This is a genomic window from Streptomyces sp. NPDC059816 (assembly GCF_042732055.1).
GTDB lineage: Bacteria > Actinomycetota > Actinomycetes > Streptomycetales > Streptomycetaceae > Streptomyces.
Genome location: NZ_JBHWIQ010000028.1, coordinates 1 through 115,343 on the forward strand (window position 1 = coordinate 1; position 115,343 = coordinate 115,343).

At 70.3% G+C, this 115,343-nt stretch carries 100 protein-coding genes and 4 pseudogenes (1 of these 104 running past the window's edge); 64 read left to right on the forward strand and 40 right to left on the reverse strand.

All coding sequences use genetic code 11. The features are described from left to right. Positions 1–45 precede the first annotated feature (45 nt). Both ACFV88_RS29400 and ACFV88_RS29405 read right to left on the reverse strand, forming a co-directional pair. The gene (locus tag ACFV88_RS29400) at positions 46–1,500 is read right to left on the reverse strand and encodes an NAD-dependent succinate-semialdehyde dehydrogenase (RefSeq protein WP_385495024.1); all 1,455 of its coding nucleotides are present in this window, start codon (positions 1,498–1,500) and stop codon (positions 46–48) included. A 459-nt stretch (positions 1,501–1,959) separates the two neighbouring features. Next, positions 1,960–2,742: an SAM-dependent methyltransferase gene (locus ACFV88_RS29405; protein WP_385495144.1), complete on the reverse strand. Its 783-nt coding sequence runs from the start codon at positions 2,740–2,742 to the stop codon at positions 1,960–1,962. A 534-nt stretch (positions 2,743–3,276) separates the two neighbouring features. Between ACFV88_RS29405 and ACFV88_RS29410 the strand changes: the two genes are divergently transcribed. The 5 genes from ACFV88_RS29410 (at position 3,277) to ACFV88_RS29430 (ending at position 6,399) form a co-directional block, all read left to right on the forward strand. Beyond that, entirely contained in the window at positions 3,277–3,846 is a 570-nt protein-coding gene (locus ACFV88_RS29410; protein WP_385495026.1) for an RNA polymerase sigma factor, read from the forward strand. 2 nt (positions 3,847–3,848) lie between these two features. Then, complete coding sequence (locus ACFV88_RS29415) at positions 3,849–4,631, forward strand: glycoprotein (RefSeq protein WP_385495027.1); 783 nt, start codon at positions 3,849–3,851, stop codon at positions 4,629–4,631. A gap of 64 nt (positions 4,632–4,695) precedes the next feature. After that, positions 4,696–4,938: a YlcI/YnfO family protein gene (locus ACFV88_RS29420; protein WP_385495028.1), complete on the forward strand. Its 243-nt coding sequence runs from the start codon at positions 4,696–4,698 to the stop codon at positions 4,936–4,938. A gap of 2 nt (positions 4,939–4,940) precedes the next feature. Next, positions 4,941–5,312, forward strand: a complete 372-nt coding sequence (locus tag ACFV88_RS29425; RefSeq protein WP_385495029.1) for a toxin Doc — start codon at positions 4,941–4,943, stop codon at positions 5,310–5,312. 100 nt (positions 5,313–5,412) lie between these two features. Beyond that, positions 5,413–6,399, forward strand: coding sequence for an aldo/keto reductase (locus ACFV88_RS29430; RefSeq protein WP_385495030.1), 987 nt, complete (start codon positions 5,413–5,415; stop codon positions 6,397–6,399). Positions 6,400–6,445: 46 nt separating this feature from the next. Here the strand turns inward: ACFV88_RS29430 and ACFV88_RS29435 are convergent, their stop codons facing one another. From ACFV88_RS29435 to sigK, 3 genes are all read right to left on the reverse strand, one after another. Further along, on the reverse strand, positions 6,446–7,036 hold the full coding sequence (locus ACFV88_RS29435) for a DoxX family protein (RefSeq protein WP_385495032.1): 591 nt from the start codon (positions 7,034–7,036) through the stop codon (positions 6,446–6,448). A 738-nt stretch (positions 7,037–7,774) separates the two neighbouring features. Beyond that, positions 7,775–8,533 (reverse strand): anti-sigma factor domain-containing protein, encoded by a 759-nt coding sequence (locus ACFV88_RS29440; protein ID WP_385495033.1) that lies wholly within the window; start codon positions 8,531–8,533, stop codon positions 7,775–7,777. Further along, positions 8,530–9,114, reverse strand: a complete 585-nt coding sequence (gene sigK, locus ACFV88_RS29445; RefSeq protein WP_385495035.1) for an ECF RNA polymerase sigma factor SigK — start codon at positions 9,112–9,114, stop codon at positions 8,530–8,532. The genes ACFV88_RS29440 and sigK overlap by 4 nt, the downstream gene beginning before the upstream one ends. Positions 9,115–9,437: 323 nt before the next feature. On the opposite strand from sigK, the pseudogene ACFV88_RS29450 reads away from it, so the two are divergent. From ACFV88_RS29450 to ACFV88_RS29485, 8 genes and pseudogenes are all read left to right on the forward strand, one after another. Then, positions 9,438–9,696: pseudogene (locus tag ACFV88_RS29450) on the forward strand (molybdopterin-binding oxidoreductase); the annotation flags it as partial. 947 nt (positions 9,697–10,643) lie between these two features. Then, positions 10,644–11,441, forward strand: coding sequence for a phytanoyl-CoA dioxygenase family protein (locus tag ACFV88_RS29455; protein ID WP_385495036.1), 798 nt, complete (start codon positions 10,644–10,646; stop codon positions 11,439–11,441). Positions 11,442–11,451: 10 nt separating this feature from the next. Continuing rightward, positions 11,452–12,036 carry a DUF6309 family protein gene (locus ACFV88_RS29460; RefSeq protein WP_385495038.1) on the forward strand — a complete coding sequence of 195 codons (585 nt, stop codon included), beginning with the start codon at positions 11,452–11,454 and terminating at the stop codon, positions 12,034–12,036. Further along, complete coding sequence (locus ACFV88_RS29465) at positions 12,033–16,301, forward strand: AMP-binding protein (protein ID WP_385495039.1); 4,269 nt, start codon at positions 12,033–12,035, stop codon at positions 16,299–16,301. The genes ACFV88_RS29460 and ACFV88_RS29465 overlap by 4 nt, the downstream gene beginning before the upstream one ends. A 61-nt stretch (positions 16,302–16,362) precedes the next feature. Further along, positions 16,363–17,634: an aspartate aminotransferase family protein gene (locus ACFV88_RS29470; RefSeq protein ID WP_385495040.1), complete on the forward strand. Its 1,272-nt coding sequence runs from the start codon at positions 16,363–16,365 to the stop codon at positions 17,632–17,634. A gap of 40 nt (positions 17,635–17,674) precedes the next feature. Further along, entirely contained in the window at positions 17,675–18,550 is an 876-nt protein-coding gene (locus ACFV88_RS29475) for a TauD/TfdA family dioxygenase (RefSeq protein ID WP_385495042.1), read from the forward strand. Continuing rightward, positions 18,547–19,314 (forward strand): SDR family oxidoreductase, encoded by a 768-nt coding sequence (locus tag ACFV88_RS29480; RefSeq protein ID WP_385495043.1) that lies wholly within the window; start codon positions 18,547–18,549, stop codon positions 19,312–19,314. Before ACFV88_RS29475 ends, ACFV88_RS29480 begins: the two co-directional genes overlap by 4 nt. Before the next feature lie 3 nt (positions 19,315–19,317). Then, positions 19,318–20,103 carry a hypothetical protein gene (locus ACFV88_RS29485; RefSeq protein ID WP_385495044.1) on the forward strand — a complete coding sequence of 262 codons (786 nt, stop codon included), beginning with the start codon at positions 19,318–19,320 and terminating at the stop codon, positions 20,101–20,103. A 166-nt stretch (positions 20,104–20,269) separates the two neighbouring features. Here ACFV88_RS29485 and ACFV88_RS29490 read toward each other — a convergent pair whose 3' ends face one another. Together ACFV88_RS29490 and ACFV88_RS29495 are read right to left on the reverse strand one after the other, a co-directional pair. Further along, complete coding sequence (locus ACFV88_RS29490) at positions 20,270–20,692, reverse strand: MerR family transcriptional regulator (RefSeq protein WP_385495045.1); 423 nt, start codon at positions 20,690–20,692, stop codon at positions 20,270–20,272. A gap of 23 nt (positions 20,693–20,715) precedes the next feature. Next, a complete protein-coding gene (locus ACFV88_RS29495) occupies positions 20,716–21,726 on the reverse strand; it encodes an MDR family NADP-dependent oxidoreductase (RefSeq protein WP_385495046.1) in 1,011 nt (336 codons plus the stop codon). A 272-nt stretch (positions 21,727–21,998) separates the two neighbouring features. Between ACFV88_RS29495 and ACFV88_RS29500 the strand changes: the two genes are divergently transcribed. Continuing rightward, complete coding sequence (locus ACFV88_RS29500; RefSeq protein WP_385495048.1) at positions 21,999–22,805, forward strand: SDR family NAD(P)-dependent oxidoreductase; 807 nt, start codon at positions 21,999–22,001, stop codon at positions 22,803–22,805. A gap of 142 nt (positions 22,806–22,947) precedes the next feature. Here ACFV88_RS29500 and ACFV88_RS29505 read toward each other — a convergent pair whose 3' ends face one another. Next, positions 22,948–23,715 carry a phosphotransferase gene (locus ACFV88_RS29505; protein ID WP_385495049.1) on the reverse strand — a complete coding sequence of 256 codons (768 nt, stop codon included), beginning with the start codon at positions 23,713–23,715 and terminating at the stop codon, positions 22,948–22,950. A gap of 62 nt (positions 23,716–23,777) precedes the next feature. Between ACFV88_RS29505 and ACFV88_RS29510 the strand changes: the two genes are divergently transcribed. Then, positions 23,778–24,224, forward strand: a complete 447-nt coding sequence (locus tag ACFV88_RS29510; protein ID WP_385495050.1) for a hypothetical protein — start codon at positions 23,778–23,780, stop codon at positions 24,222–24,224. Between the two features lie 52 nt (positions 24,225–24,276). On the opposite strand, the gene ACFV88_RS29515 is transcribed toward ACFV88_RS29510, so the two are convergent. Next, positions 24,277–25,443 carry an abortive phage infection protein gene (locus tag ACFV88_RS29515; protein ID WP_385495051.1) on the reverse strand — a complete coding sequence of 389 codons (1,167 nt, stop codon included), beginning with the start codon at positions 25,441–25,443 and terminating at the stop codon, positions 24,277–24,279. A 261-nt stretch (positions 25,444–25,704) separates the two neighbouring features. Between ACFV88_RS29515 and ACFV88_RS29520 the strand changes: the two genes are divergently transcribed. The 3 genes from ACFV88_RS29520 to ACFV88_RS29530 all read left to right on the forward strand — a co-directional run bounded on the left by ACFV88_RS29520 (position 25,705) and on the right by ACFV88_RS29530 (position 27,565). Continuing rightward, positions 25,705–26,589 carry a metalloregulator ArsR/SmtB family transcription factor gene (locus tag ACFV88_RS29520; protein ID WP_385495052.1) on the forward strand — a complete coding sequence of 295 codons (885 nt, stop codon included), beginning with the start codon at positions 25,705–25,707 and terminating at the stop codon, positions 26,587–26,589. After that, positions 26,586–27,185 (forward strand): dihydrofolate reductase family protein, encoded by a 600-nt coding sequence (locus ACFV88_RS29525; RefSeq protein ID WP_385495053.1) that lies wholly within the window; start codon positions 26,586–26,588, stop codon positions 27,183–27,185. The genes ACFV88_RS29520 and ACFV88_RS29525 overlap by 4 nt, the downstream gene beginning before the upstream one ends. Before the next feature lie 128 nt (positions 27,186–27,313). Further along, positions 27,314–27,565 (forward strand): DUF4190 domain-containing protein, encoded by a 252-nt coding sequence (locus ACFV88_RS29530; protein ID WP_385495054.1) that lies wholly within the window; start codon positions 27,314–27,316, stop codon positions 27,563–27,565. On the opposite strand, the gene ACFV88_RS29535 is transcribed toward ACFV88_RS29530, so the two are convergent. Then, positions 27,535–28,305, reverse strand: coding sequence for a YqjF family protein (locus ACFV88_RS29535; protein ID WP_385495056.1), 771 nt, complete (start codon positions 28,303–28,305; stop codon positions 27,535–27,537). The genes ACFV88_RS29530 and ACFV88_RS29535 overlap by 31 nt on opposite strands. 488 nt (positions 28,306–28,793) lie before the next feature. Here ACFV88_RS29535 and ACFV88_RS29540 point away from each other — a divergent pair, with 488 nt between their 5' ends. The 10 genes from ACFV88_RS29540 (at position 28,794) to ACFV88_RS29585 (ending at position 42,412) form a co-directional block, all read left to right on the forward strand. Continuing rightward, on the forward strand, positions 28,794–31,763 hold the full coding sequence (locus tag ACFV88_RS29540) for an aminotransferase (protein ID WP_385495057.1): 2,970 nt from the start codon (positions 28,794–28,796) through the stop codon (positions 31,761–31,763). Beyond that, positions 31,757–32,818 carry a LacI family DNA-binding transcriptional regulator gene (locus ACFV88_RS29545; protein ID WP_385495058.1) on the forward strand — a complete coding sequence of 354 codons (1,062 nt, stop codon included), beginning with the start codon at positions 31,757–31,759 and terminating at the stop codon, positions 32,816–32,818. The genes ACFV88_RS29540 and ACFV88_RS29545 overlap by 7 nt, the downstream gene beginning before the upstream one ends. 216 nt (positions 32,819–33,034) lie before the next feature. After that, a complete protein-coding gene (locus tag ACFV88_RS29550) occupies positions 33,035–34,654 on the forward strand; it encodes an ABC transporter substrate-binding protein (protein ID WP_385495059.1) in 1,620 nt (539 codons plus the stop codon). 6 nt (positions 34,655–34,660) lie between these two features. Continuing rightward, complete coding sequence (locus ACFV88_RS29555; protein ID WP_385495060.1) at positions 34,661–35,626, forward strand: ABC transporter permease; 966 nt, start codon at positions 34,661–34,663, stop codon at positions 35,624–35,626. Further along, entirely contained in the window at positions 35,623–36,573 is a 951-nt protein-coding gene (locus tag ACFV88_RS29560) for an ABC transporter permease (RefSeq protein ID WP_385495061.1), read from the forward strand. The genes ACFV88_RS29555 and ACFV88_RS29560 overlap by 4 nt, the downstream gene beginning before the upstream one ends. Next, positions 36,570–37,595: an ABC transporter ATP-binding protein gene (locus ACFV88_RS29565; RefSeq protein ID WP_385495063.1), complete on the forward strand. Its 1,026-nt coding sequence runs from the start codon at positions 36,570–36,572 to the stop codon at positions 37,593–37,595. The genes ACFV88_RS29560 and ACFV88_RS29565 overlap by 4 nt, the downstream gene beginning before the upstream one ends. Next, complete coding sequence (locus tag ACFV88_RS29570; RefSeq protein WP_385495064.1) at positions 37,592–38,368, forward strand: ABC transporter ATP-binding protein; 777 nt, start codon at positions 37,592–37,594, stop codon at positions 38,366–38,368. The genes ACFV88_RS29565 and ACFV88_RS29570 overlap by 4 nt, the downstream gene beginning before the upstream one ends. Next, positions 38,365–39,411 carry a P1 family peptidase gene (locus ACFV88_RS29575; protein WP_385495065.1) on the forward strand — a complete coding sequence of 349 codons (1,047 nt, stop codon included), beginning with the start codon at positions 38,365–38,367 and terminating at the stop codon, positions 39,409–39,411. Before ACFV88_RS29570 ends, ACFV88_RS29575 begins: the two co-directional genes overlap by 4 nt. After that, positions 39,408–40,550: a C45 family autoproteolytic acyltransferase/hydolase gene (locus tag ACFV88_RS29580; RefSeq protein WP_385495067.1), complete on the forward strand. Its 1,143-nt coding sequence runs from the start codon at positions 39,408–39,410 to the stop codon at positions 40,548–40,550. Before ACFV88_RS29575 ends, ACFV88_RS29580 begins: the two co-directional genes overlap by 4 nt. After that, positions 40,547–42,412: an MOSC domain-containing protein gene (locus ACFV88_RS29585; protein ID WP_385495068.1), complete on the forward strand. Its 1,866-nt coding sequence runs from the start codon at positions 40,547–40,549 to the stop codon at positions 42,410–42,412. Before ACFV88_RS29580 ends, ACFV88_RS29585 begins: the two co-directional genes overlap by 4 nt. Positions 42,413–42,503: 91 nt before the next feature. Here the strand turns inward: ACFV88_RS29585 and ACFV88_RS29590 are convergent, their stop codons facing one another. The 3 genes from ACFV88_RS29590 to ACFV88_RS29600 form a co-directional block, all read right to left on the reverse strand. Beyond that, complete coding sequence (locus ACFV88_RS29590) at positions 42,504–43,349, reverse strand: SDR family NAD(P)-dependent oxidoreductase (RefSeq protein WP_385495069.1); 846 nt, start codon at positions 43,347–43,349, stop codon at positions 42,504–42,506. A gap of 168 nt (positions 43,350–43,517) precedes the next feature. Then, the gene (locus ACFV88_RS29595) at positions 43,518–46,358 is read right to left on the reverse strand and encodes an AAA family ATPase (protein ID WP_385495070.1); all 2,841 of its coding nucleotides are present in this window, start codon (positions 46,356–46,358) and stop codon (positions 43,518–43,520) included. Positions 46,359–46,499: 141 nt separating this feature from the next. Then, positions 46,500–47,963: a PucR family transcriptional regulator ligand-binding domain-containing protein gene (locus ACFV88_RS29600; protein WP_385495071.1), complete on the reverse strand. Its 1,464-nt coding sequence runs from the start codon at positions 47,961–47,963 to the stop codon at positions 46,500–46,502. A 137-nt stretch (positions 47,964–48,100) separates the two neighbouring features. Between ACFV88_RS29600 and ACFV88_RS29605 the strand changes: the two genes are divergently transcribed. The 5 genes from ACFV88_RS29605 (at position 48,101) to ACFV88_RS29625 (ending at position 53,592) form a co-directional block, all read left to right on the forward strand. Then, positions 48,101–49,675, forward strand: coding sequence for an aldehyde dehydrogenase family protein (locus ACFV88_RS29605; RefSeq protein ID WP_385495072.1), 1,575 nt, complete (start codon positions 48,101–48,103; stop codon positions 49,673–49,675). After that, on the forward strand, positions 49,672–50,835 hold the full coding sequence (locus ACFV88_RS29610) for a CaiB/BaiF CoA transferase family protein (RefSeq protein ID WP_385495073.1): 1,164 nt from the start codon (positions 49,672–49,674) through the stop codon (positions 50,833–50,835). The genes ACFV88_RS29605 and ACFV88_RS29610 overlap by 4 nt, the downstream gene beginning before the upstream one ends. 81 nt (positions 50,836–50,916) lie before the next feature. Further along, positions 50,917–52,113, forward strand: a complete 1,197-nt coding sequence (locus ACFV88_RS29615) for an acyl-CoA dehydrogenase family protein (RefSeq protein ID WP_385495075.1) — start codon at positions 50,917–50,919, stop codon at positions 52,111–52,113. 236 nt (positions 52,114–52,349) lie between these two features. Further along, positions 52,350–52,949: a choice-of-anchor C family protein gene (locus tag ACFV88_RS29620; RefSeq protein ID WP_385495077.1), complete on the forward strand. Its 600-nt coding sequence runs from the start codon at positions 52,350–52,352 to the stop codon at positions 52,947–52,949. A 304-nt stretch (positions 52,950–53,253) separates the two neighbouring features. Next, the gene (locus tag ACFV88_RS29625) at positions 53,254–53,592 is read left to right on the forward strand and encodes a hypothetical protein (protein ID WP_385495078.1); all 339 of its coding nucleotides are present in this window, start codon (positions 53,254–53,256) and stop codon (positions 53,590–53,592) included. Positions 53,593–53,819: 227 nt separating this feature from the next. On the opposite strand, the gene ACFV88_RS29630 is transcribed toward ACFV88_RS29625, so the two are convergent. Both ACFV88_RS29630 and ACFV88_RS29635 read right to left on the reverse strand, forming a co-directional pair. Then, the gene (locus ACFV88_RS29630) at positions 53,820–55,766 is read right to left on the reverse strand and encodes an SMI1/KNR4 family protein (RefSeq protein WP_385495079.1); all 1,947 of its coding nucleotides are present in this window, start codon (positions 55,764–55,766) and stop codon (positions 53,820–53,822) included. 52 nt (positions 55,767–55,818) lie between these two features. After that, positions 55,819–56,259, reverse strand: coding sequence for a DUF4259 domain-containing protein (locus ACFV88_RS29635; protein WP_385495080.1), 441 nt, complete (start codon positions 56,257–56,259; stop codon positions 55,819–55,821). Positions 56,260–56,386: 127 nt separating this feature from the next. Here ACFV88_RS29635 and ACFV88_RS29640 point away from each other — a divergent pair, with 127 nt between their 5' ends. From ACFV88_RS29640 to ACFV88_RS29650, 3 genes and pseudogenes are all read left to right on the forward strand, one after another. Further along, complete coding sequence (locus ACFV88_RS29640; RefSeq protein WP_385495081.1) at positions 56,387–56,863, forward strand: DUF5680 domain-containing protein; 477 nt, start codon at positions 56,387–56,389, stop codon at positions 56,861–56,863. A gap of 359 nt (positions 56,864–57,222) precedes the next feature. Continuing rightward, positions 57,223–57,348: pseudogene (locus ACFV88_RS29645) on the forward strand (transcriptional regulator); the annotation flags it as partial. Positions 57,349–57,398: 50 nt separating this feature from the next. After that, the gene (locus tag ACFV88_RS29650) at positions 57,399–57,815 is read left to right on the forward strand and encodes an ATP-binding protein (RefSeq protein ID WP_385495083.1); all 417 of its coding nucleotides are present in this window, start codon (positions 57,399–57,401) and stop codon (positions 57,813–57,815) included. 61 nt (positions 57,816–57,876) lie between these two features. Here ACFV88_RS29650 and ACFV88_RS29655 read toward each other — a convergent pair whose 3' ends face one another. Beyond that, positions 57,877–58,227, reverse strand: coding sequence for a zinc ribbon domain-containing protein YjdM (locus tag ACFV88_RS29655; protein WP_385495085.1), 351 nt, complete (start codon positions 58,225–58,227; stop codon positions 57,877–57,879). A 203-nt stretch (positions 58,228–58,430) separates the two neighbouring features. Here ACFV88_RS29655 and ACFV88_RS29660 point away from each other — a divergent pair, with 203 nt between their 5' ends. Further along, the gene (locus ACFV88_RS29660) at positions 58,431–59,654 is read left to right on the forward strand and encodes an MFS transporter (RefSeq protein WP_385495086.1); all 1,224 of its coding nucleotides are present in this window, start codon (positions 58,431–58,433) and stop codon (positions 59,652–59,654) included. Between the two features lie 88 nt (positions 59,655–59,742). Here ACFV88_RS29660 and ACFV88_RS29665 read toward each other — a convergent pair whose 3' ends face one another. Further along, a complete protein-coding gene (locus tag ACFV88_RS29665; protein ID WP_385495087.1) occupies positions 59,743–60,585 on the reverse strand; it encodes an AAC(3) family N-acetyltransferase in 843 nt (280 codons plus the stop codon). A 565-nt stretch (positions 60,586–61,150) separates the two neighbouring features. On the opposite strand from ACFV88_RS29665, the gene ACFV88_RS29670 reads away from it, so the two are divergent. The 4 genes from ACFV88_RS29670 to ACFV88_RS29685 all read left to right on the forward strand — a co-directional run bounded on the left by ACFV88_RS29670 (position 61,151) and on the right by ACFV88_RS29685 (position 67,553). After that, positions 61,151–62,593 carry a chondroitinase-B domain-containing protein gene (locus ACFV88_RS29670; RefSeq protein ID WP_385495088.1) on the forward strand — a complete coding sequence of 481 codons (1,443 nt, stop codon included), beginning with the start codon at positions 61,151–61,153 and terminating at the stop codon, positions 62,591–62,593. 159 nt (positions 62,594–62,752) lie between these two features. Next, positions 62,753–63,112 carry a hypothetical protein gene (locus ACFV88_RS29675; RefSeq protein ID WP_385495089.1) on the forward strand — a complete coding sequence of 120 codons (360 nt, stop codon included), beginning with the start codon at positions 62,753–62,755 and terminating at the stop codon, positions 63,110–63,112. Positions 63,113–63,284: 172 nt separating this feature from the next. Then, the gene (locus ACFV88_RS29680; protein WP_385495091.1) at positions 63,285–64,529 is read left to right on the forward strand and encodes a cytochrome P450; all 1,245 of its coding nucleotides are present in this window, start codon (positions 63,285–63,287) and stop codon (positions 64,527–64,529) included. Positions 64,530–64,739: 210 nt separating this feature from the next. Then, positions 64,740–67,553 (forward strand): ABC transporter substrate-binding protein, encoded by a 2,814-nt coding sequence (locus ACFV88_RS29685; protein ID WP_385495092.1) that lies wholly within the window; start codon positions 64,740–64,742, stop codon positions 67,551–67,553. A 29-nt stretch (positions 67,554–67,582) separates the two neighbouring features. Here the strand turns inward: ACFV88_RS29685 and ACFV88_RS29690 are convergent, their stop codons facing one another. Then, the gene (locus ACFV88_RS29690; protein ID WP_385495145.1) at positions 67,583–68,815 is read right to left on the reverse strand and encodes a M20 family metallopeptidase; all 1,233 of its coding nucleotides are present in this window, start codon (positions 68,813–68,815) and stop codon (positions 67,583–67,585) included. Positions 68,816–69,037: 222 nt separating this feature from the next. Continuing rightward, positions 69,038–69,466 (reverse strand): hypothetical protein, encoded by a 429-nt coding sequence (locus ACFV88_RS29695; RefSeq protein ID WP_385495093.1) that lies wholly within the window; start codon positions 69,464–69,466, stop codon positions 69,038–69,040. Positions 69,467–69,522: 56 nt separating this feature from the next. Between ACFV88_RS29695 and ACFV88_RS29700 the strand changes: the two genes are divergently transcribed. Beyond that, complete coding sequence (locus ACFV88_RS29700) at positions 69,523–70,068, forward strand: TetR/AcrR family transcriptional regulator (RefSeq protein ID WP_385495094.1); 546 nt, start codon at positions 69,523–69,525, stop codon at positions 70,066–70,068. A gap of 85 nt (positions 70,069–70,153) precedes the next feature. On the opposite strand, the gene ACFV88_RS29705 is transcribed toward ACFV88_RS29700, so the two are convergent. Continuing rightward, complete coding sequence (locus tag ACFV88_RS29705) at positions 70,154–71,452, reverse strand: hypothetical protein (protein WP_385495096.1); 1,299 nt, start codon at positions 71,450–71,452, stop codon at positions 70,154–70,156. Between the two features lie 527 nt (positions 71,453–71,979). After that, the gene (locus ACFV88_RS29710) at positions 71,980–72,900 is read right to left on the reverse strand and encodes an NADP-dependent oxidoreductase (protein WP_385495097.1); all 921 of its coding nucleotides are present in this window, start codon (positions 72,898–72,900) and stop codon (positions 71,980–71,982) included. Between the two features lie 75 nt (positions 72,901–72,975). On the opposite strand from ACFV88_RS29710, the gene ACFV88_RS29715 reads away from it, so the two are divergent. Then, a complete protein-coding gene (locus tag ACFV88_RS29715; RefSeq protein WP_385495098.1) occupies positions 72,976–73,395 on the forward strand; it encodes a winged helix-turn-helix transcriptional regulator in 420 nt (139 codons plus the stop codon). Positions 73,396–73,434: 39 nt separating this feature from the next. Here ACFV88_RS29715 and ACFV88_RS29720 read toward each other — a convergent pair whose 3' ends face one another. Next, complete coding sequence (locus ACFV88_RS29720; RefSeq protein ID WP_385495148.1) at positions 73,435–74,109, reverse strand: histidine phosphatase family protein; 675 nt, start codon at positions 74,107–74,109, stop codon at positions 73,435–73,437. A gap of 32 nt (positions 74,110–74,141) precedes the next feature. Between ACFV88_RS29720 and ACFV88_RS29725 the strand changes: the two genes are divergently transcribed. From ACFV88_RS29725 to ACFV88_RS29740, 4 genes are all read left to right on the forward strand, one after another. Beyond that, positions 74,142–74,987 carry an NAD(P)H-binding protein gene (locus ACFV88_RS29725; RefSeq protein WP_385495099.1) on the forward strand — a complete coding sequence of 282 codons (846 nt, stop codon included), beginning with the start codon at positions 74,142–74,144 and terminating at the stop codon, positions 74,985–74,987. Positions 74,988–75,238: 251 nt separating this feature from the next. Continuing rightward, positions 75,239–75,391 (forward strand): hypothetical protein, encoded by a 153-nt coding sequence (locus ACFV88_RS29730; RefSeq protein ID WP_385495100.1) that lies wholly within the window; start codon positions 75,239–75,241, stop codon positions 75,389–75,391. Next, entirely contained in the window at positions 75,388–75,774 is a 387-nt protein-coding gene (locus tag ACFV88_RS29735; protein WP_385495101.1) for a type II toxin-antitoxin system VapC family toxin, read from the forward strand. Before ACFV88_RS29730 ends, ACFV88_RS29735 begins: the two co-directional genes overlap by 4 nt. Positions 75,775–76,474: 700 nt before the next feature. Then, complete coding sequence (locus tag ACFV88_RS29740) at positions 76,475–78,346, forward strand: APC family permease (RefSeq protein WP_385495149.1); 1,872 nt, start codon at positions 76,475–76,477, stop codon at positions 78,344–78,346. 29 nt (positions 78,347–78,375) lie between these two features. Here the strand turns inward: ACFV88_RS29740 and ACFV88_RS29745 are convergent, their stop codons facing one another. Further along, complete coding sequence (locus ACFV88_RS29745) at positions 78,376–79,056, reverse strand: 2-phosphosulfolactate phosphatase (RefSeq protein ID WP_385495102.1); 681 nt, start codon at positions 79,054–79,056, stop codon at positions 78,376–78,378. Between the two features lie 427 nt (positions 79,057–79,483). Beyond that, positions 79,484–79,870, reverse strand: a complete 387-nt coding sequence (locus tag ACFV88_RS29750) for an ArsR/SmtB family transcription factor (protein WP_385495103.1) — start codon at positions 79,868–79,870, stop codon at positions 79,484–79,486. Between the two features lie 93 nt (positions 79,871–79,963). Here ACFV88_RS29750 and ACFV88_RS29755 point away from each other — a divergent pair, with 93 nt between their 5' ends. Next, positions 79,964–81,937 (forward strand): heavy metal translocating P-type ATPase, encoded by a 1,974-nt coding sequence (locus ACFV88_RS29755; protein WP_385495105.1) that lies wholly within the window; start codon positions 79,964–79,966, stop codon positions 81,935–81,937. Further along, positions 81,934–82,356 carry a (2Fe-2S) ferredoxin domain-containing protein gene (locus ACFV88_RS29760; RefSeq protein WP_385495106.1) on the forward strand — a complete coding sequence of 141 codons (423 nt, stop codon included), beginning with the start codon at positions 81,934–81,936 and terminating at the stop codon, positions 82,354–82,356. Before ACFV88_RS29755 ends, ACFV88_RS29760 begins: the two co-directional genes overlap by 4 nt. Before the next feature lie 408 nt (positions 82,357–82,764). On the opposite strand, the gene ACFV88_RS29765 is transcribed toward ACFV88_RS29760, so the two are convergent. From ACFV88_RS29765 to ACFV88_RS29775, 3 genes are all read right to left on the reverse strand, one after another. Further along, a complete protein-coding gene (locus ACFV88_RS29765) occupies positions 82,765–82,986 on the reverse strand; it encodes a hypothetical protein (RefSeq protein ID WP_385495107.1) in 222 nt (73 codons plus the stop codon). Further along, complete coding sequence (locus ACFV88_RS29770) at positions 82,947–83,270, reverse strand: hypothetical protein (RefSeq protein ID WP_385495109.1); 324 nt, start codon at positions 83,268–83,270, stop codon at positions 82,947–82,949. Before ACFV88_RS29770 ends, ACFV88_RS29765 begins: the two co-directional genes overlap by 40 nt. Before the next feature lie 984 nt (positions 83,271–84,254). Further along, positions 84,255–85,514, reverse strand: a complete 1,260-nt coding sequence (locus ACFV88_RS29775) for a hypothetical protein (RefSeq protein WP_385495110.1) — start codon at positions 85,512–85,514, stop codon at positions 84,255–84,257. Between the two features lie 411 nt (positions 85,515–85,925). Between ACFV88_RS29775 and ACFV88_RS29780 the strand changes: the two genes are divergently transcribed. Continuing rightward, positions 85,926–86,204 (forward strand): hypothetical protein, encoded by a 279-nt coding sequence (locus ACFV88_RS29780; RefSeq protein WP_385495112.1) that lies wholly within the window; start codon positions 85,926–85,928, stop codon positions 86,202–86,204. A 37-nt stretch (positions 86,205–86,241) separates the two neighbouring features. On the opposite strand, the gene ACFV88_RS29785 is transcribed toward ACFV88_RS29780, so the two are convergent. The 4 genes from ACFV88_RS29785 to ACFV88_RS29800 form a co-directional block, all read right to left on the reverse strand. Beyond that, positions 86,242–88,668 (reverse strand): site-specific integrase, encoded by a 2,427-nt coding sequence (locus ACFV88_RS29785; RefSeq protein WP_385495113.1) that lies wholly within the window; start codon positions 88,666–88,668, stop codon positions 86,242–86,244. Next, positions 88,665–89,009 carry a helix-turn-helix domain-containing protein gene (locus ACFV88_RS29790; RefSeq protein ID WP_385495114.1) on the reverse strand — a complete coding sequence of 115 codons (345 nt, stop codon included), beginning with the start codon at positions 89,007–89,009 and terminating at the stop codon, positions 88,665–88,667. Before ACFV88_RS29790 ends, ACFV88_RS29785 begins: the two co-directional genes overlap by 4 nt. A 17-nt stretch (positions 89,010–89,026) precedes the next feature. After that, entirely contained in the window at positions 89,027–90,130 is a 1,104-nt protein-coding gene (locus ACFV88_RS29795) for a tyrosine-type recombinase/integrase (RefSeq protein ID WP_385495116.1), read from the reverse strand. 65 nt (positions 90,131–90,195) lie between these two features. Further along, positions 90,196–92,022 carry an integrase gene (locus ACFV88_RS29800; RefSeq protein WP_385495117.1) on the reverse strand — a complete coding sequence of 609 codons (1,827 nt, stop codon included), beginning with the start codon at positions 92,020–92,022 and terminating at the stop codon, positions 90,196–90,198. Between the two features lie 228 nt (positions 92,023–92,250). Between ACFV88_RS29800 and ACFV88_RS29805 the strand changes: the two genes are divergently transcribed. The 6 genes from ACFV88_RS29805 to ACFV88_RS29830 all read left to right on the forward strand — a co-directional run bounded on the left by ACFV88_RS29805 (position 92,251) and on the right by ACFV88_RS29830 (position 98,242). Then, entirely contained in the window at positions 92,251–93,123 is an 873-nt protein-coding gene (locus ACFV88_RS29805; RefSeq protein ID WP_385495118.1) for an NAD(P)-dependent oxidoreductase, read from the forward strand. Positions 93,124–93,676: 553 nt separating this feature from the next. Beyond that, on the forward strand, positions 93,677–94,198 hold the full coding sequence (locus tag ACFV88_RS29810) for a hypothetical protein (protein ID WP_385495119.1): 522 nt from the start codon (positions 93,677–93,679) through the stop codon (positions 94,196–94,198). Between the two features lie 175 nt (positions 94,199–94,373). Next, positions 94,374–94,559 (forward strand): hypothetical protein, encoded by a 186-nt coding sequence (locus tag ACFV88_RS29815; protein ID WP_385495120.1) that lies wholly within the window; start codon positions 94,374–94,376, stop codon positions 94,557–94,559. A 177-nt stretch (positions 94,560–94,736) separates the two neighbouring features. After that, positions 94,737–94,874: a hypothetical protein gene (locus ACFV88_RS29820; RefSeq protein ID WP_385495121.1), complete on the forward strand. Its 138-nt coding sequence runs from the start codon at positions 94,737–94,739 to the stop codon at positions 94,872–94,874. Between the two features lie 878 nt (positions 94,875–95,752). Then, entirely contained in the window at positions 95,753–96,097 is a 345-nt protein-coding gene (locus ACFV88_RS29825; RefSeq protein WP_385495123.1) for a hypothetical protein, read from the forward strand. A gap of 492 nt (positions 96,098–96,589) precedes the next feature. Continuing rightward, a complete protein-coding gene (locus ACFV88_RS29830) occupies positions 96,590–98,242 on the forward strand; it encodes a flavin-containing monooxygenase (RefSeq protein WP_385495124.1) in 1,653 nt (550 codons plus the stop codon). A gap of 346 nt (positions 98,243–98,588) precedes the next feature. Here the strand turns inward: ACFV88_RS29830 and ACFV88_RS29835 are convergent, their stop codons facing one another. After that, entirely contained in the window at positions 98,589–98,852 is a 264-nt protein-coding gene (locus ACFV88_RS29835) for a hypothetical protein (RefSeq protein WP_385495125.1), read from the reverse strand. On the opposite strand from ACFV88_RS29835, the pseudogene ACFV88_RS29840 reads away from it, so the two are divergent. Continuing rightward, positions 98,851–99,854, forward strand: a pseudogene (locus ACFV88_RS29840) (IS5 family transposase). The gene ACFV88_RS29835 and the pseudogene ACFV88_RS29840 sit on opposite strands and share 2 nt — an antisense overlap. Positions 99,855–100,210: 356 nt before the next feature. Here the strand turns inward: ACFV88_RS29840 and ACFV88_RS29845 are convergent. Both ACFV88_RS29845 and ACFV88_RS29850 read right to left on the reverse strand, forming a co-directional pair. Beyond that, complete coding sequence (locus tag ACFV88_RS29845; RefSeq protein ID WP_385495126.1) at positions 100,211–101,065, reverse strand: serine peptidase; 855 nt, start codon at positions 101,063–101,065, stop codon at positions 100,211–100,213. A 19-nt stretch (positions 101,066–101,084) separates the two neighbouring features. Next, the gene (locus tag ACFV88_RS29850; RefSeq protein WP_385495128.1) at positions 101,085–104,900 is read right to left on the reverse strand and encodes an AAA family ATPase; all 3,816 of its coding nucleotides are present in this window, start codon (positions 104,898–104,900) and stop codon (positions 101,085–101,087) included. A 1,282-nt stretch (positions 104,901–106,182) separates the two neighbouring features. Here ACFV88_RS29850 and ACFV88_RS29855 point away from each other — a divergent pair. From ACFV88_RS29855 to ACFV88_RS29865, 3 genes are all read left to right on the forward strand, one after another. Then, positions 106,183–107,334, forward strand: coding sequence for a hypothetical protein (locus ACFV88_RS29855; protein ID WP_385495129.1), 1,152 nt, complete (start codon positions 106,183–106,185; stop codon positions 107,332–107,334). 165 nt (positions 107,335–107,499) lie between these two features. Beyond that, positions 107,500–107,889, forward strand: a complete 390-nt coding sequence (locus tag ACFV88_RS29860; RefSeq protein WP_385495131.1) for a hypothetical protein — start codon at positions 107,500–107,502, stop codon at positions 107,887–107,889. A gap of 4 nt (positions 107,890–107,893) precedes the next feature. After that, a complete protein-coding gene (locus ACFV88_RS29865; RefSeq protein ID WP_385495132.1) occupies positions 107,894–108,544 on the forward strand; it encodes a hypothetical protein in 651 nt (216 codons plus the stop codon). Between the two features lie 89 nt (positions 108,545–108,633). Here ACFV88_RS29865 and ACFV88_RS29870 read toward each other — a convergent pair whose 3' ends face one another. Then, positions 108,634–108,891, reverse strand: coding sequence for a hypothetical protein (locus tag ACFV88_RS29870; RefSeq protein WP_385495134.1), 258 nt, complete (start codon positions 108,889–108,891; stop codon positions 108,634–108,636). A gap of 32 nt (positions 108,892–108,923) precedes the next feature. Here ACFV88_RS29870 and ACFV88_RS29875 point away from each other — a divergent pair, with 32 nt between their 5' ends. From ACFV88_RS29875 to ACFV88_RS29885, 3 genes are read left to right on the forward strand one after another with little or no spacing between them, the layout of a single operon-like run. Then, complete coding sequence (locus tag ACFV88_RS29875; protein ID WP_385495135.1) at positions 108,924–109,181, forward strand: hypothetical protein; 258 nt, start codon at positions 108,924–108,926, stop codon at positions 109,179–109,181. Further along, the gene (locus ACFV88_RS29880; RefSeq protein WP_385495136.1) at positions 109,162–109,728 is read left to right on the forward strand and encodes a hypothetical protein; all 567 of its coding nucleotides are present in this window, start codon (positions 109,162–109,164) and stop codon (positions 109,726–109,728) included. Before ACFV88_RS29875 ends, ACFV88_RS29880 begins: the two co-directional genes overlap by 20 nt. Further along, a complete protein-coding gene (locus ACFV88_RS29885) occupies positions 109,721–109,924 on the forward strand; it encodes a hypothetical protein (RefSeq protein WP_385495137.1) in 204 nt (67 codons plus the stop codon). Before ACFV88_RS29880 ends, ACFV88_RS29885 begins: the two co-directional genes overlap by 8 nt. Here the strand turns inward: ACFV88_RS29885 and ACFV88_RS29890 are convergent. Continuing rightward, entirely contained in the window at positions 109,908–110,999 is a 1,092-nt protein-coding gene (locus ACFV88_RS29890) for an IS110 family transposase (RefSeq protein WP_385495150.1), read from the reverse strand. The two genes, ACFV88_RS29885 and ACFV88_RS29890, sit on opposite strands and share 17 nt — an antisense overlap. Before the next feature lie 393 nt (positions 111,000–111,392). Between ACFV88_RS29890 and ACFV88_RS29895 the strand changes: the two genes are divergently transcribed. Continuing rightward, the gene (locus ACFV88_RS29895; protein WP_385495139.1) at positions 111,393–112,478 is read left to right on the forward strand and encodes a Wadjet anti-phage system protein JetD domain-containing protein; all 1,086 of its coding nucleotides are present in this window, start codon (positions 111,393–111,395) and stop codon (positions 112,476–112,478) included. 138 nt (positions 112,479–112,616) lie between these two features. On the opposite strand, the gene ACFV88_RS29900 is transcribed toward ACFV88_RS29895, so the two are convergent. The 4 genes and pseudogenes from ACFV88_RS29900 to ACFV88_RS29915 all read right to left on the reverse strand — a co-directional run. Beyond that, positions 112,617–113,306: a hypothetical protein gene (locus tag ACFV88_RS29900; RefSeq protein ID WP_385495140.1), complete on the reverse strand. Its 690-nt coding sequence runs from the start codon at positions 113,304–113,306 to the stop codon at positions 112,617–112,619. 6 nt (positions 113,307–113,312) lie between these two features. Next, on the reverse strand, positions 113,313–113,651 hold the full coding sequence (locus tag ACFV88_RS29905; RefSeq protein WP_385495142.1) for a hypothetical protein: 339 nt from the start codon (positions 113,649–113,651) through the stop codon (positions 113,313–113,315). A gap of 127 nt (positions 113,652–113,778) precedes the next feature. After that, positions 113,779–114,552: an AAA family ATPase gene (locus tag ACFV88_RS29910; protein WP_385495143.1), complete on the reverse strand. Its 774-nt coding sequence runs from the start codon at positions 114,550–114,552 to the stop codon at positions 113,779–113,781. After that, a pseudogene (locus ACFV88_RS29915) lies at positions 114,549–115,343 on the reverse strand (Mu transposase C-terminal domain-containing protein) (it continues 695 nt past the right edge of the window). Before ACFV88_RS29915 ends, ACFV88_RS29910 begins: the two are co-directional and overlap by 4 nt.

Sequence of the window (115,343 nt, forward strand, 5' to 3'; positions counted from 1 at the left end):
CGTCGCACCCACAGGTGCGACGGGCCCCCGGCCGTGGCTGTCGGATCACCAGTCGGTGGCGATGTACTTCGCCTCCGTGTACTCCAGGATGCCCTCATGGCCCCCTTCGCGACCGAGCCCGCTCTGCTTCATCCCCCCGAACGGGGCTGCGGGGTCCGAGACGATGCCCCGGTTGAGGCCCACCATGCCGGACTCCAATGCGCCCGAGACGGCCAGTCCACGGCGCAGATCACGGGTGTAGACGTACGAGACCAGCCCGTACTCGGTCGCATTGGCCAGTCGAACGGCCTCCGCCTCGTCACGGAACCGCACGATCGGGGCGACCGGCCCGAAGATCTCCTCCGTCAGGACCGCCGAGCCGGGCGCCACCTCGTCCAGCACCGTGGGCTCGTAGTAGTAGCCGGTCCGCTCCGGGGCGCGCCCCCCGGTCCGGACCCGGGCGCCGCGGGTCACGGCGTCCGCGACCAGCTCCGCCACCTTGTCACGGGTGTCGGCGTTGACCAGCGGCCCCACCTCGGTGTCCGCCTCCAGCCCCGGCCCGACCCTCAGGCGGGCCATGGCGGCGGCGAGCCGGGACGCGAAGTCCTCGGCCACGGACTCGTGGACGTAGAAGCGGTTGGCGGCGGTGCACGCCTCCCCGCCGTTGCGCATCTTCGCGAGCATCGCACCGCGCACGGCCGCGTCCAGGTCGGCGTCCGAGAACACGAGGAAGGGCGCGTTGCCGCCCAACTCCATCGAGGTGCTGAGCACCCGGTCCGCCGCGCTGTGCAGCAGCCGCCGCCCGACCTCCGTCGAACCGGTGAAGGAGAGCTTGCGCACGGCCGGGTGGGCGAGCATCGCGCCGACCACCGCCCCGGACCGGTCGGCGGGCACCACGTTGACCACCCCGGCCGGCGCGCCCGCCTCCGCCATCAGCGCGCCGACCGCGAGCGCGGTGAGCGGGGTGTCGCTGGCGGGCTTGAGCACCACCGAGCACCCCGCGGCGAGCGCGGGCCCGATCTTGCGGGTGGCCATGGCCGCGGGGTAGTTCCAGGGGGTGACCAGGACGGCGACCCCGATCGGCACCCGGTCCACCAGGATGCGGTAGCCACCCGCGGGAGCGTGCTGCACCGTTCCCGCGAGCCGTACGGCCTCCTCCGCGTACCAGCGGAAGAACTCGGCGGCGTAGGCGACCTCGGCCCGCGCGTCGGGCAGCGCCTTGCCGTTCTCGGCGCTGATCAGCGTCGCGAAGTAGTCCGTGCGCTCGGTCATCAACTCGTAGGCCCGGCGCAGGACGGTGGAGCGCTCCCGGGCCGGGGTGGCGGCCCAGCCCGGCAGGGCGCGTTCCGCGGCGTCGACCGCTGCCAGCCCGTCGGCCTCGCCGCCGGAGGCCACCGAGGCGATCACCTCGGTGGTGGCGGGGTCGTGCACGTCGATCCGACGCCCGTCGGAGGCGGGGCGCCAGTCGCCGTCGACGAACAGGTCGGTCGGGCACTGGTCGAGGGCTTCGGTGAGTTTCATATGAGGGCTCCGGGCTGCATCGGTGGGCGCCGTGCAGCGGATCGACCGTCCGACCCGCTACGGCTAAGTGGCTAAGCCAATCACCTCAATATAGGGCCGCGCGGCAGGACGGTCGAGAGGTCTCGTACCGAAGAAAAGAGGAGTATCTGGGCGTGTTCGGGCGCCAGAGGGGCGGCGGGCACGCACAAATGGCCAGGCCGCCAGGCCGCCGGGGCGCTGGGGGCGCTGGGGATTCGGGGGAGTGTGAGGGGCCGTCGCATCCGACGGCGGGGCGGGCGCGCACCGGGCGTTCGCGGGGCTTTCCCGTCCGCGGGGCGCCGCCGCGCGGGTCGACGTCGTGGTCGGCGACGACCGACGCCGTCCTCTGCGCGCCGGCGCATCCCGGGGCGGTCCGTCCCGTCGACGGTCACCACCCGGGTGCGCGGCCGGTCGCGCCGGCCCGCGCGGGCGGGGAGCCGCTCAGGGCTTGCGCGCGATGGCCCCGTAGCAGGAGGCGTCGGCGTCGGTGAGGGTGAGCAGGGTGTCGTTCGGGTCCGGGTGCCACCGGTGGGTGGGCACGACGCCCGGGTCGAGCAGGTCCCAGCCGGCGAAGAACTGGCTGATCTCGTCGCGGGTGCGGGCCTTGACCCGGGTTCCGGCCGCCGCGTAGGTCTGGGTGACCCGGGCGATGCCCTCAGGGTCGAAGTCCGGAGTGGCGTGGCTGATGGCCAGCGTGCTGCCCGAGGGCAGGGCCTTCTTGAGGTGCTCCACGACCGCGTAGGCGTCGTCCTCGTCGGGAACGAAGTGCAGGAGGGCGATCAGGCTCAGCGCTATGGGCTCCGTGAGGTCCAGGTGTGCGCCCAGCGTCGGGTGGTCCAGGATCGCTTGCGGATCCCGTGCGTCGGCCTCCATGTAGGCCGTGGCCCCTTCGGGACGGCTGAGCAGCAGGGCGCGGGCGTGCGCGAGGACGATCGGATCGTTGTCCGTGTAGACCACCCGTGAGGACGGAATGACCTCCTGGGCCACCTCGTGCAGATTGGGCGAGGTGGGGATGCCCGTGCCGATGTCCAGGAACTGCCGCAGGCCCAGCGTGGTCGCCACGTGACGCGTGGAACGGTGCATGAACCGCCGGTTGAGGCGGGCGGCGATCGGGGCCGAGGGGAACACCGTCAGCGTCCTGGCGGCGGCCTCGCGGTCCGCCGGGAAGTTGGTGATGCCACCCAGGTAGTAGTCGTACATCCGGGCCGAGTGCGCCTGGTCCATTTTCAGATCCACCGTGCCGTCGCTCACGCCGTCTCCGTTCTCTCCTCGTTCCGGGGCCCGCCTGGAGGAACCCCCTGCGGTCTTGGATCCGGGCCGGACGCCGCTCGGTGCGGCGGCCGGCCCGAGGCCAGTCCACCCGCTCGGCCCGCTGCCGGCAACCCCTTCGCGCCATCGCGCCGGCCCGGGTGGCCACGGTCTCGAACAGACCTGAGGGGACGTCAACTGTTCTTGTTTAATCATACTTTCACTGGATGCGAAGAAGTTCGAAGGGTGGACTGCACGGACGGCCCGTCCGTCCGGTTGGCTGGCAAGTGGGAGTACGTTCCCGACCGACACCGGCCCTGTGGCGACCGGTTCGGTTCCCCGGACCACCCTCAAAGGACCACCTGTGCCAACGGACACCACCCGCTCCCTGCGACCCCGGGAACCCCGGGTCCGCGCGGCCGGCGCGGTCACCACCGAACACGCCGGAGCGCACCACGCCGCACGCCCTCGGCCCCGCTGTCCCGCCGCACCCCCCGGGGGAGCGCGCCCGTGACCTACCCGCGCCCACCCGCCACCCGGGCCGCCACCCAACGGGCCCGAACCGTCACCTTCCATGCGTTCCACGCCTACCACCGCAAGCTCTGGATGCGGTACGCCCACATCCAGGTCGGCGGCCGGGCCGCGGAGACCGTCGTGCAGAACGCCTTTGGTCGCCTACGCCAGACGTGGGACCACGCACTCAGGCAGGAGTCAGTGCCCCGCTACGCCTGGACCCTCCTCAAGGAGGAGGTCGACGACTGGTTGGCCGCTCGGGACCGCACTCCCCAACTCGTCGGGACCGCGGCCTTCGAGCAGGCCATCCGACGCCTCCTCCTCCAGGAGATGCTCGACGAGTTCGCCGTGCTGAGCGAGGAGATCGGCCTCTACAGCGCCATAGCCGAGCTTCCCGAACGCCAGCAGGACGTGATCGTCCTGCGCTTCGTCCTCGCCTGCACGGAGGAGGACACCGCCGCCTTCCTCGGCATCCGCACCGGAACCGTTCGGTCCCACATCCGTTACGCCCGCCGTAGGCTCGCGACAGCGCTCCACATGCGCTACGAGGACGAGGACACCAAGTGACCGTGCCCGCCACCCCCCTCCACATCGACGCCGCCCTGCGCGACGCACAGGTACTGGCCCACGAGTACGACACCTACGACACCGACGACGCCCTGGACCGGCTCGGCCCCGACGCGATCCCCGAGGCAGGGCCGCGGACCACGCTCACCCGGACGGAACAGGCCGTCCGTGACCTCGACCTGGCCGCGACCCTGATCGTCGACGCACCCGGCGCCGCCACCAGCCTCGGGCGGCTCCTCGACCACGACCGCATCGACCCCGGGGGGGCGGTCGTCTTCGCCGCGCTGCTCCACCTCGCCGGACATCCCGAAGGCGCCCAGTTCTGGTGGCAGTTCGCGGCCGGGAGCGGCAACGCCAACGCCGCGTTCTGCCTCTTCCTCCTCCACGAACAACGGGCCGACTTCCGCGACGCACGGTACTGGCGCGCCCAGAGCGCGGAGCTGAGCGCACCGGGCACGCCCCGAAGGAGCACCGGGCGGTGGCGCCTGCGGAGACGGAGCGGATCCCCGCAGACCGCGGCATCGGTGCCGCACCACCTGCTGCCCGACAGCATCCGCCACGACCTGCTCAGCCGCTGCCGCCAGGGCGACCGGCCCACGCTGCCGAACCGGGTCCAGGCCCTCATCCTCAGCCTTCCCGTGGAACGCGACGACGACCTCTTCGGGGAGATCCCCCAGCCGGACCCCAGCCTCAGCGCCCTCCAGCAACAGTCGGCCCCGCGGCCGTGGAGGTCGGTGAGCACGGCCGGACGCGGATTCCGGACCGTGGGCGGACCGCGCCCGTGACCGCCCCCGTATCCGCCGCCGGCGGGGCCTGTGGGTGCTGTACGCCGTGCTGTACGGTCGGGTCATGTCGAAGCCAGTGACGATCCGGGTCCCCGACGAACTCCACGCCCTGCTCCAAGAGCGGGCCGAGGCCGAGGGGACCACGGTGACCGCCCTCATCACCCGGGCCGCCCACGCGGCGGTCCGCGATCCGCGACTCGAAGGCGCCGCCGAGGTCTTCCGCTCCTTCGTCAGCGACCACGCGGACGCCTTCGACCAGGCGTTCCCCGATGACGCCCGAGCGGACGCGTCGGGACGGGCAGCCTGACCATGGAACTCTCCATCGACATCCGATGGCTCCTGGAGCGCCAGACGGAGGTCATGCCCAAGCAGCCCGCGGTCCACGACTTCTCGGCCCTCGTCGCCGCCGTCGGTCGCCACCGCGTCAACACCCCCCAGGTCGGCGCCACGGTCGACAACGCCTGGCGTGCCGCCGTGCTGATGCACACCATCGTCCGACTGCGTCCGCTCCCCGCCCGCAACGCCCTGTTCGGGGCGGGCATCGCCGTGGCGTACATGCACGCCGCGGGCGAGGGCATCGACGCCCCCTACGGTGCGCTGATAGACCTGGCCCGCGATCTGGACCACGGCAGCACGGACTCCTACGACGCCGCCGACCGCATCCGCTCCTGGCGCATCTGAGGTTCTGCCACCGGCCGTCCTTGACTTGGAGCGCACTCCAGCCGGGAGGGTCTACCTCAGCGCCCCGTGCACCGCCGGGGCCCGGAACCTGGGGAGACCTGTGAAGTACCGTCAGATCGGCACCGACCCCGCCACCCGTCGCCAGGTGAGCGTCCTGAGTCTGGGAGCGATGCTGTTCGGCACGCGCACCGACGAGAAGACGTCCTTCGCGATCCTCGACCGGTACGTCGAGGCCGGCGGCACGTTCATCGACACGTCCAACAACTACGCCTACTGGCTCAACGACGGCCAGGGCGGCGAGAGCGAGCGCGTCCTCGGCCGCTGGCGCGCCAGCCGCGGCGTCGGCGACGAGATCACCATCGCGACGAAGATGGGTGCCCGGCCCCTGGCACCCGGCACCGGGTTCGTAGAGAACCGTGAGGGACTCTCGCCCGAGGCGATCAGGGTCGCCGCGGAACAGAGCCGCGAACGGCTCGGCATGGACCGCCTCCCGCTGCTGTACGCCCACGTCGAGGACCCGTCGACACCCCTCGCGAGAACGGTCGAGGGATTCGCCTCCCTCGTCGCCGAGGGCACCGTGGGCCTCCTCGGCGTCAGCAACCACTGGGCGTGGAAGGTCGAACGGTCCCGGGCCATCGCCGCGGCGGCGGGCTTGCCCGCGTACGAGGTGCTCCAGTACAGCCACAGCTATCTGCGCCGCCGCACCGACCAGCCCGACGCCCTCTCGTCGGACGGTGCCTACGGCATCGTGGACGGCGATCTGCTGAGCTACGTGCGGGACGACCCCTCGCTCGCCCTGGTCGCCTACACCCCGCTGCTCAGCGGCGCGTACGTCCGCGACGACAAGCCGCTCGGCCCGGCCCTCGACCACGCGGGAACGCCCGTGCGGCTGGCGGCCCTGGCGGAGGTGGTCGCCCAGACGGGTGCGACGGCCAACCAGGTGGTGCTGTCCTGGCTGATCGGCGGAGAGATACCCGTGGTGCCGCTGGTCGGTGCCTCCTCCGTCGCCCAGCTCGACGAGAGCCTGGCCGCCGTGGACCTGGAACTGACCCCCGCCCAGCGGGCCAGGCTCGACGGGGCGTACTGAACGACGGTCCGCGCGGCCCCGGGATGCGGGGCCGCGCGGACGCGCCTCAACGGTCGGTGAGTCCGTGGGCCATCCGAACCCGGTAGGCGGTGCGACGGTTCCACTCGTCGGCCGCGACGATGAGACAGGCGGCGACCAGGACGACGTTCTTGAGGATGTACTGACCCTCCATCGTCGGGACCGGCAGGCCGTCCCGCCACATCTCGTCGTGCAGGAGGAAGAGCGCCGAGAAGACCCCGGCCATGTGTCCGAAGAACACGACGAGCGTCAGGCGCAGCAGCAGCCCCGTGACGAGACCGATCCCGATCGCCGTCTCCAGCAGGGCGAGCAGGGGGACGATGAAGTCCTGGGGGAGGAGCCCGAAGGTCAGTTTGGTGGTGGTTCTGACGGCGACCCCTTCCGCCGGGCTGATGTTGGGGAAGAGTTTGAGGACGCCGAACCACAGGAAGACCACGCCCACGGAGATCCGGAGCAGTAAGGGTCCGCGGACCGTGATCCGCACGGCCATGTTGTCGGCGGCGCCGCTGAGTGGGCGGCGCTGGGCCCGCGGACGCACGTGGGCCCCCGTGGTGCGTCGGGTGAGCACCCGCTGTCCCGAAGCGGAGACGCGGCTCTCGCTGGTGTTTCCTACCGTCATTGCGGACTCTCCTGCCCATCAGTGTGTGGAAGGTGTCGCCGCCCGTCCGATACGGACGGTGCGAGGGGTCGCCGCCGGACGCCGAACCACGGGTGCTCCTACGGAACCCGCGCCGGACCCGTTGACTCACGGCGGCAGGAGGCCGGCGCGGACGCGGGGGCGGGGGTGTGGTGGGAACGTCGTGGTGACGGGTACGACCCGGGGCGGCTCCGGCCCCGGGCAGTGGCGGCGACGGCCGCGGCGGTCAGCGCGTGTTCACGCCCGAGCGCGCCGGTCGGACTCGCTGAGTTCGGCCGGTGGTGGAGAGGAGGACGTGACGTCCGGGGCTGCCGACCGTTCGGGGCGGCGTGTCCGTGACCAGGAGAGGGATGAGGTCCGCACAGGCGGCGGCCGTCCTCTGGGTACCCGGCATGGCAACTCCTTTGCGTGGGGGGCGCACGTCACCGCTCAGGTCACGCCGGAGCGTGGCACGGTGACGGTGCGGGTGGGCCTGACGGCAGTCCGGTGGTGGGGGACCAGCTGCCGACGGTCATGAGGCGCACCCGCGCACATGCTTGGTCTAGACCATACTCCTTGACGGTTTCCGGTCAAGAGGGAACACCACGTCAGGTCCCATTTCTGCTGCGCCGTTGAGGAGATCTCGCCTGTGCGGCGGTCGAGTTGCCCGTCCCGCTCGGCCCTCCGCCCCCGGCGCTGTCGGGTGCCGGGGGCGGAGGGCCGGGGGCCGAGCGGGACGGCTCAGGCGGGCAGGGACAACAGCAGTAGGGGCGGGGTGGTGGGCCGGGGCGACCCGCCGGCGGGTTCGAGGGTGAGGCCGAGCGCACGGGCGTCACCGGTGGCGCCCTCGACGAGGACGGTGCCGTCGCGGTCGATGAACCCGGCCGGTCGCATCGCGCCGTCACGGTTCAGCCAGAGTTGATAGGTCCTGCCGTTCCCCGCCGCAGGCAGACCGGCGGCGGTGAAGACGGCCCTGTCCTGTCGGGGCGACACGGCGACGAGGGCGTGCGCGCCGTTGCTGGCCCGTCCCCGGACCGTGCGGGTGTCGGGAGCGGCGAGCACCGCGCCGATGTCCTGGAGCTGCTGGCGGGCCTGCTGGGCGCGTTGAGCGGCCCGCTCCCCCTCTCGGTGCTGTTGGACGGCGAGGCCGGCGAGCGCGGCGGCGACGGCCAGCGAGGCGGCGACCACCAGCCGCGGGAGCCGGCGGCCGGCCCGGGTGCGCAGCAGCGCCGGGACGGTTCCGGAGACCTGCGGGGGCAGTTGCCGCACCCCGTCCACCGCACGCAGCACCTGCTGCTTCATCGGGGCGGGCGGGGCCTGCGCCGTGACCGAGGCGAGCCGGGCGGCGGTCGCCGCGAACTCCGCGGTCTCCCGCCGGCACGCCGCACAGTGCGCCAGGTGCGCCGTGAAGGCTTCCCGCTCGTCGGCGTCCAGGGCGTCGAGTGCATGGGCGGCGGTGAGGGCGTGCGGGTCGGGCGGGCTCTCGTGGTGCGGTTTCATACGGTCACCCCCATGCAGTCGCGCAGCCGGACCAGTCCGTCGCGCATGCGTGTCTTGACGGTCGGAAGAGGCGTGCGAAGCGTCTGCGCCACCTCGCGGTAGGTCAGACCACGGTAGTAAGCCAGGGTGACGGACTCGCGTTGGAGTTCGGTGAGCCCGTTCAGGCACCGGCGGACCTGTTCGCTCTCCAATCGGGTCTCGACCTGTTCCACCACCTCGTCGAAGGGGGACTGGTGCTCGCGGGCGGCCCGGGCCCGCTCACGGTCGGTGGCGGCCTGCGCGGCGCGGACCCGGTCCACCGCCCTGCGGTGCGCGATCGTCGCCGCCCAGGTGGTCACGCTGCCGGAGGCGGGCCGATAGCGGGCGGCCTGCCGCCACAGGTCGATCATCACTTCCTGGGTGACCTCCTCCGACTGCGCCCGGTCCCGCACCACCTTGAGCACGATGCCGAAGACCAGCGGCGCGAGCGCGTCGTACAGACCCGAGAACGCCTGGCGGTCACCGCGGGCGACCTCCGCCATCAGTTCGGCCAGGTCGGCGCGCGAGGTGCCGCCGGTGCCGAGCGGCAAGGGACGGCTCACTGCCCGGACCCCCGCTGAGGGGACCGACGTGAGCAAGGGCCGGTGGGGGTCGATCGGTTCGGGGGCGTCCATCGCATGGGAGTCCTTCGGCGTCGCGGTGGCGGCCGCCCTGGGCACGCGCGGTGCGGAGCAGCTCATGGGGTGTTCGTCACGGAGGTGCCCGCGGATGGGTGTCACCTTCCGGCCGGTCTGCGGCGCGGTCTGGCGCCGCACCCCGGGGAGTGTGCCCCAGCCCTGCGACCGGCGCCGCAACCGCCGTCCGCGTCCCCCGCGCCGTCCCTCCTCCCGGGCGGCGGGGCCGACCAGGACGCAACCGGGCCGGACGCGACCCGATCAGGACCCAGGCGCGGATCGACACCCCCAGGCCCTTCGCCCGCCTCAGCGCCGGCACCGTCGCCGGCGCGGCCTGGGCCCAGCGCCGGGCCATCGTCCGCGTCGTCGACGGCCCCTGGCCGGACGCCGACCTCGCCGTCCAGGTGACCACCGACATCTGGCGCCCATGGACCTACCGCTGGCGGGCGGTCGGTCCCCGGCGGACGCACCCGCACCGTCCGTGCCACCGACGGGACCGGAGCCGTCCGACACTGGGGACGACAGCCCCCGGCCGTTCGGCGCGGCCTGCGCCACTGTGCCCGAGGACGGCGCCGGTTCCTTCGACGGCATGGCCAAGGACCCCGATCGCCACCAACGAGGCGTTCGCCAAGAGCCCCCGGCCGACCTCGACGAGGTGCTCACGGACGAGGCCACCTCACCCACCACGTCGGGGCCAGGAGCTGACCCCCGAGGAGCTGCGGAAGGGCTCTTTCCAGACCCTCCACAAGGGCGAGGCCACCACCAGCGGCTCCGGAACCTCCTACCGGGCCACCGGCACGGCCGACGTGGTCTGCGGCAACGTCAGGACGGCCAACGCCCCCGTGTACCTCATCGACACGGTCCTCATGCCGAAGGAGCGCCCGCACGGCCACGAAGCCCACCGCGGCCCGACCGCACGGCGGCCCCCCTTCGTCACCGGTTCCCGACCGAGCAGTGGACCCCCTGCCGCTCCGTCACCTGCAACGACGCCGGGCGCCGGCCACCCCCACACGGTGACCGGCGCCCCGCCGCGTTCCCCCGCCCCGACGGCCCGGCGCCCCACCGGACCACGCCCTCGCATCCACCGGCCCCGACACCGCACCGGCCCACCCCGTGACGCAGCCCGCGCCCCACCCCTGGTGAGGCCGGGACCTACGAGGTCAGTGGGGGGCGAGCCGACTCATGGCCGGTGTTGAACGGCACGGCGGCGGGAAGGCGCCGGTCGGTGGATCGTGGTCTTGTCGCGAACGAGAACGGCGGGCCATACTCCCAACCGCAGACTACCTTGCGTGATCAATGGCTGGCTCTTCGTGGCGATCGCGCCTCGGTCGCGGTGCTCACGGATGGCGACGCCGCCCGAAGTCTGGATGACCTCATGTGCCAGCTCGAACCCGTTGCTGCTCGATGTGTTCCGTTCGGCTGCGCGTCGCGTCGTTCGAAAGGGGTGGAAAGGTTCGGTGCCGCCGTCTTCCGGAGGGTGTGAAGCCCTCGATGCCGCGCAACGACGTCAGTTCTCCGAAGCCGGGTACCTGGTACTGCCCGGGCTGCTCCCGGAATCGCTCCGGACCAGACTCGTCCCCGAAGTCGACCGCTGGGTGGACGAGGGCCTGCGCGCCCGGTCGATAGCCTCCTGCGCCGACCCCCTCACGAACGGACCGCCCCCGCTCCTCGAACTGGAGCTGACGGCGCACGGCGAACTTCTCACCCACGTACCGCTGTTACGGACCCTGTCCCGCCTCATGGGGCCGTCGTTCGTCTTCCACCACCTGCACAGCGACCGGCAGGCCCCCGACATCGGCGGCAAGTCCTGGCACCACGACTGCGAGCCCAACGACCGCTCTGACCCCTCGCTCCTGATGGTGCACGCACTCCACTACCTCGGCGGACTCGACGAAGAGGTCGGAAGCCTCGCGGTCCTGCCCGGCTCGCACCGCCGCTCGGTCGACAAGGCCGCCCTCGCCCACCACGGCACCGATGAACTCACCGGTGAGGTGGTCATCGACCGGCTGCCGCCCGGCACGACCGTGCTGCTCAACTCGGCCCTGTTCCACACCCGTAGACCCGCTCCGGACGGTCCGGGCAGAGCCCGCTACTTCATCGACGCGTCCTACTGCCAGGTCGGGGCGCGATGGCGGCCGGTGAAGCCCCACTGGCGGCAGATGCTCGCCCGGGCCCGCGAACTGGGCCTGGCCGACGGCCAGTGGCCCGAGCTGTTCGCCGAGCGACACTTCACCGAGTACACCAGAGCCGTTTGAGGAGCATCGCTTGGACATCGTCACCCCCGTCACCTTCGCCGAGGTCCTCGCCGCCTATCTGCGGGACCACCCGGTGGAGCGCACGCACGAGGCGAACAGCAACCCGGAAGGCGTGGAGAGCCTGGAACGCGCCGATCAGCTCAAGGGCGGCTGGTGGCACGTACGGCTCTCGCGCGCCGACGTGCTCGGCGTCGTCCTGCCCTGGCACCTCAGCGAGGGCGGTGCCCGCGAACTGGTGCCGCGGACCGGACTGACCGTCGCCGAAGCGGCGGGGCGCATCCAGTCCGACGGACCCCCGTGGTACCGCGCCAACCCGGTCTGCGCGGCGAAGCTCGCCCTGCTGGAGTGGGCACCGTTCACCCCCGTCTTCCTCAGCACCAGCCCGATGGACCACTCCGACTACTCCGACCTCCTGGTCCGGGAAGGACTGATCCACATCGACGGCCTGCACCGCATGATCTCGTGGGAGCTGGTCGGACGGTTGCCCGAGGGGGCGGAGCTGGACGCGTTCGTCTCGGGCGTCCTCCCCGACGCCCCGCCGCCCGACCCGCGACAACACCGCCCCCGGGCCGGGACGGGGGACGAGCAGGCGTGACCTCAGCGCTGCGACCGACGTGGTCGACTCGGTCCACCGGTTCGCTGCCCGAGCTGCTGTCGTCCGTCGCGGGGGCCCACCCACACCGCCCGGCCCTCACCGACGGCACCCGCGCCTTCGACTACGCGACGCTGGACGCCGTGGCGGACCGGGTCGCGATCCGGTTGGCCGAGCACGGCATCGGTCCGCACGACCGGGTGGCCCTCGTCGGGCCCCGGGACGCCCGGATGATCGCCCTGCTCCACGGAGTCCTCCGATCGGGAGCCGCGGCCGTGCTGGCCGACCCGGAATGGTCCGCCCACGACCTGGGCCGGCGCCTCGACACCGCTCGGGTCCGTCGCGTGCTCACCACCGACGCAGCGCCCCCCGGTGCGCCCCCCTGCCCGACCGAACGGATGGACATCGACGGATGGGCCGCCGCCGGACCCACGGGCCCGCCGGTGCCCCGCGCCCCCGGCGCGGCCACCGACCTGGCCTACCTCTCCTTCACCTCGGGCTCGGGCGGACAGCCGAAGGCCGTGGCCGTCACCCACGCCAACGCGGTCCACTACGCACGGGCGTTGGCGAACCGCCTGGGGTACACCGCAACCGACCCCCCGCGGATCGCACACGTCACCACGCTCGCCGCCGACCTGGGCCACACCGCCTGGCTGCTCGCCCTCGCGGTCGGGGGCTCCGCGCACGTCGTCTCCGACCGGGAGGTCCGCGACCCGACCGCCTTCTGGCCAGCGCTGCACCACGCCGGAGCGAGCGCCCTGAAGACGACGCCTTCGCACCTCGCCGCGCTGCTGGAGTGCCGGCCGCCCACCAGTCCACCGCTGCACACGGTGCTCCTGGGCGGTGAGCCGCTGTCCCGCTCGTTCGCCGCCACCCTGTTGGACACGGGCGTCACGGCCCGCGTGGTCAACCACTACGGCCCCACCGAGACGACCGTCGGCGCCACCTGCTTCCTCGCCTCGACGGCCCGCCAACTCCCCGCCGAAGAAACGACCGTCCCCATCGGAACGGGCATCGGCGAGGTCGCCCTGAGGATCGTGGACGGCGAGGGACGGCCGGCGGTCGACGGCACCGTCGGGGAACTGCACATCGCGGGCAGGGGCGTCAGCGCCGGCTACTACGGTCGCCCCGCCGAAACCGCACGGAGCTTCGCCCACGTCGACGGACGGACGACATACCGCACCGGAGACCTCTGTCGTCGCCGGGCGGACGGGAACCTCGTCTTCGTCGGCCGCTCGGACCGACAGGTCAAGGTCCGCGGCTTCCGGGTCGACCTCGCCGAAGTCGAGCGCGTCATGCAGGAGTTCACCGGCGTCAGCCAGTCCGCCGTGCTGCTGCGCGACACCGGGGTCGGCCACCAACTCGTGGCCGCGGTACGCCTGGTCGCCGGCGCCGGCACTGATGCGGCGATCGAGGGGCTCAGCTCCCACCTGCACGACCGGCTGCCCGGCTACTCCGTCCCGCAGCCGATCGTGGCCCTGCCGGAGCTCCCGATCGGCCCCAACGGCAAGCTGGACCGCAAGCGTCTGGGCGCCCTGCTGACCGGAGCCGTCGAAGCCCGGGCCAAACGGGCCGCACCGGGACGTGCGCCGCTGGACCGCCGACTCGACGGCCTCGCCCGGGCGATCACCGACTTCTGGGCCGGCGCACTGGGCCTGCCCACGGTCGGGCAGCACGCCGACGTGCTCGACCTGGGCGGCGACTCGATCCTCGTCATGCGCACCATCGCGTTCCTGCGCAGGTCCGGACTGCACGTCGCGTACGAGGACTTCTACCGTCGTCCGACCGCGGCCGAACTGGCCTCGACCGCCGTCCCGCTGCACACGCACGCCCCGGGGAACGCCGCTGCCCGGACCGACGGCGCGGGCCGGACCCTCGCCCCCGCCCAACGGTGGCTGTTCGGGCAGTCGGTCGAGGACCCCAGGCACTGGAACCAGTCGGTGGTCCTCAGATGCCGGCTGCCCGCCGACCCCACGTCCCTCTCGGTCGCCCTCACGGCCGTCCTGGAGCGGCACCCGGCACTGCGGCGGCCCATCACCCGGGACGGCTACGGCGCGGCCCGGCCGGCACGGGAGGTGGAGGCCCTGTCCTTCTCCCGGCTGCCCCCGGGAGCGGGCCCGCTCGCCCGGACCGTCGAGGGCGTCTGCACCGAACTCCACCGCAGCCTCGACCCCGCCGCCGGACGACTGGTCCGCGCCCACCTGTTCTCGGGCCCGCCCGGCACCGACGACCGGCTCGCCCTGATCGTCCACCACCTGGTCGTCGACGGCCTGTCCTGGCGCATCCTGTTGGACGACCTCGCACACGCCTACCGGGCGGCCCTCGACGACGAACCGGTCGACCTCCCGCCGGCCCCGGACTTCTACCGGTGGGCCGAACGGACGCCACCGGCACCCGCCCCGTCCACCCCCACGCTCCCGGCACCCGTCCCCGAACCGGCACCCGGTACCGAACAACCGGTCGCCCTCGCCTGGACGCTCGGGGAACGCGGCACGGCCCGTCTGGTCGAACGGTACGGCGCGGGACCGGACCTCGAAGCGTTCCTGCTCGCCGCGTTCGCCGATGCCGCCGCCCTCGCGACGGGCCGCACCCGGCTCGCGGTCGAAGTCGAGACGCACGGTCGCGACAGCGCGGGGGACACCGGCGACTACCTGGACACGGTCGGCTGGTTCACCGCGGTCAAGCGGATCGTGGTCGAACCGCCCGATCCCCCCGGCCCCTCCGCCGGCGCCCGCGCACCGGGGCCCGCGGCGCCGCACGCCCGGGCGCGGGCCGTCGGACGGCGACTGCGGGACGTACCGGTCCTCCCGATGGACGTGGCGGGCCCCCGCCCCGAAACGGGGTTCAACTTCCTGGGGACCTTCCGGCTGCCCGACGCACCGGCACTGGACTGGACCGTCGCCGACGAACAGGCCGGAGCGGCCAGGTGCCCCGCGGGAGACCCGCTCTACGCCCTGCGCCTGACCGCCCGTGTGGTCGAGGACCGACTGGTGGCCGACCTGGTGTACGCGTCACCACGCACCAGCCGCTCGACCGCGGAACGCATCGCCGGTGCCTTCGCCCGGACCGTGGCGACCGAGACCGGCACCGCGGTCGTCCCGCCCGCCCCCACACGGCTCTCGACCTCCGGCCAACTGCTCTACCCCGGCCCCAGGGCATCGGTGGCCGTACCGGGTCGTCTGACCGTCAGCGAACCCGCCCGGGTCCTGCTCACCGGAGCCACCGGCTACCTGGGCCGCCATCTGCTCACCGCGTTCACCGGCCGCGGCGCACGGGTGGTCTGTCTGGTGCGCGCCGAGGACGACACCGCCGCGGTCCGGCGGCTCGGCGCGCAGGACGACCGGGTGGAGGTCGTCGCCGGGGACATCGACCGCGAGGGGTTGGGCCTCACCCCGGCCGCACTCGGCCGTGCCCGCACGGCCCGGATCGTCGTGCACGCTGCCGCCGACGTCCGACTGGTCGCCTCACCGGTCGAGTTGGCACGCACCAACCACACGGCCGTACGGCGCCTCCTCGGCTGGATCGACGCGCACACGCCCGCGGCCCGGTTCCACCACGTGTCGACGCTCGCCGTCTCGGGCGGCGTCCACGGGCCCGCCCGGCGCTTCAGCGAGGCCGACCTGTGGATCGGCCAGCACTTCCGGACCCCGTACGAGCGCACCAAGTTCGACGCGGAGGAGACGGTCCGGGCCTGGGCGGCGACCGGCCGGCAGTGCTTCGTCCACCGCAGCGGGCACATCGCGGCGCACAGCCGCAGCGGCGCCTTCCAGCCCAACATCGGGGACAACCGGATCTACCAACTCATCCGCGGCTACCTGCTCGCCGGCGCCGCCCCGCGCAGACCGCGGACCGCCTTCGCGTTCTCCCACGTGGACACGGTGGCCGCCGGGATCGCGGCGATCGCCCTGCACCCGCTGTCGGCGCCCGGCACCTACCACGTCGAGACGCCGCACGAGACGCCGCACGACGAACTCGTCGGGTGGCTCGCCGCCCACGGCCATCCGATCGCCCTCACCGACGACGCGACGTTCACCGCGGCCATCACCCGGGCCGAACGCAGCCATCCGGCCGCGGCCGGACTGACCGCGGCCTGGTCCGCGCAGGAGGAGCGCAACGTCACCGTCGACACCTCCTACACCACGTCCGTACTGGACCGGCTGGGCGTCCGGTTCGCCCCCGCCACCCCGCAGTGGTGGTCGGCCGCGCTGCGCTGGGCGTCCGACGTCGGGTTCCTCCCGCCCGGCGGGCCGGACGACCGCCCCGCCTGATCGGGGCCGCCGCACCGCCACCCATGCGCACCCCGCCCCAGACGAACAGAAGGCAGGCCCCGTGTCCCAACTGTCCCCGGTGCTCAAACAAGCCACCTCCGTCGTCGCCACCCGGGGCGAGGGCGTCCACCTCTTCGACGCCGAAGGCCGCCGCTACCTCGACTTCACCGCGGGCGTCGGCGTGACCAGTACCGGACACTGCCACCCGCGGGTGGTGGAGGCGGTACGGGAGCAGGCGGGCCGGCTGATCCACGGCCAGTACACCACCGTGCTGCACGACCCCCTGCTCCGGCTCACCGAACGGCTCGGCGAGGTCCTGCCCCCCGGCCTCGACTCGCTGTTCTTCGCCACTGCGGGCACCGAGGCGGTGGAGGCGGCCCTACGGCTCGCCCGGCACGCCACCGGCCGAGCGAACGTGATCGTGTTCGAGGGATCGTTCCACGGCCGCACCATGGGAGCGGCGGCACTCACCACCGCCGGCACCCGCTTCCGCGCCGGCATCGGGCCCGTGATGCCCGGCGTCGCCGTCGCGCCGTACCCGTCCGCGTTCCGGCTCGGACTGAGCGAACCGGAAGCGGTCGACCACGCCCTGCGCGGACTCGACCGGGTCCTCGCCACGGTCAGCGCCCCCGCCGACACCGCCGCGATGTTCGTCGAACCGGTGCTGGGTGAGGGCGGCTACGTGCCCGCCCCGGCCGGGTTCCTGGCCGCACTGCGCGAGCGCGCCGACCGCCACGGCATCCTGTTGGTCGTCGACGAGATCCAGACCGGTTTCGGACGCACCGGCAGGTTCTGGGCCCACCAGCACCACCGGGCGGTCGTCCCGGACGTCCTGATCACCGCCAAGGGCTTGGCCAGCGGCTTCCCCCTCTCCGCGATCGCCGCGCCGACCGAGCTGATGCGGCGCGCCTGGCCGGGCTCCCAGGGCGGAACCTACGGCGGCAACCCGGTGGCGTGCGCCGCCGCGCTGGCGACGCTCGACGTCATCCGCGACGAACGACTGGTGGAGAACGCGGCCGAGCAGGGGTCCCGGCTGCTCGACGGAGCGCGGACGGTGGCCGCCGGTGTGCCGGCCCTCGCGGACGTCCGCGGCCTGGGACTGATGGTGGGCAACGAGTTCCGCCACCCGGACGGCTCCCCGGACCCGGACACCGCCCGGTACGCCCAACAGGCTGCCGCCGAGTCGGGTCTGCTCCTGCTGACCTGCGGCATCGACCTCAACGTGGTCAGGATGGTCCCGGCGCTGGTGGTCTCCGCCGAGCAGATCGACGAGGCACTGGCCCTGTGGTCGAAGGCCGTGGACCTGGCGAGGGCCCGAACGAACCCGCAGTAGGCCCCGAAGAGCGCGCCCGACGACGAGAGGAAGTGGGCACGTGACGCGCGATGACACCGTGTCGGAGATCGGCTGGAGCAGCACCGAGCTGGCGCACCGCAGCGCGCTGTGGTCGCTGCCGCTCGCCCCGGACGAACGACGGCTGCTCTGGGCGGACGCCCGGGCCGGCCACTGGGACCGCGCGGCGCCGGTCCGCAGCCGGCTACGTGACTTCGTGCGGCGCAGCACCGGTGCCGTCGGCATCGCCCACGTCAGCGGGTTGGCGGACCCCGCGGCGCCGGAGGACGACCTGGTGCCGGCCCTGTCGTTCCTGCTGCGGGACCTCGGTGAGATCGTCGCCCAGAACGCGGAGGGCGACCTCAGCCGGGTGCTCCGGGACCAGGACGGCGACGGCGCCACCGAGTTGGGATTCCACTGCGACACCTGCGACCTGCTCGTCCTGCTCTGTCTGCGACCCGCGGCACGGGGCGGAGGGCTCACCAAACTGGCGAGCGCGCGCCATGTGCGGGACATCATCCAGCGGGAGCGACCCGAGGTGCTCGTCACGCTCGGCGAGGACTGGACCTTCGACCGCACGGGTCGGGCCGGGCCCCAGGTCATCGTCTCCCCGATCCTGTTCACCCAACGGGACGGCACCGTCGGCTGCTACTACCAGACCCGTACGGTGCGGTCGTCGCCCGAGCGGGGCGGCCCGCCGTTGACGGCCCGCCAGTGGGAAGCCCTCGACGTCCTCGACGAGGTCCTGTACCGGCCCGAGATCGCCTTCGGCCTGCCGATGGCCGCGGGCGACCTGCTGATCATCCGCAACAGCCGGGTCCTGCACGGACGCTCCCCGTACGTCGACGAACCCGGTCCACGAGCCCGGCGGATGCTCAGGATCTGGATGAACACAGGGACGAACACGGAGGACGCATGACCACCAGCACACCGGTCGACGGCCGGATCGCCCTGGTGACCGGAGGCGGCAGCGGACTCGGCAGGGCCAGCGCGTTGGCGCTGCTCGACGCCGGCTGGTCCGTCGTCGTCGCCGGCCGGCGCAAGGAAGCCCTGGAAGAAACCCTCACCCTGGCGGCCACGGATCCCTCGCGGACGCTGGCCGTCCCCACCGACATCAGGAACCCCGACGAGGTCGCCGCACTGTTCGACACCGCTCGCCGCCGGTTCGGTCGGGTGGACCTGCTGTTCAACAACGCGGGCGCCGCAGCCCCGCGGCAGCCGATCACGGACACCCCGTTCGACGACTGGAAGCGGGTGATGGACACCATCGTCACCGGTGGCTTCCTCTGCGCACGCGAGGCGTTCCGGGTGATGAGCACCCAGTCCCCGGCGGGGGGACGCATCATCAACAACGGTGCGCCGTCCGCCCACGTGCCACGACCGAACTCCGTGGCCTACACCGCCGCCAAGCACGCCGTCCTCGGGCTCACCCGGGTCCTGTCCCTGGACGGCCGGAGGCACGGCATCGCCTGCGGACAGATCGACGTCGGCAACGTCGCCCCGTTGGACGGCGGTCCGCAGCCGGCCGCGCTCCAGGCGGACGGCACGACGGCGGTGGAGGCCGTCATCCCGGTGGAACGCTTCACCGAGGCGGTCCTGCTGATGGCGTCCATGCCGCTGGACACCAACATCCAGTCCCTGACCGTCCTGCCGACCACCATGCCGTTCGTGGGGCGTGGGTGAACCGTGCTGGTCAGCGCCCGCTCCTTCGACGAGTACCGTGCGATGTTCACGCTCACCGACCACGACCTCACCCTGCGGATCCTCGACTGCCCCGGCGGGACCGCGGGCTTCGTCGCCGAAGCCGGACGACGCGGCGTCGACGCCCGGGCCGTCGACCCCGAGTACGCGCACGACCGACGCCGACTCGGCGAACTGGCCCTGCGGGAGGTCCGGTACAAGCACACGGCCCTGGTGACCGAGGCGTCGAAGTACGTGTGGACCTGGTTCGGCGACCCCGAGCGCTACACCACGATCCGGACCGGGGCGGCCCGTGCCTTCCTCGCCGACGTGACCGCCCGGCCGGACCACTACACCGCCGGTTCGCTGCCCCGACTGCCCTTCCACCAGGACGCGTTCGACCTGGTCCTCAGCTCCCACCTGCTGTTCTCCTACGGCGCGCGCCTCGACGAGGCCTTCCACCTCGGTGCGCTGCTCGACCTGGCCAGGGTCGCCCGGTGGGAGGTGCGCCTGTTCCCGGTACTGCTGCACACCAGTGACCTCCGGTACGGCGCACTGGAACGCCTCCGGGGGGAGCTGGCGGACCGGGGTGTCCCGAGCCGACTGGAGCGGGTCGCCTACGCGTTCCAGCCGGGCGGCGACGAGATGCTGGTCCTGTCGTGCACGGACTACCGACCGCCCCCGGGGCCCACGTCGGCCGCCGAGGACCTCGTCGTCGGCGCGGCCGATCCGGTGCGTTGGCGTCACCGGGAGACGACCCCCGCCCGGGGACCCCGGTCCCGTCACCCGTGAGGGGCGTCGCGCAACGGCTCCGCCCCCTCAGCCGAAGGACGTCCGGAACACCTCCTCGAAGGCGGCCCGCACGGCGCCCTCAACGGTCTCCCACCGGGTGTCCTCCCCTGACTGCACGCTGATCTCCGCAGGCCCATGTTCTGCCGCGGAAGCCAGCAGGAATCGATCAGCGGGACGCCGGCGACGACCCGCTGCCCGCGACGGACCGCTCCGCGAAGAGGTCACCGAAGCGGTCGGCGAGTCGTGCGGCGAGCCGGGCCCGCACCAGGGAGAGCCGCTCGATGCGCCGGTCCAGCTCCCGCAGCCGCTGACAGCTCACCTCCGCGACCGCGCAGTGACCGGGCTCCCCGTCCGCGGTCCCGTCGTCGCCGGCGGCGCTGTCCAGGAGATGGGCGAAACTCCGCACATCGGCGACGGTCAGGCCCGCGCGGAGCAGTTCACCGATGGCGTGCAACTGCTCCAGGTGCGCGGACGTGTAGACCCGGTGGCCGGATGAGGTGCGCCCCGGGCGGAGCAAGCCCTGCTGCTCGTAGTGGCGCAACGCCCGAGGGGTCAGCCCCGTGGCGTGCGCCGCCTCGCCGATGCGCATGTCGTCTCCTCGGGGTAGCGCCGTCAGAGCTCGATCAGTACCGCACCGACGTAGCGCCCGTCGAGTAGATCGCACAGCGCCTGCGGGGCCCGCTCGACTCCGCGCACCAACGTGTGCGGGACGGTGAGGGAGCCGTCGCGCAGCCCCCGGCCGAACTCCTCGGCCCACTGCGGAAGGGCGTCGAGGTGAGCGAAGCCCGGCACTCCGCGCGCAGTGATCCCCCGGTTCAGCAGCGTGGCCGTGTCGATCCCGGTCGTGGCGGAGCCCGTCAACTGACTGGCGAGGCTCCCGACCAGCGCGATCCGTGCGCCCTGACGGGCGTGGGCCAGCGCGGCCCGCAACTGGTCCCCGCCGACCACGTCGACGACGGCGTCCAGCCCGTCCGGCGCGACCGAGCGCAGTTGCGCATCGAGGGGACCCGCCGAACGGACCACGGCCGCGTCGTAGCCGAGTCGGCCGGTCAGCACGTCGGCCTTCTCCCGGGTGCTCGTACTGCCGATCACCTTGGTCGCGCCGCGCAGCCGGGCGAACTGGCCGGCCAGGGAACCGACTCCGCCCGCGCCACCGGTGACGAGCACGGTGTCCCCGGGGCGGACCTCCGCGCCGCGCACCACCCCGAGCCACGCCACGAACCCCTGGGAGAGGTGGGCGGCGGGATCGGGGAGCACGTCCAGGTCCAACGGTTGCAGCCCGTCCGCTCCCACCACCGCGTACTCCCGCCATCCCGCACCGTGCTCGACCAGGTCTCCGGGGGTCAGTGAACCGGGCGGAGCGGTGAGCACCTCGCCGACGGCCGGCCCCGACAGGACGGCACCCGGGGTGTAGCCGGGCATGGGGAGGTCGCCGTCCCCCCCCATCAGGGTGCGCATCACCGCGGTGACGCTCATCAGCCGGTTGCGCACCAGTGCTTGTCCCGGCCCGGGCACGGGGACGGGCGCTTCCACCAACCGGAAGTGCTCGGTGGTGAGCGGGCCTTCGGGTCGGCTGACCAGACGGACCTCACGATGGGTGGCGGGGAGCGGGGCCTCGTTCACGGTGGTCTCTTCTCGACGCTCGACAGGGGGACGGCGAGCCGCGGAATGCGGCCGCGACGACGACGCTAGGACTTGACGCACGCGTCAAGTGCAAGTCGCCGCCGTAGCCGGCGTCCTGCTGGTGCGGGGCCTTGAACGCGATGTCGGAATGGCGCCAGTACGACGTGGGGCGACGGAGCAGCATGTTCCTCGAACCCGTTCGGAACAGCGCGGGGCCCGGTCAGGACCCGGTGCCGAACGGGAAAGCAACTGGTGTCAAGAGAAGGACAATCATGGATCTACAGCTTCTGGACCGGGTCGCCCTCGTGACCGGCGCCTCCAAGGGCATCGGGCTGGCCGTCACCCGTTCCCTGCGGGAGGAGGGCGCCAAGGTGGTGGCGGTCTCACGCCGGACGACACCGGAACTGGAGGACCTCCGGGGAGCCGGCCTCCTCCACGTGTCGGCTGACCTGATGGACCCGGACGCGCCGGGTCGGGTCGTGGATCGCGCGATCGAACACTTCGGGGTGCTGGACATCCTGGTGAACAACGCGGGCGGCCGGCCGCCCGGCATCACCATGCCGCGCTCCGGGTTCCTCGGCGGTGACGACGCCGAGTGGCAGGCCATCTTCGAGTTCAACCTGTTCTCGGCCGTGCGCATGACGCGGGCCGCGATCCCCCGGATGATCGAGCGCGGCGGTGGCTCCATCATCAACGTGTCCACCGGCATGGCCCGTCAGCCCGCGAGCGTCAACATCGAGTACGGAGCCGCCAAGGCCGGGCTGTCCAATCTCACCAAGGCACTGTCGGAGGAGTTCGGGCCCCGGGGCATCCGGATCAACACGGTTTCCCCGGGTGCGGTGCGCACCGCGTGGTGGACCGAGAAGGGGGGAGCCGCGGACGTCATCGCCGCCATGGCCGGCGCGGATCGGGACACCGTCCTGGAGACCTTGGCCCCGCAGATGATGGGCCAGGTGACGGGCCGTCTGATCGATCCCCAGGAGGTCGCTGACACCATCCTGCTCCTGGCCTCACCGCGATCGGCCAGCACGATCGGTGCCGACTTCGCCGTCGACGCCGGGTTCCACAAGAGCTTCTGACGCGGGCGGTCGTTCGGCTGCCCGCACCTCGAAGGGCCGCACGCCCTTCAGGGGACGGCGAAGGGGCGGGCAGCCCGTGAGGTGCGGTCCGCCCCCGTCCTGCCGAAGCGCGCCGGTCACCCGCTCGGCGCCCGGGGACCACTCACCCTTCACCGGCGGCGAAGTCGACCTCGATCCACTGCGCATCCGTCAGGTAGCGCCGGTCGTGGCCCTCCGCCACGTGTTGGCTGAACGCCGGGTGACCCGCTGCGGCCTGCTGCCGCATCCACGCGACGAGCGCCCTCAGCCGCTGCGCCGCCGTGGCGGGCAGTCGGGCCCGTTCCGTGCGGGACAGGCCGTAGGCGTCGGCGAACAGGGCGAGGCGGCGCCGCGCTTCCGGAATCGGCAGGGTGTGCTCCACCTCGTCGGGGGCGTACAGCGGAACGAAACGGTAGGCCGTGTAGGCGGCGTCCCACAGCCGGGGGCCTGGATGAGCCGTGTCGAAGTCGATGAAGGCCACCGGGAGTTGGTTGCGGAACACCGTGTTGTACGTGGCCGCGTCACCGTGGCAGATCACTTCCGCCGGTTCGCGCGGGGGCAGCTGCCAGACGTCGCCCCGCTCCCGGACGAAGCCGACGGACGCGTCATGGAGAGCGCGCAACAGGCGCCCCGCGGCCGTCAGTGACGCATCGCTGCGCACTTCGGGTGCGGCGAAGTCGTGCCCGACCCCTCCGGGCAGGTACTCGACCAGTTCCTCGCCCCCGTCCTTACTGAACCCGTACGGACGGGGCGCGCCGGTGAAGCCCGCGTCGCGTAGTTGGGCGAGCAGACGTTGGATCGTGACGCTCCAGGGACCGGCCGGGCGTCGGACCAGGCCGCCTTCCCGGACGACCCGGTTCACGCCGCCGACGAGCACCTCTCGATCTTCCATCAGGCAAGGCTAGCGAGGCCCGTGCCGCGGCGTTGTCAGTCCCGGGTGCGAGGATCTCCCGCATGGTGACGTGCACGTACTTCTCCGCCGCCGACGACGAGTCGGCCCTGGGTGTCCTCGACGCGTTCGGCGGCCCGGACAGCACGACGTTCGACGTGGTGTCCCTGAAGGGCATCGACCCGGTCGTGGTGATCGCCCAGTTGGAAGCGGTCCTGACCGCCTGCACGTACGAGGAGGCGCGCAAGCGCCCCCGCTCCGGGCAGCTGCTCTCCTCTCCCGAGGCCGAGGACGCCTTCGTCATCAGCGTCTCCGACACCTTGCAGGAAGCACTGGCCTCGGCGACGCACCCCTCCTTGAGCGAGGCTGCCGGACCGTGGTGCGAGTCGGACGAGCTCCAGGAGCTCGGGACCACCTCTGAGGAGGCCACCGAGGTACTGGAGCGCCTTGCCGCTCTGGCCGGCCGCGCACGCGCCACGGGGTCCCGTCTCTACTGCTGGTGGGCCCTGTGACGTGGCGTGACGCCCGCGCGGGCCCGGCCCGTCCGGGCGCGGGGCGGGAGGATCAGCGCCCGCGCGCCGCGCGGTTGTGCCGGGCGACCGCGTAGAAGGAGCGTTTGGGTTCCCAGTGGTACGGCGACGCGGGGTCTTCGTGGTCGCGCCTGATCACCTTCACCACGGAGAACGACGCCATGTCCAGGTCGTACCGGGGGTGGGGGGAGTGCGGGCTGTCCCGGGCGATGAAGCCGTAGAGCCACGCCCCGTGGAACCCTTCCCGTTCGAATACCCCGAGCATGTTCGCGATGTGCTCGGCCTGTTCCTGCTCGTCCCGCTGGAGGTCCCCCTTCACCTCGGGCACCGGCTTGTCCCAGTCCACCACCGACCAGCCGTCGCCGCCCCGTTCGGCCGCTCCGCGGAAGGTGCAGCAGCCGAACTCCAGGATCGTGACGGGCTTGTTCCAGCGCCGGAAGGGGGCCAGCTCCCTGGTGTGATCACGAGGGTCGCGGTGGAACGCGTAGTAGTTCACGCCCACGATGTCGAAGAGGTTCCAGTCGATCTCCTCCAGGCCGGCGGCGGCGCCGTAGGTGATGCGGCCGTGGAAGTGCGCCCGGGCCACGGCGACGGCCTCGCGGACGAAGTCGTTGAGCCGCCGCACGATGGCGGGGTAGTCGAACTGTCCCTCGATGAGGTGCTGCATGCGGTCGAAGAAGGTCGCCCCCGGCACGATTCCCGGAGCGAAGAGGATGTACTCACAGCCGACGGCGAGGACCACCTCGGGTTGGTGCGAGGTCCGCAGCTGTTCCGCCAGCCGGGCCGTACGGGCCAGATGAGCGAGGATCTCCGCCTGCGGATGGTCGAACAACCGAGGCTGGAGCGTCACGTGGAGTCCCCGACGCAGCGCCTCGCGCGAAGTCAGCTCGAGCCGGTCGAGATCCGATCCGCAGACCATGACCGCGTTGCAGTGGAGTCCGCGGTCGATCGCCCGCAGGTCGGTCCGCATCAGGGCAGCCGTCCACACCTCGGGAGGCAGGTGGCCCGGTCCGTGTGAGGTGCCGGTGTCGTAGACGACTCCCCGGTACGTGAGCCCCCGCCCGGCGCGTCCGGGTACGCCCCGACCGCCCGCGGCGGTCGCCGCCCCGGGCGTGACCGCCGACCCGGCCACCGCGAGCAGGCCGAGTGCGGCCGCCCGTCGGAGGAAGTCAGCGCGATGCGTCGTGCGTGGCTGTGTCACAGCGTCTCCCGGCTGTAGGTCCCGCCCTTGTCCATGTCCCCCCAGCGTGGTCCGTACGGGGCGGCGGGATCATCCCTCCTGAGTCCCTGCCCGGCTGACCTAAGTCGCTCGTGTAGCGCATCCGGTCAGCCTTCCGTCGTTCCTCCTCTCGCCGCATGGCCAAGTGCCGTCCGCAGAAACGGGGTTGGGGTCCGTTGCGTTGCCCGCCCGACCAAAGATATTCCTTGACAAGAATATTCGTCTCAAGGAATGCTGTGGAACATGGAAGCACTCCTCGCCGCTCTGGCCGACCCCGCCCGCTGGCGTCTCGTGAACCTCTTGGCGGAACGCCCCCGCTCGGTCGGTGTCCTCGCCCAACTCGCCGGGGCGCGCCAACCGCAGACGACCAAGCACTTGCAGACCCTCGAACGTGCCGGCGTCGTCACCTCGCAGCGCACCGGCCAACGCCGGATCTACGCGCTCCGGCCCGGTCCGCTGCGCGGCCTGGCCACCGAGTTCGATCGGCTCGCCGGCACCGCGGACCAGGTCAGTGGCGCACGTGCGACCTATGACCGGTACGGGCTCAGCCTCCAGGCGGAGCGGGGCGCCGCGGAGGGGGCGGGGTGGGCGGACGGCCGGACCTTCCGGTTCCGCCGGCTGCTGACGGGCCGTCCCGAAGCGGTCTGGCGCCATCTGACCGAGCGCCCGCTGCTCGCCCGGTGGTGGACCCCCGACGACCTCCGCGTCTCCGAACTGCTCTTCGAGGCACGACCCGGCGGCCGGATCGTCCAGGAGTACCGCGACGCCGACGACGTCAACGCCTTGGACCGGGTCGCCGGGCGCGCGGAAGGCATCGTCGACGACGTGCTCCCCGGTGAGCGCCTGACCTACCGGCTCTCCCCGCTGCTCCCCGACGGCAGCCCCGCCTTCACCGCCCACGTCGACATGAGCCTCGGGCCCACCGACCCGGGCACGGACCTCCACGTCCACTGGCGGATCACCGACAGCACCGTCGACGCCGCGGACTTCGTCGCAGGCATCGAGATCGGCTTCGGCCAGAGCCTCGACAAGCTCGCGGCGACCCTCGCCGCGGAGTCCGCCGACACCGTCCCCACCGATGCGACCGACACCGATGCGACCGACACCGACGCAAGGAGTGCGCGATGACCGACTCGAACGACCGTAGGGTGACCGCGAACCTGAGCCTCAGCCTCGACGGGCGCTACCACGGCCCCGCCGGGCCCGACGACTTCACGATGTTCGCCCCGTACGTGACGACCGAGGTCGCGCGCGACCACCTCACCCGCATCTGGGAGGGTGCGACGGTGGCCCTGCTCGGCCGGATCAACGCCGAAGGGTTCCTGTCGTACTGGCCGTCGGTCGCCGCGGACGAGAACGCCGATCCGCGCGATCGCGGATACGCGAAGTGGCTGGTCGACACGGAGAAGGTGGTTCTCTCGACCACCTTGACCGAAGCCCCCTGGGAACGTACCCGGATGGCGAACGCGCCAGCCGCCGACGTCGTCGCCGAACTCAAGGCCACCGGCGAGGGCGACATCCTCGTCAACAGCAGCCCCAGCGTCATCAAGGCGCTCCTCTCGGCCGATCTGATCGACCGGCTCCACCTCATGGTCTTCCCCGAGATCGCCGGCGGCGGACAGCGGCTGTTCGACGACGGCCTGCCGGCTTCGCGCTGGACGCTGGCCCATCAGGAGGTCGGCGAACGGGGAGAGATCGCCATGGTCTACGACCGGGCGCGCTGAACCGGCCCGTTCGGCGTGCCGTTGCCCGAAGGAGCCCCGTGCCCGCAGTCGGTGGCATGCGGTGCCCGGGGCGGGGTACCCGCGTCACCGGAAGCAAGCACCGCAGAATCGATGACAGGAGTCAGAACGTGCAGGCCTCCAAGAGCCTTTCAGCCCTTCGCGCACCCTCCTTCGCTCCGGCGCTCGCCCTGGTCAGCGTCGTCTCCGGGGTCCTCGGATTCATCACTCTGAGCCTGCTGCTCGGCCCGCTCGCCGTACTCACCGGCTACCTCGCCCTGACCCAGGACGGCAACTCCGGTACGGTCCTGGCGAAGACGGGCATCCTCCTCGGCATCACGGTCCTCGTCCTCTACGCCGTCCTGCTGGCGGCCCGGCCTTGACGGCACGGCCGGCCGAGACGGACGGAGACCCCCGGTGAGTACAGGACGCTGACCGGCTCGCCCCGCAGCTGGGGCAGTCCGGCCGCCGCTGTCAGCCCTTGCCGGCATTCGACGAGGTCCGCGCGGTACAACGGCCAGCGCGGGTGGTCGTTGGGCAGGTAGGCGACCCCGGTGGGGAAGGCGTTGTGCATGCCCCACCGGGCGGTCAGGAAGTGCTCCAGCTCCGTCGGCTCCTCGACGCGTTCGCCCTTCCGTATCGTGAGGTGGCTGTTGATGCCGCGGGGGCCGGGCCAGCGACGGCGACTGGTGTAGGCGAGGGTGTCGCCCGCGGAGCGCACGGACATGCGGGACCACACGTACGGGAGTCGGAACCCCGCCCGCCCCATGATCACCGGTACCAGCCGGGAGGCGTCCATCGAGCGGAACACCACACCGCGCCGTCCGTCGGCACCGACGGAGTACAGGCGTACGTTGGTCTCCGGGAAGGCGCCGAAGTAGGGGATTCCGGGCAGCCGGAACCAGCCGACCCGGTGCATCCGGAAGGCGATCAGACCGACGTATGTCGTCCCGTGGAGGGTGTCGGGCACCGTCCCGGCCGGTAGCAGCCCTGCCACGAGCTCCGGTTCCACGGCCCAGTGGACGAAGGCGAGGTCCAACCACCACTGGGTGAGTAGTGGACTCGCTATCGCCACGGGGGCGTCCGGGGTGACGGGGTCCGGGAGGTGCTGTGCGGTGGGCATGGCGTCAGCATCACAGACCGACCGGAACCCGAGGGGACGGCGGTGCCGTGAGCCCGTTCCGAGACGAAGGGGCAACGGGCCAGTTCCTCCCGGTCAATTCCGCGTAGAGCAAGGTCAGTGTCCTCGTCCGAGTGCAGGCGCTCGCGGAGCTTCGGTCCCGCCCAGGTGAACGGGTCGCCAGCAGGGGCCGCCGTACCGGGCCGAGCACCACCGCAGAGCCACTGCCCCTGTACACGGAGCGGGTTCGCGTCCATCGCCGCTGGTGAGGGGGCGGACGACGGAACTCCCCGAGCAGGGACACGCGGTGGACCCGCAAGGAGCGCGCAGCACGATCAGATGTCCGTTCGCCGGATTCCTGTCAGAGTCGTTGACACGTTCCGCGGGCCCTCCCTATCTTCACCCTCACCCATGCCGGATCGTTCCGGCAGTCCATGCGGCACCGCCGCCCGCATCTCGGGCGGTCCTCGGATGCCACTGATCGGAGTGCTATGGCCATCCCGTCCGCAGACTGGTTGACGCCGCCGATGGTCGCCGTCGGTGCCGAGACCCTGACCGTCGTGCTGGAGGAGAGGTTCGGAGTGCGCGGCACGCTCCAGGACCTGGGCAGTCAACAGGACCTGAACCACCGGGTGCGCACCGAGGACGGCGGCGACCACGTCCTGAAGATCGCCAACCCGACCACCCGACCCGCCGCCCTGGACCGTCAGGTCCGGGCGGTCGAGGCGCTGACCGCTGCGGCGCCGGACCTCCGGCTGCCGCGGGCCCGCCCCGGCACCGACGGCGCGTTCGTGCAACGGATCACCGTGGACGGCGTCGACCTGTGCGCCCGACTGCTCGACCACGTAACCGGCGAGCCGATCATGGACAGCCGCTACCTCGCCCCCGAGGTGGTCGCCCGCCTCGGCGAACTGTCCGGACGGGTCGTCACCGGACTTGCCGCGGTCGACGTACCGGAGCAGGACGACGCCCGGCTGTGGGACCTGCGCAACGGGCTGGCCGTGGTGGAGGCACTCGCCCCGCAGCTGACCGACCGCGCGGCGGCCACCCGGGTGCTCGCCGCCGCCCGAGCGGCCCACGCACACCTCGCACCGCTCGCCCATCGGCTCCCCGTCCAGACCATCCACGGTGACGTCACCGACAACAACGTGGTCTGTGAGACGGGGCGGGCGGGCCGCGCACGGCCCGTCGGGGTGATCGACTTCGGCGACCTCGGACCCGGTTGGGCCGTCGCCGAACTCGCCGTGACCTGCGCCTCGGTCCTCCACCACCACGGTTGCGGGCCGGCGTCCGTGGTGCCCGCCGTCCGCGCCTTCCACGCCGTGCGTCCGTTGGGGGCCGACGAGATCGACGCGCTGTGGCCGCTGATCGTGCTGCGCTGTGCCGTCCTGGTGGCCAGCGGCCGGTTCGACGCGCTCCAGGATCCCGACAACGCCTATGCCGCCGCGGCGCTCGACCGCGAGTGGGCGATGCTGGAGGCGGCCCTGTCCGTCCCCACCGAGGTGATGGGCGCCCACTTCCGTGCGGCGACCGGCCACCCGGAGCAGCCGGGTCCGCCCACCGCACCGCACCCGCTGCTGGTCGAACCGGGCGGCTCCGTCACGTTCCTGGACCTGTCCGTCCTCAGCGACGACCTGCACGGCGGCGCCTGGCTGGCCCCGGACGCGGAGGCCACGTCGGCGGCGCGGGCGTTCGCCGCGGGAGCGGCGGTGGTGCTCACCCGGCACGGTGAACACCGGATCACCCGGTCCCGCCCCGAGGACCCGGCGGCGGCGACACTGGCGCTCGGCGTGGAACTGCGCACGGCCGGGCCGGTGACCCTGACCGCGCCCTGGGCCGGAACCCTGGTCCACCACGGGCCGCACGGGGTGACCCTGACGGCGGACGGCTGGCACCTGGTCATCGACGACATCGACGAAGGCGGGAGCGGTGGGGGCCGGGGACGTGCCTCGGCCGTCCGTGCCGGGGACCCGATCGGGACGTTCACCCCCCGCGACGGCGGTCCGGCGGCCCATGTCCTGCTCACCCGGCTCGCGCACGACACGCCGCCGCGGTTCGCCGCCCCGGGCCTGGCTCCCGGCTGGCTCGCGTCGTGTCCGGACCCCACCGACCTGATCCTCCCGGCCGGTTCGGCCGAACCGGCCCCGACCTCGCCGACGGGCGACGACGCCGGCACCTCTCCCGCCGCACTGCTGGCCCGCCGTGACCGTTCCTTCGCCACGGTGCAGGAGCACTACTACGGGGCGCCGCCCCGGGTGGAACGCGGCTGGCGGGAGTACCTCCTCGACACCGAGGGCCGCTGCTACCTGGACGTGCTCAACAACGTGACCGTCCTCGGCCACGGCCACCCCCGGCTCGCTACGGCCGTGCACCGACAGTGGCAGCGCCTCAACACCAACTCCCGTTTCCACTACGCCTCCGTGGTGGAGCTGTCGGAACGCCTCGTGGAACTCCTCCCCGCCCCGCTCGACCAGGTCTTCCTGGTCAACAGCGGCTCCGAGGCCGTGGACCTCGCGCTCCGCCTGGCCTGGGCGGCCACCGGTCGGCAGGACACCGTCGCGATCGGCGAGGCGTACCACGGCTGGACCTACGCCAGCGACGCCGTGTCCACCTCGATCGCCGACAACCCCGGTGCGCTCGCCTCCCGCCCCGACTGGGTGCACGCCCTCCCCGCGCCCAACGCCTACCGGGGCGTCCACCGGGGAACCGAAGCCGGGCGGTACGCGCCCGAGGCCGTCGCGGCGATCGAGGCACTGACCGCGTCGGGGCGGCCCCCGGGGGCGTTCATCTGCGAGCCGTACTACGGGAACGCCGGCGGGATGGCCCTGCCCGAGGGCTATCTGGAGCAGGTGTACACGGCGGTCCGCGCGGCCGGCGGACTGTGCGTCGCCGACGAGGTCCAGGTCGGCTACGGACGGCTCGGTCACCACTTCTGGGGCTTCGACCAGCAGGGCGTCGTACCGGACATCGTCACCGTCGCCAAGGCGATGGGCAACGGTCATCCGCTGGGCGCGGTCATCACCACCCGTGAGATCGCCGCGGCCTACCGGACCCAGGGGTACTTCTTCTCCTCCGCGGGCGGCAGCCCGGTGAGTTCGGTCGTCGGGCTCACCGTCCTGGACGTGCTGAGGGACGAGAAACTCCAGGACAACGCCCGCACCGTCGGCGACCGGCTGCGCGCCGGGCTCCAGGAGCTGGCGGAGCGCCACCCGCTGATCGGCGCCGTGCACGGCAGCGGGCTCTACCTCGGCGTGGAGTTCGTCCGGGACCGCAGCACCCGAGAACCCGCGACCGAGGAGACGGCCGCGATCTGCGAGCGGCTCCGTGAACTGGGCGTGATCGTCCAGCCCACCTCGGACCGACAGTGCGTCCTCAAGATCAAACCCCCGCTGTGCCTGACCCCCCACAGCGCGGACCGCTTCGTGTCCGCGCTGGACGACACCCTGACCCACGGATGGTGAACATGCAGTACGGCCCCCGGGCGGCGCCGGACACCCGCGAACCCCGGGCCGGCACCCCCGCCGCCCCGACCATCGCGGACGTGGCACGCCTGGCGGTGGTCTCCAGGACCACCGCCTCCGACGCGCTGCGCGGACGCGGGCGGGTGTCCGAGGCGACCAGGGAGGTGGTGGTGGCCGCGGCACGGCAGTTGGGGTATTCGCCCAACCGCAACGCCCGGTCGCTGCGCACCTCCGTGACGGAGACCATCGGGCTGCACATTCCGGAGTTCTTGACCAGCGCCGAGTACTACATGTCCTTCGTGTTCGGGGTGATCGAGGAGGCGACCAGGGCCAGTCTCAACGTCACCCTGATGTCCGCGGGGCACCTGGGGCACGGGCCCGGTGCCCCGCAGGTCGACGGTCTGGTGCTGTGCGATCCGATGGCCGGTGACCCGGTGGTCGACCAGTTGATGAGTTCCGGTCTGCCCGTCGTGACGGCGGAACGGTACGTCGGGGACCAGGAATCCACCGGGGTCGTCGTCTCCGACCACCGCACCCACCTGGGGGAACTCCTGGACCACCTAGGGGAACGGGGGGCCCGCCGCGTCGCGTTCCTGGCCTCGGACACCACCGCGGAGTGGGCCACCACCCTGTGCGCCACCTACAGCGGGTGGTGCGCCGAGCGGGGGGCACCCGACCTCACCCACCGGGCGCCGTTCGGCTCCACGCCCGAGGCGTTGCAGGCGGAAGTCCGCCGGATGTTCGTCCGCTGCCCCGAGGTCGATGCGATCGTCTGCGCCGCTGACGGGGCCGCGGCGGCGATCCTGCCGCAGCTGCGCGCGGCCGGGCGCACGGTGGGGGAGGACCTGCTGCTGGCCTCCTGCGTGGACAGCTCGGCGATGCGGTTGGCGGACCCCCCGATCACCTCCATCGAACTCCGTCCCCGCTCGGTCGGCGCGGAATGCGCCCGCCTGCTGTGCGAGATCCTCGCCCGACAGGAACCGGAGGGCGCCATCCGTTCGGTTCCCATAGAGCTCAACATTCGGACTTCCACTCGGCCCCTCCGGATTCGATAAGAAGCCCCTTCCGTTACCGCGGGCCTTTTCTGCATGGGTCTTTCGCGAACAGCCGACATGGTTGTTCGCGAAAGACCCATGCTCGTTTCGGTGAATTGCATAATCCTTTCGGATCGTCAGATGTTTTCTTGTGCGTGGCGTTGACACCGGCTTGTGGCGGACATAGTTTTCCGGCACGCCGGAACGATCCGGCTTCGTTGGGCAAGGAGATGACCCGTGCGAAGATCCTCCTCCGTCATAGCCTGTTCCGCCGTCCTGTCGACGGCCCTCACCGCCTGTACGGCCGCCCCGGACCCCGACGCCCCGGCCGACGCCGGCAAGCGCCCCGGCTATCTCGCCGTCGCCGACAAGAGCGTCAACGGCCGCGGCCCGCTCACCGTCCAGGTCGACTACGACTCGGTCGAGGCCGGCGGGCTCGACCCCCAACTCGCCGGCAGCGCCCGTTCCTGGTCCCTCGGCTCCCTGGTCTACGAACCGCTGGTCACCGTGGGCGCCAGCTTCGAGATCAAGCCGCTGCTGGCCAAGTCCTGGACCCAACCCGACCCCACGACCTATGTGTTCACCCTCCGCGACGGGGCCAGGTTCTCCAACGGACGCGCGGTCACCACCGCCGACGTGGTGGGCAGCCTCAAGCGCCTCGCCGCCTCCAAGGCCCCGTACGGCGCCCAGCTCGGCCCCGTCAAGACGGTCCGGGCCACCGGTCCCGCCGAGGTCACCGTCGAACTGAAGAAGCCGTACGGCGCATTCCTCTCCGCGCTGTCGAACACACCCGCGGCCGTGCTCCCCATGAAGGAGATCGAGAACGGCTCAATCGACATCAAGAAACAGATGCTCGGCACCGGCCCCTTCACCGTCCGCGAGCACAAACAGGACCGGCACTGGACGTTCGCACCCAATCCGAAGTACCGCTTCGCCGACAAGATCGGCGTCTCCGAACTACGGGTCGAGATCGTCCCCCAGGAATCCGCCCGACTCGCCGCCGTCCGCAGCGGAAACGCCGGACTCGCGTTCTTCAACAACGTCGACTCCATGGACCAGCTGACCGGAACGCCGAACGCGAAGGTCGTCAACCAGCAGTACAGCGACTTCTACTACCTGATCCAGAACTCCCAGAACCCGACATCGCCGCTGGCCGACCAGAAGGTCAGGTTCGCACTCAACAGCGCACTCGACCGACAGCAGATCGCCGACAACGCGCTCGGCGGTCAGTCCCGGCCGACCGGGGTCGCCCCGTCCGCCCTGCCCGGCGGCTGCGAGCCCGGCGCGCTGCCCGCCGCCAAGGCCGGCGTGGGCAGCGCCGAGGCGGCCGTGAAGGCCGCCGGCGCCGAGGGCACCACCCTGCGCATCGCCGTCTACACCTCCGAGCCCGCACTCGCCCAGATCGCCCAGGTCGTCCAGCAGCAGTACGCCGCCGCCGGGGTCAAGGTGAAGATCGAGAAGTTCGACGACGCGACCTACGGCGAACGGGTCTTCGGCGCGAAACCCGACTTCGACCTTGCCATCGGCTGGTTCGCCGGATACGCCGACGCCTCGATGGTGTCCCGCTGGTGGAACCCGTCGGTCGCCGGCTTCTCCAGCGTCTTCCTCAAGAACGACACCGAGCTGAACGCCCTCATCGACACCGCGTCCGCCCAGGCCCCGGGCGCCGAACGGAACTCCGCACTGCGCGCGGTGTGCGAGAAGGTCGACACCAACGCCGAGATGCTGCCGCTGGTCTCCCGGCCCGGTGTCGTCGGCTACCGCACCGACAAGGTCAGTCCCACCCTCCACGCCCGCGAGGGATACGGGAACCTGCTGCGGAACATCACCGAGTTCACGATCCCCGGCGCCAAGTAGCCCGTCATGACCTACTTCCGCTGGGCCCTGGGACGCATCGGCGTCGCCGCCCTCACCCTCACCGGTGTCTCCATCCTGATCTTCGGGGCGGTCCGCGCGATGCCCGGCCGCTACTCCGACCTGGTGCTCGGCCCGCTGGCCAGCAGGGCCGAGAAGGACGCCGCAGCCGAACGGTACGGCCTCGACGGCTCCCTCCCCGAGCAGTACGTGCACTGGTTGCTCCACGCAGTGCGGGGCGACTTCGGGATCTCGATGGCGAGCCAGACCCCGGTGGCCTCGGAGTTCGCCGAACGGCTCCCCGCGACCCTCACCCTCACCGCCCTCGCCCTGTGCGTGACCGTCCTCATCGGCGTCCCGCTCGGCGTCCTCACCGGAATCCGCGGCTCGGGCGGCGGACGGACGGGCCGGCTCCTGGGCAGCCTCGGACTGAGCCTGCCCGAGTTCGTCCTCGGCAGCGTCGTGGTCTTCGTGTTCACCCGGTACGGACTCGGTCTGACCGTCGGAGCCTACGTCCCCTGGGACCAGGGCCCCCTACGATCCGTGCTGTCCCTGGTGCTGCCCGCCGCGGTGCTCGCCGTGTTCTGCACGGCGGCCGTCGCCCGCACCACGCGGGACAGCGTCCTCGGGGTACTCGTCGAGCCGCACATCGCCGCCGCGATCGCCCGGGGCGAGTCGACCGCCCACATCGTGCGCCACCACGTGCTGCGCAACGCCTCCATCCCCGTCCTCACCCTGCTCGCCACGCTCACCGCCTACCTCCTGGGCGGCGCCGTCATCGTGGAGCGGCTCTTCAACACCCCGGGACTCGGCTCGTTCCTCGTGGACGGCCTCGACCGTCGCGACTACGCGATCGTGCAGGCGGGGGTGCTGCTCGCGGCGACCGTGTTCATCGTCGTCAACGTCCTCGTCGACATCGTCTGCGGAGTCATCGACCCGCGGATCAGCAACCAGGCCGGGAGCACCGCCATATGAGCGCCACCACCGGGCAGGGCCACGAGCCCACCGCCTCCGTACACCCGCCCCCCGGCCCGACCGTCGAGAGCGCCCCGGCACCCCCTGCCCGGCGAATCCTCAGCCGACTGCGCTCGGTGTTCGCCCCGCGCTCCTTCGACGGACTGTTCCGCGTGGCCCTGTGGACGCTGCTCCTCCTGGTCGTCGCGACCCTGCTGAGCCATCTGTTCGGCCTCGGCGGCGACCCCGGGAGCACCGTCGGACGGCGACTCACCCCGCCCGGCGCCGAAGCGCCCCTCGGCACGGACAACCTCGGCCGTTCCCTGCTCCCGCGACTCCTCCAGGGCATCGGAACGACCCTGCTGCTGTCCTCGCTCGCCGTGCTCACCGCGGCGACCATCAGCACCGCACTCGGCATCCTCGCCGGCTACCGGGGCGGACGGACCGCGGAAACCGTCTCCCGACTCTCCGACGTCCTGTACGCCTTCCCGTCCATCGTGCTCGCCGTCCTCGTCTCGGCGGTGCTCGGCCCCGGCCGGTCCGCAGCCCTCGCCAGCACCGTCCTGGTCACCGTCCCGCTCATGACCCGCATGGTCGCCACCGCCGCCCGGGCCGTCGCCCGCCGGGACTTCGTCGTCGCGGCCCGCATCAGCGGCGTGCCCCCGCTCACCCTCATGCGCCGCCACATCCTCACCAACGTGTCCGGCACCATCGCCGTCCAGGGCACCTACGCCCTGTCGATCGGCATCCTCGTCGAGGGCGGCCTCGGCTTCCTCGGCTACGGGGTCCAACTGCCCGACGCCTCCCTCGGACTCCTCATCCAGGAAGGCAGCCTCTACCTGGTCAACGCCCCCTGGCTGATCATCGCCCCCGGCACGGTCCTGGTCGCCGCCATCGTCTCCATCAACCTCATCGGGGACAGCCTGCGCGACCACTTCGAACCCAGAGAAACGAGGGCGCTGATATGACCCCCATCGTCCTGATCGACGACGTCATCGCCGAGTACCGGACCCCCCGGCGCACCGTACGGGCCCTGGACGGCGTGAGCCTCGCGGTCGAACCCGGGGGACACGTCGGGATCGTCGGCGAGTCCGGGTCCGGGAAGTCGACCCTCGGGCTCCTGATCGGCGCACTGTTGCCCACCACGACGCAACTCCCCCGCGGCAGGGTCCTCGTGGACGGCCGGTCCGTACTCGACCTGCCGCGCGACCGGCTCGCCCGACTCCGCCGCGAACGCCTCGGCTTCATCCCCCAGGACCCCGTCGGCGCACTGGACCCGACCCTGCGCATCGGACGCCAACTCGCCCTCGCCCTGCGCAGCGACGGCCGCCACCGGGCGCCGCGCGCCGACCGCAAGAACCGCGCCGACCTCGTCCGACGGCTGGAACAAGTACGCATCAAGGACCCCGAACGCGTCCTGACGCTCTACCCCCACGAGATCTCCGGCGGCATGGCCCAACGCGTCATCATCGCCATGGCCATGGCACGCAACCCGGCCGTGCTCATCGCCGACGAACCCACCGCCGCACTCGACGCGCAGGTCCGCCAGGACGTACTGCGCCTGCTGTTCACCCTCGCCGACGCACACGGCACCACCCTCGTCTGGCTCAGCCACGACCTCGGCGGCGTCGCCCGCTGGTGCGGCCGGATCGCCGTCATGTACGGCGGCCGCATCGTCGAGGACGGCCCCACCACGGACGTGCTCGGCGCGCCCCGCCACCCCTACACCGCCGCGCTCGCCGCCGCCGACCCGGCACGCGCCGTCGACGGCGACCGACTGCGGTCCATCATCGGAGCCCCGCCCGTACTCTCCGGCGCGGCCACCGGCTGCGCCTTCGCCCCGCGCTGCCCGTCGGCCACCGACCGGTGCCGCGTCGAACGGCCCGCGCCGGTCACCCGCGGCGACCGCACGCTCCTGTGCCACCACGTCCTCGACGAGGACCGGACCCCGGCCGCCCACCCGTCCGAGGACCTGGAGACGGCCCCGTGAACGACACGCCCCCGCCCCTCGAACCGGACGGCCCCGTCCTCGAACTCGACGCCGTCTGTGTCGTCTTCGCCGCCCGCCACCGCGGCGGCACCCCGGTCACCGCGATGGACCGGGTCGGCTTCACGATCGCCGCTGGACAGACCCTGGGACTGGTCGGGGAGTCCGGCTCCGGCAAGTCCACCACCGGTGCGATCGCGCTGGGACTGCTGCGCCCCACCTCCGGAACCGTCAGGTTCCTCGGCGCGCCCCACGGCCGCCGGGGCCGGGCCGGACCCATCCAAGCCGTACTCCAGAACCCGCACTGGTCCCTCAACCCCCGGCTCACCGTCCGCGACAGCGTCGCCGAACCCCTCGCAGCGGCCACCCGCACCCGACTGCGCTCGCACCACCGTGCCGTGGCCGGCCTCCTCGACCAGGTTGGCCTCCCCGAACGGTTCGCCGACCGCCTCCCCCACGAACTGTCCGGCGGCCAACGCCAACGGGTCGCCATCGCCCGGTCACTGATCACCCGGCCCCGGTTCATCGTCTTCGACGAGGCCGTCAGCGCCCTCGACGTGTCCGTGCAGGCCCAGACCCTCAACCTGATCCGCGACCTCCAACACGAACACGGCTTCGGAGCCCTGTTCATCTCCCACGACCTCGCAGCCGTCCGCTACGCAGCCGACCGCATCGCCGTGATGCACAGCGGCCGGATCGTCGAACTCGCGGACACCGCCCGCTTCTGGAACACGCCCGAACACCCCTACTCCCGCACCCTCCTGGAGAACCTGTGAACGCCGCGACCCACACCCCCGAGCCCGAGCACCACCTGACGGGCGTCCCCGCCTTCGGCCCCTGCCAGGGCAACGACGACGTCAACCCCGTGCCGCGCCCCAGCCGCGGCGAGCGCACGGTGACCTACGACTTCCCCGGCGTCGAGGTCGGCACCGCCGAGTACAGCGAAGGCCCCACCGGGGTCACCGTCGTCCACGTCCCGGCCGGTGCCCGGATGTCCATCGACGCCCGCGGCGGCGCCATCGGCCTCACCTACGGCGCCGACTCGTTCGCCCACGCCGTCTGCCTGGCCGGCGGCTCCCTGTACGGCCTCGGCGCCGCCCCCGGAGTCGCGGGCGAACTCCTCACCCGGGTCGGCAACGACGTCAACTGGGACCAGCTTAAGTGCGTGGCCGGGGCGATCATCTACGACTACAGCGCCCGCGACAACGCCGTCACCCCGGACGCCGCCCTGGGCCGGGCCGCGATGCGCGCCGCCCGCCACGGCGAGTTCCCCGTCGGCCGCTGCGGGGCGGGGGCCAGTGCCTCCGTCGGGAAGGTCGAGTACGCCCGTACCGAATTCGCCGGCCAGGGCGCGGCGTTCCGTCAGATCGGGGACATCCGCATCCTCGCCGCGACCGTGATCAACGCGGTGGGAGTCATCGTCGACCGCGACGGCACCGTGCTCCGCGGCAACTACGACGCCGCGACCGGCACCCGGACCCTGCCGCAACTCGACTACGCGGAGGCGTTCGCGAAGGACCCGACCCGTGCCCCCACCACCATGCCGGGCAACACCACGATCTCCGTCATCGTCACCAACGTCCGTCTCGACGACCGCGAACTCGCCTACTTCGGCCGTCAGGTCCACAGCTCCATGCACCGCGGCATCCAGCCGTTCCACACCAACCTGGACGGAGACACCCTCTTCACGCTCACCACCGACGAGGTCGACCTCCCGCGCAACCCCCTGCGCACCGGGCAGGACACGATGACCTCCGTCGCCCTGGGAGCGGTCGCCTCCGAGGTCATGTGGGACGCGATCCTGAGCAGCGTCCGATGACCCGTGCCGCAGTCCCTCCCACCGGCGGCCCCCCGCCCGGCCCCGACCGGCCCGCCTCCGTAGCGACCCTGCCGACGTTCCACTCCGACGACCCGGACCCCGTCCGCCGGGGCCGCACCCTCGGCCGGACGCACGGGCACCGCATCCGCGCCGCCGCCACCGCCTACCGGGAACTGTTCACCGCCGTCCAAGTCGCCCCGCACGACCTGCGACCGCACGGCGAACAAGCCAGCGAGGAGATCGCCCGCTGGGCCCCCGAACTGCACGCCGAACTCGCCGCGACCGCCGCGGGCGCGGAGCTGCCGCTGTGGGAACTGGCCATGCTCAACGCCCGCACCGAAATCCTCGCCACGGTCGGTGCGACCGCCGAAGGAGAGTGTTCCACCGCCGTCCACACCGGCGGTCCGGGAGCCCCGCACACCATCCAGACCTGGGACTGGCACGACGAGTTGGCGTTCGCCCGGACCCTCACCCGGCACCGCCCCGGCGAACCGGGCCCCACCGTGCGGACCTTCACCGAGGCCGGCGCACTCGCCAAGATCGGTGTCAACGACGCGGGACTGGGCGTCCACTTCAACATCCTCAGCCACCGCGAGGACGGCGACGGAATCGGCGTCCCCGTCCATGTGATCGCCCGCCGGATCCTGGAGCGGGCGACCACCGTCGCCGAGGCCGTCGACATCGCCCGCTCCGCACGGGTCACCGCATCGACCGTGCTCACCGTCGTCACCTACGACGGGCGGCACGCCGACGCAGCGAGCATCGAGGTCTGCCCGGCCGGCGTCGCCGTCGTCCGCCCGGACGCCGACGGCTACCTCCTCCACACCAACCACTTCCTCGACCCCGCCCTGGCCCTCGGAGAGAACACCCCGCCCGGCGCCAGCACCCACGCCCGCTACGCCCATCTGCACGCCCATCGCACCCTCCTGGCCGATCCCGACCCGCAACGCTGGGTGGACCTCCTGAGGGCCCACGACAGCGACGGCGCCCCCGTGTGCTGCCACCCACAGGACGGTCTGCCCTTCCAGCTCCAGTGGCGCACCCTGCTCACGGTCAGCATCGACGTCGCGTCCGCCCGTCTGCGGCTCCACCCCGGCGGACCCTGCACCGCGACACCCGACACCTGGATCCACCTGTGACCGCACCCCCGACACCGCCACCGGGCCCACCCGCCCCGTACCGGGGACTCACGGCACGCCTGGCCGGCATCGTCCGCTACCCCGTGAAGGCCATGGCCGGCCGTCCCCTGCCCCGGGTGCTCCTCACCCCGGGGCAGGGGCTGCCCCTGGACCGCGTGGTCGGCCTGCGCAACGGCACCCTCGCGGTACGCAGACACGCCGGCTGGACCGACAGCACCGCCTTCCTCCGCCTCCTCAAGAACGCCTCCCTCGCCCGCTACGCCCTGACCCTCACTGAAGACGCCGAAGACGCCGAGGGCACCTCCGTCCTGCGCATCACCGCACCCTCCGGTGACGGCATCACCCTCCGGCTCCACGACGGGCTACCCCGGCCCGACGACATCGAGCGGGCCGACGCGACCCTGCGCACCTGGTTCCCGGACGGCCCGAACGGTCCGGTCGCCACCGACGCCCCGGGAGTCTCCCTGTGGGACTGGCCGTCAGCGGCGATCTCGATCATCAACCTGGACACCGTCCGTGCCCTCAGCGCATCAGCCGGTGTCCCGGTCGACCACCGCAGGTTCCGAGCCAACCTCTACCTCGAAGGGCTCGGGTCCTGGAGGGAGTTCGCCCTCGTGGGACGACGCGTCGCCCTCGGCGGAGCGGAACTGGAGATCACCCAGGCGACCGACCGCTGCCGTGCCACCACCGTCAACCCGGACACCGGCCTACGGGACCTCAACGTTCCGGTGCTGCTCGCCTCCCGGTTCGGACACCTGTACTGCGGGGTCTACGCGCGGGTCGTCAAGGGCGGCCCGGTCGCCGAGGACGACGTCCTCACCGTGCTCGACGCCCCCGCCGACCCCGGTACCCTGCCGGCCGCCCAACCCGACTGGCCCCGCTACGCCACCGTGACCGAGCTGCGGCCGGAAAGCCCGACGGTCACCACCGTGCGGCTGCACGACCCCGCCGGTCTGGGCGCCGCCCCCGGCCAGCACCTGCGCATCCACCTCGCGGACGAACGGGGCCCGGCCTGGCGCAGCTACACCCTCACCGGCACCGACCCGGGCGCCCCCGCGATCAGCGTGAAGCGCGTGCCCGACGGCCGCATCTCCCCGCTCGTCCACACCCTCCGGGTCGGCGCAGCCCTGCGGATCTCCGGACCGTACGGCTCCCCGCTGGTGTCGACGGACCCGTCCAGACCGCTGTTCCTCGGGGTGGCGGGCGTGGGCGTGACCCCCGTGCCGTCGATCCTGCGCTGGCTGGCGCAGACCGCTCCCGACCGTCCGGTCACCGTCCTCAACGTGGTCCGTACGGCCGATGACACACCCCTGTGGGCGGACGTGCGCGTCCTCCTCGGCGGATTGACCCGGGGCACCGGACGGCTCCACGTCACCGCCCACGGCCCGGTGCCGCCGGACGCCCGGCACGGCCGCCCCACCGAGGCCGACTACGCGGAACTCGCCGCCGACCCCGACGGGGAGGCGTACCTGTGCGGACCCGCCGCGTTCGTGGAGGCGGCCCGCGCGGGACTGCTCGCCGCGGGGCTCGCGGCCGGAGCCATCACCGACGAGCACTTCTTCTCACCGGTGGACCTACCGCTGACCGACCAACCGCCCCCGGAGCCTGGGCCGTTCACCGTCCGCTTCGCGGCGAGCGGGGTGGAATCGACCTGGACGGCCGACGACGGCACCCTGCTGGACCTGGGGGAGTCCGTCGGAATCCGCCTGCCCTCCGCCTGCCGGGCCGGAGCCTGCGGCACCTGCCTGCAACCCGTCGACGGCGATCGTGCCCATCTGATCACCCCGGGACTGCCGGTCCCCCCTGGCCACGCTCTGCTCTGCTGCGCGGTCCCCACGGGCCCGCTCACGGTGGACGCCTGACCGGGCCGTGTGCGGCCCGCGCCCTACCGCATCGCCCGTACGCGCGGGGTGCGACGGAGCGTGCGGGGTCCACTGGGGATGTGACGGGCACTCACCGACCCTTGAGGAGTTCCTCGGTGACCCCGACGAGTCGGGACGCGTCGCCCTGGTCGAACGTCTTGAGGTTGAGGTCCACCGGCTTGCCGCGGTCATCCACGGTGAGGCGCTCGGCCGGCGGGTTCTCGATCCACCTGATCATCGGCGCGGCCGAGTCGGCGACCGACTTGGCACCCACCTTGGCGTACGCCTTCACGAGCGCGCGCAGGGGCTGGTTGAACTGGTTGATCGCATCGGTCCGGGTGAAACCCGGGTGGTAGAGCACGTACTTGGCCCTGCTCGAAGGGTTCTCCGCGAACGCCACCGCGAGGAGGTCGTTGGCCCGCCCCGCCTGGAGCTGGGCGCGCATGGTGGTGTACCTGCCGCGGAGCTGGAGGTCGTCCCACGCGACCGAACCCGCCTTGATGCCGGGACCGGCCACGTTGATGATCACCGGGTCCGCCGCGGCATCGAACTGCTCGGCGAACCCGTGGCCGAGCAGATAGCGGCTCAGGTAGTACAGGGAGAGGGTGGACTCGATGCCCTCGGCGGACTCCGCGCGCTTGAGGTTCTGACGGTTCGCCGTGAGCACCAGGGCGTCGACGACGGGGTGCGCTTCACTGACGTACCGGATCACCTTGCGCACCGCCGCGATCGAACTCAGGTCGGCCTGGACGAACGCGAAGCGGTCCGTCGCCCCCAGCCGTTCCGCGAGTTCCGTGAGTCTGGCACCCTTCTCGGCGTTGCGGCCGACCACCACGACGGTGTCGCCGCGCTCGATTCGGGCCACCGCGGTGGCCCGCCCCATTCCGTCGGTCCCGCCCGCCACCACGACGGTTCGGGAAGAATCATTCCGCTGCATTAAATGGACTCCCAAGAAACCCTCGAACAACAATTCAAGAGGTCGAACCCTAGCGTCGATTGAAGGGCGCAAACGGAACGTCAACCCCCTCATCAGACCCCTAATGCAGCCCGATCGATAGGGGTTTCTTCGACCTGAGTGAGGGGTTCGCCTGGCCTTTCCGTCGGATCAGAACGAGCCGACCGAGCTCACCCTGTTCTCCACGGCGAGCGTCTCCAACACGTCGGGGAGATCCGCACGGCGCTGCACCTGGAGCTTTCGGTACACCCTGGTCAGGTGTTGTTCCACCGTGCTCACCGTGATCGACAGCTTGCGGGCGATCTCCAGGTTCTTGTCCCCCCGTGAGGCCAGTGTCGCCACCCGGTGCTCGGCCTCACTGAGCACGGAAGCGGAATCGTCGCCCGCGTCGCCGGACGGCCCGTTCCGCGCACCCCCGGCCCCGTGGACCGTCCCACGGTCGTCGACCAGTGTCGCGTGGCACCTGTCGGCCAACAGCCGGGCACGGCGCCCGGTGATCCGCGCCCGTTCCCCATCGCCCAGCCGGTGCAGCACCTTGCTCAAGTCGGACAGTACGTGGGCCTGTTCGAGTACCCCTGGGCAACTCTGCAACTGCTCGATGGCCTCCTTGAGTAGTCGGGGCCGTTCGCTCAACTCGGCGGTGTGCGCCAGGATCTGCAGGGACACCCCGCGCACCCGGGCGTGGTTGCGGTGCGACCGGCCGAGCTGTTCGCGCATCAGGACCCTGGCCCGGTCGGTGTGGCCGGCGTGCAGCATGGCGTGCGCCATTCCCGTGCGCCACGGCAGCACCGCCGGAAGGTCGATCTGCCATGCCACCGAAAGCTCGCCGCACGCCCGGAGGGTGGTGATCGCGGAAGGCAACCGGTTCGTCGTCACGTAGTACAGGCCCTTCGCGTGCCAGTACCGGAGCCCGGACGTCGTCTGGAAGCTGACCTCGGGCACCGGCTGCATGAGCAGATCCGCCACCTGGTCGTGCTGCCCCATCGCCGTGCGCGCGTGCAACTGCGTCGCCAACGGCCCCGTCAGGAACGGGCCCCGGTTCTCGATCGCCAACCTCGTCAGAGCACGTTGTGCGTACGCGTCCGCGGCCGGAAAGTCGGCCGTCCGCAGCGCTACTGCCGCTCGGACGTCCAGCAGCACGGCGGACCACGCCGGGGCGTTGCGGCGCTCCGCCTCGGCCAGCAGCGCTTCGCACCACGGCAACGCGGCTGTCGAACGATCCATGTCCACCAGCACCGACAACATGGTGAACAGCACGTCCGCGGTGCTGTCATCGAGGCCGCAGTTCTGCAACACGTGCTCGGCATGCGCGGTGGCCTCGTCCGGGTCGCCGCCCCCCAGCACCACTTCCAGCGCACGGATCGCCTGGAGCTGCGGCGACATGCTGATCGCACACCCCGGCCCGTTCGTGTCGAGGTCCGCGTCGAGGACGTCGAGCACCTCGGGCGCCAGCCGGCCGAGCAGCCCGGGGGCCCGGTACGCCAAGCTCAGCCGGAGCAGCCTCAACTCCACCCGGGTGCGCAGGGGGAGTTCACGATCCGGGGCGGCCACCCGGGTCAGCAGCATCTCGGCGTCGGCGAACCGTTCGTGCCACAACAGGTAGGAGACGACCGGGGAGACGTCGCCGGCGAAGCAGCCCTCACGGACGGCGTCGAGCAACCGGTCGACGTGGCGTCCGCACCCGCCCGGCCGGAGCCGCCAGTGGGCGGAGAACAGCAGGTTGAGCGCGGACACCCGGTCCTGCGGCTCGGTCGCGATGCGGTAGGCCAGTTCGAGGCACTCCACGACCCGGTCGATCTCGCCGTCCCGCACGGCCTGGGTCCCCGCCTCCCGCAACAGGACGCAGCTCCACGGGGGCAGGTCGTCCTCGTCCGCCGCCAGCAGGGCGTCGGCCACCACGGCCGGTGCGGCACCCGCGTAGTACAACCGCTCCGCGGCACGCCGGTGCAGGCGCGCGGACCTCTCCCGGGTGAGCGGGGCGAGCACGGCCGCCCGCCCGGCCGCATGGGTGAACCGTCCGTCGGCCAGCACCCCCGCCGAGTCGAGGGCGCGGATCCACGGGAGGACGGCCTCGGGCACCGTGCCCATCAGGTCCGCGACCAACTCGACCGTCACGTTCTCGCCCAGCACCGCCGTGGTCACCGCGACCTCCGCCAACTCGGGGCCGCAGCGGTGCAGGCACGCCGACATCGCCTCGGCGAACGACTGCCCGACGATCGGCTCCCTACTCCGCTCCGCGGTGCCCGCCGCCGTTGGGTAGTCCTCCAGGAGGGCCTTGAGGAGGAGGGGGTTGCCCCGACTGACGTCGTACCAGGCGTGCGCCCCCGTGTCGTCGCCGAACCTGTGCGTCAGCATCTGCGCCACGCCTTCGACGGACATCGGCGCGAGCCTGATCTGCTGCCACGAGGGCTGTCGCAGCACCTCGCTCTGGAGGAACCCGCTGGTCCGCCGCGTCCCGGTCTGGGCGGCGACGACGACCATGACGCGCGCCGACCGGATCCGCCGCGCGATGAACGCCAGCCCGCGCAGCGAGAACTCGTCGGCACGGTCGACGTCATCGATGACGATCACGACGGGCTGTCGGGCGCTGAGGTCGAGCAGGGCCTGCCACAGCTGGTGCACGACCGGTGGGTAGAGCCGCTCCACCCGCTCCGTCGGATCCCCGGTGCCGTGGGTCAGGAAGCTCAAGCAGTCCTGGTCCGGGGCGGTCTCGTGCAGGCCCCGTAACTGCTCCGGCCGGAGCGGCGCTTGGTGGAACGCCTGGGCGATGGTGCTGAAGGGCGTCGACCCCTCGGTCTCGGAGCACGCCGCGCTGAGCACCACGGCGCCGCCGTCCGCGGCTCCTTCGGCGAAGGCGTGGAGCAATTCGCTCTTCCCGCATCCCACCGGGCCGCTGATGAGTGCGCTTCCGCCCCGGCCCAGGGCCGTTCTCGCGAGCATCCCCCGCAGCACCTCGGCCTCGGCCTCACGACCACGTCGGCTCAGATCCATCGGTCCCGGCCCCCGTCCGCCTGACGTCCACCGACAGCGGTGGGGGCCGGGCGGGCACCTCGGGTTCCGCCTGCCCCCGCGCCGGGTTCCGACGACCGCCTACCCCCGCGCACATCGATCACCGGATCGTAACAGCGCCGGTCAGGCCAGGCCGTTCTCCCGCAGACGCAGCCAGGTCCGGCTCGCCGTGTCCGGGTCGTCGAGGTCCGCACCCATCAGCCGGGTGGCGGTCGCGATGCGGTGCCGCAGGGTGTTGCGGTGGACTCCGAGGTCGGCTGCGGCACGCTCCCAGTGGCCCCGGTGCCGCAGATAGGCGGCGACGGCACCGACCAGATCGGCACGCCGGTAGCTGAGGATCGGGTCCAGCGAAGCGGCCGTGGGCGTTCCGGTAGTGGCCAGATCGCGCAGGACGCCCGGCGGGACCGTGGCCAGGGTACGGCTGAGCGCCGGGAGCTGCCGGTGCAGTTCCGCCACGGAAGCCGGGGCGCCGAGAACGGCTCGGGCACCAGGGAACCGTTCCGCCGTCAACCGCTCCAGCACGATCCGTACCGCCTCCGTGTCGTGGGGTTCGGCCAGGGCCCAGACCGCGTCCGGTTCGGCGACGGCCAGCAGCGGGCGGCCCGGGCCGACCGCCGGTTCCAGTGCGTCCAGCACGTCGTCGGCACCCTCGGTCAGCCCCGCCACGGCGAACAGCCGGACCCGGGGGGCGATCGCCGGCAGACCGAGGTCGGCGCCCAGGGACCGGGCGGCGTCGAGGTGACCGCTCAGCACCAGCCGGGCCACACAGGCCCGAGCGGTGCGTGCCGCCGCGACACCCCGCCGCCGCTGCTCGCCCTGGAGGGCGAGCAGCGCGCACGCGGTCAGGACGAGCTGCCGGTCGGGGGCCTTCATCGGACGGGGGCAGCCGGTGGCGACGAAGCCGCTCAGCGGTCCGCGGCCGGTCAGTGGATGGAGCACGACGTCGTCGTTCCCCAGCGGGAACGTCGCGGAGGAGTGCGGGCCCGCCACGCGTAGCCGAGCGACCTCCGCCGCGATCCGCCGGGCGCTCGAACGGTACTCGCGCGGCCAGACCGCCGTCACCTCGCCCTGCGGGGTGAGCTGGGCGGCCCAGCCCTCCACGGCGGCGGCCAGGGTGCGCACCACGGCGCGGACGGGGTCCGGCCCGGCCGCTGAGCGGATGAGTTCGCGGTGGGCGCCGAGGGCAGCGGTCAGCTCCTCCTGTCCGGCGGCGGCGGTCAGCGACCAGTAGGTACGCGCGATGGTGAGGAAGGGAGTGGGCGCGGGGACGGCGCACAGCGGGAGCCCGACCGCCTCGCACGCCCGGACGAGGGTCTGGGGGACACCGCCGTGCACGGGCCCGAGACCGATGCCGAGCGCGGCGACGCCGCGGGCCACCAGCCGTGCGGTGTACGCACGGGCCTGCGCCGTCTGGTTGGTGAGGCCCATACCGGTGGTGAGCAGGAGTTCCCCGCCGGTGAGGTAGGGCGTCGGGTCGGTCAGCTCGCTCACGTGGACGCCGGTGATGTCCAGCGGGGGCGGAGCCGCAGGGGTGACCGGTTCGAGGTCGGCGCCCAGCAGCCGTACGAGGTCGTCGAGCGTCGGCACGGGGCCCTCCCGGTGTCGAAAGACGTGCGGTTCGCACAGGGTCCGACCATTGTCGGATGAAACGTACAAGGACTTCCAGGCCCGGTCGCGCATAGTTTTCGGAGGACCAGCGACCCGCCGACGGAAGGACGTCCCCGATGTCCGCAGCTGTCCCCCTTGCCGAGACGCCGCGCGCCGCGGAACCCGGGGCCGAGGTGAGCCGTGACCCGCGCACCGACGCCGCGACCGTCGGTCCGTCGGCCACCACGTCCGCGCAGCTGTCCGCCCTCCTCGCCACCGCCGCCCGGGACGCGGACGAGGTCGCCGCGCGCGCCCCCGCGGTACGGGCGGCATGGCTCGCGGCCGTCGCGGACTCCCTGGTGGAGCACACCGAGGAGTTGACCGCGCTCGCCGACGCCGAAACCGCGCTGGGCCCGGACCGGTTGCGCGGCGAGGTGGGCCGCGCGGCCGCACAGTTGCGCTCCTACGGATCGGTCGCCGTGGAGGGCGGCTGGCTCGGCATACGGATCGACGGGCCGCGGACCACCGGCTCGGTGGAGCTGCGGCGCATCAACCGGCCGCTCGGTCCGGTGGCGGTCTTCGGCGCCAGCAACTTCCCGTTCGCGTTCGGGGTCGTCGGGCACGACACCGCGTCGGCCCTGGCCGCAGGGTGCCCCGTCCTGGTCAAGGCGCATCCCGCGCATCCCCGGCTGAGTGCGCGACTCGGCGTGCTGGTCTCGGACGCGTTGCGCGCCGCCGGCGCACCGGCGGGGGCCTGGGCACTGGTCACCGGCTTCGACGCGGGACTCGCCCTCGTGGACGCGCCCGAGGTGACGGCCGTGGCCTTCACCGGATCGCAGAGCGGTGGCATGGCGTTGGTCGAACGAGCTGCCCGCCGTCCGGTGCCCGTGCCCGTCTTCGCCGAGATGGGGACCGTCAACCCGGCGGTCCTCACGCCCGCCACTGCTGCGGACCCGGCCCGGTTGACCGCCGCGGCGCAGGGCTTCACGGAGTCCTTCACCCTGGGGCAGGGCCAGTTCTGCACCAAGCCCGGTCTGTTGCTGGCCCCCGCGGGCAGCGGTGCCGCGACCGCGGTCGCCACGGCGCTGAAGGGCGTGCGGCCCGGTTGGCTGCTGACCGCACAGATCGCCGCGGCCTGCCGGCAGGGGATCGCCGACCTGGTGACCGCGGGGGCCGAACCGTTGGCCTCCGTACCGCCGTCCGCAGAGGGCTTCACCGCCGCTCCGACGGTACTCACCGCACCCGCGCGGGCCCTACGCCCAGGCTCCCGGCTGCTGGAGGAGTGCTTCGGCCCGGTGGCCCTGGTCGTGGAGTACCACGACACAGCCGGTCTACGGGAGGCGCTGGCCGCACTCCAGCCGTCCCTGGCCGCTTCGGTGATCTCGGCAGGACCCGCCGACCCCGACCTGCCGTGGCTCGTGGAGCGGCTGGCGGGACGGTCCGGGCGGGTGGTCGTCGACGGCTGGCCGACCGGGGTGGCGACCTCCTGGGCCCAGCAGCACGGTGGTCCCTGGCCCGCGACCAGCAGGCCGGACGCCACCAGCGTCGGTGCGGGCGCGCTGGACCGCTTCACCCGTCCGGTCACCTATCAGAACGCACCTCGGGCCGCGCTGCCCGAGGCACTGCGCGACGACAATCCCTGGGGTGTGGTCCGACGGTTGGACGGCGTACTGCTCTCAGCGGTCGCCACGACGACGGGAGGCGGGGCATGAACGGACCGCTGGACGGTGTGTTGGTCGCGGACTTCAGCCGGGTACTGGCCGGGCCGCTGTGCACCATGACCCTGGCCGACCTGGGCGCGACCGTCGTCAAGGTGGAGCGGCCCGGCTCCGGGGACGACACCCGTTCCTGGGGACCGCCCTGGTCGGCGACGTCCACGACGTACTTCGAGGGCGTCAACCGCTCCAAGCTGGGCATCGCCCTCGACCTGACCGACGACGCCGACCGCGCCCTCGGGCAGGAGCTGGCCCACCGTGCCGATGTCGTGGTGGAGAACTTCCGCACCGGCTCCCTGGAGCGCCTGGGCCTCGGCTACGAGCAGGTGTCCGCCGTCAACCCCGGCGTCGTGTACTGCTCCATCACGGGCTTCGGCAGTGGCGCGGGGGCCGGACTGCCGGGCTACGACTTCGTCGTCCAGGCCGTCGGCGGTCTGATGAGCATCACCGGCGGGGCCGACGGCGAACCGACGAAGGTCGGGGTCGCCCTGGTCGACGTACTGACCGGCAAGGACGCCGTGATCGGTGTGTTGGCCGCGCTGGCGGCGCGGGCCCGGACTGGACGCGGCTGCCGGGTGGAGGTCAATCTGCTGTCCAGCCTGTTGGGTTCCCTGGTGAACCAGGGCCAGAGCTACCTGGAGACCGGTCTGCCGCCCGGGCGGATGGGCAATCGTCATCCCTCCATCGCCCCCTACGAGACGCTCCGCTGCCGTGACGGGTTGCTGGCGGTCGCCTGCGGCAACGACGCCCAGTTCGCCCGGTTGGCCGCCGCGCTCGGCGCCGCGCAGCTGGCGCAGGACGAGCGGTTCGCCACCAACGCCGGCCGGGTCGGTCACCGTGAGCAACTGGTGGCGGCCCTGGAGGAGCGTCTGGCGCACGGGGACGTCTCCGACTGGCAGGCGCGGCTCACCGGGGCGGGCGTCCCGGCGGGGAAGGTCGGCACGGTCGCCGACGGGTTCGCGCTGGCCGAGGAACTGGGGCTGTCGCCCACCGTGACTCCGGCCGGTGGGGCGACACCCGTGCCCCGGCACCCGGTCGCGTACTCCACCGACCTGGTCCAGGAGGCTTCGCCACCACCTCGGTTGGACGAGCACGGCACGGCGGTACGCGCCTGGCTGTCGGGGCCGGGGAACGAGCCGCTTCCCACCGGCGGCTGACCGGTCGGGCCGCCAACCCCGCGCACTTCCTTCTCCCCGGACGATGAGCAACCCCAGCCCCGCATCCGAAAGGCAGGACCCATGTCCACCACATCCGACACCGCACGCGCCAAGATCGACCCGCTCGACCTGGCCGGCATCGACTACCTGCTCAGTCCCGAGGAGAAGGCGGTCCGGGCGGCCGTCCGGCAGGTCTGCGACTCCGCCGTTGACCCCTACGTCGCCGAATGGTTCGAGAACGGCGAACTGCCCGCCATCCGTGAGCTCGCCAAGGAGCTCGGTGGCCTCGGCCTGCTCGGCATGCACCTGGAGGGCTACGGCTGTGCGGGGATGAGCGCCGTCGACTACGGTCTCGCCTGTCTGGAGCTGGAGGCCAGCGACTCGGGCATCCGCTCACTGGTCAGCGTCCAGGGCTCGCTGGCGATGTACGCGATCTGGAAGTACGGCAGCGAGGAGCAGAAGCAGCGGTGGCTGCCGTCGATGGCCGCGGGCGAGGCCATCGGGTGCTTCGGTCTGACCGAGCCCGACCACGGCTCCGATCCGGCCGGGATGCTCACCCGTGCCGTCCGGGACGGCGGTGACTGGATCCTCGACGGCCGCAAGATGTGGATCACCAACGGTTCCGTCGCCGACGTGGCGGTGGTGTGGGCCCGGACCGAGGAGGGCGTGCGCGGCTTCGTGGTGCCGACCGACACCCCCGGGTTCTCCGCCCCGCTGATCAAGCACAAGCTGTCGCTGCGGGCATCGGTCACCAGCGAACTCGTCCTGGACGGCGTCCGGTTGCCGGCCGACGCGGTGCTGCCCGAGGTACGTGGGCTGCGCGGCCCGCTGTCCTGTCTGAACGAGGCGCGCTACGGCATCGTCTGGGGCGCGATGGGAGCCGCACGCAGTTCCCTCCGGGCGGCCCTGGAGTACGCGGGGCAGCGTTCGCAGTTCGGCAAGCCGATCGCCGGCTTCCAGCTCACTCAGGAGAAGTTGGCCGAGATGGCGGTGGAGCTGACCTGCGGCACCCTGCTCGCCCTGCACCTGGGCCGGCGCAAGGACGGTCCCGGGCTGCGGCCCGAACAGGTCAGCATGGGCAAGCTCAACAACGTGAACAAGGCCCTGGACATCTGCCGCACCGCGCGCACCGTCCTGGGGGCCAACGGGATCTCGCTGGAGTACCCGGTGATCCGGCACATGGCCAACCTCGAATCGGTGCTGACGTACGAGGGCACCCCCGAGATGCACAAGCTCGTCATCGGGCAGGCCATGACGGGACTGTCCGCCTTCCGTTAGGGAGCGCCGTCGAGGGACGGAACCGCCCGGCCTCCTCACGAAAAAGCCCCCTGGTGGCCGCGGTGAATCGTTCACACCGGACCGGACCGGCTCGTCGGAGCGTTCCGGCGTGCTCACGGGCCCTGCGCTCTGCTTGATCACTCCCGCACACCCCGGCGCGCGCCTTCTCACCCCCTCCCGCGTGCCGAAAGGCTGACGGCGCAAGGCAGTGCACTCACCCCCTTCAGGAGGTACACATGGCAGTTGCGCGTTCCTTGGCCGTCGCCGTGGCCGCGGCGGGACTCCTCTCAGCCGGTCCCGGTGCGGCGTGGGCCGCCCCGTCCGCGGCGGCCGTGAGCAGGTTCGACGACGGCAGTTTCGAGTACCCCACCGCGCCGGCGAACTCGTTCACCACCCTCACCAGCGGACAGTCGATCGGCCCGTGGCAGGTCACGTCCGGGGGAGTGGACCTGATCGGCGCCGGGTTCTGGCAGGCGGCCGAAGGCGACCAGTCCGTCGATCTGAACGCCGGTCAGGCGGGTGGCGTCGCGCAGAGCTTCTCCACGATCGTGGGGCGGACGTACACGGTCACCTATGCGTTGGCCGCCAACCCCGAGGGCAGCCCGGCGGTGAAGACGGGCAGGGTCCTGGTCGACGGACAGAACTTCCAGGACTTCTCGTTCGACTCCACGGGCAAGACCCGCGCGGCCATGGGCTACGTGCAACGTCAGGTGACCTTCGTGGCCAACGCGCCGACGACGACCCTCGGGTTCGCCAGCACGGTCTCCGGCGCCTACGGACCCGTCATCGACGACGTCCGCGTGACCGCCGGCTCCCCGTGTTCCTGCACCCCGTGACGGTCCGGCCGTCTTGACCGCGGTCCCCTGCCCGGCAGCCGTTCCACCGGGCAGCGGGCCGGGGCGCGCACTCCCGTGATCGGAGCCCGCCGGGCAAATCGCCGAGGACGCAGTCGACTTGCCCGGCCTTACCATGAGGGAGAAGTCGCGATCGCCCATGTGTGGGGGTGTCTTGGTCGGATTCACCCTTTCGGGGCGTTGCTGCACAGCGTATGTAATCGGACACTGGATGCAGTGGAGCAGGGCCCTCGGCTGGATCAGCCGGTCGGTGTACGGGCCGTGCTCGCGTGGAGAGGGGACCATTGTGTCCGTCATCACCGCACCGGAAACCCCCATCGAGACTGCCGAGCAGATCGCGGGCGCCGTCGCCGGCGGAAACGTTGTCGACGTGTGGCGTGGATGGGTCAACTGGGGCCCGTACAACAACTGGGTCAACTACCCCATCACCTGGAACGTCATCAACGCGAACTCGACGGTTCTCGTCGCGGCCAGCGAGATCGACGGCAACAACGTGCGGTTCCTGGGGGCCGCGCCCATCACGGTGGCGAACATCGTCCCCGCCGCCGGGCTCGTCACCGTCAAGATCAACGTCGCCTGGGGCAGCGGCCTCCGGATCCGCACGGACATCGTCGTCCTCAACTAACCCACCACCCGGCTGAGGCCGACGGCCGACCGGCCAACGGCCCGAGTGCTCTCGGTAGCGACCTGCCCGCAGCCGATGGCCTCGGCCGGCCGCGCGGGCCTTCGCGGCACGCACCGTCCCCCCTTCGCTTCCTCGGCCCACGCGACGACCCGCTGCCGAGTGCCGCTCAACACCGGCTCGGCAGCACCGTCACGGGGGCGAGGAAGACACCCTCGGGCCCAGCGGTTCTACCTCAGGCGTCGCATCTCGCTTTCCTTCGGCTGACCGTCCTCGGGGCGCGCGGTTCTCCAGTATCTCCGCACCCTCGGGTGGGACCCCGCATCCTCCGGTGCCGTCCAGGAGCGGGTGGTGAAGGTGTGCAGCCGACCGGCCTCGATCGCGTGACGCGGTAGACGGGCGCCGAACTCTTCGGCCACTGCTTCCAGTAGCGAACGTTCCACCTCGGAGCCGTCCCCCAGGCCACCGAAGAACCGGCTCGGATCCAAGGCCCACGGCACCTCCCCGCTGGTGAGCACCTCTCCGTCCCCATACGTGAATGCGTACTGTTCGGCTCCGTCTCGCGCCACGGAGAGGTGGAAGAAGGCCCCCTGGACCCCCGCTCTCAACCCGCACCACACCACCACCGCGCGGGTTCCGGTGGAGGCGGCTGGGGCGGGGGAGACGAACTGGTCCCGGTCGAACCGGGCGGGGGCACCGTCGAAGGCGAAGCTCCAGCCGGTGCCGGCCCGACCGACCGCCACGCAAGCCTCGTCATCCTCGTACGGGAACTCCCTCCGGTTCCGCGGCGCCGACTGGCGGGTCTCCCAGAAGGATCGGGGCCGACCCAGCGCGGCACCGGCCCCGTCCGCGAGACGTCCGGGCAACTCCGCCGGCTCCACCCCCTCCACCAGTACGAACCGGTAGGAGGTGCGGCTGGCGAATGAACCCGAGTCGGCGAGCCAGGCAAGGCCGCCCGGGTCGAGTCCGGCCGTCGGCTCCGGAACCCCGCCTCCCTGTCCACCCCTCGGAGTGGACAACAGCTCACGGCCCCGCTCCGAGGTCAGCAGTGGCCCGAGCACGGGATCGGCGACCCATCCCAGGGGTGCCAAATGATCCGGCCCCAGCGGCTCCCACCAGGGCAACGCCTCCCGCAGCGTCTGCCAGGCCTCGTCGGTGTCCCCCCACCGGGCCAGCTCCCGCGCCCGCTCGACCGCCTCCCCGAACGGGCCGGCCGGCGCGTACCGGTACCCGCCGTTCCTCACCAGCTCCGCAGTCGCCCGGGCCAGCGCCACCACCCCCTCGTCGGCGCCCCGCAAGGCGAACCGCAGCGTGGAGTCATCCTTGTAGGGGTACGCCGACCGCCCGACCAGCAGCACCGGCAGCAACTCCGGCGCGTACCGCGGATCCGTCACCAGGCCCTCGAAGGACGCCTCGCGGTGTCCCAACAAGCGACGGATCTGGTCGCCCAACCCGGCAGCCCGCGGCCTGCCGTACCCCTTGGCCCCGTCCAGCAGTTCTTGGGCACGCCCCCACCCACCCCGTAGCGCTTCCAGCCGAGCCTCGTCCACCAACGCGTCCTGCTCCCGCGTCGTGTCATTGACGAACACCGGCCCCTCATGGTGCGGACCCGCCCGCAAGGAGTGGAACTCCCGGTGCATGTCCTGCATGAACGCGGAGAAGCTCGGATAGCGCCGGGGCGGCTTGGCCCGCCAGCTCGCCCAGCTGTACACGGCCCACTCGCCGTCCTCACCCACACCATCGGGATCCATGACCAGGCGCGTGGCATCGGACTCGACGTCCAGTTGCAGCCCGTGCCGCCACACCTCCGCGCCCCGCCGCTCCTCAGGCTCGGCGTCCTCGTCCACGTGCTCCTCGAACATGTCCGCGAGGCCGTACGCGTCGTCGTGCCAGCGGGCTTCGGCCGTCCCGGCCAGCAGCCACACGAACCCGCCCGCGTGCTGCCAGCCATCGCTGACCTTCAGGAACTCCCGGTACGACGGTGGCATCCGCCGGCCCAGGCGCGCCTCCATGGCGACGATCCGTTCCTCGGACGCGGGCGGGAACCCCAGCCACCGAGCCCGCTCGGCTGCCGCGTCCTGCTCGCTCCGCGTTTCGTTGTCCCGTGGGCAATCTGCCCACTCCCCGCTCCACTTGAGGAGGAAGGGCCGCCAGTCGAACCTCGTGCTGTCCGTCATGCGCCCGATGCTGCCATCCCCCACTGACAGGGGCCGCGGCACGAGGCGTCGGTCAGATCCCGGCGGAGGCGACGTCCTCTTGCGACGGGACGGACGGGTCAAGGGCGTCACGGAGACGTGTGACGTCCTGCCGCCATTGCGGGCCGTCCGCGGACTCGTTCCAGAGTTCGGCGAGCTCGGACCGTTCGGAGAGCACTTGGGCCAGGGCGCTGACGGCGAGCACGCGAAGGTCCGCGGGCAGATCCGGTAGCTGCTTCGACGGGCCGTAGTTCGCACACGCAGGCTCGCCGTCGCGTTGCTGTGCGGCAAGCAGAGCGGCTGCGGCCACGGCTCGTTCGCCGTAGTACGCGTCCAGGTCGTCCGTGGGAGCGGCAGCAATTTCGAGCGCGCTGCGGATCATGGCTTCACGTTCGTTCAATGCCGCATCGTCCAGGCCACCTCCGAAGTCGGCGGCGGTGTCGTTGTCGAAGGGTCCGATGTCCCAGGTGCCCATGTGCTGCTCTCCTCGCGTGTCGTCCCAAGATGCTCGCATTGACCACTGACAGTGAGGCTGCGAGGGGTGCAGTACCCGCTGGTGCCGGACGGCCCGGTTGTCAGACCCGGCTGCTAGAAATCCAGCCATGGAAACCCTGACACCCACACCGGCCGCTCTGGAGTCGTTCATCGTTCGGGCCAAGTCCTCCACCTATGTGGGTGGCGCGGGCAAGGTCGCTCCCCTCCGCACCGCGTCGCACGACCTGGAGTATCGGGAGGGCGAGCTGGTCTATCGGGACAGCTACTTCGGCGGTACCGACTTCCTCGGCCAGGAGACGGTGCACTCGGCGCGTCGCCCGGTCTGGGGCATGAACTACTACGGATATCTACTGACGGATGCCATAGACGCCTTCACCGCGGGCGAGACCATCAAGGCGGCGCTGACCGCGCTGTATGCAGAGGGCCGGTTCCTCGGGGGGTTCCGCCACACGGCCGGCGGACTGACCTACGTCGATGAGACCGTGGGCGAGGTGAACCGCTTCCGCGGCGTCGAACACATCGCCACCGCCGACGGCACCCTGGCGTACGAACTGCGTTACCACGGCGGCCGGATCCTCGAATGACCCTGGCGGACGCTCCGTCCGCCGCGGGTGGCCCCGGCGACGGGGCATGGCCGATGCCGCGTGGCGGATGCTGCGGGGCGCGCTCCCGTTGTGGGAGGCACTCGGGCCCGCGCTGATCGTGCCGATCGGTCTGCTCGCCGCCCACCTAGTGAATTGCAAAGTTCTGCAACTCCATACATCATGGCGCGGGACTCCTTCGCGGAGCGTGGCCCCTCGCCCGCCTGCCGGTGTGGTGTGGGCACGACAGGGCGCTCCGCTGCTGGTCGTGGCTGTCGTCATCCGGTGTCGTGTCGCGGGCGGCGGTGGGCAGGGGCTGAGGACCGGCGCGAGTGGTCGAAGACGAGGGAGAAGTGCGGGCGATGCGGATTCTGCTGGATCAGGCGAAGGCCGAGTTCTTCCGCATGCCCGGGCATTCCGTACGCATCCGGGTGCCGGCACTGCTCCAGAACGGTCCGATGCCGGTACGCGACCCGCTCGCTCCGCTCCGCCCCCAGGCCGTTACCGGCCACCCTCACCACTTCGGGCGGTCCCTGTGATGTTCCCCGGGATAGAGGCCCTGCCCCTCCAACTCGTCCTGGTCCTGCCCACCACCGGGAAGGCCGTCCGCACCGCCCGGGAGACCGCCGAACAGGTGGTGCGGCAGTGGGGGATCTCCCCGAGCCACCCGAGCGTGGGCCCGGCCCTGCTGATCGTCTCCGAACTGGTGACCAACAGCGTTCGTCACGCCGCCATCCTGTGCGAGGACCTGACGGTCCTGTTCGCCGCCAGCCGTGACACGTTCGCCTTCGCCGTCCACGACCGCCACCCCCACCAACCGCCCCTCCACGCAGCCGCCCCCGGCAGGGGCCTCGCCACCGTCACCGAACTCACCCTGGGCCTCGGCGGCACCGCCGAGATCCGGGCGGACGCCGACGGTCACGGCAAGACCATCTGGGTCACCCTGCCCCTCTGACACACCCGAGGAAGGCGCCTCCGGGAACAGTGGCAGAGCCCGGTGCACCGCTCCTGGGTCGTCAGGCCTTCTTGACCACGCTGGACTTGAGCTGCATTGCACCGAAGCCATCGATCTTGCAGTCGATGTCGTGGCCGTCGGCGCCGTCGACGATGCGGATGTTGCGGACCTTGGTGCCGGACTTGATGCCGGTCGGGCTGCCCTTGACCTTCAGGGTCTTGATCACCGTCACGGTGTCCCCGTCGGCGAGGACGTTGCCGACCGCGTCGCGGACCACTCCGGCCGTACCCTCCAGGTCCACTTCCGAACCCGGAGACCACTCGTGGCCGCACTCCGGGCAGACCAGGAGCGCACCCATCTCGTAGGTGTGGACGCTCGAACACTCGGGGCAGGGCGGAAGATTCTCACTCACCACAACAGTCTATTTCAGACAGGAACAGCAGTCGCCCGCAGCGTCGTGAGGGCAGCCCGCCGCAGCGACGGCCAACGGGGACGCACGTTGAGTCCACCGCTCCCGTGTTTTCGGCCAGTGCGACCTCAAGCCGTCTCCGAGACAGAACACGTGTGTGTACGTTGCCTCGGGGATGATCGACGTCCACCCGCGGAAGGGGCTGCATGACCACGGCACCGCCGGCTCGTTGGCACCGGGTGGCTCTGCTCGCGGCCCTGATGACGGCCGCGTTCACCTTCAACACCACCGAGAACCTACCGATCGGGCTGCTTGAGCTCATCTCGGTCGACCTCCACGTGTCCCTCTCCGCGGTGGGCTACCTGGTCACCGGCTACGGGCTGACCGTCGCCGTGGTCTCCCTGCCGATCGCGCACGCCACCCAGTCCGTGCCGCGCCGCCACGTGCTCACCGTGCTCCTGGCCGCGCTCGTCCTCTCCACCCTGGTGTCGGTGCTGGGCTCCGGCTACGGGCTGCTCATGGCCGCCCGACTGGTGACCGCGCTCGCTCAGGCGCTGTTCTGGGCGGTGATGGGACCCGTCGCGGTCGGCCTGTTCCCGCCGGAGTTCCGGGGGCGGGTCATCGGAGTGCTGTCGGTGGCCGGTTCACTGGCGCTGGTCCTCGGGGTCCCCGCCGGCACCTGGCTGGGTCAGCGCAGCGCGTGGCAGGCACCCCTCGTCGTGCTCGCCGGGCTGGGCCTGCTCTCCCTCGTCACGATCGCCGCCCTCCTCCCCACGTCCCGCCCCGGGGAGGGGCACGCCGCCTTCGGGGCGGCACCCGACCGGCGCCGGTTCGGGATCGTCCTGGTGACCACGGCCCTCTCCGTCACCGGCGCCTTCGCGGGCTACACGTACGTCGTCAAGTTCCTGGGAGACGTGAGCGGCTTCTCCGACACCTCGGTCAGCGCCCTGCTGATGGTCTCCGGAATCGCCGGCGTGATCGGCGTGACGATCGCGGGGCCCCTCCTGGACCGCTACCCCCGCGGCACGCTGCTCGTGCCGGTCGCCACCCAGGCCGTCGGCATGCTGGGCCTGTACGTGACGGGCACCACCCAGGCGGGATCGGTCGTGTGCCTGGCGCTGCTGGGCGGTTCGCTCGCCCCGGTTTTCATGGCAACGCAGAACCAGATGCTGCGCTTCGCTCCCGGCCGAACCGAGATCGCGCTCGCGGCCAACTCCGGTGCCTACAACGCGGGTGTCGCGGCCGGGGCGCTGCTCGGCGGCCTGATCCTCCCCTCCCTGGGCATCCGTGCCGCGTTCCTCGTGGGCGGATTACTGACCGCCGTGGCGTTCACGGCCCTGCTCACCGAGCGGATGCTGCCGACCGCGGAACCGGACCGGGTGATCGAACCCAGCGACGAGGTGAACAGCGGCCCCGGCGGGCACCGGTGATCCCGCGCGCGGCACCGACTGCTCGGCGTTCAGCGTCGTGTGACGGGGCCTTTGGCCCGTGGGCAGCCGAGCGCCCGCAGCGTCATCATCAGCCGAGCGGGCCGGACGGCAGGGGCCCGCCCGCTGTGGCGTCTCGGCAGGCGCGACACCCCGCCGAGCAACGGGTCAGCCCCGGATCGGCGACCAGGGCGGGAACCACCGCGGCCAGTGTTGCCCGGGCCGGATGGGTGACCCAACGCGAGGCCCCTACGGTCGTGGTACGGGCGCAGGGTCGGAGCAGGGGCTCCAACCGGGGAAACCCTTCCGAGCAGGAGCCCACCTCCACCAGCGCGGTGCGCCCGTCCCGTGTGCGGGCCCAGCGTCGGAACAGTTGGCGCCCGGATCGCTGCTCGGCGAGGTGCAGCAGGGTCATCCGGTTCAGCCCGACCCCGACGAGTAGGCTCCGGCCGTCCCGTTCGGCCAGTGCCCGCAGCGGTGCGTACACGTCCACCGGACTCTGGCCACCAACGAGTTCGGTCGCTGCCGGCCCGAGCGCAGTGAACGAGTTCAACGGATGGTCGCCCCGACGGGTGCCCCGGCGAGTGAGCAGAGCAGCGGGGAAGACCCCGAGGTGGGGATTGACGAGCCCGCACTCGGGTGAGTTGGCGGCGGGCGCGGGGTGGGAGGGAAGCGGCCAGGGCCGGCCGTAGTCCACTCCGTTGCGGGCCGGGCGCATGGCGGGCCGGGCGGGTGGAGCCACTTCGAAGTGCGGTTCGGTGAAGGTTGGGACGAGGACGGTGCACCCCCGGTCCAGGAGCACGTCGGTGACGGCGTCCGCACCGCCGTCCACGCGGGCGCCGAAGGACCGCAGGGAAGCGTGAACCAGAACCGGCATCCCGGAGAGACCCAACTCGTCCGCGGCGCGTCCGAGGTGTTCGGCGGTGATGCTCACCCGCCCCTCCCTTCGTCGTGGGCGAGTGCCCAGGCGAGTTCGTAGCGGCTGGTCAAGGTTACGTACCGTGTGCTCCAGGGTGGCGAGGCCCAGCCGAGCGGGCGAGAGCAGCCGCAGCAGGATACGGGCCTCGGGGCGCCCCGGTGGGCGAAGGCGGCGGACCAGACGCACCCTCCAGAAGTGGTCGGCCGCGTCCGCCGTGCCGTAGGACGGCGACTCCAGGTCGCTCCGCCGCGCACCAGCCTGCCGCGCCACCGTGACCACTCCGCCCGCGAGCGCGGCCGGATCACCGACGGGGCCCGCATGACCGGACCGTCAAGCTGGCCCCGGCCGGGCCGCAACCCCCGACCCGCCCACCCCTCCGAGGACATGTCTGCATATCGCACGAGTGGGGGTCGAAGATTCCGTGGCGCAGCCCGAGTTCATGCACCAGCCATGGAACGGGAACCGCCCCCGCCCCCTCCTTCCGCATGGCGGGCCACCGACACGGTCCCCCGAAGCGGGCTCCGACAGAGAGCCCGAGGTCACGGGAAGCCGACGAGGCTCCCCATGCAGGAGAGGCATCATGCAGCGACGTACCTTTCTCACCGGCACCCTGCTCGGCGCGGCCTTCGCCACCGCACCGATCGCCGCCCTGACCACCACCAGCGCGTCCGCCGCCACGGTAACCGTCAGCTCCATCGCCGACCTCCAGCGGGAGATCGACCGCGCCGCGCCCGGCGACCGGATCGTCCTGGCCAACGGCACCTACGACGTCCCCGCCGCCGGCATCCGGATCTCGGGCAGGCACGGCATCGGTACGCACATCACCATCGTCTCCCAGAGCCGGGGCGGCGCGGTGCTCCAGGGCGATCGGAGCTTCGTCCTCAGCAACTCCAGCTCCATCACCATCAGCGGCTTCGCCTTCCGCCAGCGCCAGACCCTGGTGATCCCGGCGGACTGCTCCGACATCCGGCTCACCCGCAACGACTTCAAGTTCGCCGACACCGCGGGCGTCGACTGGGTCGTCGTGAAGGCGGACGGGGTCAAGGTCGACCGCAACTACTTCCACGACCGTTCCACCGAGGGCGTGTTCCTCGTCGCCGACGGCCCCGACGCCCCCGTCGACCCGAACAAGGAGACGATGGTCAAGGGCCTCACCATCCTCCGCAACCACTTCGCCCGTCACACCTACCCCGGGACCAACGGCGGCGAGTCCATCCGGCTCGGCGTCAGCCACCGGGCGCTCGACAACGCCGGGGCCGTGGTGGAGTACAACCTCTTCGAGCAGTGCAACGGGGACCCCGAGGCCATCTCCGTGAAGTCCTCCAACAACTTCATCCGCTACAACACCCTCCGCGACTGCGCCGGAGGCATCGTGCTGCGCCACGGCAACGGCACGCTCGTGCACGGCAACCACCTCATCGGCGGCACCGAGGGCATCCGGCTCTACGGCAACGACCACACGGTGTTCAACAACCACCTGACCGGGCTGTCCGGGCGCGCCTTCGTGATCGGCAGCGGCTCGGCCCGCGACCACCTCCCCGGCGAGTCCAAGCCCCTGCAACGGGGCAACGACGCCTGCGACCGGGCGCTGATCACCCACAACACCCTGGCCCACAACGCCCGCACCCTCGTGGGCGAGAACCGCGCCCACGAGCCCCGGGACGTCGTCCTCAGCAACAACATCCTGGTCGCCAACGCGGGCAGCCTGGTCGAGCTGGGGCAGAACACCGGCTTCACCTGGCAGGGCAACCTACTGTGGGGCCAGGCGGCCAACGGCACCATCCCCTCCGGCGGCTTCGTCCGCACCGATCCCCGCCTCCAGCAGGGTGCCGACGGAGTGTTCCGTCTCCTGCCGAACAGCCCGGCCATCGGCGCGGCCGTGCCGACGACCCATGCCGTGAACGACGACCTCGACGGCCACCCGCGCGGCAGCAGCCGTGACATCGGCTCGGACCAGTACACGACGGCGGTGCCCCTCCGTGCCCCGCTGACCACCGCGGACGTGGGCCCGAACGCGGCGTGAGTCCCGCTCCGGTACGGGTCACCGCGCCGCGGACCCGTACCGGAGCACCCTCCGAGCCCGATTCCCGTAGACCGGAGCCGTCGCGCGGATCGAGCCGGGGGAGTGCGACCACCCCGCGACGCCGCCCCCACTGTCAGACCGCCTCCGTAGGCTTCGCGCATGAGTGTTTCCCTCTACTACGGCGCGCACCGCGCGACACCCTTGAACGAGATCGAGTCGACCGTGGTGGCACGCGTGGTCACCGAGCGCACGGTTTCGTTCCCGTACGACGACGAGGAAGGCCTGTACCTGCACGACCGGGGCGCGGCCGAGCCGCGGGAGATCGTCGCCGGTTCCACCAAGATGCCCGCCGATCCCGACCGGGTGGTGCCGGTGATCGTCCATGTGCTGGATTCCGTGACGGAGTTGCGCCGGGCCGTGCCGGACGCCGAGTGGCACGTGCACCTGGACGACCTCGACGTTCCCTGGGACGAGGCCGACGGGTACGCACTGCCCGGGATGCGCGACGCGGGCCTCTGATCGCGGCGTTGGAGCCAGGACACCTGCTTCCCACGCCCGTCCACCGGGAAGGAACCACCCAGCACCGTCCGCCGCGGCACCCCGTGATCGGCAGGAGCGTGCCGCCGGCCAGGACGGGAGACCGGGCGCACGGACGTTCGCCATGGTCTTCGAGGAGAGGGAGGTCCCGCTCATGGACGGCGATTCCGGTGACGTCAGTGACGCGGTCGAACCCGGGTCGGACCAGGGATTCGGATACCGCAAGATCGAGCGCGGCGGGACGGTGCCGGAATGCCCCGTCGCCCGAGGAGACGACGGGGTCTGGGAGGTGAGCGGGTACGACGAGGCGCGTGCGGTACTGCGCAGTACATCGACCGTGCAGGCCGGGCTCGGCATCGAGACCACGTCGAAGCTACCGAATCGCATCCGGCGACCGGTGCTCTACCGGGACGGACCCGAGCACCGCGAACACCGCCGCCAAACGGCACGGTTCTTCACCCCGCGCCGTGTCGACCAGCACTACCGCGACGTCATGGTCCGCGTCGCTCAGACCCAGATCGACCGGCTCCGGACCGACCGCCGGGCGCGGCTGTCCGACCTCAGCTTCGACCTCGCGATCGAGGTGGCCTGCGCGGTCATCGGCCTGACGAACAGCAGGCCCGGCATCAAGGAACGACTGGAACGCTTCTTCCCGGAGCGATTCGGTACGCCGGGGCTGACGACTCCGCGCGGCATCTACTGGACGCTGCGGCAGAACACCAACTGGCTGCGGGTGTACGTCGGCGACGTGCGCCCCGCCGTACGGGCCCGCCGCCGGACCCGGCGCGACGATCTCATCTCCCATCTCATCGACGACGGCTGCTCCAACACGGAGATCCTCGGCGAGTGCCTCACCTTCGCGGCGGCGGGCATGGTCACCACCCGTGAGTTCATCAGCGCGGCGGCCTGGCACCTGTTCTCCGACACCGACCTGCTGGCCCACTACCAGGAAGCGGACGAGCCGGACAGGCTCGCGCTGCTCGGGGAGATCCTGCGACTCGAACCGGTCCTGGGCCGCCTCAGCCGCCGTACCACCGCACCGGTCGACCTGCCTGGCGCCAACGGCGGGACACTGACCGTCCCGGCCGGCGACCGCATCGACATCCTGCTCGACCACGTCAACGTCGACGAACGGACCGTCGGTGCCCGTCCGCGCAGCTTGCGCCCGGGACGGGCCATGAAGGACGCCGGAGCGCCGGGACTGGCCTTCGGCGACGGCCCGCACAAGTGCCCGGGACTCCACATCGCGCTCCTGGAGACGGACGTCTTCCTCAGCCGTCTGTTCGCCTTGCCCGGGGTGCGCATGGTGAACCCGCCGACGATCGGCTTCCTGGAGGCCATAGGCAGCTACGAGCTGCGGCACTGCGTACTGGAGATGAAGGGCGAGCACGCCGAATGAGCGCTTCCTCCTCTGCGCGGACACGGACTTCTTCCCACAGCGGTCCACGCCCTACGAGTCGACGCGTGGATCAGTTGCGGGACAACCTCGGTAGGCACCCCGCAGCGAGACCGTGCCCACTAGGTTCATAGCTCGGACTTACCTACGGGGGTAGACGTGCCGAACGGTGATCGCGAACCACCGCCGAAGTGCCCCGGTGGACATCTCGGAATGTCGACCAGCGCCGGCGTCGAAGTACAGAAACGACTGGAGGTCCTGATCCGTGACTTCCGCACCAGTGATCCTCCGATGCCCGTCGCCGTACTCCACGCGGAGGACGGCGCCGATGACGACCGCGTCATCGATCTCGTAGAAGAGTTGCACCGAGGGCAGGACGCGCACGGCACCCGGTGTGCCGTCGCCCCGGCCCAGCAGGAAGGCGCCACCGAAGTGCGGCGGGCCGCCGCGTTGGTACGCGATCTCGCCGATCCCCGACGGTGGGACGGACAGCGCTCGGTCTACCGGCGGTACGCCTTTCCCCGGCTACGCCTGGTGCAGGCCATCGAGGACGCGGTGGGGGAGTTGGGTGCCGACTGGCCCCAACCGGCATCCACCTCAGCCGGCCGACCCGACCCCGCCCTACGACTGCTGGACCAACTCGCCAAGCAGCGCTGGCGGCCGAAGGACACCAGACGCTGGAACCCGGGGCCTGCCCAGCTCGACATGGCCCACATACTTCCGGCCAGCCTCGTTGCCGGCCTCGCGGCCCTGCTAGCCAGGAGCCACTGGTCGGTGGCGTTGGCGTCCGGGGTGGGGTTCCTCCTCCTCCTGTTACTGCTGGACAACGTCCTGCCGGGACGGGCGCCGATCTTCCTCTGGCTGCGTCGTGAAAGTCGGTGGTTCATGACCACGACCTTCCTGAGGGCCGCATCGCGCGGGCGTCCCACCGACGTCTCGCTCTTGCGCCCGATCGGCTCCTGGAAGGCCATCGCGGCGCGCGCGTACGACGTGGCCGAGGCGCTCCAGGAGGGAGATGACTTCCAACTCCAACTCTATGTGTTGGCGCTGTTCGAAGACCTGCGCGACAACCACCGCCGCTGGAGCTGGGACCTCCGTGGCCTCAAACGGCATCGGCCCCCCATGCTCTTCCTGCCCCACGTGGGCGTGGACAACGGCGGCGTCGAGCTGATCAAGGCGGTCAGCGATGTACGCAGTCGCCGCAGCGAACTGGACCCGCTGTTGATCGTCGCCGCGGTACCGGGCTCCGAGCTGCACCGACTCCAGCGCACGGTGATCCAAGAACCCGGCGGCACCCTGTGGATCTGGTACCAGGAATGGGCACGCAACCTCCGCGCAGGCCAGTCACCCAGTCGCGAGCTCGCCGAACTGCCCTGGGTGTTGAAGGTCCCCCTGCCCAGTACCCGTCTGGGCCCGCTCGCCGATGGACAACTGCCCTGTGTGCGCGCCGACTCGCGGCCCACCACCGCCCGGGTGGTGTGGTCCGTGCACGCTCTGACCATGGTGTTGCTGCTGATTGCCGCGGGCATCTGGGCGCGGGCCGACAACCTCCAGGACGCGTACTGTTCGGCGTCGGTCCTCACGGCCAACCGCGACACCGTACGCAAACCCGGACCCGACGAGCGCACCGAGTGCATAGGAGTCGCCACCGGCGACGTCCGCTTCGCGACGTGGCTCCCCAACAACGGGACGTCATCCGCCGAGGACGACACCGCGTGGTCGGTGCCCTGGCTGGAGGACCGGATCGCGAGTCGGAACCGGGAGGTCCTCGCCAAGTACCGCGACACGTACGTGACCGTCATCTACGCCGGACCGCTCAGCTACGACCCCGACAAGGGCACGTCCCCCGTGAAGGGCATCGAGGAACTGGCCGGCGTCTACCTGGCGCAGGCGGTCATCAACGACACCTACCCCGTCAAGCTCCGGGTCCTGGTCGCCAACGGCGGGGTGGACCTCCACCATCAACAGGACATGGCCGACACCATCGCCGCGTACGCTGCCGACGATCCCACCGTGGTCGGTGTGGTCGGCACCGGCCGCGATCTGAAGTCGAGCGAGAAGACCACCGAGACGTTGCAGGACGCGGGGCTCCCGGTGGTCTCCGGAACCAACTCGGCCACCCACCTGCCCCGCAAGTTCGCCAACTGGTTCAGCCTCGCCGCTCCCGATGAATGGCAGGCCAAGCAACTCGGCCTGCTGGCAGCACAATTGAGTGAACCGGGTGAGAAGCAACACGCCTTGGTCCTGGCCCGTGACACCAGCAAGTCGGACGACCTCTACACCGACGAACAAGCCAAGTACGGCCAACGGATGCTGAAACGACAGGGCTTCTCAACTTTGCGGCAGCGCCGCTACCTCCTCGCAGGCGGAAAACCCGAACTGCGCGTGCACACGGAGAGGATCTGTCAGAGCTCCCAAGTGCCCTCCGTGATCTACTTCGCCGGACGGGCGGAGGACATCGGCCCCTTGATGGCGCAGCTCGGCACCGAACCGGGCTGCGCACAGCGCAACATCTCCATCCTCACCGGTGACGACCTCTCCAAGGCCAAGTTCACCCAGGGAAAGGACGGAGTGGCACCCAAGGTCACGCTGTACCACGCGGCCCTGGCAGAGCTGGAGAAGGCAGCCTCGTCGACCACCTTCTACAAGGATGCGAAAGAGCACCTACTGGATCAGGAGGACGCACAGCCGACGCACGAAACCGGTGTCTTCTCCAGTGGTCAGACGGCGTTGAACCACGATGCGACGCGGGCGCTGTACTGGGCCGCAACCCGCGGCAGCGACCCGCAGAGCCGTGCGGCGACCTGGGTGAACCTCCGCACCGTCAAGCTCAGCGGAATGGCGACGGGCACCATCGACTTCACCGGAGCGCCGCTCTACGGCGACCGCAGCGGACACAGCGTGGCACTCAAACAGGTACGAAGCTCGGCGGACGGCACCCCACGGACACGGTTGATCTGTAGCAGGGTCGCCGGCGACGCCAAGCCGCTCACTCCACGCGAATGCACGATCAACTCCCCTTCCTGAGAAGGTGACACGGGCTATCGACACCGAGGCTAGCGCGGAGCACCCGTGAGGTCCGGCACCCTGCGGGTGCGCTCCGCGATCCAGCCCGCCATCGCCCGCACGCCGACGCCGATGGCGCGTTCATCCGGAGCGAAGTCGGGGTAGTGCGGATAGCTCGCCGTGACAGGCGTGCCAGGTCCGCGGACACCGAGGAAGGTGTACGTACCGGGGAGCCGGTCCATGAAGAGGGCGAAGTCCTCACCGCTGAAGGGCGGGAAAGCAGCGTGCAGTTCGGTGACCGCGTTCCGGCCGACGGTGCCCCGCAGGTGGCGGGCGAGCAGGCGGGCATCACGCTCCGAACACACCATGGCCGGGAACGGCTCAGCGGGGAAGCGCACCTCGGCCCCCGTGAACGACCTGGTCAGTCGACGGACGTCTGCGCGCACCTCCACGTACCGCTCCTGCGGCCAGCAACGATACGACACGTTCACCTTGTCGCCCCGGGCCGTTGCCCGGACCGCTACGAACCGGGCCAGCGGCCCGTCGGGCGTCTGCGCCTGGGCGACGATCCGCTCCAGGTCCGCGGGGGTCTGTGGCAGAGCCACGGTCGCGAGCGCGCCGAGCTCGACCGCCAGGCGCCGCACGGAATCGTCCGCGTCCGGCCCGGAGACCGTCACCTCAGCCTTGTCCTGACCCGGCATCCCGTAACCCGGGGTCACCGCGAACTGACCGACGGGAAAGGGCCCGCAGTGCAGCGCATGGACTTCATCGACGTTCTCACGCTCCAGCACACCGGATGCGATCATCGAACGGGCGCCGGACAGCGTCTCCTCGGCGGGCTGGAAGAGAAGGACCACCGTTCCCTTCAACCGGTGCCGCAACCGCGCCAGGACCCGCGCGACGCCGATGCCCACCGTGGTGTGGACGTCGTGTCCGCAGAGATGAGCCGGCGCGGAACCTCCCCCGACGATGTCGGTGGGCGGGACCGCGTCCATGTCCGCCCGGTAGGCGACGGTCCGTCCCGGACCCGAGCCCTTCAGGACCCCGACGACTCCGTGCCCGCCCACCCCGGTAGTGACGGCCAACCCTGCCGCCCGCAGTTCCCGGGCCACCACCGCAGCCGTGCGCTGCTCCTGCCCCGGCGCCTCAGGATGCCGATGCAGGTCGCGCCGCAGCTCGATCAGTACCCGCTCCAGACGCGCCGCCTCGGCAGCCACCGCGGCCTGCCCCACCGGACCGCTCCACCCACCCGCAGTGGCCTTCCCCGTGCCCACCCCCACCATGCCCGCCCCGGCTGCCGCAGTGCCGGCCAGTAACGCGCGACGCGCGGGCCCCTGCTCCTTCGGATGATCCACGGTTGCCCCTTTGACTCAAGTCGTCTTCCGGGACACACGATCGCCGCACCCGCATGCCCTTGCCCATCCGGTGAGCCACCCCTTGGTGGTGGGGGTAACCACACCGCGGGAGAAAGGAGTTGGTGGCCGACAGTCGACTTCCCGCCGGAATCACGTACGGGAGGCCGATACGACCGTGCCCACCCGGCAGGAACGGTCACCGGCGAGTGCGCCCAACAGGAAGGCCGCGTACCCGCCCAACAGGAGCAGCAGGATGCGCCCGCTGCCGCCCTCGTCGGTCCGTGGGTAGAGCCCGCCAGCGGCTAGGACGAGGACGACGTCGAGCAGTTGGCCGACGATCACGACGGCGATACCGAGACGGGTTCCGTACCCGGCCGGGAGGAGCCGCCCGACCAGGACGCCGATGCCCGTGAAGCCGGCGGCGACTCCTGCTGCGGTCAGGGTGGCCGGGGTGTCCGCGAGCGTCGGTGCCAGGGCGATGACCCCCGCCGTGGCCGCCACCCAGATCACCGAAGCCCCGACGGTCTCGGGCCATACGCGCACCAGCCGTTGCACACCCACCACGTTGCACCTCGCCATTCCGCTAGTATGTAGCGATCGCTACATAGGCTACATGCCGTTCGAGGAGGAAGCGCGTGTCCCGTCGTGAGGAGCTGTTGAGCGCGGCCATGGGGTACGTGGGGCAGCACAGCCTCGCGGCGCTCACCCTGCGGCCCCTCGCTGCCGCGTTGGGCACCAGCGACCGCATGCTCGTGTATCACTTCGGCAGTCGCGAGGGGCTGGTGGTGGCTCTGCTGGACCGGGCCTTCGCCGACCTCGCCGTCGTGTGGCGCGGTCAGCCGGTCGCCAAGCCGTCCGATCTGGTGCGCGCGTTGTGGCATGCCTTCGAGGAGCCCGGGGTCCGCGTGGCCATGCGCCTGTATCTGGAAGCGGCCTCGTTGGCCGGCACGAGCGAGCTGTGGAGCGAGCAGCTGGCACCGGCCACGGCGGCCTACCTCCACACCGCGGAGCAGTGGCTCATCGAAACGGGTGTGCCCCCCGCCATCGCCCCGAAGGCCGCTCGTCTCACCTCCGCCACCCTGGACGGTCTGCTCCTGCAGTTGAGCATCGACGGAGATCGGGGCGCGGCAGAAGAAGCCGTGGAGTTGCTGGCCCGCCAGCTGGACGGTCTATCCGATTGAACCCACCTGTGCTGTTCGGCTGATCCGGCACCGAGGCTCTCCCACCCTCACATGCGGCGGTACCGGACCGAACGCCCACGGTGGTCTAGCTGCGGCGGCGCAAGGAGATGAGGAGGGCCTCGTTCGCGTCGCGCGTGATGAACACGCCGTGTCCCTTCAGGTCTCCGACGACGGGGGCTTTGGTTCCGGGTTCGAGGGGCTCGGGGGTGCCGGTGGGGGTGGTGAGGTCGAGTTGGACCAGGGTGGGGCTTTCGGTCTCGGCGGTTTCTTCGACGACGCCGTAGGCGGTGCCCCGGTTGTCGACGGAGGCGACCAGCACCGTCTTGCGGTTGCCGTCACCGGCCGTGCAGAGGCCCTTCTTGCGTTCCAGGTCGAAGGTGACCGGGCCAGCGAACAGGAAGCGGTCGTTGATCGAGGTGACGGCCTCGGTGTCCCGGCTGCCGTGGTCGGAGGACGGCACCGTGTAGTCGCAGCGCATGCTGGCCAGCAGTTGCCCGGTGCGAATGTCGTGGACGGACCAGGTCGGGTGGGCGGCGGCGCCCTCGGCCTGAGGGTCGGGGTGCCAGGCGGCGAGCACGCGGCCGTTGGTGGTGCTGTGGACGACACCGTTGAGCGAACCCCACATTCCGGAAGTCTCGGGAAGGCCTCGGGGGCGAACGTCGTTGCTGGACCAGCGGCCGGGCAGGCCGAAGCCTCCGCCGCCGCTGGTGACCAGAGGGGTACCACCGACCACGTCCACGACTCGGCTCCCGGAGCAGGACCCTTGCTCCGTGCACTGCGGCAGCAGCCTGTCGGGGGCCTTGTGCACGGTCACCTTGCCGCTGGCCATGTCGACTGCTGCGGTCGATGACGGGTAGAGCGCTTCGGCACCCCACCCCACGAGCAGTTCTCCGTCCCTGCCCCCGTGCAGGCTGATCGCGCCCGGCGCGGCGGAGAGGGGGACGTCGATCTCGCGCAGCGGCTTCACGGCCTCGCCCTGCGCGTCGGCCGGGTAGACGGACAGTCGCAGGACTTCGGTCCCCTCGTGCAGCTCGTCCTTGTCGCGGATGCCGTGGGTCCAGGCGACGAAGTGATCGGACCCGTTGATCGCGACGGTCTCCAGACCGGGGATCTCGGTCCGGGCGTCTCCGCCGCCGAGGCCACCCTCCCCGGCCTCAACGGGAGTCAGCGGCTGCAACGCGGCTGAGGTCCACCGCACCCTCCCGTCGGCCGCGTCGCGCGCGCGGACGGTGTAGCCGTTCGACGCGGCGAGGATCACGGCGACCTGGTCCTCGGTGGCCTCGACGGGGATCGTGTAGATCGACCTGGGGACCCACGCCAACGACTCGTCCCAGCCCTGCGCGGGCCGGTACCCAGGCGGCACGCTGAGAGTCGCGACTTTCATCACCGGTGGCTTCTTCTTGCCCGCGCCGTCGCCCTTGCCCGTGTCCGGGCCGTCACCGGAGCCCCCGCATCCGGCCAGTACCATCACCGCGGCCAAAGCTCCCGCTCCGACTGCAACTCCCCCGCGCATAAGACTCCTTGGTCCGTCCTGTCCGTGCACCCGCCAGCGGACGCTGCACGGTTCCGTCCAGCCATCGAAGCTATCAGCCGACCCTTCCACGATCAGAACGGGCCGATGTGCGGGTAGGGTCCTTGAACGGCGCGCACCAAGGGAGTTGGGGGCGAAGCGAGCCTTAGCCGAGAGAAGAGCAGAGCTGCCCGTTCGGGGTCGAGCTGCTCCGTGGCCGGACGGGCGGCCCTCGACCCCGCCCCCACGCCGCCCTCCGGCCACGGGGCCGCGGGCTCGGAAGAGGGCGTGGTGTCCCGTTCACCGCCCGATCCCGAGCGTGCACCAGGGCCTACTCGGCCCTGGTGCACGCCTTCAACCAGCGAGTGCGGCCTGACCTGTGCGGAGGAGGGTTCTTCGCTTCACGGCACCAGCACCAGGCGACCGCGCAGCCCGCCCGCCTCCAGCCTGCGGTGCGCCTCGGCGACCTCGTCCAGCGGCAGGACGTCCGCGACCCGCGGGCGCAGTCCCGCGGCGGCCACCTCGGCGAGGCGGGGGCCGTCCGCGCGGATCCACACGTTGCCCACTCGGATGCCACGCAGCGGCGTCGGTGCGTTGCCCCGCACGCTCACCAGCGAGCCCCCGCCGCGCACCGCGTCCAGCGCGAGCGTGCCCACGGATGCCGCATCAACCGCGGCATGGACGCCGCCGGGCACCAGGTGGCGCACGGCGGCGGGCAGGTCCGCGGTCCGCGGCACGAAGAACTCCGTGCCGAGATCGCGCAGCAACTCCTCGTCGCCGGCGCTCGCGACGGCGACCACCCGCAGACCGGCCCGCGCGGCGAGTTGCACCGTGTACCCGCCCACCGCCCCCGCCGCTCCGGTGACCAGCAGCGTGTCGCCGGGCTTGGCGCCAGCGATGTCGAGCGCTTGAACAGCGGTGAGCCCGCCCAAGGGGAGGGTCGCCGCAGCCACCAGGTCGATGCCCGTCGGCACCGCGGTGACCGCGTCCGTGTCCAGCACGACGTACTCGGCCTGCGCCTTGGAGGGCAGCGACAGCCGGTCGGACAGTCCGATCACCGCGTCGCCGGGGCGGAGGCCGACGACGTCGGGGCCGAGCGTGTCGACGGTGCCGGAGACGTCCCAGCCGATGCCGATGGCCTCCCGTTCCGGGATCAGCCCCGCCGCGGTGAGCGCGCCGGAGCGGGTCTGGAGGTCCACCGGGTTGACAGCCGCGGCGGCGACCCGAATCCGGATCTGGCCCGGTCCCGGCTCCGGCACCGGGACGTCCGTCACTTCAAGAACTTCAGGGCCGCCGAAGGAACGAATGATCACAGTTCTCATGTCCACGAACCTAAAGGGCGTTACTCTCCATCAGGAAGTACGCACTTTGGAGTGCGTACCCGACCTGGGAGTGCCATGGTGACGCGCACCGCCGCTCAGCGCCGTTCCGACGAGCGGGCCGCCTACGACGCCTACCTCGCCACCTGCCCGGCCCGGCAGTTGCTGGAGCGGATCAGCGACAAGTGGGTGAGTCTGGTGCTGAACGCACTGGCGGCCGGGCCGTTGCGGTATCGCGACCTGAACCGGATCATCGCTGGGGTCAGCCAGAAGATGCTCACCCAGACGCTGCGTGCCCTGGAACGTGACGGCCTGCTCACCCGCACGGTGACCCCGTCGGTGCCCGTCCGGGTCGACTACCAGCTCACCCCGCTCGGCCACAGCCTCCTGCCGGTGATGGCCTCGATCAAGGCGTGGGCCGAGTGCCACATCGAGGAAGTCCAAACCGCCCGCATCGACTACGACCAGGGCGCCGGCGCGCACGCACCCACCTCCTAGAGAACGGGGGTGGCGACGTCGAGGCGGGCCGGGTTGAGGTCACCCGGATTCGGCGGAGCCGAGATGACGGGTGTCACCGAGGCTGACGACTTGGCGGTTGTGGAAGAAGTCGTCTTCGCGCAGTGTGGTGATGCTCCCGGACGGCGCCCGGAAACTGGCATAGCCGGCTGACTCGATCGGCATCTTGATCCAGGACGCCACGACGCACGTCAGAGAGCCACCGTGCGTCACGATGATCTGGTGTTCGCAAGGGTTCCGCAGGATCTCGTCCACGGCCGCGTAGATGCGTTGTGCCCACGCCGCCTTGGTCTCCGCGCCCTGCACGCCCTCGTCGTGGCCCATGCGTTCCCCGGCAGTCGGCGGTGGGATGAAGCGTTGGTCGAGCCACTCCTGTGGCCTTCCTTCCGCCTCGCCGTATGACTTCTCCCGTAGCCTGCGATCCAGGACCGGCTTCACGCCGAACAGCTCGGCCACCTCATCGGCCGTCCGCAGGGTGCGCTGCAGATCCGAAGAGAACAGCGCCACCTCGGCGCCGTCCGGGATCCGGGCCCGCAACGCCTGGGCAATGGAGACCGCCGCACGGACACCGGCGGGCGTCAGCTGTGAGTCATGCCATCCGCCGACGACTCCCTCGACGTGGTGCGTCGCCTCCGGATGGGTGACGACGTGAAGAGTGCTCTTCCTGAGCCGCTGTCGCGCTTGACTGCCTACGATGGTGCGACTGGTGACGAGGCGACGGGGCAACGATGCGCATCGCGGTGACGGGGGCGGCGGGCAGGCTCGGTGGAAGGGTGGTGCAGTTGCTCGCGGAGCGGGCCGATGTGGACGTCGTAGCGATGACTCGACGGAAGCTGCCTGCCGAGGCGTTGCCGCCCCAGGTGGAGGCCGCCGTTGCCGACTACGCCGATCCGCCCGCTCTGCGCGCGGCGCTGAAAGGCGTGGACACGCTGGTCTTCATCTCCAGTGACGGGCCCGACGCACGGGTGCTGCTCCACCACCGCAACGTTGTCGCCGCCGTGGCCACCGAGCGCGTCGGCCATGTGGCAGCGCTGAGCAGCGTTGACGCCGACATGGCGTCCCCGTTCTGCTACGCCGTGGTCAACCGGCTCACCGAAGATCTGCTCCTGGCCTCTGGCGTCTCGTGCTCGTTCGCCAGGGCTTCGCTGTACATCGAGTTCTTCCAAGCTTGGCTCACTGAGGCGCGCGTGACCGGGCTGTTGAGGCTCCCGGCAGCGGACGGCCGGATCTCCTTGGTGGCGCGCGACGACGTGGCCCGCGCCCTCGCCGCACTCGCGGTGGGTGAGCCGACCGGCCGTCACCATGACATCACGGGACCTGAGTCGCTGGACCTGGCAGGCATCGCCTCGATCACGGCGCAGGCGTGGGGGACGCCTGTCACCTACGTGAACATCCCGGCTGATACGTACAGTGCCGAGACGGCGGCGACCAGCCTGGATCCTTGGTGGCTCTACGCCTTCTCGTCCATGTTCGCCTCGGTGCGCGAGCAGCGTTGGGACCGAGTCCGAAACGACTACGCCCAGCTGATCGGCCGCTCCCCCCTCGCTCTCCGCGACGTCCTGTCAGGAGCTTGACGGCCTCCGGGCTGAGCAGCCCACAGCCACGGTCAGCGATGGAGGACCCCTTCGGTCGCTGGCGCGAGGACCTGGCCGGGGCGCGGAAGCAACCGGTCGCTTGGAAGCCCCCACCGTTCGTCCCGCTCCTCGCCCGACGCATCGGGCCCACCCCGCCCGTGATCCCCTGGCGAGGGCCGGCCGTACCGCGGTCGGTGAAGGCGTCCGCGCGACAGCGTCCGGGGCAGGGCCACGCCGGGGGTGGGCACCAGATGTTCGGAATCCGGAAGCGGCGGAACGACCCGCCGGCCGAGCGGGCCACAGGCGGGGGCGAGGAACTGGTCCTGCCGTCCGCCGACCCCGACGAGCGGGCGCACGCGCTGAGCTGGCTCCAGGACCGCGCGGGCCACTACCTGGACTCGTGACCATCTGCCCCGTGGCCCACGCCGAACTCCGCCACGGGCTGCGCCGCGGCGCGGACCCCGCGCCCTTCCACCTGGCACTCGACCAGGCCTTCGGCTCCGTCCCGATGAAGCACTTCAACCGGCAGCCCGAAGCCGCCGACACGCAGAAACGGCTGCGCGCACTCGGCGTAGGGCCGACGCCCTCCCTAATGGACATCGTGACCGCGCTTACTGCACGGGACCACGGTCTGACCCTCGTCCACACCGACGACCGCATCGACGACATCGGGCAGGTGCACCCCGACATCCCCATGATCAAGGTGGCGGCAGATCGCCCGCCGCGCCCCGCGCCCGACTCGAACAACCGGCGCCGGGGCTTCCTTCGCAGCCTCCTGGACGACTGACAGCGAGGATGCGCCATGGCACCGTTCGGGGTCTGACTCTCCGGGCTCACGGTGAGGTCCTCGCCGTGGCCTACGGGGCCGCGACCGCAGCACTGTCCGGCCACCCGGGCGTTCGCCGTCCTCACCCACGTCCTGCCTGACCTGCTCGGACCGGAGTGGTCCGCTGGCCGCAGCGCCGCACCGAGCCAGGAAGCAGATCCTTACGATCTGGCAGAGGCCTTGGCCTCATCGGGAAAGGGCGCGCAAGACCGGCGCCACGCTTGCACGCGCGGGACTCAGGTCACCGGATTCGGCCTTGTTTCTGTCCACACTGAGCGATGTGAACAAGGGCCATGAAGAGGATGAGCGGGACTCCGGAGTGCCTCGTCCATCCGACGTGCTGCCGGGTCTCGACCAGGAGCAACTCCGAGTGCTGCGCCAGGTCGGCCGGCAGTGGCGTCGCGCAGCCCCGCAGTCCGGGACTGGGCACCGGGAGCTTCCTGTCAACCCTGACACGGGTGCGTTTCCCTCGGCGGCGGACATTCACCCGACTCGGTACGGCCAGTTGGTGCACATCACCTCCCTGGGTGGCCACGCATCGGCACAGGAGGCCGGCGGCGCGGACGAGGTCGCTCGCTCGCGGATGGGCCGCATCGCGCATCGCTCCCGTCGGGTGTTGCTGGGGGCACCGCTGAAGAGCACCGCCGTCGTACGCGAAAGCATGCGCAAACTGGTGGCGCTGCCGGTGCTCTCGGCCGACGCCCTGTCTTCGGTGGCCTACGGCCCCGAAGCGATGCTGGCCGTCCTCGTGCTCGCGGGCACGGCGGGAATGGCGTACTCCCTGCCCATCGCCGCCACCATCGCCTTGTTGATGCTGGTGGTCGGGGTGTCCTACCGGCAGACGATCCGCGCCTATCCCCACGGGGGCGGCTCCTACATCGTGGCCGGTGACAATCTGGGACTCCTGCCGGGGTTGATGGCGGCGGGGGGCCTACTGATCGACTACGTCCTCACCGTCGCGGTCTCGATCGCCTCCGGGATCGCCGCGATCACCTCCGCCATTCCCTCACTGGCGCCGGCCACGGTTCCCTTGGGTCTGATCATGATCGCTCTTCTGCTGGTCGGGAACCTGCGCGGAATCCGGCAGGCCGGCGTTCTGTTCGCCGCGCCGACCTACGCCTTCATCCTCGCGATGTTCGCCCTGATCATCAGCAACCTGGCGGACTCCGCCGGGGATGGGTTCCGGCCGACCCCCACCCCTCATCTGAACGCGGTCGAGGGTGTCGGAGTATTGCTCATCATGCGTGCCTTCGCCTCCGGTTCCACGGCCATGACCGGCATCGAGGCCATCTCCAACGCCGTACCGGCCTTCCGGCCCGTCCGGTGGCGCAACGCACGCACCACCCTCACCTGGATGACCGGCCTGCTCATCGCCATGTTCGGGGGCATCATTGCCATCGTTCATCTGCGCGGCGTCATCCCCCGCAGTGGCGAGACCGTCCTGTCGCAGCTCGCCCATCTCACGTTCCATTCCGGTCCGATGTACGTCTTCGTCCAGGCCGCCACCGCGGCGGTCCTCCTCCTCGCGGCGAACACGGCATACAACGACTTCCCCCGTGTGCTGTTCCTCCTGGCCCGCGACGGCCACGCCCCCCACATCTTTCTCAGACAGGGCGACCGGCTGGCCTTCAGTAACGGCATTGCCCTGCTGTCGGTAGCTGCTGCCCTCGTCTTCGTCGTGTTCGCCGGCAATACGAACTCGCTGATCCCGCTGTACGCCGTCGGCGTCTTCCTCGCCTTCAGCCTGTCGCAGACCGGAATGGTGGTTCACTGGCGCCGCGTCCGCACCCGGCACTGGCGCAAGAGCCTCACCTTCAACGCCACCGGGGCAGTGCTCTCCACGCTCGTTCTGATCACCGCCGCCATCACCAAGTTCACCTCCGGCGCTTGGGTCGCCCTGTTGGCCATCGGCCTGTTCTTCCTCCTGGCCACACGCATCCGGCACCACTACCGAACAGCCGCCGCGGCGCTGCGACTGCGCCCCGACACCACCGAAGCACCCGGCCCCATCGGTACACGAGCCCCTGCGCCCGCGCCCCTGCCAACGCAACACTCTCTACCGGCCGAAGCGGGACGGACCGACCGCGAAAGGGAGGAGGGAGAAGGGGAGAGGGAGGAAACGCCCCAGTCCGTACATCACCTGACGGTCGTCGCCCTCGCCTCCCTCGATCTCGCCGGCCTGCGCGCCCTCGCCTACGCGGCCTCACTCCAGCAACCCACACTCGCCCTGCACATCAGCCCCAGCGAGGAGGAAGCACAGCGATTCCGCGACTACTGGACCATCTGGGGCGACCACCTGCCGCTCCATGTCGTCCTCTCCCCCTACCGGGCGATCGTCGCACCACTGATCCACTACATCGAAGCACTTCACCGCCAACGCCCCGACCTCACCATCACGGTGATCCTCCCCGAGATCGTCACCCAGCACCTGCGCCACCGACCCCTGCACAGCAAGGACGCCGCCCGCCTCCGCCGTGCCCTGCGACCGCTCCCCAAGATTGTCGTCACGAGCGTTCCCTTCCACATCCCTTGAGGAAGAGTCACGGTGAGCGTGCCGAGCCGTCAGCGAAGGATCGCGCGTGGACGCAGGACCATGAGCGAGCCTTCCAGGGTCGCCACCATCGCGAAGGGGAACCGGTCGAGCTCAAGACAGAGTGCAACATCATCGGGGTGGACTCCTTGACGCACACCCTCCGCCAACTCGGCGGCGGCGCGAGACTCGGCAGCACGGCGAAGGAACGCAGTGGCGTCCGTCCCAGCCTCGGTGGCCCTTCGAGCGACGTACTCAGCACACGCCAGATCTTCCTCGGCCTGCCCGTCCTCGCCAGTGACCACGAACGTGACACCACCACTCTTCCGCGTCCGCAAGAGCTGAGCTGTTGCCTCCGCCACCACGAAGCTGGCGCACAGCACCAGCGACGCCTCCTTGACCGCGAGGGCGCCGACCGTCCCTGCCGTGGTTTTCTGCACAACGGTCCGTCCGTCAAGGTCAACAGACCGCAGCAAGCCGGGGGAGTTGACCATGTCGAACCCGGGCGCGCGGGGACCGTCTTTGAGCGCCGCCCAATCCGGGTGGCGAACCTTGAGCGCCAGGGCTTCGTCCAGCGACTCAGCAAGGACGATCTTTTCCGCTCCCCGGGCAAAGGCCCAGGCGGCCACGGTGAAAGCACGCATGACGTCGACCACGACCGCCACGGACGGGGTTTCGACCAGATCAGCGATGCCAAGGAAACGAGCGTCCATGCCGGTCATGATCACGCATGCCCGACCCAAGACCCCTGGAGAGTGGTGCGCATCACGTCAACGGTCCCGGATTGCGACCTCTCCAGCTACCTGCGCTGCGAAAGTGGTCTGCAACTACACGCCTGCCCAATAGCCACACGGGGTCACTCGTGCACGGCCTCTGCGGCTTCATCCAGCAGTAGGTCGGCCACGGGTGCGGCAACTGTCATGCACGACGACCTCACCAAGCCCATCGCTGTGGCTGGAGCGGTGAGGACGCCGAAGAGGAGGGCTCGTCAGGCTGAGGTCGAAGCGGTCCAGGATCCGAATGCGCCGACAGGGCCATCCGCCCGCTGGCTCGACGGGTGCCCCATCGGCGACGGCCCTGGACACGGTCACCGTTGCCCACCCGAGCGCGTGGCAGACGGTTCAAGCGGTCGGTGCGCTGTCAGTCGGCGGCGGTCGTCGTCGGCGCGGCGGTGGGGGAATCGCGGAGGCCCAGGCGCAGGTGCTCGACGTGGTAGAGGGCCTGGTCGAGGAGTTCGGCGACGTGGTTGTCGTAGAGCGCGTAGACGATCGAGCGGCCGTGGCGTTCGCCGGTGACCAGTCCGAGGTTGCGCAGCAGGCGCAGCTGGTGGGAGCAGGCGGAGGCTTCCATGCCCACGGCCTCCGCGAGGTCGCTCACGGAGCACGGGCCTTCCTGGAGCCGGGCCAGGATGTGCAGCCGCGAGGGCGTGGCGAGGGCCTGGAGAGTGGCGGCGACGTCGGCGGTGCCGACGGCGTCCAGGCGCTCGCGGGTGGTGGCGCTGCTGGCGGTATCGGTTCCGTGGCCCATGGGGACATCATACCGATAACACCTGAAGACCTATTCAAGTATTCCTGTATGGTGGAGGTGCTGCCCCATCCATCCGTGAAGGGTTGTTCTGCCATGCCTTCAGCCCTTGACCAGCGGCCCGCTCCAGCCGCTGCCGGACCGCGTCCGGTGCTGCCGAAGCGGCGCAGGCGGGTGTTGGCTCTGCCGGAGGCTCGATGGGCATTGGCCGCGCTGGTGCTGTTCCTGGTCGCCCTCCCGCTGGATCTCCTCGGTGCTCCGCCGTGGCTGTGGGCGCCGCTGTATGCGGCCGTCTACATCACCGGCGGCTGGGAGCCGGGGTGGGAGGGCTTGAAGGCCCTGAGGGACAAGACCTTGGACGTGGATCTGCTGATGGTCGTCGCGGCGCTCGGCGCTGCCGCCATCGGCCAGGTCCTCGACGGGGCTCTGCTGATCGTCATCTTTGCGACCTCAGGCGCGCTGGAGGCCGTCGCGACCGCTCGGACCGCCGACTCCGTTCGTGGGCTGCTCGACCTCGCGCCGACCGCTGCGACCCGTCTCCTGCGCGGCGACGTGGAGGAGAGCGTCCCCGCCGATGCCCTCACGGTCGGCGACGTCATCCTGGTGCGGCCCGGCGAGCGGGTCGGCGCCGACGGCCAGGTCCTCAGCGGCACCAGTGACGTCGACCAGGCCACCATCACCGGCGAGCCCCTCCCGGTGGCCAAGCAGACCGGGGACGAGGTGTTCGCCGGCACTGTCAACGGGACCGGCGCCCTGCGGGTGCGCGTCGAACGCGATCCGTCGGACTCGGTGATCGCGCGAATCGTGAAGATGGTCGAGGACGCCTCCGAGACCAAGGCGCCCACCCAGCTGTTCATCGAGAGGATCGAACAGCGGTACTCCATCGGCATGGTCATCGCCACCCTCGCCGTCTTCGCGGTCCCGCTCGCTTTCGGCGGCGAACTCCAGCCGGCCCTGCTCCGCGCGATGACGTTCATGATCGTCGCCTCGCCGTGCGCGGTGGTCCTCTCCACCATGCCGCCGTTGCTGTCCGCGATCGCCAACGCCGGACGCCACGGCGTCCTGGCGAAGTCCGCTGTCGTGATGGAACGCCTCGGCCAGGTCGACGCCGTGGCGCTGGACAAGACCGGCACCCTGACCGAGGGGACCCCGCGCGTCACCAGCATCCGTCCCCAGCCCGGCTCCGGCCTCGACGAGAACTCCCTGCTGGCGCTGGCGGCGGCGGCCGAGCACCCCAGCGAGCACCCGTTGGCCCGCGCCGTCGTCCAGGCCGCCCGCGAGCGGGGACTCCCACTCGCCGAGGCGACGGGCTTCACCTCCACCCCCGGCTCGGGCGTCACCGCCACGGTCGACGGCCGTACCGTCTGGGTCGGCTCTCCGGCCCGCCTCGCCGCCAGCGATCCGCAGACCGTCAGCACGGTGCAGGAGCTCGAAGACCAAGGCTGCACGGCGGTTCTCGTGCTGATCGACGGCGCACCGGCCGGGGTGTTGGGGATCGCCGACCGGCTCCGCCCGGACGCGAAGGCCACGGTGGCCGCGCTCACCACCCTCACCGGCCGGGCCCCGGTCCTGCTGACGGGCGACAACGAGCGCGCCGCACGCCGCCTGGCCACGGAGGTCGGCATCACCGACGTCCGCGCCGGGCTGCTGCCGCAGGACAAGGTGGCCGCCGTCCAGGGATGGGAGGCCGAGGGCCGGCGGGTGCTGGTGGTCGGCGACGGTGTCAACGACGCCCCCGCCCTGGCTGCCGCTCATACCGGAATCGCGATGGGCAAGGCCGGATCCGACCTCGCCCTGGAAACTGCCGACGCCGTCGTCGTCCGCGACGAACTCGCCACCATTCCCGCGGTCGTGGACCTCTCCCGCAGAGCCCGACGCCTGGTCGTGCAGAACCTCGTCATCGCCGGGATCTTCATCACCGCGCTCGTCGCCTGGGACCTGATCGGCACTCTCCCCCTGCCGCTCGGCGTCGCCGGCCACGAAGGCTCTACGGTCATCGTCGGCCTCAACGGCTTGCGCCTGCTGCGCGAGCGCGCCTGGACGAACTCCTTCGGCAAGGACACCTCATGAGCAAGCGTGCCCGCCGCGATCGCACGGCCGCGCCCACGGGTGCTGCCGGTGCTCGGTGCACGGTCACCGTCTGCCGGGGCTGTTGCTGCGGCACCCTGGCCAAGGCCCCCCACCTGGACCACGACGCCCAGCTCACCGACCTGCGCACAGCACTCGCTGGAGTCGCGACGATCCGGCGCACCGACTGCCTCGACGCGTGCGAGCGCGCGAACGTCATCGTCATCCAGCCCTCCGCCGAGGGACGCAAGGCCGGAGGCCGACCGGTCTGGCTCGGCCAGGTCAACGACCCGAGTGCTGCCGTAGACATCATCGCCTGGGTCACCGATGGCGGACCCGGCCTGGTGGAGCCGCCCGGCGTCCTCGACCTCTACGCCTTCCAGCCCTCACGCCGCGTCCGGGCCGAACTCCACGACGAGTAGCACCGCTCAGCACCATCGAACTCGCGAGCCGAACGGCCTCAACGGCTATCCGGCAGGCGGGTCTCCGTGCGGAGGCCGTCGACGAAGGCATTGACGGCCCGGCGGAAGCACTGGCGTTGTTCGGGGTGAGGGGTGGAGAGCAGCGATGAAGAGCGATGACGTTTCGTACGTGGACACGGCGAACCCTTCCGGGAAACACGGAGCCCCGGCGTTGCCGGGATGGTGGTGGGTGTCCGGCCCTCCACGAGAACACCATGGCCGCCTCCGTGCGCTCTACAACGAGCTCGTCGCCGCGGAGGTTTGCCAGGAACTGGGGCTGGCGACCGAGCCGCGCACCGTCACCCCCGGGCGCCGCCCCGTCATGGAGATCGCCGTTCTCTGTCAAGCTCTACGTGTTGAATTCCTTCGTCATCGTGCGGGTGGCCGAGGCTGGGTCGGCAGGACGTGGATGTTGGTCGGTCGTTCGGTCAACTGGAGCCGGAGCTGGCGGTTCTCCATGGTGATCTGGTGCAGGGCAGCGACCAGTGCTGCGTTGTCGGTCTTGAGCTGTTCGAGTTCCTTCAGCGCCTGCGCTCGGAGCTCCTTGGCCTTCACCAGCTGTCGCCGGAGCCGTTTCTCGCTGTCGGGCATCTCGCCGCGCGGACCTTGGCGTAGAACTCGTTCTTCAGATCGAGGTGCCGTTGGGTGAGGACGTTGCGCGGGACGCCGGCCTCGGCGGCGAGAGCGACGATGGTCAGCGCTCCGTTGGACCGCTCAGGGGTGCCGGTGAGGATGAGGTCCATGGCCGCGCGGATGCGGTCTCGTTCGTCTGGTGCAGGGCTCATGCGGGCGTCTCCGAGGGTGATCCGTTCGCGGTAGTGCTCTTCGGCGAAGTGCCGCAGTTTGGTGGCGTGGGCCTGGAGCCGTTCGGCCAAGGGCTGGGGGAGGAGTTCGCTGGTGGCCTGCCTGTCGAGTTCGTCGGCCTTGGCGAGGAGTTGGCGGGCGTGGTTGTCAGTGCGGGCGATGTTCGCGCAGGTCGGTTCACAGCGGTCGAGTCGCGGAGTGGCCTGGCGCGCTCGGAGCTGGCAAAGAGCCTTGTCCGGGTTTTAGACGCAGGTCAGAAAGGCGTGGGGGTTGTCGTGAACGGCCAGGGCGGCGTTGGCCATGAATTTGTGGGCCTGGCGTGCGGTGAAGACGATGCCCTCGAAGGCTGGGGCTTGTCCGGCGGCGGTGATGGCTTGTCGTGCGGCAGGGCCGGAGATGGCGCCTCCGGCGGCCCGTTGGGCTGCGATGGACGCGAGGGTGTCTGCGGTTGCCCGGGCGGCTCGATGATGTCGAGCAGGTCGTGGATCCCGTCGCGGCTTCGGGATATCGGTGGAGTCGGGTATTGGAACTCCCCGAATGCCTCGGCAGGGACACTGCGAAACAATGACACTGGCAGTCGCGGGGGGTGCCTCGGACACTTGGCGGTGCTCAGGTACGGGTACAGGCCGTCGGTTGCCAGAGCGGCGAACTCGCGCGCGGGGCCTGCCAAGGCTGCCATCGGCACGCTGGTTGGAGCGTGACCGCATCCAGGAATCGGCTAACTCGCGCGCTTCCGATCGGTCAAAGGCCAAGATCACCGGCCGGGAGGCGGGCAGCGGCGGGGTCGTCCGCCGCCTCGAGCTTCTCGGGGACCGCCCGTTGCGCCCGGGGGAGGAACCGGCTCGCTGGCTGGCCCAGATCCCGCCGGCATCGGCGCCCGCGCAGCTCGTCACCCCGGAAACCTGCGGTTCTGCAGACAGTTCCGACGTGTTGCCACTCGCTGACGACGCTACCAGGATGCCCACGCCGCAACGCCCCGACTTGGTACACATCCAGGGAGGGTGGTGAGACGGTGCCCGGCCCTCTGTGGCACGTGCCCGTGTATCTCGGCGTCGTCATTCGAAAGGGCCGAAGTCCGGCGAGGAGGCAACACGACTGGCCCTGAGCACCTGGGCAAGGGTCGAGAGTGCTTCGAAGACACCGAGGACCTCGCCGAGGAACTCGAGATACGTCATCCCGGAGGGGCTCTCATCGCTGACGACGCGACCTGTCTGGAGGTCGTGATGTGCTGTCGCGTGCCCGATCGTGTTCCGGCGACGGTTGTTGAGCAAGCTCTCGAATGGCTCCCAACCCGGCACCTGTGCCACATATGCGATCTTGAAGGCATTCGGCAGCTTGCCGAACTTGTCGAGGTTCCTGGGGCGCTTGTTCTCGGGTACGCGGTCGGGGTGGACGGCTCCGAAGTCGTCCGGGCTTCCGCGCTTCACCGTGTTCTGTGCTGCAACAAGCGGCCACAGGCACTTGCAAGCGAGCTCGAATCCGTGCTGGTAAAGGTCCCTCACCATCGAGAACTCGTCGCGGTAGAGGACAAGGTCGTCGAAGGCATCCTTGCCGCCCGGCCCGAAGAACCTCCCCAGGAGCCCCATCTCCCAGGACTCGTGATGTTCTACGAAACGGCTGAGCTCGGTGAAGACATCTCGCTCCAGAGCTGCCGAGGACTGTCCTCGACGCCGGAAGGTCGCGAGGTGATCCTTGTGTCGTTTCATCGCTGCGAAGTGCTTTCGCGAGAAGCGGTTGATCACCTTGGCGCTAGTGGTCCCCGTGGTCCCTGTGATGACCGTCGTCACTGCGCCCATAGCCTGGTAAGCGACGGTCGTTCGCTCATGGCTCGTGCTCGGTTCCCATGCGAGGCCGAGCTGCTGCTGCGCGATGCGAACGAACATCGCAGTGTTGCCCTGGAGGTAGTACTGGAACAACATGCGGACCGCGGGCCATTGATCGCGGCCCGCTTCGAGCGCCGCATGCCGTTCGGACTGGAACTCCGCGAAGGCGTGGTCTCCGAGGGCCTGGAGGAGCGTCATCGTCGGGAAAGACCCCATCGGCGTGAACGTGTCGGCGTTGTAGCGCGACGGCACGAACGGATTGATGGTCACGACGCGTCTATCAGGAGACTCTGGCGCGGAGTTGCTCAGCACCTCACACTCGATGGCGATACGGTGGTTTTCGAGCTCTGTGCCCGACATCGAGCCCCGGATTGATAGTCCGCAGTGCGGGCACGGCAGGTAGAAGCGCGTTCCGCGGGTCGGCTCGACACCTAGGCGGGCGTCGAACGCCTCTGCACATCCCGGGCACTTGAGGTAATAGCGGGAGATCATGGTGCCAAGCTAGACGCCCCGAACCAGGGCGGCCAAGCTCTTTCGATGAAAGCCGCTGCCGACGAGGTTGATGACCACAGCGAGCACCGCCTCATCCTTGATGTGCGTGACCGTGCCGTACTGCGTACGGACTTGCCCCGACGGCGGCAACGGCCCGATCATCTGCTGGCAACTTTCGACTACTTGACTCCGCCAGTCGCGCGAGCCGAAGGGCGCCGGGCCATCGTTCGATCTCCTTCCAGCCGAGATGGCCGTAGAAGTCTTCGAGCCCGACCCCGCCCCGGGCAGCGAGGTGCAGCTGCTCGAGGTTCATCTCGTCGCGGGCGATCTCACGGGCCCGGTTCATCAGCGCAGGGCCGATAGAGCGACCGCGGAAACTGTTTGGCTCTGGGAGTGGTTGATGGTGCCCCAGTGCGCGACGAGCGGGTATATGTCGCGGCGGATGTTCAGCCAGCCAGCGAGGCTGCCGTCGATGGCGGCGAGGAGGAGTCGGCTGCGATCGGGATCGAGGTCCGCGATGAGCCGGTCAGCGACGGGAGCGACATGGTCTATGTCGACGGGCGGGAAGGGAAACCCGGCGGCGCCGCCAGCGTTGGTGACCGTGATCCAGCAGTCGATCAGTTCGCGTTTCAGTTCTGCTGTGATCTCGTGCGGGCGGACGAGATCAGTGAAAGGCAGGGCTGTTCATGATGATCATAGCAGGAAGTGCGGTTTCGGTTGGTCACGGTTAGGCTTTCGAGTTGTGCTGGTCAGGGTTCCGCTGGGCGACGTCTGCGGCGTAGGCGGCCCAGTCACCGCCCGATGCCTGCTGCCACTGGACGGCGACTTTGATGTGAATCCCGAGCATCCGAGCAAGGATTGCGGCGGGGACTTCGGTCGCGAGGGTGAACAGGGCGGTGGACCGATCCTGTTTGGGTCGGATCCCGATCTTGTGGAGGCGCTTGCCGATCTGGCTGTCCGTGAGCGGGAGCCCCGGGTGCCCTCCCGGGAACAGCCAGGGGGCCTCGTCCCGCGTGCCGATCTTGGCCTTGCCGCGGCGGGTCGCGACGAGCTCGCGGCCCAGACTGGCCAGCGGCATGGGAAGAACAACCGGCGAGGTGCCGAAGGCGATCGCGACGGTGTCACCGTCGCTTTGGACATCGTCGACGGTGAGCTGGCTTATGGTGGCAATCTTCTGTGCGTAGAGGATCAGCAGCAGTCCCGCGACGCGGTCCGGTGTCGGCAGTGTGTCGTCGTTGAGGAGGCGCCGGGCGTCGGCCCAGCGTTTCTCGCTGTCGATGGTGCCCTGGGGGCCGGTCCAGCGGACGGTGCCGTAGGTGAGTCCGCTGGCATGTCGGTGTTGTAGCGACCAGCGGACGAAGTGACCGGTCTCGTCGCGGTAGCTGACCGTGGGCTCGGCCATCCAGCGTTCCAGGTCCGGCTGTGTGCAGGTCCCCAGCGTCAGCCCTTCGCCTCCGAGCCAGGTGAGAAAGTTGTCGGCCGCGGAGACATGGCAGCGGACGTTGAGATCTTGGAGGCGGGTGGTGTGGTCTTCGCCGACGCGTCGTCGGAGCCGGCGTAGGTGGTGCCAGACCGCGTAGCCGTGCAGGATCCGGCGCTCGGCGAGGTCGGTGCGGGCCTGGACCGTCGCGGTGATCCATTTTTCCAGGGCGATAAGGCGCTCGTCGCGGGGTGCCAGGGCGCCGGTCGCGACCAGGACACTGCGCAGGTGGGCCAGCACCTTGCTCGGGGGCAATTCGTTGAGAACTTCGTGGGTGACGGGCCTCTCGTCGCGTCCTATGCGCTCCAGAAGGCCTCGGGCCTTCGAGCGGGAGACCCAGGCGAAGGCGACGTCCGGGCGCTCGGAGCTCGTCAATGCCTGATGGAACGGGCTGAGTTCGGGCCGGATGGCCCCGGTGGTGTCGCCGAGGAGGTTGCGTACTTGCTGGTCGAGGGCGCATCGCTGGCAGGGGCGGGGGCTGAGCTGCCAGGTGACGGTGCAGACCGGGCAGCGGTCCCAGAAGTCCGGCTCGGGGTTGGTGCACTTCGCGCACAACGGCGCCTCCCAGGTGCCGCTTCGGGCCTGGGCGACGGTGCCGCAACTGCTGCAGGCCACCCATCGCTGCTGGCAGCGGTCGCACCAGGGCTGGCCGGTGGCCCGGGACATGTCGCAGAGCGCCGTCCGCCCGCAGATGCCGCACTCCGCGGTGATTCTCGGCCGGCAGTTCTGGCAACGTGGGCCATCAGGCAGCCGGTTAGCGACGGGCTTGCGGCAGCCGCAGCCGACGCACTCCTCCAGGTTCGAGGGCTGCCTGATCATGCAGTTCGGACACAGCGGCCGGCCCTCGGCATCGCGGGTAGCGGGTTCACGCACGGCGCCACAACCGAAGCAGGGAACGGCCGCGTGGTGGGCGAAACAGGCCCGGCAGATCCTCTTGCCGTCCAGCAGCTTGGACAGCGCCTTCACCCCGTGGCAGCGCGGGCAGGCCGGTCGGACAACCTTGGTCGCCCCGGCCTCGAGGAGCTCGTCGATGAACCGCAGGGCGGCCGGGGTGGGGGCTTCACAACCGGCGCTGGTCAGTAGCTCGGGGCGGCCGACGACGGCCCAGGCCAGGCGCCGCTGCCCGGCGGGCCGGACGGTGGCCCGCCCGAGTGCGGCCAGGACCGCATGGTCATCAAGGGTGGGATCGAGACTTGTGACGAGCTCGGTGAGTTCCTGAAGCGGATCGCCGGCGGTGTCGGGGCAGTTCTGGCAGCGGGGCTCGCCGTGACGGTCCCGGCTGACGACGCGTCGCTCTTCATGGCATCCCGCGCAGACGGCGGGCTTGTCGAGGCAGGGCGAACGTCCCCAATGCCCGCCTTCGCTGCTGCCGACGTAGTGGCAGGAGCGTCCGCACTCGCCGCAGCGGGGCAGTACGACATCCTGGGCGCCGGCCTCGTACAGGGCCATCAAGAGTTTCGCGACGCAGTAGGGCGCCGGTGGCTGACCGGTCCGCAGCAGCGCTGGGTCGTCGTGCAGGGCCTGGGCGAGGCTGCGGCGGCCGGCCCGCCCGCGTACGACCGTGCAGACGATGTCGCGGATGAGAGCGAAGTTCAGATGCTTCTCGACGTTGCCGACGAGTCGCACCACCAGACCGACCGGGTCTGCGAGGACTTCCTCGGCAGTACCGGTCACCGGTCCACTCCGTTAACCCGAGCCCTCTTTGGCCGTAGATCGCCGATGCCTTCGGAGGTCGCGGTCCCGCCAGTAGCTGCCTTCTTCGGCTTCGCCGCGATGCCGGCACCGGTGATCGGCTCGATGAGGTCGTCCATCGTGCAGTCCAGGATGTCCAGCAGGGCCATGAGGATTTTGAGGCTGAGCCGCTCCGGCCGTTCGACGACAAGTCGGTAGACCTGGCTGGACGACAGCGTGATGTCCCGTTCCTTCAGCAGCGGCAGGATGTCGGTGGTGGAGAACATGCCGCGGTCCGCCATGACCTTGCGCAGATGCCAGTGGTAGTCGAGCTTCGCGGCCATCTTCGGGTCCTTCCTCGTCAGACGCCGGCGAACGCCGGGGCCAGGGCCTTGCTCAGAGCAGTGTTCACGAAGTCGTCGCTGACGTGCGTGTAGATGGCGGTGGAGCTGTCGCACTCGTGGCCGACCTGCTGCTGGATGAAGCGCCGGTCGACGCCGTCCTCAGTCAGATGCGTGACGTACGAATGCCTTAGGGAATGGGGGACCAACGCCTTCGGCAGCTTGAGTGCGTCCCGGTATGCCTCGAAGCGGTCGTTGATCGTGCCTGGCTGGAGACGTCCTCCGCGCTCGGTGATCCAGAGCGCCGGCTGATCGGGGAATCCGAAGCGGGGCCGGACGTTCTCGACGTAGTCCGCGACGGCCTCGGCTGCCCAGTCCATCACCGAGAGCACGTTCCGGCGCCGCGGCGGCTGGCCCTTCTTGGCCTTACCGTAGCGAACGTTGAGGGTGCCGTACCGGCCGAACTGGCGAGCCTTCGGGTTCCGCCCGAAGTCGACCACATCGAGTTTGGACGTCTCGGTTCGGCGTAGCCCCCATCCGTAGATGACCTTGAAGAGGGTGGCGTCGCGGTAGGCGGCGAGGGCACCCTTGCGCTTGGAGTTCACGGCGCGTGCGACCTGGTCGTCGGCGTAGTCAAGGAATCGCTGCAGCTCTTCCCGTGTGAACGGCCTCGCCTCCGGGTCACTCTCGTAATCCTGCAGGTGAGGAAGGGTATTCCACTCATGACAGACCGCCACCGGATAGACACCGAAGGCATCCTCGCAGGCCGGTCCCCAGCCGTAGCGGCCGTCGGTGAGGAACTCGCTGAACAGTCGCACGTCGCCCTGGTAGCTGCGGATAGTGGACGGCGCCAGATGCCTCTCGCCCGTCAAGGAGGCTGACCACTCGTCCATGTGGGCCGGCGTCCACTGCCACGGGTACTCGTTCGCGTACTCAAGGAATCGGCGGATCAGTCGTTCCCTGGGGTCGATCGTTTCGTCCTTCAGCCCCCGCGACTTCTGCTGAGCCCGCCACCCCCGCACCATCGCGTCGAACATCGCGTCCTCGGGACGCAGCTGAACCACCCCGGAGACGAGCTCCAAGTGAGCCGCCCCAGCCAGGGCTACCTTCTGCTGATGCACCACTCCAGGCCATCCCTTCTGGAGAGCAAATCATGCATCAGATGGGATCCCGTCGGCAACATGCCTGCTCAGGACGCTAGTTCGTAGTAACGTTGGAGTCTGTCGAGTCGTCGCCGTGAGCTGGCGACCTGCGGATACTCGCCCGTCTGATGCAATTCCCGAGCTTTGGCGTAGCCGGCGCTGAGTGAAGTCCGCATGTGGCCGTACTGAATCGTCAGGGCGATCAGGCCTCCGGGACGGCGGGCGATGTGCCAGGCCAGAGTGCGACGGAACCGCATTGTGCCGATCGCGCTGTGCGGCTCCGGGGGATCCCTTCGTGGGGGCGGCCCAGGCGTCGTGCGGTGTGGGAGGCCCAGTCTGCCAAGCTCTCCACGCGGTTCACGCATGCCAGTGGAGTTGAGGGCCACCTTGGTGCCCTGGCGGCCGTCGAACTGGTGGAACCGGCTGCCGAACAGGAGCTCTCCGTCCGGGATGATCCCCTCCAGGACTCGAACGGCAGCGACGACCGGGGTGATGGCGATCCAGGGAATCTCGCGCAGCTCTCCGTTGGAGAGGTGGATTCCGTCCTCGTCGATGGCGGTCTTGCAGACGTGTCCGTGGATCACGTGCCTCTGGGTGGTGTCGTCCGGGTCAGGGCAGCAGCCCGCCCGAAGGCCAAGAACCTCACCTGGGCGCATTCCAGTCAAGTAGGACAAAACAACGAAGCGGGCGGTGACCAGATGCCGCATGAGCCACGGCGCCTCGTCGTAGTCGATGGACGGCGCCCACCTCATCCCGCCGATCTTGCCGTTGACCGGGGCGGGCATCGGGCATCCACCAGGATGGGCGGCCAGATACTCCCTCCAGCGGCGCCGCTTGTTAAGGGCAGCGTTGACCTGGCCCAGCGATGCGCCGGTTATGCCGGCGATGTAGAGGGCGGCCGTGCGTGGCCGGCCGTTGACGATGGTCGAGGGCATAGGGCGGCCCTGGTCGGACAGGTCGGCGAGGTAGGTGTTGAGCCGGGCCTGGCCTTCTTCGGTCCGTGTGGCCGTCTTCGCAGTTGTCCTGAGGCGCCGGTTCTCGGCCCAGGCTGCCAGGATGTCCTCGGCGAATGCGTCGACGACTCGTAGCGCCCAGATCAGCAGCGGTCCCATCGTCTTCGGGCTGAGCGCTTCGGTGAAGTTCTCCCCGCTGGCGGACGCCGCGGGCAGGAAGTCGTCGACCCCCTCGCGCTCCCAGGGAGGCTTCGGGATGTTCAGGGGAGACGGGCTGATCTGGTCGAGCATCCACAATCTGGTAAGTCCGCCCAGCTTGGTGCACACAGCATTGCGGCGAACTCCTGGCCTCCGGGCCAACGAGACGGCGTACTCGCGAAAGTGCTCGGCGGTGCACTGCGTGAGGCTTGTGACCCCGCGCTGGTGCAGCCAGACCGCGAACCATCGCCATTGCAGGACGCCTCGGTAGGCCGAGTCGGCGGATATGCGTGTGCGTGTGGCGGGATGCCTGCCCTCCAGCAGGACGGGCGGGAGATCCGTGTTGATCAACAGCCAACCAAGGTGGCGGAGCTCCTCGCGCATCGAGGCGGGGAACGGCCTCCAGAGGATGCGGCTCCGCTGGGCACTTGGGTTGGTGTTGACCGGATCCAAGGACCATGCGTCGTCCGCATAGAGGGAGACAGGGCCGGTGTAGCCGTCGGTGATCAGGCCCTTCCGGGCATCCACCGTCGGGTAAGGGACCTCCGTACGCGGGGGGCCGCCCGCTCGACGGTGATTGCTGCGCGGCCAGTGGACCGTGGACCCGATGCCCGCCGCGGTGAGGCTGCCCACCGAGCAGCACGTCGTGCCGATGGGCTGCGTGCCCACACCGGCTCCGGGGTCCTGCCACAGCAGCCGTACGGAATGTTCCGTCGACGACATCCGCAAGATGGTCACCAGACTTCTCGAAGAGCACTCCTTCCGCCGGGGAGCGGTCTCGTTGCGCCGGGAGATGCACGCCGCGCCGAGCCCGCACGACGTCGTTCCGATCCTGGAGCGCATGGCCGTGCATCGCCGACGTCACGACGCCGCTAAATAGAGCATTCCTTCTAGTGATGCGTTAGCCTGCAACTTGTTAGAACGATCCATCTAGATAGTCAGGGGCACTTCATGCTGAAGCAGTCGGTCACCCTCATCGGTCTCGGTCCTATGGGACAGGCGATGGTCAGCGCCTTCCTCGACAACGGTCATGAGGTGACCGTCTGGAACCGCACCGCGAGCAAGGCCGAGGGCGTGGTGTCCAAGGGCGCCAAACTCGCCCCCACCGTGGCCGACGCCCTGAAGGCCAACGACCTGGTGATCCTGAGCCTGACGGACTACTCCGCGATGTACACGATCCTCAGCGACGCCGCCGACGCGCTGACAGGCAAGACGGTGGTCAACCTCAGCTCGGACACCCCAAAGAAGACCCGCGCCGGCGCCAAGTGGATCGAGAACCACGGCGGCCGGCAGGTCACCGGCGGCGTGAACGCCTCGCCCACCGGCATCGGCGCCCCGGAGTCCTTCACCTTCTACAGCGGCCCCAAGGACGCCTTCGAGTCGGTCCAGGAGACCCTGCAGGTCCTCTCCGCGACCGACTACAAGGGCGAGGACCCGGGCCTTGCAGCCCTGTACTACCAGCTTCAGCTGGACGTCTTCTGGACCACGGTGACCTCGTGGCTGCATGCCCTGGCGGTGGCCGATGCCAACGGCATCAAGGCCGAGGACTTCCTGCCCTACGTCTCGCCCCAGCTGGCCCAGATGCCCGCCTTCATCGGCTACTACTCGGGCCGGATTGACGCGGGCAACTACGCCGGTGACATCGAGCGCCTGTCCATGGCGGTGGCCAGCATCGACCACGTCGTGGAGACCGCCAGGGACTCCGGCGTCGACACCTCGCTGCCCGCCAAGGTCCTGGAGATCTTCCAGCGGGGCATCGCGGACGGCCGCTCCGAGGACAGCGCCACCAGTCTGGTCGAGATATTCAAGAAGGCCTCGGTGTAAGGCGCTTCATCACGGCCGGGACTTGCCACCGGCATACGGTCCTCAGCGGCGCACACCGTCACGGGTGTGCGCCGTGAGCGTTCGTGCGCCTTCCGTCGTCCTGACGCTGGGAGGGGGTTTGTTGGTGTGTGGGGTGTCGGCTGGCTTGGGGTGTTGCCGGTTTGCTGAGAGGTGGAACTGGCGGGTCGGGTAGGTGGGCTGGGGTATCTGAGTTGGGGTTGTTGTGTGTTGTGTGCTGAGGGCCGGATGAGTTCGTTCTAGGTAGTGTTAGCGTGCGCATGTCCGGTTGGTGTTTGCGCTGGTCAGGGCCGCTTTGTCAGTGATGACGTCGCGGAACGGTTGAGCGCCTGGAGCAGCTCGTCGACGCGTCCGGGCTGCGCCAGGCGCTGCACCCACGCCGGAGCCGCCCCCGGCCCGGCGCCCGCGCCGGTTCACCCGGCAGTACCCCAGTGGTCGGCCGAATCCGTGGCGCACCGCGCACCGCACCGACGATGCCGCGCATTCCCCGGTTTCCGGCCGTGCGGAGTGAGGGATGCGTGGTGACACTGAGGGCATGGCAGACGGTATCGGCGCACAGGAGCCCAAAGGTCCGCACCCGGCGGCTGCCGCAGCGCGGATCGACTACACGGGGGCCGTGTACGGGTCGCTGCTCGCCGCGTCGGTGGTCGTCGGCACGGACCCGATGGAGCCGTTCTCCCGGTTGCACCTCGTGCTGCTACTGCTCGCCACCGGAGTGGTGTTCTGGGCCGCACATGTATTCGCCCGCTTGTTCGGGGCGCGGATCGCGGAGGGGACTCTGAGAGGCAGGGCGATTCGGCAGGATCTCGTCGCGGAGTGGCCGATCGTGAAGGCAGCGGTTCCGCCGGCCCTCGCCGTAGCTGTCAGCCCACTGCTCGGGCTCGGCCCGGAAGGGACCCTGTGGCTGGCCCTCTGCGTCACGATCGCCGGCCAAGTCGGCTGGGCGACCCTTGCCGCGTTCCGAGCGAACGCCACAAGACGGCTGATGCTGGTCGCCGGGGCCGCGAATCTGCTGCTCGGCCTCCTGATCGTGCTCCTCAAGGTCGCCCTGCACTGAGTGCCAGACACGAAGAAGAACGACGCCTCGCCCGGCCGTCGTTTCCGCTCCGAGCCCGACTGCGCACCCCGGCCGCGCCCACGTCGTCACCCACCGGCGCGGCGGCATCGACTCTCCCGGGCGAGGGCTGCGGAGGCGCGCGAGGTGGTTCCGGCGGCAAGGAGAGAATGAGCGCATGGCGATGTGCAAGAAGTGCGGCACGGGCAAGCGCCGTTGGCCCCGTGACTGCTCCCGTTGCCGGTCCCGGTCGGACCTGGGAGGTGCGGCAGCGGACACGGCCGAGCTGGCCGTGGAGACCGGGGGGCTGCTCGGCTGGATCGGGCGAGTGGTCATGGGCGTGGGGCGGCGCGCGTTCGACTGACCGAACCCACTCCGTGAGCTCGGCGGGAACAGCCCCGAGGGGTTCCTGCCACCGCAGGCCATCACAGTGCCCGACCCGTACGACGTCACGCGGCACCGCCCTCGTGGCCGCTGAGGCGCGAGACTCGGGCCACGAGCTTCGTGCCAGCGTCGGCTGCCCACCTGGCACGATTTTTCCATGAAGACCAACGGGACACGGGAATCCCTGCCAACCGTCACCGTGCGCCTGTGGCACGTTGACGCCGTCGTGCTGTTCGACTGGCTGATGAGTACCGATCTCAACTCGGTACCGGTCACACACCCAGCTCAGAAGTAGGCGCTGGCCGACCTGCTCTCCCGGTTCGAGTGGGCGGCTGATACGGAACCCGCCGCCGGTGCGGAGGTCGTGGACGAAGGCGGTGACGGTCTGGCGGAAGCGGCGGTGTGGGGCGGGGGTGAGGTGGCGCAGGTACTTGTTGAAGCGGCTCATGGTCTCGTACGTGGGCACGGTGAACCTCCGGGACGCACGAAGCCCCCGGCCTGAGTCGGCCGGGGGCGGTGGTGGCTGGTCGTGTTGAAGGGCGTTGGTGACGCGGTGCTCAGCGGTGGTGGTCGGATGGGGGAGCGGTGTGTTGCTGCGCGCGGGATACCGCTGGAGCGGGCTGTTTCGTGTTCTTGAGTCTGGTGGTGCTGGTGTGGTCGGGGCGCAGCGTTCGCACGGCCTGGGTTCAGCTCTCGTAGCGGGCGAGCATCAGGCCGGCCCACTTCTGCGCGCGGGCCATGTCGTCGGCGCAGTGGTCGCAGTGGGGAACCGTGTCGATTCGTGTCGGGTAGTCGGACTGGGCTGACCGGACCGTGGCGGTGATCCGCAGGGTGCGGGGCCGGTGGTACAGCGGGCAGAGGTCTCAGTGAAGCAGTTCTGTGTTCATGCGGCGCACTGTGCACACGGCTGCGGCTCACCGCCGCGGGCTGATACGGCGGGCCGCTTGGCGGACGCCATGGTAAAGGTTCGGTGATGGCCTCCCGCCCGGCGGGAAGGACCCCGGATCACGCTTTTGCGCAGTTCAACGCCGGTTTTCCATGGCCGGGTGATCAGTAAATCGGAGGTCCGCCCGGGTGACGGGTGGCGGTACTGCTTCCGCGGCGTGATGGTCGGCGACGGCCACCGCCCCGCCGGTAGTCCGCTGCGCGCCGGCACACATCGCGGGGGCGCTGATGGATGACGAGCACCGCCTGGTGCTGGAGTCGTGCCAGGACACCGCCGTGGACAAGACGCTGAAGTGGCTGGGGGAGTCGGTCGCGCAGATCCGCTGGAGGAGCGGCGGCAAGCACCGCGCCCCGGTGAAGGACGGGCTGATCGACGCGGTGCTCCGGCACTGGGCACGGAGCCCCTTCCCGGGCCGTGGAGCGGTGGTGCGCCGCTCGGGGCGGGTACAAGTCCTATGTGGACCGGGCGGCGCGGCGGACAGCGGCATCAGAGGACCGGAAAGCGGGAAGCGGGGATGGAGTGGCGGGGCGGGGACTGGACGACAACAAACCCGGCTCCACGACGGACAATGATGCGCTCCCCCGCCCCCGCAACCCGGCCACAGTGCCGGAACAGCGCCGCACGCGCCCCCGACCGCCCAGGGCGCAAGCCGCCCAACCCGCTGCCCCGGCAGGACGCCGCTGAAGAACCGCGCGAAGAAATCGACGACCGCTCGGGCGACACTCTCCGCCGCGTACAGCCCAGACCACGTACGTACGGATCGGACCACGCGCCAGCCCTCCCCAGTGAGGCCACGACGACGCGCCCGCCCGACGTCCTACGACGGCCACCAACCGTTCAGGACACGAAGACTGATCGCAGACGGATCAACACCATCCGATTTCGGCAGGGACTGATCAGCGAAACTCCGGGAAAGACTGGTCGAGATACCTGATGCCGCGAGGCCGACAACTCTGATCTCGCTCTCAAGAAGCAGAGGGACCACGCGTTGCCCGACGGCACCCGATGACCGACAAGGCCCGGTTCTTGAACCCTCCGTGCGCGCACAATGTGAAGGAGCCAGGATGACCACCTCAGAGGAAACTTCCTTACCGGCGGCGTACCACGCGACAGACGAGAAGCGCGTCGAGGTAGACGCCGTCATTCTCGGCGCCGGCATCGCCGGGCTCCACCAGCTGCACCTGCTGCGCCGACTGGGACTGCGCGTGCTGGTTTTCGACAAGGCCGGTGACGTGGGCGGGACATGGTGGTGGAACCGCTATCCCGGTGCCCGCTTCGACAGCGAGTCCCACGTCTACCAGTACATGTTCGACGAGGACCTCTACAAGGGCTGGAGCTGGACCGAGAGGTTCCCCGGTCAGCCCGAGATCCAGCGCTGGACCCAGTACGTCGCGGACCGGCTGGACCTCCGGGGCCACATACGGTTCTCGACGACGATCACCAGTGTGGTGTTCGACGAGGACCACAGCCGCTGGACGGTGCGCACCGACCGCGGTGACACCGTCGACGCGCAGTTCTTCGTCAGCTGCGCCGGATCGCTCTCCGCACCCCTGGAGAATGTCTTCGAGGGGCAGAACGGCTTCTCCGGCGACATCCTGCACACCGCGAAATGGCCGGCCGCGGACGTCGACATGACCGGCAAACGCATCGGAGTCGTCGGCATCGGCGCCACCGGTATCCAGGTGATCCAGACAATCGCCGGAAGAGGTCAGCACCTCACCGTCTTCGCACGTACGCCGCAGTACGTACTCCCGATGAAGAACCGCGTCTACGGCGAAGAACAGCAATCCGCCTACAAAGCCCGCTTCGACGAAGTCAGCTCGACCGTCCCGCACACCTTCGCCGGATTCGACTTCGACTTCGCACACGTCTGGGCTGAGTACACCCCACAACGACGCCGCGAGGTGATGGAAGAGCTCTACGCGGACGGCTCGCTCAGACTCTGGGTAGGCGGATTCGCCGACCTCTTCCTCGAACGCGAGGTCAACGACGAGATCTCGGAGTTCGTCCGGAACAAGATGCGCGCCCGCCTCGGAGACGACCGGCTCGCCGACATACTGGTCCCCTCCGACTACGGCTTCGGCACCCGCCGGGTCCCCCTCGAAGACAACTACCTCGAGGTCTACCACCGCCCGGACGTCGAACTGGTCGGCATCCGGGACAACCCGATCGCACGTATCGCCCCAGAGGGCATCGTCCTCAGCGACGGCACCGTCCACGAACTTGACGTCATCGTGCTGGCAACAGGCTTCGACGCCGGCACCGGCTCGCTGACCCGCATCGACGTGCGGGGACGCGACAATCGCAGCCTCGCCGAAGACTGGAGCCGCGACATCCACACACTGATGGGCCTCGGCATACACGGCTACCCCAACCTGTTCACCATCGGAGCCCCCCTGGCACCGTCAGCCGCGCTGTGCAACATGACCACCTGCGCACAACAACAGGCCGAATGGATCAGCGACGCCATCACACACGTCAGAACCCAAGGCGCCACCACGATCGAGGCCACCAAGGAAGCCGAAGACGCCTGGATCGAACATCACGAGCAGATCGCCGCCGAAACACTGATCCCCAGCACCGACAGCTGGTACACCGGATCCAATGTGTCCGGCAAACCACGACGCCTCCTCTCCTACACCGGCGGTGTGGGGGCCTACCGGCAGAAGTGCCACGAGGTCGCCACCAGCGGCTACCCCGGGTTCGCCATCACCTGACCGGCACCAAAGCACCGGAACCCGCTCGTCCACCCTCCACCGGTCGTCTGGGTGCGCCCCCCACCCAGACGACCGGCCGACCCTCGCTGTGACGGGTTAGTGGTTTTCAGGGGGTTGGGCTGTTTTGGTCTGGTGTTTCGTCTTTGGCAGTGGGATTCGGGATGGGGTGAAGTGGTTGCGCTCAGGCGTGATGAGCGTGGTCTGGGGGCGTGTTCGGTTTGGTTGTTCGGGGGCTTGGCCTGGGATCCGGTAGTTGTGTGGGATTGATCTTGGCTTTCTCATAGGTGTGGTGGTGTGTCTGTAGGCGGCGGCGCTTTCTGGGGGCTTCGGAGTCTGGGTTGGCTGGTCAGTGGCGTGTGTGGGTGAGGAAGACGTAGAGGGGGTCGTTTGCCTTGGGGGTCAGGCGGGCGAGGTTCAGCCGGTGGGCGATGAGGTTGAGGGCCTTGCCGGTGTCGCGGTGTGGCCGGTTCGGCAGGGTGGCGAGTGTGCGGGCGAGGGTGACGGTTTCGGGGTAGGTGATCAGGTCGCGGGCTAGTCCCTGTATTGAGTCGTGATCGGTTTGTCGGATCTGCCGTCGCTGTGAGGGCGGATCCGGTAGTCCGGTACTCATGACGCGTGGGCAACTGACGGACGACGAGTGGGGATTCGTAGAGCCGTATCTGCCGATCGGTGAATATGGCCCGTATCCCGAACGGTTGCGGCAGCAGTTCGAGGGCGTGATCTGGAGGTTCCGCTCGGGAGCGCAGTGGCGGGAGATGCCGGATCGGTTCGGCGCCTGGTCGACTGTGCACAACAGGTTCAGGCAGTGGCGGGACGCTGGAGTCTTCGAGGAGCTGCTGGAGGGTGTGATCGCCGAGGCGGGCGGGCGGGGCCGGGTGGACATGTCGTTGGTCAGCGTGGACTCCACGACGGTCCGCGCCCATCATGACGCGGCCGGAATGCGCTTGGACGTGGGTGTTCTGGATGCCCTGGAGAAGGCCGCCGCGGAGGCGGAGGCGGCCTGGCAAAAGGGGGTGGGGAGGCGGGACAAGACGGACACGGTGACGTCGGTGATCCCGGCCGGGCCGAACGGCGGCGCGTCCAGCGACGGCACAAGCTCCGTTTGAACGCCGCTCTACTCGGGCGCTCGAGAGGCGGACAGACCAGCAAGATCCACCTGGCCGCCGACCGTGAATGCCGGCCCCTGGCCGTGATCCTGACCGCAGGGCAGGCCGCGGACAGCCCGCAGTTCGTCCCCGTCCTCAAGAAGGTGCGGGTCCGCGGACCCGTCGGCCGTCCCCGCACCCGGCCCGGCGCGGTCGCCGGGGACAAGGACTATTCGTCCCGTGACAACCGCTCCTACCTACGCAAACGCCACATCAAGGCGGTCATCCCGGAGAAGAAGGACCAAGCCGCCAACCGGAAGAAGAAGGGCACACGAGGCGGCCGGCCTGTCAGCCACGACACCGGCCTCTACAAGGAGCGGAACACCGTCGAGCGCCTGATCAACAAGCTGAAGGCCTGGCGAGGCATCGCCACCCGATACAACAAAACACCCGAGAGCTACCTCGCAGGTCTCCACCTCCGCGCCGCCATGATCTGGATCAAGGACCTCACCCGGACCACTCATTGATCACGACTCAATACAGGCCCTAGCAGCAGTGCGTCGATTTTGTACGCCAGCTGCCGCCGACCGAGGTGCTGCGTGAGATCACCGAGGATCAGTGGCTGAGCATCTACCGGGGTTGGGACGTCGGCATAGCGGGGGCTCGCGTCGCGCCCGACATCGTCCCGGACGCGGCCGCACTGGGCGTGGCCGCCTGGCGCTGGGGCAACAACACTGCGGTGGAAGACCACCACTGGGAACAGACACGCCGGTGGCGCGCCCCAACACCGTCGCCACACGCGCTACCCCAGCGGAACGTCCTCGATCTTGCCTCCACCGGGCCGTCCGACCTGGCAGGCGACGGACATCCTGAGCCGGTCGGACTACAGCGTGTAGCAGTGGGGAGCGAGCGCTGAAGCGGTCAGTCCGCTGGCGAGGTAGGTGTCGAGGGTGTGGAAGTCAACGGTCGACATGTGGGCTTCATGGTGTGAGTCGACGGGGAAGCGGTCGCCCAGGCGGCGGGGGAGCGCTACCAGGTCACCGGCCTCGGCGATGTTGGCCCAATGGCGAATGCCTGGGGGCCGTGTTCCGTTGCCGGACGTGTCGGGCGCCGGATCCAGCATGTCGAACACGGCTCCGGGTACCCCGAGCGGCGAGCCGACCGTAACTAGGACCTCGACACCGAGACCGGGATGGGCGTGCAGGGCTTCGTAGGTGACGACTGACCCGAGAGAGTGAGCTATGACGACCTTCGCGCCGCTGTGCTCGATCGTCCGGGCAACTTCTTCCCGGGCCCGGTGCCGGCGGTCGGGGGAGGCAAGGTAGCTGTAGACCTCCGGCATGAGCGCCACCGCGATCCGGCCCAGGAGCTGGGCGGTGATGCCCCGCCTGCGCGCGACGAGGTCGATTGCCTGCCGCACTGGCATGCCGCCCCACGACTGACCCTCCGCCGGATCGGTCGGCATGCCCACTACGCGCAGCCATTCCACAACCGCCTGCTGCTGGGCCGGCGAGACCTGGTCGAGCTCGTCGACCGATCCCTGCCCCTCGGCGTTGCGCAGGGTATGGGCGTAGTAGGTGGCCGTGATCGCAGGAGCCTTGAGGTGGTCCAGGCCGGCGTCCTTGTATCCGGCCGCTAGGTACTCCTGCCAGCGGCCGGCGAGCTTGGTCGCTGCTTCTTCCGGCGTCAGCCCCTTCTTGTAGTTGCGCACCCCATGGACGACCACAATCCGGCTCATCAGCTCCTCGTTCTCCTGCTCAGTCTGTCTTGTCAGCCAGGTCCGACCAGGTGAAGAACGCCACCCGGGTGCCGAACCCTGCGAAGACGCCCGCCTCGCTGACAGCGATGATCCCAAGGCTGTCAGGAAAGACAGTCTCTTCCTTTGCTACGCCAGGATCACGAGGATCCCAGACGCGGACACGATGGTCCTCACCCGAGGAAACCAGCAGGGGCATCTTGCCCCTCCTGACGAACGCCACGGACCACACGCCTTCCGTATGGGCTGGAAAGTGCGCCAGTTCCCGCCCGGTTTTCAGGCACAGCACGCTGATGAACCCGGCTTCGTCACCGCAGACGATGGCATCGTGTTCGCCCCACTGGCCGATCTCCAGGTCGACCATCGCCGGTGTGTCCTTGGCCAGGATTCGGTTGACATCGCTTGTGGAGTGCACGGTCAGGGTTCTGTCCGTCCGCCAGGTTGAGCCGACGTGGCGGTCCCTCGTGTGAGCGACGACCACGACGTCGTCGTCCTTGTCCCGTCTCCATGCGGAGCAGTGCGCCATTCCGGCCCTGAGGTTCTCTTCCTCGTACAGCGTCCGTTCCGGCTCGCCTTCCTCGAAGCCAAGCGTGTAGATCCCAGAACGGGTGCGCACGACGACTCTGGTGACTTCGCTCGCATCGTCGACGAACAGTTCCTGGACTGTGTCCCGTGGTGCGAATGAAGCGCGGATCGGCCTCCCGTTGCTGGCATTCAGGAACTCGATCCTGCTCCCGTTGCCGAAGCCGTGACTCAGGAAGACGACATTCCTCCCGGCCAGACGCCCCACCTTGACGGCGTTGACGCCTTCCCTTCGGCGAGCCCAGACCGTTCTGCCTGTCAGGGCGTCCCAGACGATGAGAGTGCCCTCTTCGTCCACGCTGGCAGCCGGAAGCCACGCGTGGCTGACCGTCCTGGCCACGGCGACGTGCTCCACCAGGGAGGCATGCCTGGTGGTCGGCAGCAGCGAGGTCCTGCCGTCGCGCACACTCTGGGAGAGCAGGGCGGTCCTCACCCTTGGGAACGACTTGTTTGACATCCGGCCCACTGCCGCCCAGCCTGTGTCATCCGTCGCCAAGGCATTGACTCTCTCAAGCCCGCGCGGCAGTTGGCACACACCATCCGGGATGACCGGGCCACCGTCGAGGGGCTGCACGCTGATCTCAGCGCCTCGTTTGAAGTACGCGAAGCACGGTGCGCCGTCGTGAAGCATCACTGCCCCGGAGGCGCCCCTCCTGATGTCCTCCAGCAGCCGTGAGTCCCCGGTCCGTAGATCCCACACCCGGCTGCCGTCTGGGGCGCCCGTGACGACGAACGGCCCACCGGGGCCGGTGAGGATCTGCAGACTGGTGATGGGTTCTTGCCTTCCTGCCCACACGACGTGCTTCTTGCCGTCTGCATCCCAGACGTGGACAGCGCCGTCGACAGCACCGGCCACATAGACCTCGGTCCCATCCAGCACGGTGGCGCCGACCGCGGTGCAGTTGTAGCCCTCGATGTCCATGTCGGGCTCGAACAGGTTCTCCACGCCCCCGTTGGCCTCCAGCCCAGACAGCCAGTCGGCGATCACGTCCAGGGAAGCAACCCTGTACCCCTCCATGTCGTACGCGGTCACCTCGCCGCCACCGCAGACGACGATGAGTGCCCTGCCGCGCTGCTCGACAACGCCGAGCGCAGTGAGGGGAACTGCGTCTGTTTCGAAAGTGGTCTTCACCTGTCCGGTGTCGATGTCCCACACCGTGACGTGGCCGTCAGACGTTCCCTCCGCTACGAACGTGCCGAAGGGCCCGTACTTGCCGCGCAGCATGTCCGGCGGAGCGTCGTCCGGCATGTGAAGGAAGAAGAGGAAGGTGCCCATCCGGACGTCCCACACCGCCAGTTGCCCGGAGTAGGTTTCGCCGACGGCCAGCCATCGCTGTGAGCACCGCACGAGGACCGGGCTGACGGTTCCCCAGGTTTCGAGCTCGTCGGCGTCAGTGAGTGCCTCGGCCGTGCCCCAGGCGAATACCAGCATCGCTGCCCGTGGACGCTGTGCTGTGGGCTCCTCCAGTGCGTCGAGAGCCTCGACGAGCCACGGCTCGTCCCACACAGTTGCCGTGTTCCTGAGCCATTCGCGCCGCTGCCACGGTTCGTGTGCGGCCGACAGCGCAGCACGGCTCATCAGCGTTGCGATCCGTCCACGCACCGTGCGGCCTTGCGTGTGCTCGTGGAGCAGCAGGGGGTCGCAGAAAACGAGGTAAGAGGCGGACAGCAGCAGTTCGTCGAGGGCTCGGGCGTCGACGGCATGCTGAGCGGCATGCCGCAGCACGTAGGGGAGGGCCAGCCCGAATCTGCGGGCGGCAACCTCGGAGGGGCCGGGAACCGTGTCGAGAACACGTGTGTAGATGTCCCTACGCTTCAGCCGCTCGTGCGCGGTGCGCAGATGGTCGACAAGGCTCTGGTGGTAGAAGCGATACAACCGCTGGCCGTCTGTATCGGTGCTGAACCGCAGGTAGAACGATGCTGTGGACAGCGCTTTGCGTACATCGTCCAGGTCCGGCGCCTTGCAGCCCGGCGCCACGAATGCCTGTGCGACGCTGTGTACCACCTCGAGCGGCATGCCCTGCCCGTATCCGTGGGCCACGGCCGCCAGCACGGCGGACATGGCGGGATGCTCCTGCTGCAGGACGTCCAGGTGCAGATCCAGCATGGCCGGCAGGCTCGCCGGAACCTTCTTGATCACTTCCTCAACACTCGGGGCTGCTTCCCGGTGGACGAGGTAGTGCGCGAACAGGGAGGCGAGCAGGAACGCGCCGGACTTGTGGCGCAACCCCAACTGCTGTGCGACCGCGCGGGCAGTGGCCTTGCGGACCTCGGCAGTACCGGGCCCGCTGTATGTCCGAGACGTCTCCAGCACGTCGCAGATGTAGCCGGTCAGCTCTGCCGTCCGCTGCTCGGCCGAGATGCTGTCCAGATCGACCAGCAGCCCACTGGCTGTCAGCTCCCTGATCAGGGGGACGTATTTCTTCCCCCATGGCAGGCTGTTGTCCAGACGGGCGAGCTGTTCGTCGTCGGCCAAGTCCTCGAGCAGTTCCGCATACCTGTCCCACCACGGCCGCGTTCCCACCAGGACCCGGCACAGCACCAGGTCTCTGTGGGGATCCTCCTCCTCGAACCGCCGGCGTCCGTGCGACAGCTCTCTCAGCACCTCTACCAGCGCCGTGTCCAAGGACGCTTCGTCCAGGGCGTCGACCACGATGGTCACGGGGCGGCGGCAATGGTTGGTGATCCGGTTCAGCAGGGCCGTAGCGCTCCAGCCCCGTCCGGGATCTGTCGCCAGCCCAAGCTGGGCGGCAATCGATGCCAGAACCTCGGAGGGGCCCCGCTGCCGGGCGTGAACCGCCACCAGATCGGGATCCAGCTCAGGCCTGACATCCCGGCCTACGGCGCCGGCAACCTGCCGGGACACCTCACGCAGCTGAGCGTGAGCCAGACAGGCCACCACACCGAGCAGCGCGGACTTTCCCGAGCCGGGGCTGCCGGTGACGATCATCAGGGTCTGCTCGCTGGGCCCTTCCAGCCACCGCTTGATAGCCCCCAGCTGTTCGTCGCGCCCAGTGAAGAAGCAGCCCTGCGCGATGTCCTGCTGCTGCGGGGTTCCCGAGGCACGTGAGATGAAGTGCAGCGGGTCGAGCGCAGGGTCCACCGCGGTCGCGAACTGCCACAGCCCCAGGTCGACCGCCTGGCGGAACTGGCCGCCGGCTGTAGCCCGGTAGGAAGGGTTGAGAAGGAAGGGCGGCACCGGCGCACGGGCTTCCGGATGGGTGGTCCGCAGCACACTCTGCGATGGACAGGTCCTCGACAGCCGCCGACCGGGCGAGCTCACGGTCGATCTCACGCGCCAGCGTCTCCACCGGTACATGTTCGACAGCGGGGGAGATGTCGAGCCGCCCCTCACGCAGCCGCTCCAGGACCATGCCGGCTGCCACCGTGAACCGTGCCTGATACGTCTTCTCGTTAGGGGCGCACGCCGCGATGACCCAGGCACGCCGGTCATCGGCCCTGATTCCGTCCAGGAGCTGCTGCATCACGGCCCTGCCGGCCCCGCACACATCCAGCAGGAGCAATACCGGCGGTCCGTCCGCCACCGCTTCGGCCTCACCCAGCCACGTTCCGACTTGCGCAGCCGTCCACCACAGATCCCTGCGCGTCGTCTCCCGCGATGCCAGGAACAATGTTCGACCGCCCGGTCCGGCCACCCCGTGCCCCGCGAAGTGCACGATGAGGGCCTCGGCGCCCGCACTAGCCTGTGCCTGCCGAAGAGCCCCTCTCCACAGACACGTGAGCGTATCGGAGTCGGGATCAAGCGAGGCCTGACCGCCCAGCACGTTCAGCCCGGGTGTCTTGGCCAGCTGCGCGGTCAAGCCGGCGACGGCCGGTGCCACGGAAGGCAGCTCCTCCAACGTGTTCGAAGGAGCCAGAGGATCTGCGTCGTCATCCTCGTCATCCCCGTTGAAGTCACCCACGCCGACAACAAGGACTTGCGTCACTCGTTACCTCCGTCTCCCCAAACCCCGAACTTAATCCTAGGGTCCCGGCCGAAGGCTCTGAACCGACCCGCACCCGCCAACGCCTCGACCTGGGCGGCCTGTCCTGGATGTACGACCATCCCGACGGCCCCCCGGTCGGCGACGACCGCGCCCGTCCACCGGCGCTGCCACAGCATCCTGCCGCTGCCAGGACATGAAGCCGGGTGCCCGCCAGATCGGCCTGCCAGCCGGCCCGCACCCCTTCCGGGAGGGCCAGGCTCGACGCGGGGCCCCGCTCCAGCACGACGGACGATGGACACCTCGGCCATCCCGATGCACCTGACACGCGCTCACTGCTGGGGCTGGGGCTGGGGATGGACAAAGACAAGTTTTGTGGTTTCCAGGCCCTTTGAGCCCGGTAGCGGTCATGCTGGTCCAGGGACGCACGTGATGCGGGGGTGGTAGGGGGACTTGCCGGATCAGCCTGACTTGTTCTCCGTGCAGCAGGAGGACGACGCGGAGGGTCTAGAGCACATACCGCCATTCGTGGCACCGGTCGCTGCTGCACCGAGCGCAGTGACACGCGATCCGGTGGCACTGCGCATCGCCGAGGCCGTCCGGGACGTGTTCGGCGACTTCGGCTCCGAACATGGCCTGAGCCGCGGGGAGATAGCCCAGGCGTGTGCTGCGGTGGCCTCCGCCGGCGAGTTTGATGCGAGATTCAGGATCTTCATCAAGCTTCGTCTGCTGGAGTCGCTGCGCGGCAAGGCCCACGACCAGCGGTATGTGTTCAACCCGACCAGCGGCGCAGCCTTGTTGGTCTATGAGCGGCTCGGGGAGGCCGGCGGGGTCCAGGAGATCACCATGCTGCTGGACCGGACCCGGGAAGGTCTCCTGAACGGCTCCCTGACCGAGGAGCAACTAGCCGCCAAGATTGCGCAGGCCCGGCGCAGCTTGGCGAACTACACCAACCACCTGCTGCGGCTCGTGCGGACCAGGCCCATCGAAGAACTCCTCGGCCAGCGCCACCACAATGCCCACACCACCTCGCTCGAGGAGGCAAAACACCTGGTCCACGCCGTCGCCGAGCAGTACCCCGCGCTGCGTCCTGCCGGTACCCGCCTGATCCAGGAAGCCCTGCGCTACACGGCAGCCGTCAACGAGTTCCACGACCGGCTCATGCAACAAGCCACCAACCGCCGCGACTTCATCATGCTCCTTCCCGAGCAGTACGTGACCGCGGCCCGGCGCTCCTCCGCCGACGCGCTTGCCCAGGTGTTCGCCACGACCGTCTTCGATCCGCCGCACGTCCAGATCACCACGGGCCAGATCCTCACCGCCGCAGCCGACCACCAGCCCCCACCACCACGGCAGCGCCTACCCCGCCCCCCGTCGCGGCCGCCCGGCCCGGACCCGGTCGATGCCGCACGCGCCAAGGCCGCGCTCGCCCGCCAGCGACGGGAGGCCACCGTGACCCTGCTCATGGCTGGCAAGGACGAAGCCGACGTCACCATCGCCCTGCGGGCCCTGCCCTGGCAGACAGCGGTCAAGCACCTGGTCGAGCTGCTGCGCGCCGCAGCGGACCCAGCCATCCCGTTCATGCTCGACATCTCCCGCGAGGTCATCGTGGATGGTGCAGGCCCGGTCACCTACGCCTCACCGGTGACCGCGTACCGCATCCCCGACAGCCCCCAAGGCATGGACGACGACACCGAAGCCGCACCGCAGAGCCCCCATGAGTGACCCCTACCTGCTGGCACGCGCCCGGGCCCTGCGCACGGTTCCCGTCCCCGCGGACCGCGCCGAACTCAGCCGGCTGCGCCGCGCCGTCGACGATGTGGAGCGCCGTCTGGTGGAGGCCGTCACACCCGACGGTATCCAGGAGCTGATGGCCGGCTGGGCCCCGATGTGGAACCGGCCAGCGGCGCCCTGGGCGACAGCGACGCCCACCGCACCGCCTCGGCCGTCCGCCTGGTCACACTGGCCTGCTGCATCCGCCACTGTTGGCCCGACCCCAGCCAGCCGCTGTACCCGGGACAGCCCGCCGCGCAGGAGGACGTCATCGCCTCCCTGGCTTCCCTCCAGGACGCCCTCACTCCCCGGGAAGGCGTGGCCGCACTGGGCCAGAGCGCACACTTCCTGACGGCTCTGCGATTCCTGCGCGCTTGCGGCCACCTCTCGGCGGACGCCGGCGACGGCATGATCCGCCTCGGACCCATGGTCGCGCTGTGGTCCGAGCGTGATGTGGCCGAACTCCGCGGCGGATACGACGTCCTGCCCGCCCCGAGGAAGGGCTGAACAGGTGGACGTACCGGCCCTGGAAGCCCTGTCCCATAACCGGCGGGCGGACGTCCGAGCGGCGGTCTGCGCCGTGGAGACCGCCATGCTCCCTGTGCGGCCGGCCCACTACCGCGCCCTCGCGGAGACCCCGCTGCGGGTCGTGGTGGAACAGGTCCTGGCTGCATCTGGACGCACTCTGCTGGCGGTCGGCGGCGGCTACCTTTCCGGTTACACCGACGAGATCAGACAACGTCTGGCGCACGAAGGAATCGGGATTCTGCCGCGTGACGACTGCGCCGTCCTCACTCTGATCCTGCTGTTCAGCGTCGCCATTCCACGAGCATCCGGCATCACCCTGCCCGAGCAGCTGTGGACCCAGGGCACCCCTGTGCCCAGGGATCAGCTCAAGGACTGCCAGGTGTCCGACGTGGCCCTCACCGGCGCGTTGCAGCGCCTGACCGACGCCGATCTGGTCCGCCGGACCAAACCCGGCTACGTCCTGGGCAACCAGTTCCTGTGCCTGACGCCGGCCGTAGGCGCCGAGCTGTTCGAACAGCTGATCCTACTCGCAGACCCCGACGGTCCCCTAGCCGAATCGATCCGTCGCCGCCGCGCCCTCCGCGCCGTGGCCCCGGCTGCCGCTCCCGACCACGAGGTGCCCGACACACCATGACTACTCCGCCCGCGTCCGATCCGTCCCGGGGCATTGTCGGCGACCACCAACTCGTCGGTGTCCAGACCTTCGACATCGCCCGCCTTACGTCACACGCCGTTCCGATCCTCCCGGAGACCTTCATCGCCGTCTCCGGCCTCGGTCCCAAGGACGACTCGAACGGCTCCGGCAAGACCAGCTTCCTCATCGCCGTCTCCCTGCTGCTGGCCGACCCGCAGTGGCGCCTGGAGGCTAACGGGGGCCGGCACGCCAGCGGCATCCTGTTCCGTCCCGACGCAGCCGGCGTTGACCAAGCTCACCATGCCTCTCCGGTCACCCACGGCTACATCGTCGGCGTCTTCGCTCACCCCGCGGACCCCGCCACCAGCTCGTTGACCGTGTGGGTCCGCATCGCCACCACCGCCCCTACCTGCAAGCCAATTGGACCGAAGGCCTGCACCTCGCCGACGCCCCCACCGATCACGAGCGCAGCATCCAGGCCGACGCCCTGTGGCGTGAGCTGGGCACACGCCAGATCCTTTCCGCCCAGGCCATGGCCGATAAGCTCTACGGCACCGCCCCGCGCTGCCTCACCTACCTCGACACCGCCCTGCGCCAACCTGGAAACCCTCCAGGACATGATCGAAAAGCACCTTGACGGCCTCTTCGCCCAGATCAGCGTCGCCTTCAACGACCTCGACCTGCGTGGCGACGGCCACGGAGCCAAGCTCGAGCACATCAGCGTCCGCCCCCAGGGCGCCGGTGACTGGCAGTGGCAAGTCATCCCGCGATGGAAACGCTCCCGCAGCGGCGGATATGTCTCCTACCGAGAAAACGCCAACAGCGCCCAGGCCAAGGTGCATGCCATCCTGCTGGTCCTCGCGGCACTCCTGGCCGACTCCCAGACCCAGGGCAGAGTCCTGATCCTGGACGAACTCGGCAACAGCCTCGGGGAGGTCAACCGCAAGGACATGCTCGCCGCCTTGCGCGACGTCGCCCGTGACCAACACCTGACCATCCTCGGCACCTGCCAGGACAGCGTCCTCGCCGACGCCGCCGATGTCTGCGGGGAACTGCTGTGGTTCGTCCACGCATCAGCGGCCGACATCATCAACCAGCCCACAAACATATGGGCCTTCGACAGCAACGGTGACCGTACCCAACTCACCGAAGACTGGATCACCGCAGGACGCGCCCATGTCTGATCCCACCCCCAGACCTCCACTCCTCATCGGCGAGGCACACGGCCGCGAGACCGTCCCCTTGCGTAACCTGCCGCCGGGCATCACCGCCGTCACCCTGCCGCGCATCACCAAGGACGCCGACGACACCATCCACGTGAGCGTCCCCAGGGACCAGCGACGGCGGGATGCTCCTATGGATGTCAAGCGGCTTCAGTGAGGTCGCTTTGTGTGGTTTGCCGGGTGGTGGTGCGGTGGTCGAGGGATCGCATGAGGACGCGGTAGACCTCTCGTGCGACGTGCCGCTTGAGGCAGCGCATGATGTCCTTCTTCGACAGTCCCTGCTGGGTGCGCCGTTCCATGTAGGTGCGGGTGCGGTCGTCCCAGCGCAGACGGCAGAGCACGATGGTGTGCAGGGCGTGGTTGGCGGTCCGGTCTCCGCCGCGGTTGAGGCGGTGGCGATCCCTGCGCCCGGAGGAGGCCGGTATCGGGGCGACGCCGCACAAGTGGGCGAAGGCGGCCTCGGAGTGCAGCCGGTCAGGGTTGTCTCCGGCTGTGGCCAGCAGCTGCCCGGCCACGTCCGCGCCGACGCCTTGCAGGGCCAGCAGCTCGGGGGCGGCCTGGGTGGTGAGCGTCTTCAGCTCGGCCTCCAGCTCGTTGATCTCCTCGGTCAGGGCCAGGATCCGCCGGCCCAGCCGACGCAGGGCGGCCTTGGCCGCGTGCAGCGGGTCGGCGAGGTCGTCGCCGGGCCGCAGCCGCGCGCATGCCTTCGCCAACTGGGCGGCCGTCAGCCCGCGCAGCGGGGCGCGTAGCCTCTCGGGCGCGGTGACCAGCAGCTGCCGGGCCTGGTTGACCGCCTGGGTGCGGGACTTGACGGCCGAGCGGCGCGGCACGCGCAGGGCGCGCACGGCTTCCACGACACCGGTGCGGGCCTTGGGTGTCCCGCTCGCCCGGCTGGAGGCCACCGCCACGGCGGCGGCGTAGGCGTCGATCGGGTCGGACTTGCCCTTCAGCCTGCGGGTCTTGCGGTCCGGCCGGTCGACCTCGACGACCTTCAGTCCCGCTTCGCGTAGGACGCGGGCGAGTTCGGCGCCGTAGGCGCCGGTGCCTTCCACTCCGACCGCCGTCACGGCGCCCTGGGCGAGCAGCCAGGCCAGGAGCTCGCGGTATCCGGGGCCGGTGGCCTCGAACTCCCGGTCGGCCAGGTGACGGCCGAGGCGGTCGACGACTGCCGCATGGTGGGTCTCGCCGTGCGTGTCGATGCCACCTGTGACTTCCAGGGCCTGGTCCGTCATGCTGGTCACTGCCGTCCTCTCGCTGATCCCGGTGGGGCGGCACGCGCCGGCCGGGCGGGCGGACAGGACAGTGGCGGGGATTCTTGACCAAGCTCCTATAAGGTCACGGTCGCCCGTCCGGTCGCGTGCGAGGCGGCTCCTCCGAGCGGATCGACAAATCCCAAACAAGACAGTCGAGACGTCGGTCAGTCCGTGAGTCAGACCCGTCGGAGAAGCCACGTCACATCCTCACTGTCAGTCCCCGGCAGGTCGACCTTGTCGCCGACCACCCCGTCAGCCCCTATGAGCCGCCGCCCGCCCTGACCACCCGACAACTGATGAAGGTCCTGCGGACTAAGACCACCAAGCGCTGGCCCACCATCCAAGCCGACCTCGGCGAACGCCTGGCAGACCGTGGTTGACCTCATCCGCTGCGGCGCCGTCATCCTGCGCTGCGACGTCGTCAACGGCACCGCCTACAGCCCGCGGTCATGGACCCTGACCCAGTCGTGGGCCGAACTCGCCGAGGATAAACTCGCCGAACTCCAAGGCCGCCAGCACCCCGAAGACCTGCACCGCGAGCTCCTCGACGTCATGGCCGACGTCCCTCAACTCGCCTATGAACACGCGCTGCTGGCCAAGACACCACCCGGGCGCGTCCTGAAGATCCCCGAAGGCACCGCCACACGAGCCGAGGACTGGCGTGTGTACGAGGTCGCCATCCGGGCCGCTGGCATCTGGTGGCCCGGCCAGGACACCCCCCGCAAGATCACCGCCAAGGAACTCGCCGGACGCAGCCTGCGCAACACCAAGAGCACCTGGACCCCAGCCAGGCAGCAGGCCTTCTCCAACCTGATCGGCATCCCCTTCGACCAGGCCGTCGACAAGGCCGACACCGAACTACGCATCCGCGGCCCCCTGCAGTGGCGCGTCGGAACCGTCATCGCCGATGCGGCAGCCTGCAACCCCTGGCTCGCCCTTCCCGCCCGCGGTGTCCGCGCCCTCGGCATGATCTCCTGCGACGCCCAGGGCATCTTCCTGATCGAGAACGAGGACACCTTCGAACAGGTCTGCAAGATCCGGGAGATCGCCGACACCTGGCTGTGCATCTGGGGCAAGGGCTACGCAACCGACGGGCTGGCCGAGTTTCTCCGCGGCCTCGACGGCCTGCCCGTTGCGGCATGGGGCGACCTCGACGCCCACGGCATCCGCATCATCGGGAACCTCGCCGACCGCATCGGGCGGCCCGTCACCCCCGTCGCTATGACCGTCGACCTCTACCGTGCCGGCACCAAATACCACCAGGAGCCCGCGAAACTGGAGGAGAACCGCAAGCTCGCCGCCCGGCTCGCGCACCAGGGCATCGAGGCCCTGCGCGATCTGGCCGACGAGATCGCCCGAACCGGCGGGCACGGCTGCGAGCAGGAGACCCTCTACGACGAAGTCCTGCCCGCACTCCCGGGCCTGCTGGAAGCCGTGCAGATGCCCGACAACTGCTGACCTTGCGGCACACGGCAGAGCGGGCGGTTGGGACTGTCTTCCACCGCTCCAGCCCTCCCACCGTGGGCCGTGGCTGCCGCGATCGGCAACCTCAGCTGTGCCGTGTGGCGCTCAGTGCGGACGGTCGGCACCGCCAGCTCACGGGACAAGCATGCCAGCGGGCCGGGTCAGGTCGAGTCGGGGCAGACGCCCGGCGTGTGCACGCAGATGGCGTGCCTCGGCGACCAGCACGGGGGCGAACACGCTGTCCCCGGGCCGGCCCGTCAGGCGGTGGTGGGCTCGGGCGCCGGCCAGCAGCAGGCGTGCCCAGGCAGGGACCGCGTACAGCGGGCAGCTGCGATGGCCGACCCCGTGGAGCTTGATGGTGGAGACGTCGCCGGTGATGTCGAGGTCGCGGGTGAAGCGCGGGCTGCCCAGGTCGGCCCGGGTGAAGGCCAGCACGCTCAGCGCTCCGGCGATGAGCGGGTGCGCGAGAGTGGCCAGAGCGGTGGTGTCTTCGGACGCGATCTCGATGGCAGGGGCGGCCTGGACCAACTGCGCCGTGGCCAACGCACCGGCACAAGGGTTGGTTCGCCGTCCGGGCCTCATCGCCGCCGCCCCGGTCCCATGCGGCTGCGGGGCGGGTGACTGCCCCGCAGCCGTCGCCGCTGCTACCGTGACCGCCGGGATAGCGGGAGGGAAGGACGGGCGCGCGGGTATCGGTCCCGGCTCGGCGAGCAGCGCCTCGAACTGTTCCCGGCTGCTGATATGGCGCTCCACGCGGGCCAGCGCCAGCGGCAGTCCGCGCGGCGGCTTCTGCCACAGCAGAGTCAGCTGAGCCCCCGTCAACTCGCGTCAGGCGAGCAGCTGGTCGATTCGCCGGAAGGTCAGCAGATGGGCCCGGGGAACCATAACGTGCCGTACCCCGGTCGCGACCCCCCAGGCCGCCGCGGCGAGCCAGGCCGCGTTCACCGAGTCCAGCCACACATCGGGGGAGTTGGGCCCGGGGGCCAGCCGCTTGCCCAGCGCATACAGCATGTCCTGCGCCAGCGCGGCCGGGCTGCCGCTGGCTGGCGTCGGCTGCACGGTGATGCGGCCTTCCCCGGGCTGGTGGGCCTGCAGCGCGGCCTGGGTGTAGAACAGGTCGTCCCGCTCATCCACCACGATCGTCACGTCGCCGTAGACCAGCGCCACCACCTCCCTTCCAGCCGCGCACCGCACACACCGACCCGGATACGGAAGACCTCAGGGCCGGTCCGTACGGCGCGCGAAGTCGGCGGCGGCCCGTACTTCCCGGGCCGCCGCGCATGTGCGGCGGCTGTTACATTCCACCCAGCTTGCTGTACACCCAGTTGACGAGGTCCTGCCTGACCTCGGTCAGGCCCTTCTTCTTCATACCGTTGAGCATGTGCTTGGTGATGGTGGCCCAGTTGCGGAAGTTGCCGTGGGCCGCGGCCCGGTCGATGTTGCGGATCATCTGTGGGTCCACTCCGGCCCACAGGGAGTGGAATGCCGGCAGCGTGCCGACGACTTCGGCCTCGGGCATGCGCGTGAACTTCTGCCAGATGAAGATCCGTGACGCCAGCATCGGCTCCCGCTTGAGGACCTTGTAGCAGTCATCGCCGCCGGCGAAGATCACCGCGATGTCGGTGTTGCGGTCGTCCCACAGGTGGCGCCAGTACTCGAACGAACTGCGGCCCATCCACTGGGCCTCGTCGCACACCAGCACGCGGAACGTCTGCGACAGCGTTTCCTTCAGAAGTGTGTCGAATTCGATCGGCCGGGTCGGTGGTTCCCCGGGCAGCCCCAGGGCGTGAAACAGCCCGTGGCGGATGCCGCGGGGAGTCGGCCCCGAGCGCAGCTCAAGGCGGTAGGTGTTGTCGGGGGCGATCTTGCGCAGCGCCGAGTTCACCGACATCGTCTTCCCGTATCCGGCCGCTCCGTAGGCGACCATCATGGCCTTGGCGTCGATCGTCGCCTGCACGTCGTCCAGGGTCGTCATGAGCGTATCGGTGGCCACCAGGTGCGCATCGAGGCGGTGAAAGTGGTCCTCGTCCTCGGCGGGCAGCCTGCCGTAGTCCATGTCGCCGCTCACACGTTCTCCTCAGAGGGGTCGTTTCCCGGCTCGTCCGCAGCCGGTGTGACCGGGCGGGCCCAGCCGTCCGGGACGGGCTGGTGCGGGATGTAGCCGGGATCGGCACGCCGCAGGCCTGTGGCGTCCGATGCGGCAAGTTCTGCCTCGGCTTCCGCCTCGGTCAGCGCACCCAGACGCTCGGGCGGGGTGGCGGTGGTGACGGCCTCGAAGCGTTCGCGGCGCAGCCGTGCGGCGGCCTTCATGTCCGCGCGAAGCCGCCGCGCCCTGCGGACCTTGCTGACCTGCTCCTCGCTGGCTGCCTCGGCCAGGACGGCGCTGCCCAGGTGCACGCCGTCCAGGCCGAAGACCTCGATGGTCAGGTCATGATGGGGCAGGTGGCGCACCGCGACGCGGACGCCGGCCTGGCCGACCATCCAGGGGGCGATGTAGTGGCGGTTGCGCCACTGCACGCCCTGCGTGGTGATGGTGCGGGTGCGTCCGTCGTCCTCGAGCCCGAAATGGGCCAGCTGCTCGGCGGTAACGTCGTGCAGGGGAGTGGGGTCGCCCGACCACGCCTGCATCGGGGTGCGGCCGCCCAGCGCCCTGGGCTGGTGCTCGGTGTTCCACCAGTGCACCCACTTCAGCAGCAGCTCCACGAACGCCTCGAAGGAGAGCGCGGGCTCGTCCGGATCCGCGGTGCGCCCGCCGGTGCACGTAGCGCGGCATGGAGACGAACAGCATGTCCTCGACCGCACCGTTGAGCGCCTCGATGGTGCCTTTCAGATGAGGGTTGTAGGCCGGGAGATCGACGA

Excerpts from the sequence above, each read along its gene's own strand:
- ACFV88_RS29400 (WP_385495024.1), bottom strand. The coding sequence starts at position 1,500 with ATGAAACTCACCGAAGCCCTCGACCAGTGCCCGACCGACCTGTTCGTC.
- ACFV88_RS29405 (WP_385495144.1), bottom strand. The coding sequence starts at position 2,742 with ATGGACCAGGCGCACTCGGCCCGGATGTACGACTACTACCTGGGTGGC.
- ACFV88_RS29420 (WP_385495028.1), top strand. The coding sequence starts at position 4,696 with ATGTCGAAGCCAGTGACGATCCGGGTCCCCGACGAACTCCACGCCCTG.
- ACFV88_RS29425 (WP_385495029.1), top strand. The coding sequence starts at position 4,941 with ATGGAACTCTCCATCGACATCCGATGGCTCCTGGAGCGCCAGACGGAG.
- ACFV88_RS29435 (WP_385495032.1), bottom strand. The coding sequence starts at position 7,036 with ATGACGGTAGGAAACACCAGCGAGAGCCGCGTCTCCGCTTCGGGACAG.
- ACFV88_RS29440 (WP_385495033.1), bottom strand. The coding sequence starts at position 8,533 with ATGAAACCGCACCACGAGAGCCCGCCCGACCCGCACGCCCTCACCGCC.
- ACFV88_RS29480 (WP_385495043.1), top strand. The coding sequence starts at position 18,547 with ATGACCACCAGCACACCGGTCGACGGCCGGATCGCCCTGGTGACCGGA.
- ACFV88_RS29490 (WP_385495045.1), bottom strand. The coding sequence starts at position 20,692 with ATGCGCATCGGCGAGGCGGCGCACGCCACGGGGCTGACCCCTCGGGCG.
- ACFV88_RS29500 (WP_385495048.1), top strand. The coding sequence starts at position 21,999 with ATGGATCTACAGCTTCTGGACCGGGTCGCCCTCGTGACCGGCGCCTCC.
- ACFV88_RS29505 (WP_385495049.1), bottom strand. The coding sequence starts at position 23,715 with ATGGAAGATCGAGAGGTGCTCGTCGGCGGCGTGAACCGGGTCGTCCGG.
- ACFV88_RS29510 (WP_385495050.1), top strand. The coding sequence starts at position 23,778 with ATGGTGACGTGCACGTACTTCTCCGCCGCCGACGACGAGTCGGCCCTG.
- ACFV88_RS29520 (WP_385495052.1), top strand. The coding sequence starts at position 25,705 with ATGGAAGCACTCCTCGCCGCTCTGGCCGACCCCGCCCGCTGGCGTCTC.
- ACFV88_RS29525 (WP_385495053.1), top strand. The coding sequence starts at position 26,586 with ATGACCGACTCGAACGACCGTAGGGTGACCGCGAACCTGAGCCTCAGC.
- ACFV88_RS29535 (WP_385495056.1), bottom strand. The coding sequence starts at position 28,305 with ATGCCCACCGCACAGCACCTCCCGGACCCCGTCACCCCGGACGCCCCC.
- ACFV88_RS29540 (WP_385495057.1), top strand. The coding sequence starts at position 28,794 with ATGGCCATCCCGTCCGCAGACTGGTTGACGCCGCCGATGGTCGCCGTC.
- ACFV88_RS29545 (WP_385495058.1), top strand. The coding sequence starts at position 31,757 with ATGGTGAACATGCAGTACGGCCCCCGGGCGGCGCCGGACACCCGCGAA.
- ACFV88_RS29555 (WP_385495060.1), top strand. The coding sequence starts at position 34,661 with ATGACCTACTTCCGCTGGGCCCTGGGACGCATCGGCGTCGCCGCCCTC.
- ACFV88_RS29560 (WP_385495061.1), top strand. The coding sequence starts at position 35,623 with ATGAGCGCCACCACCGGGCAGGGCCACGAGCCCACCGCCTCCGTACAC.
- ACFV88_RS29565 (WP_385495063.1), top strand. The coding sequence starts at position 36,570 with ATGACCCCCATCGTCCTGATCGACGACGTCATCGCCGAGTACCGGACC.
- ACFV88_RS29580 (WP_385495067.1), top strand. The coding sequence starts at position 39,408 with ATGACCCGTGCCGCAGTCCCTCCCACCGGCGGCCCCCCGCCCGGCCCC.
- ACFV88_RS29590 (WP_385495069.1), bottom strand. The coding sequence starts at position 43,349 with ATGCAGCGGAATGATTCTTCCCGAACCGTCGTGGTGGCGGGCGGGACC.
- ACFV88_RS29595 (WP_385495070.1), bottom strand. The coding sequence starts at position 46,358 with ATGGATCTGAGCCGACGTGGTCGTGAGGCCGAGGCCGAGGTGCTGCGG.
- ACFV88_RS29605 (WP_385495072.1), top strand. The coding sequence starts at position 48,101 with ATGTCCGCAGCTGTCCCCCTTGCCGAGACGCCGCGCGCCGCGGAACCC.
- ACFV88_RS29610 (WP_385495073.1), top strand. The coding sequence starts at position 49,672 with ATGAACGGACCGCTGGACGGTGTGTTGGTCGCGGACTTCAGCCGGGTA.
- ACFV88_RS29615 (WP_385495075.1), top strand. The coding sequence starts at position 50,917 with ATGTCCACCACATCCGACACCGCACGCGCCAAGATCGACCCGCTCGAC.
- ACFV88_RS29620 (WP_385495077.1), top strand. The coding sequence starts at position 52,350 with ATGGCAGTTGCGCGTTCCTTGGCCGTCGCCGTGGCCGCGGCGGGACTC.
- ACFV88_RS29630 (WP_385495079.1), bottom strand. The coding sequence starts at position 55,766 with ATGACGGACAGCACGAGGTTCGACTGGCGGCCCTTCCTCCTCAAGTGG.
- ACFV88_RS29635 (WP_385495080.1), bottom strand. The coding sequence starts at position 56,259 with ATGGGCACCTGGGACATCGGACCCTTCGACAACGACACCGCCGCCGAC.
- ACFV88_RS29640 (WP_385495081.1), top strand. The coding sequence starts at position 56,387 with ATGGAAACCCTGACACCCACACCGGCCGCTCTGGAGTCGTTCATCGTT.
- ACFV88_RS29650 (WP_385495083.1), top strand. The coding sequence starts at position 57,399 with ATGTTCCCCGGGATAGAGGCCCTGCCCCTCCAACTCGTCCTGGTCCTG.
- ACFV88_RS29660 (WP_385495086.1), top strand. The coding sequence starts at position 58,431 with ATGACCACGGCACCGCCGGCTCGTTGGCACCGGGTGGCTCTGCTCGCG.
- ACFV88_RS29670 (WP_385495088.1), top strand. The coding sequence starts at position 61,151 with ATGCAGCGACGTACCTTTCTCACCGGCACCCTGCTCGGCGCGGCCTTC.
- ACFV88_RS29675 (WP_385495089.1), top strand. The coding sequence starts at position 62,753 with ATGAGTGTTTCCCTCTACTACGGCGCGCACCGCGCGACACCCTTGAAC.
- ACFV88_RS29680 (WP_385495091.1), top strand. The coding sequence starts at position 63,285 with ATGGACGGCGATTCCGGTGACGTCAGTGACGCGGTCGAACCCGGGTCG.
- ACFV88_RS29685 (WP_385495092.1), top strand. The coding sequence starts at position 64,740 with ATGTCGACCAGCGCCGGCGTCGAAGTACAGAAACGACTGGAGGTCCTG.
- ACFV88_RS29690 (WP_385495145.1), bottom strand. The coding sequence starts at position 68,815 with ATGGTGGGGGTGGGCACGGGGAAGGCCACTGCGGGTGGGTGGAGCGGT.
- ACFV88_RS29695 (WP_385495093.1), bottom strand. The coding sequence starts at position 69,466 with ATGGCGAGGTGCAACGTGGTGGGTGTGCAACGGCTGGTGCGCGTATGG.
- ACFV88_RS29705 (WP_385495096.1), bottom strand. The coding sequence starts at position 71,452 with ATGAAAGTCGCGACTCTCAGCGTGCCGCCTGGGTACCGGCCCGCGCAG.
- ACFV88_RS29710 (WP_385495097.1), bottom strand. The coding sequence starts at position 72,900 with ATGAGAACTGTGATCATTCGTTCCTTCGGCGGCCCTGAAGTTCTTGAA.
- ACFV88_RS29715 (WP_385495098.1), top strand. The coding sequence starts at position 72,976 with ATGGTGACGCGCACCGCCGCTCAGCGCCGTTCCGACGAGCGGGCCGCC.
- ACFV88_RS29725 (WP_385495099.1), top strand. The coding sequence starts at position 74,142 with ATGCGCATCGCGGTGACGGGGGCGGCGGGCAGGCTCGGTGGAAGGGTG.
- ACFV88_RS29730 (WP_385495100.1), top strand. The coding sequence starts at position 75,239 with ATGTTCGGAATCCGGAAGCGGCGGAACGACCCGCCGGCCGAGCGGGCC.
- ACFV88_RS29740 (WP_385495149.1), top strand. The coding sequence starts at position 76,475 with ATGCGCAAACTGGTGGCGCTGCCGGTGCTCTCGGCCGACGCCCTGTCT.
- ACFV88_RS29745 (WP_385495102.1), bottom strand. The coding sequence starts at position 79,056 with ATGGACGCTCGTTTCCTTGGCATCGCTGATCTGGTCGAAACCCCGTCC.
- ACFV88_RS29750 (WP_385495103.1), bottom strand. The coding sequence starts at position 79,870 with ATGGGCCACGGAACCGATACCGCCAGCAGCGCCACCACCCGCGAGCGC.
- ACFV88_RS29755 (WP_385495105.1), top strand. The coding sequence starts at position 79,964 with ATGCCTTCAGCCCTTGACCAGCGGCCCGCTCCAGCCGCTGCCGGACCG.
- ACFV88_RS29760 (WP_385495106.1), top strand. The coding sequence starts at position 81,934 with ATGAGCAAGCGTGCCCGCCGCGATCGCACGGCCGCGCCCACGGGTGCT.
- ACFV88_RS29765 (WP_385495107.1), bottom strand. The coding sequence starts at position 82,986 with ATGCCCGACAGCGAGAAACGGCTCCGGCGACAGCTGGTGAAGGCCAAG.
- ACFV88_RS29775 (WP_385495110.1), bottom strand. The coding sequence starts at position 85,514 with ATGATCTCCCGCTATTACCTCAAGTGCCCGGGATGTGCAGAGGCGTTC.
- ACFV88_RS29790 (WP_385495114.1), bottom strand. The coding sequence starts at position 89,009 with ATGGCCGCGAAGCTCGACTACCACTGGCATCTGCGCAAGGTCATGGCG.
- ACFV88_RS29800 (WP_385495117.1), bottom strand. The coding sequence starts at position 92,022 with ATGTCGTCGACGGAACATTCCGTACGGCTGCTGTGGCAGGACCCCGGA.
- ACFV88_RS29805 (WP_385495118.1), top strand. The coding sequence starts at position 92,251 with ATGCTGAAGCAGTCGGTCACCCTCATCGGTCTCGGTCCTATGGGACAG.
- ACFV88_RS29810 (WP_385495119.1), top strand. The coding sequence starts at position 93,677 with ATGGCAGACGGTATCGGCGCACAGGAGCCCAAAGGTCCGCACCCGGCG.
- ACFV88_RS29815 (WP_385495120.1), top strand. The coding sequence starts at position 94,374 with ATGGCGATGTGCAAGAAGTGCGGCACGGGCAAGCGCCGTTGGCCCCGT.
- ACFV88_RS29820 (WP_385495121.1), top strand. The coding sequence starts at position 94,737 with ATGAAGACCAACGGGACACGGGAATCCCTGCCAACCGTCACCGTGCGC.
- ACFV88_RS29825 (WP_385495123.1), top strand. The coding sequence starts at position 95,753 with ATGGATGACGAGCACCGCCTGGTGCTGGAGTCGTGCCAGGACACCGCC.
- ACFV88_RS29830 (WP_385495124.1), top strand. The coding sequence starts at position 96,590 with ATGACCACCTCAGAGGAAACTTCCTTACCGGCGGCGTACCACGCGACA.
- ACFV88_RS29835 (WP_385495125.1), bottom strand. The coding sequence starts at position 98,852 with ATGAGTACCGGACTACCGGATCCGCCCTCACAGCGACGGCAGATCCGA.
- ACFV88_RS29845 (WP_385495126.1), bottom strand. The coding sequence starts at position 101,065 with ATGAGCCGGATTGTGGTCGTCCATGGGGTGCGCAACTACAAGAAGGGG.
- ACFV88_RS29880 (WP_385495136.1), top strand. The coding sequence starts at position 109,162 with ATGATCGAAAAGCACCTTGACGGCCTCTTCGCCCAGATCAGCGTCGCC.
- ACFV88_RS29885 (WP_385495137.1), top strand. The coding sequence starts at position 109,721 with ATGTCTGATCCCACCCCCAGACCTCCACTCCTCATCGGCGAGGCACAC.
- ACFV88_RS29890 (WP_385495150.1), bottom strand. The coding sequence starts at position 110,999 with ATGACGGACCAGGCCCTGGAAGTCACAGGTGGCATCGACACGCACGGC.